Here is a 104,126-nt window from a genome sequence, read left to right as displayed (position 1 = left end):
GCGGGGCCCCCTTGGGGGCCCCCCCACCCCCGGCACCGAGGCTGAAGCCCGTCGCGTCGGTTCCTGTCCGACGCGAAGGAGGGGAGTGGCACATCCCTTTTACAGCCGGAGCACCACTTCTCTTCGCCCGATTCGGACATTTCTTCTTACTGTCCGCCTTTTTGTACGAAGCTTCGAACGAAGTCCTCGGCGTTGGACTCGAGGACGTCGTCGATCTCGTCCAGGACGTCGTCGACGTCGTCGCTGAGCTTCTCCTGCCGTTCCTTGAGGTCCTCGGACGCCTGCGCTTCCTGCGCCTGCTCCTCGGCCTCCTCGGTGGAACGTGTCGCCTTCTGCTGTCCGCCGCCGGTGTCCTTGGTCGCCATGTAGCTCACCCCGCTCGGTTCGAAGCACTTGATCAGACCCTACCCACGGGGTCCGACATTGGCTCGGTACTTTCCTCAACGTCCGGAGGTCATCTGATTGATTCCCAGCCGGCGCGCCTTTCAGCCCCCCGTGAGCGTCCGGACCAGCTCTTCCGCGGTCCGGCAGCGGTCCAGGAGCTCCTTGACGTGAGTACGTGTACCTCGCAACGGTTCCATCGTCGGAACCCGTTGCAGCGAGTCACGGTCCGGCAGGTCGAAGATGACCGAGTCCCAGGAGGCCGCGGCGACGTCGTCCGCGTACTGCTCCAGGCAGCGGCCCCGGAAATAGGCCCGGGTGTCCTCGGGGGGCTTCGTACGGGCCCGCTCGACGTCGTTCTCGTCGAGGAGCCGCTTGATCCTCCCCCGGGCAGCCAGCCGGTTGTACAGGCCCTTGTCGGCCCGTACGTCGGCGTACTGGAGGTCCACCAGGTGCAGGCGCGGGGCGTCCCAGTCGAGGCCGTCACGGCGCCGGTAGCCCTCCATCAGCTCCCGCTTGGCGATCCAGTCCAGCTCGCCGGACAGGCTCATGGGGTCGTTCTCCAGGCGGTTCAGGGTGTCCTCCCAGCGGGCCAGGACATCCTTGGTCTGCTCGTCGGCGTCCGCCCCGTACCGCTCCTCGACGTACTTGCGGCCCAGCTCGAAGTACTCCATCTGGAGCTGCACCGCGGTGAGTGTCCGGCCGCTGCGGAGCGTGACCAGCTGCTTCAGCGAGGGGTCGTGCGAGACCTGGTGCAGCGTGCGGACCGGCTGGTCGACCGCCAGGTCCACGTTGATGAAGCCGTCCTCGATCATGGCCAGGACCAGCGAGGTGGTGCCGAGCTTCAGATAGGTCGAGATCTCGGAGAGGTTCGCGTCGCCGATGATGACGTGCAGCCTGCGGTACTTCTCGGCGTCGGAGTGCGGTTCGTCGCGGGTGTTGATGATGGGGCGCTTGAGGGTGGTCTCGAGGCCGACCTCGACCTCGAAGTAGTCCGCGCGCTGGCTGATCTGGAATCCGTGCTCCTGGCCGTCCTGGCCGATGCCGACGCGGCCCGCGCCGGTGACGACCTGGCGGGAGACGAAGAACGGGGTCAGGTGGCGCACGATGTCCGAGAAGGGGGTCTCCCTCCTCATCAGGTAGTTCTCGTGGGTGCCGTAGGACGCGCCCTTGTTGTCGGTGTTGTTCTTGTAGAGGTGGATCGGCTGGGCCCCGGGGATCGCCGCGGCCCGTTCGGCCGCCTCCGCCATCACCCGCTCGCCCGCCTTGTCCCAGAGCACGGCGTCCAGCGGATTGGTGATCTCGGGTGAGCTGTACTCCGGGTGCGCGTGGTCGACGTACAGCCGCGCGCCGTTGGTGAGGATCACATTGGCCAGGCCGATGTCCTCGTCGGTGAGCTGGCTGGAGTCCGCGGTGTCCCGGGCGAGGTCGAAGCCTCGCGCGTCGCGCAGCGGATTCTCCTCCTCGAAGTCCCAGCGGGCGCGGCGCGCCCGGTGCATCGCCGCCGCGTAGGCGTTGACGATCTGGGACGAGGTGAGCATGGCATTGGCGTTGGGTTGCCCGGGCACGGAGATCCCGTACTCGGTCTCGATGCCCATCACTCGCCGTACGGTCATGCGGCCCTCCTTGCCCGGCGGCGCTCCCGTCCGGGAGCGGCGCTCAAGTACCGCTGCTGGTCGGCGGTGCCCGTCCCCGCACTGCGCGACTCGGCGGTACGGCAGAGCCTAGAGCGCCTCTGCGCCGGTGGGGAGATCAATTGCGTCATTGTTCGGGTGTGGTCGGCGCTGCCGGGAAAACGGCCGGCTGCGGATACCCTGCCGGGCATCCGCAGCCGGTCTGCGTTTTACAGGTACTGTCCGGTATTCGCCACCGTGTCGATGGAACGACCGGTGTCCGCGCCCTGCTTTCCGGTGACGAGCGTGCGGATGAAGACGATCCGCTCGCCCTTCTTTCCGGAGATCCGGGCCCAGTCGTCCGGATTGGTGGTGTTCGGCAGGTCCTCGTTCTCCTTGAACTCGTCCACGCACGCCTGGAGGAGATGGGAGACGCGCAGGCCCTTCTGGCCCTGCTCGAGGAATGCCTTGATGGCCATTTTCTTCGCCCGGTCCACGATGTTCTGAATCATCGCTCCGGAGTTGAAGTCCTTGAAGTAGAGGACTTCCTTGTCGCCGTTCGCGTAGGTGACCTCGAGGAAGCGGTTCTCCTCGGATTCCGTGTACATCCGCTCCACGACGGACTGGATCATCGCGTGGGCGGCGGCTTCCTTGGAGCCGGTGTGCTCGGCCAGGTCGTCCGAGTGCAGCGGCAGCGAGGGGGTGAGGTACTTGGCGAAGATGTCCTTCGCGGCCTCCGCGTCCGGACGCTCGATCTTGATCTTCACGTCGAGCCGGCCGGGCCGCAGGATCGCGGGGTCGATCATGTCCTCACGGTTGGAGGCGCCGATGACGATGACGTTCTCCAGGCCCTCCACACCGTCGATCTCGGCGAGCAGCTGGGGGACGATGGTGTTCTCCACGTCCGAGCTGACGCCGGAACCACGAGTGCGGAAGAGGGACTCCATCTCGTCGAAGAAGACGATGACGGGGGTGCCCTCGCTGGCCTTCTCCCGGGCGCGCTGGAAGACGAGGCGGATGTGCCGCTCGGTCTCGCCGACGTACTTGTTGAGGAGTTCGGGGCCCTTGATGTTGAGGAAGTAGCTCTTGCCCGCGGGCTGTCCGGTGACCTCGGCGACCTTCTTGGCCAGCGAGTTGGCGACGGCCTTGGCGATGAGCGTCTTGCCGCAGCCGGGAGGGCCGTAGAGCAGGATGCCCTTCGGCGGACGGAGTTCGTGCTCCTTGAAGAGGTCCGGGTGGAGGTAGGGGAGCTCGACCGCGTCGCGGATCAGTTCGATCTGGTCGCCCAGGCCGCCGATCTTGTCGTAGTCGATGTCCGGGACCTCTTCGAGGACGAGTTCCTCGACCTCGCTCTTGGGGACCACTTCGTAGACGTAGCCGGACCTGGGTTCGAGCAGGAGGGCGTCGCCGGGGCGGATGGTGATGTCCAGGAGGGGCTCGGCGAGCCTCACCACCCGTTCCTCGTCGGTGTGCCCGATGACCAGGGCGCGCTCGCCGTCCTCGAGGATCTCCTTGAGGGTGACGATGTCCCCGGCCCGCTCGAATTCCATGGCCTCGACCACGTTGAGCGCTTCGTTGAGCATGACTTCCTGGCCTCGCCGGAGGCCTTCGAGCTCGACGCTGGGGCTGACGTTCACCCGGAGCTTGCGGCCCCCGGTGAAGATGTCGCAGGTGTCGTCCTCGTTGGCCTGCAGGAAGACACCGAAGCCGGCCGGCGGCTGGGCGAGCCGGTCGACCTCCTCCTTGAGGGCCACGATCTGGTCGCGGGCCTCGCGGAGCGTGCCGGCGAGCCGCTCGTTCTGCGCGGACACGCCTGCCAGGTTGGTCTGCAACTCGACGATCCGCTCTTCGAGAATCCTCGTATGACGCGGAGAGTCGGCGAGCTTACGTCGCAGGACGGCGATTTCCTGCTCGAGATAGGCGACCTGGCCGGCTGGGTCTTCTGACCCCCGCCCGGGCCGGATGCCGCGGTTGATGTCGTCGTCGTGGGCTGCCACGGTCCTCACCTCCTCCAAGGGGAGCTGGACGCTTCCTGACCCTACCTGGGTGGGTGATGATTGAAACCCCTAGATCACAAAGACCCGGGAGTGTGTCCGATCTTCACCCTTGCGCTCTCCCTCACGCCAAGGGAATACCCACCCTTCGGCACAGGAAAGCAGCCGGTTGTATCGTCGAAGCGTTCAACACCCGTCAGGGCTGGCTTCAATTGGTGCAGATACGCAGGGAACGGCAGGACACATGACCGTGCAGCAGGACGCTCCGGGCGACGGCGACACGCAGGACCTCGAGGTCTGGATCGACCAGGACCTCTGTACGGGCGACGGCATCTGCGTGCAGTACGCACCTGAGGTGTTCGAACTGGACATCGACGGTCTGGCCTACGTGAAGAGCGACGAGGACGAGCTCCTCCAGGACAAGGGCGCGACGACGCCGGTGCCGCTGCCGCTGCTCCAGGACGTGGTGGATTCGGCCAAGGAGTGCCCGGGCGACTGCATCCACGTACGCCGTGTGGCGGACCGTGTGGAGGTCTTCGGGCCGGACGCGGAGTGACCCTCAGGTCGCCCGGGCGGTGCTTCCGGCGGGGTCCGAGGTCTTGATGAACGCGTTGCCCTTCCACTGCCAGCCGGCGTGGTCCAGGTCGTCGGGGCAGCAGCGCGGTACCTCGGCGGAGGAGTAGCCGAGCAGGGTCGCCGAGATCCGCCCGTCACGGACGGTGAGGTCGGTGACGCTGAGTTTCTGAGCGGGGTCCACCAGGGTCGCCACGACCCGGGGTGCGGCCCCGCTCCGCTGTGTCAGGACGTAGATACCGCTGGGCGGGGTCCCGGACCCGGCGGCGCAGCGGACGACGGCCACGGTTTCGGGTACGCCGTCGCCGTCGAGGTCTCCGGGGGCGCTTTCGGCCACGGTCTGCCCGGCGGTGCCGCAGTCGAGCGGGAAGGTGACGCCGGCCGGGTCGGGTGCCGTCCGGGCGGGAGCGCCGCCGTGCTGCGTGGCGACGTGGCTCTCGGACGCCGTGGCGGTGGCGGTGACGGCTTCGGGCTGGAGCATGCCCGCCGCGGCGACGACCGCGGCCATGGCCGCGGCGGTGGCGAGCCAGTGCACCGGCTTGGCGTCGGTGTGCGCGAGGTCCGGGAGCGCGGAGGGCTGCACGCGGTATGTCTCCTGTGGTTCCTGGAGGCCTGGAGAGGCGGTGCCGGAGGGAGGCCGGCGGGCGGGGGTGGCCAGCATCGTGCCACACCTCACACCCGAGGGGAACGGCGGGGGTGGCGGGGGACGGTACGAAAGCGCCGCCGCCGGGTTCCCGGGTCGGTCCGGGAACTCGGCGGCGGCTTACGCGCGTTGTGCGGGGTCTCAGTCGCGGGGGGCCGAGGAACCGCTCCGGCTGCCGGGACCGTCGTAGTCCTCGCCGTAGGCGCCCTTGGAGGGGCGGCGGCGGCGCAGCGGCGGCTCGACGCCGTCCGCGAGACGGCGGGCGGTCACGAGGAAGCCGGTGTGGCCGATCATGCGGTGGTCGGGCCGGACGGCGAGGCCTTCCACGTGCCAGTTGCGGATCATCGATTCCCAGGGCTGCGGCTCGGCGAAGCAGCCGATCTCCCGGATGGACTCGACGGTGCGCGAGAGCTGGGTGGTGGTGGCGACGTAGGCGCAGAGGATGCCGCCGGGCACGAGCGCCTTGGAGACGGCCTCGAGGCACTCCCAGGGAGCGAGCATGTCGAGGACGACGCGGTCGACGTCGGTGTCCGAGAGGTTGTCCTGGAGGTCGCCGACGGTGAGCTGCCAGGCGGGGTGCGGCGAGCCGAAGTAGCGCTCGACGTTCTGCTGGGCGATCTCGGCGAAGTCCTCGCGGCGCTCGTAGGAGTGCAGCATGCCCTGCTCGCCGATGGCGCGCAGCAGGAAGGTGCTGAGCGCACCCGAGCCGACGCCGGCTTCGACGACGCGCGCGCCGGGGAAGATGTCGCCGAAGGCGAGGATCTGGCCCGCGTCCTTCGGGTAGACCACGGCGGCACCGCGGGGCATGGACAGGACGTAGTCGGGGAGCAGGGGGCGCAGCGCGAGGTAGGCGACGTTTCCCGTGGTTCGGACAACACTGCCCTCGGGAGCACCGATCAGCTCGTCGTGCGGGAAAGAACCCTTGTGGGTGTGGAAGTTCTTTCCGGCCTCGAGCGTGAAGGTGTAGTGGCGTCCCTTGGGGTCGGTGAGCTGGACCTGGTCCCCGACTTTGAATGGGCCGCGACGGCGGGCGGCACCGGTCGGTTCGGACATGTGACCAGCCTACCGGTATTTCCGGTGCCGCTTTCCGGGTGTCAGGCCGAGGGGCGGGCCATGGCCTTGACGAAGGCGCGCTCCACGTCGGCAGTGGACAGGACGCCGTAGATCTCGCCGGTGTCCTCGACGACGAGGTACTCGGTGGCCGGGGTGGCCTTCAGCCGGTCCAGGAGTGCTTCGCCCGCCAGTTCGGCGGGGACCTTCATCCCGTCGGTGATGTCCTGGGCGAGGCCGCTGACGGCCACCCAGGGGCGGCGGTGTTCGGGGACGCCGACGATGGCCGCCTCGCGGACGACGCCCTTGGGGCTGCCCTGTCCGTCGACGACGACGAGGGCGCGGGCACCGGCTTCGTTGGCGCGGCGCAGCGCCTCGGAGAGCGGGGTGGCGGATTCGACGGGTACGGCCCGCCGGGTGAGGGTGCGGGCCCGCAGGTCGGGGAGGTGCTCGCGCAGGCGTGCCATGCGCAGGCTGTTTCCGGCGCCGGTCCAGATGATGGCGCAGAGGATGGCGGCGAGGAGGGCGTCGGTGACGGTCTCGACCCCGCTGATCTGGCTGGTGTCGTTGCCGAGGGCGCCCGTGTGGGTGAGGAGGGGCAGGCCGATGAGCACGGTGACGGCCAGGCCCCGGCCGACCCACGCGGCGGCGACGGTGCCGCTCATCGGTCTGCCCGTGATCTTCCAGACGACGGCGCGGAGCATGCGTCCGCCGTCCAGGGGGAGGCCGGGCAGCAGGTTGAAGGCGGCGACGATCAGGTTGGAGACCATGAGGCCGGCGAGGAGGACGCCGGGGACGGTGCCCGCCTCGACGAACTGGAGCGGGATGTAGAAGACGCCGCCGAGGACGAGGGACAGCAGGGGGCCGACGAAGGCGAGGAGAAACTCGCGGCCGGGGGTCTCCGACTCCTTCTCGATCTCGGAGACGCCGCCGAAGAACTGGAGCTGGATGCGGCGGACCGGGAGCCGGTAGTGCAGCGCGACGACGGTGTGGGCGAGTTCGTGGACGAGCACGGACGCGTAGAAGGCGATGGCGAAGAAGAGGGCGACCAGGTAGCGGGCTCCGCCCAGGTGGGGCAGGACCCGGTCGAGCTGGCCGCCGAAGACCCAGGTGATCAGGGCCGCGACGACGAACCAGCTGGGTGCCACGTACACGGGCACGCCGAAGGGGCGGCCCATGAGGAGGCCGCCGCCCGGTTCCGCCGGGCGTCGCGGTTTGCCCTTGTCCGGTCCGGAGCCGGGGTCCTTGCCCCCTGCGCCGGGCTGCGGGCGCCCGCTGTCGCCGCTCTCGTCCACGGGGTCCCTCCGGTAGGTGGCTTCCGCCACGATCGTGCTGTGCGCGAGCTCTGTCATCGATGGTATGCCGCCGGGTGTCGGTGGCGGGCCGTAGGGTCTGCGACATGACGTCCGTACCGCGCCCGCCTCAGCCACCCTCGTCCCTGTCGCCGTCGCGCGCGAACGATTTCATGCAGTGCCCCCTGCTGTACCGCTTCCGGGTCATCGACAGACTGCCGGAGAAGCCCAGTGAGGCTGCTACCCGGGGCACGCTGGTGCATGCGGTCCTGGAGCGCCTCTTCGACGCTCCGGCGGCCGACCGTACGGCGCCGAGGGCCAAGGCGCTGATTCCCGGCCAGTGGGACCGGCTGCTGGAGTCGAAGCCGGAGCTGACGGAGCTGTTCGAGGGGGATCCGGAGGGGCAGCGGCTGGCGGGCTGGCTGGGCGAGGCGGAGCGGCTGGTGGAGCGGTGGTTCTCGCTGGAGGACCCGACGCGCCTGGAGCCGGCCGAGCGGGAGCTGTTCGTGGAGACGGAGCTGGATTCGGGGCTGCGGCTGCGCGGGGTGATCGACCGCGTCGACGTGGCGCCGACGGGCGAGGTCCGCATCGTGGACTACAAGACGGGGAAGGCCCCGCGGCCGGAGTACGCGGAGGGCGCCCTCTTCCAGATGAAGTTCTACGCCCTGGTGGTGTGGCGGCTGAAGAACGTGGTGCCGCGCCGCCTCCAGCTGGTCTACCTCGGCAGCGGTGACGTGCTGACGTACGACCCCGTCCCGGAGGACCTGGAGCGGGTGGAGCGCAAGCTGCTCGCGCTGTGGGAGGCGATCCGGCTGGCGACGGAGACGGGCGAGTGGAGGCCGCGGCCGACGAAGCTGTGCGGCTGGTGCGATCACCGGGCGGTCTGTCCGGAGTTCGGTGGGACTCCCCCGGTCTATCCGCTGTCCGTGCGCCCGGCGGAAGCCGTGGAGGCTGTGCAGGGCAGAATGGAGCCTGCCCGGTCCGAGGCCGGCCGACCGGTGGCCCTCGAAGGTCCTTAAGGAGATTACGTGGCTATCCGCGTCCTGCTCGTCGATGATCAGCCGCTGCTGCGCACCGGCTTCCGGATGATCCTGGAGGCGGAGGGTGATCTCGCGGTGGTCGGTGAGGCCGGTGACGGCCTGCAGGCCATCGACCAGGTGCGGGCGCTGCAACCCGATGTCGTGCTCATGGACATCCGGATGCCGCGGATGGACGGGGTCGAGGCGACCCGCCAGATCACCGGTCCCGGGCGGGACGGCCCGGCGAAGGTGCTGGTGCTGACGACGTTCGACCTCGACGAGTACGTGGTGGAGGCGCTGCGCGCCGGTGCCAGCGGTTTCCTGCTGAAGGACGCCCCGGCCGTGGAGCTGGTGCAGGCCATCCGGGTGGTGGCGGCGGGCGAGGCGATGCTGGCGCCGAGCATCACGCGCCGGCTGCTCGACAAGTACGCCGACCACCTTCCGTCCGGTGAGGAGCCCGTCCCGGACGCGCTGCACACGCTCACCGAGCGTGAGGTGGAGGTGCTGAAGCTGGTGGCGCGCGGTCTGTCGAACGCGGAGATCGCGGCGGATCTCTTCGTGAGCGAGACGACGGTCAAGACGCACGTGGGGCACGTCCTGACGAAGCTGGGCCTGCGCGACCGTGTGCAGGCCGCAGTGTACGCGTACGAGAGCGGTCTGGTGCGTCCCGGCGCCCAGTGAGTCGGGGCGGAGAAGCGGACCGGCGCGGTCCGGGGCCATCGGCCCCGGACCGCGCCGGTTTCCGTCGGGCGCCGTGTCAGCGGTTGCCGTGTCCCAGCTCCCAGAGCTGGAGGTCGGCCGAGGAGTTGACGGCCCATTCGACGCCGGTCAGTCCGTCGAGCGAGGCGACGTACTGCTTGCCCTGCCAGACCGGGAGCAGCGGGACGTCGTTGGCAACGATGTCCTGGAGCTTCTCGAAGGCCGGTGTCGCGGCGCTGCGGTCGGCCTCGCGGCGGGACTGCGGGATGAGGGTCTTCTGCGCGGCGGTCGACCGGTAGGGCGAGTTGAGGAAGTTGTTCTTGTCGAGGAACGGTGCCGTGTAGGTGTCGGGGTCCGGGAAGTCGGGGAACCAGCCCATGCCGTAGACCGCGTACTCGCCCTTCTTCTGGGCGGGGCGGTACTCGGACCAGGGGGTGCCCTTGATGTCGACCTCGAACAGCTCGGAGTCGTTGAGCTGCTTCGCGAGGGTCTCGAACTCGGACTTGGTGGCGGGGCCGTAGTGGTCGGTCGTGTAGTGCAGGGTGAACTTGACCGGGGTGCTGACGCCGGCCTTCTCCAGGGTTTCCGCGGCTCCGGCGACGTTGGGCTCGCCGTACTTGTTGAAGAACGAGTTGGTGTGGCTGGTGATGCCGGAGGGGATCAGGGAGTAGAGCGGCTCGGCGGTGCTGCCGTAGACCTTGTTGGCGATGGCTCCGCGGTCGATGACCTGCGCCATGGCCTGGCGTACGCCCCTGTTCTCCACCGCGGGGTCCTCGGTGTTGAACGCGAGGTAGCTGATGGCGAGGCCGGGCATCTCGGTGAGCTTGATGCCGTCCTTGGGCTTGGCCAGCATCTCCTGGGCCTGCTCGGGCGACATGTTGCGCGTCATCATGTCGATCTTCTTGTCGTCGAGCGCCTTCCCCATCGCCGTAGCGTCGTCGAAGAGGTCCAGCTCGACCTTGTCGTTGCTGATCTTCAGGTCGCCCTTGTACTTGGGGTTCTTGGTGAAGACCACCTTGACGATGCGGTCGCCGTCGACCTCGGGCTTCATGGTGTACGGACCGGACCCGTCGACCTGGAAGCCCTCACGGGCGGTCTTCGCCGGGTACTTGTCCTTCTGCACGATGCCGGTGGGCGGCGTGGCGAGCTTGTAGGGGAAGGTCGCGTCGGGGGTCTTCAGGTGGAAGACGACCTGGTCCTCGCCCTTGGTCTCGATCGTGTCGATGTTGTCGAGGAGACCGACCGGACCGCTCTTGTCCTTGATGTCGAGGACCCGCTGGATGGAGTACTTCACGTCCTCCGGGGTGACGGGGGTGCCGTCCGCGAAGGTGAGCCCGGCACGCAGGGTGCAGCGGTAGCTCTCGTTCTCCGTGTCGGTGAAGGCGCAGCTCTGCGCGGCCTCGGGCACCGGCTCGCCGCCGCCGCGCGGTATGTGGGTGAGGGTCTGCACGGTCTGGCGGAGCACGTTCCACACGCCCGCTTCGTAGCCGATGGCGGGGTCGAGCGGGGCCGGGTTGTCCTTCGAGGCGATGAACTGGTCCGTCGTCCCGACGACGATGGCGTCGCTCGCGTTGTCCGATCCGCCGCACGCGGCGAGCACGGGTGCGAGCAGGCCCACTACGGCCGGCAGCACCAGCGTCTTGCGGTTCATCTGGACGTTCTCCCTCATTCCGGCATGTGAGAAAACTGAGATTAGTAGGCGCCGCAGGGGGACTTGACCGGTGCGGACCGGGCGCGTATCCATTCGGTGATCACCGATGACGGGCTGTCCACGTCGTGCTCGGGAATGTTTCGTACACGCCTTCATGAATCCGGATGTTTGGGTTCCCGAAAGGGACGATCCGACCGGCCGCGAGAACCCGGTCCCGTCACGACGAGTGACGAACATCACCTCGGCACCGCGTTGCCCGCATTGACATGGACCTGATTTACACGGTGCGCGAAAGGGCGGAACGGACAGAACGCGCCGGGGCGTCGCGGCCGTCCGGCCGGCGTACCGCCGACGGCCCGGCGGCCGTCACTCGTCCGCGACCAGGCCCCGCAGGAAGGCGAGGTCCACCTGCTCCAGGGAGGAGACGACCGCCCTGCCGGGAGCGGGCGCGATGGCCGCCACCGAGGGCACGGCGACCACGCGGCAGCCCGCGGCCTCGGCCGCGGCCACGCCCGTCGCGGTGTCCTCGATGACGGCGCAGCGCCAGGGGTCCGCCCCGAAGCCGGCCGCCGCGGCGAGGTAGGGCTCGGGGTGCGGCTTGGTGCGGGCCACCTCGTCCCCCGCGACCGTGAGCGCGAAGTGGTGCCGTCCCACCGAGTCCAGGACCCGGTCGATGATGCGCCGGTGCGAGGCGGAGACCAGGGCGGTGGGGACCTCGTGGGCGGCGAGCTCGGCGAGCAGCCGGGCGGCGCCCGGCATCAGCGGCACACCGCGTCCGATGCGCTTCTCGAAGCGGTCGTTGAGCAGCACGGTGAGTTCCGCGAGGGCGATGTCGGCGCCGGTGACCTCGATGAGGTAGCCGGCGCTGCGGGTCATCGGCCCGCCGACGACCACCTCGCGCCAGGCCGTCTCCAGCCGGTGGCCGAGGTCGGCGAAGACCTCGACCTCCACGTCCCACCAGAATCCTTCGGTGTCGACCAGCGTGCCGTCCATGTCGAGCAGGACCGCTTGCAGGGCCGACCCTTCGGCCGTACGGGTCAGGGACGCGGGGACCGTACTGGTCATCCGGCACACCTCCATGAGGGACGAGAAGGCCGGCCGCCTTCCCGGTGGGAACGGCGACCGGCCTGCACTGGACCGACCAGTCTACGACTCGTGCCCTGACGGCGCGCGGCACGGTGCCCTACCGCGCGTTGAACGGCTGGTTACCGTGCGTTGAAGTACTTCGCCTCGGGGTGGTGGATGACGATCGCGTCCGTGGACTGCTCGGGGTGCAGCTGGAACTCCTCGGAGAGCTTCACCCCGATCCGCTCGGGCTCCAGGAGCGCGGCGATCTTCGCGCGGTCCTCCAGGTCGGGGCAGGCCCCGTAGCCCAGGGAGAAGCGCGCGCCGCGGTACTTCAGCGCGAACATGTCCTCGACGTCGGACGGGTCCTCCCCGGCGAAGCCGAGCTCGCCGCGGACCCGCGCGTGCCAGTACTCGGCGAGCGCCTCGGCCAGCTGGACGGACAGTCCGTGCAGCTCCAGGTAGTCGCGGTAGGAGTTCGACTCGAAGAGCTCGGCGGTGGCGCCGCCGATCTTCGAGCCGACCGTGACGACCTGGAGTCCGATGACGTCCCTCTCCCCCGACTCCTCGGGGCGGAAGAAGTCGGCGAGGCAGAGGCGCCGGCCGCGGCGCTGGCGGGGGAAGGTGAAGCGGGTGCGCTCGGAGCCGTCCTCGTGCAGCAGGATCAGGTCGTCGCCCTTGGAGACGCAGGGGAAGTAGCCGTAGACGACGGCGGCCTCCAGGAGGTTCTCCGTGTGGAGCTTGTCGAGCCAGCCGCGCAGGTGCGGCCGTCCCTCGCGCTCCACCAGCTCCTCGTACGTCGGTCCGTCGCCGGCGCGGGCCTGCTTCAGGCCCCACTGGCCCTTGAAGAGGGCGCCTTCGTCCAGCCAGGAGGCGTACTCCTTGAGCTGGATGCCCTTGACGACCCGGGTTCCCCAGAACGGCGGCTCGGGGACCGGGTTGGTGACGGAGACGTCGGAGCGTACGCCGTCCTCGGGCTCGGTGACCTCCGCCACCGGGGTGTCCCGCTTGGGCACCCTGCGCTGCTTCAGTTCGGGGAGGGCGGCGCCGGGGACGCCGCGCTTGACCGCGATGAGGGCGTCCATCAGCCGCAGCCCCTCGAACGCGTCGCGGGCGTAGCGGACCTCGCCCTCGTAGATCTCGTGCAGGTCCTGCTCGACGTAGGCGCGGGTCAGGGCGGCGCCGCCGAGGATCACCGGGTAGTCGGCCGCCATCTTGCGCTGGTTCAGCTCCTCCAGGTTCTCCTTCATGATCACGGTGGACTTCACCAGCAGCCCCGACATGCCGATGACGTCGGCGCGGTGCTCCTCGGCGGCGTCCAGGATCGCGGAGACGGGCTGCTTGATGCCCAGGTTGACCACGTTGAAGCCGTTGTTGGAGAGGATGATGTCGACGAGGTTCTTGCCGATGTCGTGGACGTCACCGCGGACCGTGGCCAGCACGATCGTGCCCTTGCCGGCGTCGTCGGTCTTCTCCATGTGCGGTTCCAGGTGGGCCACGGCACTCTTCATGACCTCGGCGGACTGGAGCACGAAGGGCAGCTGCATCTGGCCGGAGCCGAACAGCTCCCCGACCACCTTCATCCCCTCCAGCAGCGTGTTGTTCACGATGTCCAGGGCGGGGGTGTCCCGGAGGGCTTCGTCGAGGTCGGCCTCCAGGCCGTTCTTCTCGCCGTCGATGATGCGGCGCTGGAGCCTCTCGTCCAGCGGCAGGGCGAGGAGTTCCTCGGCCTTGCCCTGCTTCATCGACTTCATGTTGACGCCCTCGAAGAGCTCCATGAGCCGCTGGAGGGGGTCGTAGCCCTCCTCGCGGCGGTCATGGATGAGGTCGAGGGCGACCTTGACCTGCTCCTCCTCCAGCCGGGCGATCGGGAGGATCTTGGAGGCGTGCACGATCGCGGAGTCCAGGCCCGCCTTCACGCACTCGTCCAGGAAGACGGAGTTCAGGACGACGCGGGCGGCCGGGTTCAGACCGAAGGAGATGTTGGACAGGCCCAGCGTGGTCTGCACGTCGGGGCGGCGCCGCTTCAGCTCGCGGATCGCGCCGATCGTGGCGATGCCGTCCTTGCGGGACTCCTCCTGGCCCGTACAGATGGTGAAGGTCAGGCAGTCGATGAGGATGTCGGACTCGTGGATGCCCCAGTTGGTGGTGAGGTCCTCGATGAGCCGCTCGGCGATGGCGACCTTGTGCTCGACGGTGCGGGCCTGGCCCTCCTCGTCGATGGTCAGCGCGATGAGCGCGGCGCCGTGCTCGGCGGCCAGCCCGCTGACCTTGGCGAAGCGGGACTCGGGGCCGTCGCCGTCCTCGTAGTTGACGGAGTTCAGCACGGCCCGGCCGCCCAGCTTCTCCAGGCCCGCGCGCAGGACGGGGACCTCGGTGGAGTCGAGGACGACCGGCAGGGTGGAGGCGGTGGCGAACCGGCCGGCCAGCTCCTCCATGTCGGCTACGCCGTCGCGTCCCACGTAGTCGACGCAGAGGTCGAGCATGTGCGCGCCCTCGCGGATCTGGTCCCGGGCCATCTCGACGCAGTCGTCCCAGCGTGCGTCGAGCATGGCCTCCCGGAACTTCTTGGATCCGTTGGCGTTCGTACGCTCGCCGATCGCGAGGTAGGAGGTGTCCTGGCGGAACGGGACGGTCTGGTAGAGGGAGGCCGCACCGGGCTCCGGGCGCGGGTCGCGGGTGCCCGGGACCGTGCCCCGCACGCGCTCGACGACCTGGCGCAGGTGTTCCGGGGTCGTGCCGCAGCACCCTCCGACGAGCGAGAGCCCGTACTCCTGGACGAAGGTCTCCTGGGCGTCGGCCAGGCCCTCCGCGTCGAGCGGGAAGTGCGCCCCGTCCTTGGTGAGCACCGGCAGCCCGGCGTTCGGCATGCAGAGCAGCGGGATGCGGGAGTGGCGGGTGAGGTAGCGCAGGTGCTCGCTCATCTCGGCGGGGCCGGTCGAGCAGTTCAGGCCGATCATGTCGACGCCGAGCGGTTCGAGCGCGGTCAGCGCGGCACCGATCTCCGAGCCGAGCAGCATGGTGCCGGTCGTCTCGAAGGCCAGGGAGCAGAGCACCAGGAGGTCGCTGCCCATGGCCTCCAGGGCGCGGCGCGCGCCCAGCACGGCGGCCTTGGTCTGGAGGAGGTCCTGTGTGGTCTCGATGATGAGCGCGTCGGCGCCGCCCGCGATCAGGCCCTCGGCGTTCTGCTGGAAGCCGTCGCGCAGGACCGTGTAGGGGGCGTGGCCCAGGGTCGGCAGCTTGGTGCCGGGACCGATGGAGCCGAGGACCCAGCGCTGCTGTCCGGTGGACCGGGTGAACCGGTCCGCGACCTCGCGGGCGAGTGCCGCGCCGGCCTGGGAGAGCTCGTGGATCCTGCCGGGGATGTCGTACTCGCCGAGGGCGGAGGCGTTGGCTCCGAAGGTGTTCGTCTCGACGCAGTCCACGCCGACCGCGAAGTACTCCTCGTGGACCGAGCGGACGATGTCGGGGCGGGTGACGTTCAGGATCTCGTTGCAGCCTTCGAGGTTCTCGAAGTCCTCAAGGGTGGGGTCCTGCGCCTGGAGCATGGTGCCCATGGCACCGTCGGCCACCACCACACGGGTGGCGAGCGCCTCACGGAGCGCTGCGGCTCGGGTCCGGCTGTCAGCTGAGGGGGTCGGCAACGAGGCCATGGATGTTCTCCCTGGAATGCGACGGCTGTCGGCTTTGCGCCCATCTGCGGAGGGGGCACGCGGCCAGCGTAGCCGGGAGGCGGCCGGGCCGGTCGCCGTGTCCCACGGGGCGGACTGCATGCTGTGCGGGGAAACGGGGCCCTGCGGGGATGGCGCATAATTCTCGCGCCACCGGACAGAGGTCGGCATCGACCGATAGTGTTCAGCATTGTCGAACCGAGGTGGAGGAGTACGGCGCGATGGCCAAGAACATCCAGTCGCTCGAGCGGGCAGCCGCGATGCTGCGTCTGCTGGCAGGCGGCGAGCGCCGGCTCGGCCTGTCCGACATCTCCTCGTCGCTGGGCCTGGCCAAGGGCACCGCGCACGGCATCCTGCGCACCCTCCAGCACGAGGGCTTCGTCGAGCAGGACCCGGCGTCCGGCCGCTACCAGCTCGGCGCCGAGCTGCTGCGCCTGGGCAACAGCTATCTCGACGTGCACGAGCTGCGGGCCCGCGCGCTGGTGTGGACCGACGACCTGGCCCGCTCCAGCGGCGAGAGCGTCCACCTGGGCGTGCTGCACCAGCACGGGGTCCTGATCGTCCACCACGTCTTCCGGCCCGACGACAGCCGCCAGGTGCTGGAGGTCGGCGCCATGCAGCCGCTGCACTCCACCGCCCTGGGCAAGGTCCTCGCCGCCTACGACCCGGTCGCGCACAGCGAGGCCACCGAGGTGGAGCGGCGGTCCTTCACCCCGCGCACGGTCACCGGCGAGGAGGAGTTCGAGTCGCTGCTCGCCCTGATCCGGGCACAGGGCTGGGCGGCCGACGTGGAGGAGACGTGGGAGGGCGTGGCGGCCGTGGCCGCCCCCATCCACGACCGGCGCAGGATGCCGGTCGGCGCCGTGGCCGTGACGGGCGCCGTGGAGCGCGTCTGCGCGGGCGGCGAACTGCGGCCCGAGCTGGTCGCGGCCGTGCGGGACTGCGCCCGCGCGGTCTCCCGGGACCTGGGCGCCGGACGCTTCTGAGCCCCCTGCGGCGTCGGTAACGATCGAGTCGCGCGTCACACACCTCTTGACGCACCGTTCATCGGGGAGAAACATTGCCGTTCACCGGTCGGCATTGCCGAACGCTTAACGGCAATACGCGTTAGAGTGTGACAGTGCCGAGGGCCGGTCAAGCCCTACAGGTGACGTGCCCGTTCCGAACGAGTACCCACCTGGGGCGCGATCCACCGGAGGGACCCGGTGTTTCGCCTTCCCCTGGACGAAGGACAAAGGAGTCACGGGTGTCCAGCTCCGACATCTTCATCGGCGAGACCATCGGTACCGCCGTACTCGTACTGCTCGGCGGCGGTGTCTGTGCCGCCGTCACGCTCAGGCGCTCCAAGGCGCACAACGCCGGCTGGCTCGCCGTCACCTTCGGGTGGGGCTTCGCCGTTCTGACCGGCGCCTACATAGCCTCCGGGGTGTCCGGCGCCCACCTCAACCCGGCGGTCACCATCGGCCTGGCGATCCAGGGCGGCACCGCGTGGAGCGATGTTCCCCTGTACCTCGCCTCCGAGCTGTTCGGCGCGATCATCGGCGCCGTGCTGGTCTGGGCCGTCTACTACGGACAGTTCCACGCGCACCTCACCGACCCCGAGGTCGTGAAGGACCAGGAGGCCGAGGACGGCATGGTCGACCGGTCGGCCGCGCCGAAGGCCGGCCCCGTGCTCGGCATCTTCACCACGGGTCCGGAGATCCGGAACGGGGTGCAGAACGTCGTCACCGAGATCATCGCCACGTTCGTCCTTGTCCTGGCGATCCTCACCCAGGGACTCAACGACGAGGGCAACGGCCTCGGCGCCCTCGGTGCCCTGATCACCGCGCTGGTGGTCGTCGGGATCGGCCTGTCGCTCGGCGGCCCGACCGGCTACGCGATCAACCCGGTGCGCGACCTCGGTCCGCGCATCGTGCACGCGTTGCTGCCGCTGCCGAACAAGGGCGGGTCGGACTGGGGCTACGCCTGGGTACCGGTGGTAGGACCGCTCATCGGGGCCGCACTCGCCGGCGGGCTCTACAACCTCGCCTTCGCCTGAGCCACCCGCACATCACACAGACCTCCGGGAGCCAACCGTGACCGACGCACACACCACCGGCCCGTTCATCGCGGCCATCGACCAGGGCACCACGTCCAGCCGCTGCATCGTCTTCGACAAGGACGGCCGGATCGTCTCCGTCGACCAGAAGGAGCACGAGCAGATCTTCCCCAAGCCCGGCTGGGTCGAGCACGACGCGACCGAGATCTGGGAGAACGTCCAGGAAGTCGTCGCGGGCGCGGTCGTCAAGGCCGGCATCACCGCCGCCGACGTCAAGGCGATCGGCATCACCAACCAGCGCGAGACCACCCTGCTCTGGGACAGGCACACCGGTGAGCCCGTCCACAACGCCCTCGTCTGGCAGGACACCCGCACCGACGGGCTCTGCAAGGAGCTGGGCCGCAACGTCGGCCAGGACCGCTTCCGCCGCGAGACCGGTCTGCCGCTCGCCTCGTACTTCGCCGGCCCGAAGGTCCGCTGGCTGCTCGACAACGTCGAGGGGCTGCGCGAGCGCGCCGAGCGCGGCGACATCCTGTTCGGCACCATGGACTCCTGGGTCATCTGGAACCTGACGGGTGGCACCGAGGGCGGCGTCCACGTCACCGACGTCACCAACGCCTCGCGCACCCTCCTGATGAACCTGCACACCATGCGGTGGGACGACAAGATCGTCCAGTCGATGGAGATCCCCGCGGCCGTCCTGCCGGAGATCCGGTCCTCCGCCGAGGTCTACGGCACCGCCAGGGGCGGCGTCCTGGACGGCGTACCGGTGGCCTCCGCGCTCGGCGACCAGCAGGCCGCGCTGTTCGGCCAGACCTGTTTCGCCCAGGGCGAGGCCAAGTCCACGTACGGCACCGGCACCTTCATGCTGATGAACACCGGCCACACCCCGGTGAACTCGTACAACGGGCTGCTGACGACCGTCGGCTACCAGATCGGCGACCAGAAGCCGGTGTACGCCCTGGAGGGGTCGATCGCCGTCACCGGTTCGCTCGTCCAGTGGATGCGCGACCAGATGGGCCTGATCAAGTCCGCGGCCGAGATCGAGACGCTCGCCTCCTCCGTCGAGGACAACGGCGGGGCGTACTTCGTGCCCGCGTTCTCCGGGCTGTTCGCCCCCTACTGGCGGCCCGACGCCCGCGGTGTCATCGCCGGTCTCACCCGCTACGTCACCAAGGCGCACATCGCCCGTGCCGTGCTCGAGGCCACCGCCTGGCAGACGCGCGAGATCAGCGACGCCATGACCAAGGACTCCGGCGTCGAGCTGACCGCGCTCAAGGTCGACGGCGGCATGACCTCCAACAACCTGCTGATGCAGACGCTCTCCGACTTCCTGGACGCGCCCGTGGTGCGCCCCATGGTCGCCGAGACCACCTGCCTCGGCGCGGCCTACGCCGCCGGCCTCGCCGTCGGCTTCTGGCCGGACACCGACGCGCTGCGCGCCAACTGGCGCCGCGCCGCCGAGTGGACACCCCGTATGGACGCGGCCACCCGTGACCGCGAGTACAAGAGCTGGCTCAAGGCCGTCGAACGGACCATGGGCTGGATCGAGGACGAAGAGAGCTGAGGAGCAATCGACATGACCACCCTGCAGAGCGTCCCCGCCCTCGGGACGCATCCGGCCTCCGGCTCACTCCCGAGCCGCGCCGAGACCCGGGAGCAGCTTTCCAAGGCGACGTACGACCTCCTGGTGATCGGCGGCGGCATCCTGGGCATCTCCACCGCCTGGCATGCGGCGCAGTCCGGACTGCGGGTGGCCCTGGTGGACGCCGGTGACTTCGCCGGCGCCACCTCCTCCGCGTCCTCCAAGCTGCTCCACGGCGGTCTGCGCTACCTCCAGACCGGCGCGGTGAAGCTGGTCGCGGAGAACCACTTCGAGCGGCGCGCGGTCTCCCGGCAGGTCGCCCCGCACCTGGCCAACCCGCTCACCTTCTACCTGCCCGTCTACAAGGGCGGCCCGCACGGCGCGGCCAAGCTGGGCGCGGGTGTCTTCGCCTACTCGGCGCTGTCCGCGTTCGGTGACGGCGTCGGCCATGTGATCAGCCCGGCCCGCGCGCAGCGCGACGTGCCCGAGCTGCGCACGGACAACCTCAAGGCCGTCGCGGTCTACGGCGACGACCAGATGAACGACGCGCGGATGGCGCTGATGACGGTCCGCGCGGCCGTGGACGCGGGCGCCGTCGTCCTCAACCACGCCGCGGTGACGGGCCTGCGGTTCACCAGGGGCCGGGTCACCGGCGCCGAGCTCCAGGACCGCCAGGACGGCACGGAGTTCGGCGTCGACGCCCGTCTCGTGCTCAACGCCACCGGACCGTGGGTCGACCACCTGCGGAAGCTGGAGGACCCGAACGCGGCGCCCTCCATACGCCTGTCCAAGGGCGCCCACCTCGTCCTGAAGCGCACCCGCCCGTGGAAGGCCGCGCTGGCCACGCCGATCGACAAGTACCGGATCACGTTCGCCCTGCCGTGGGAGGACATGCTGCTGCTCGGCACGACCGACGAGGAGTACGAGGGTGACCCGGCCGACGTCGCGGTCACCGAGAAGGACACGGCGCAGATCCTCGACGAGGCCGCGTTCTCGGTCCGGGACCAGCAGCTGTCCCGCGATCTGATCACCTACTCCTTCGCCGGGCTCCGGGTGCTTCCGGGCGGCCCCGGCAGCACTTCCAAGGCCAAGCGCGAGACGGTCGTGACGGAGGGCCGCGGCGGGATGCTGTCGGTCGCGGGCGGCAAGTGGACGACGTTCCGCCACATCGGCCGCACCGTCATGAACAAGCTGGCCGAACTGCCCGGCCACCCGCTGGCCGAGGACATGGAGCCGATGGCGCGGCTGCCGAAGAAGGTGCCGCTGCCCGGTATCGCCAACCCGAACGCGGTCGCCCACCGGCTGCTGGTCGACGGCGGTACGCCGGGGCCGAGGATGTCCGCCGACACCGCCCGGCACCTCGCGACCCACTACGGCTCGCTGTCCTTCGACATCGCGCGGCTGGCGAACGAGGACCCGGCGCTGGCCGAGCGCATCCACCCCGACGCCCCGGAGATCTGGGCGCAGGTGGCGTACGCGCGCGACCGGGAGTGGGCCGAGACGGCGGACGACGTGCTGCGCCGCCGGACGACGCTGACGATCCGGGGTCTGGCGACGGACGACGTCCGGGCCAAGGTCGAGAACATGCTGGCCGACGGCCGCTGACGGCGGCGGGCACGGACGGGGGCGGCTCCCGGTCGGGGGCCGCCCCCGCGGCATCTGCCGGCGGGGGCGCCATGCGGCCGCCACACGGCCGCAACGTGACGCGGGGACAGTGGGGGGATGTCCGCATCACAGGGATTCCATCTGTCCGTGGCCCTGAACGGCGCCGGTTCGCATCCGGCCGCGCCCGCCAGGCCCTTCACGCCCGAGGAGTACACCCGGCTGGTGCGTGGCGCCGAGACCGGGCTGCTCGACTTCATCACCGTGGACGACGGCCCCGGGCGGCTCGACTCCGCCCTGCTGCTCGCGCTGGCCGCGCGGGTCACCGAGCGGATCGGGCTCGTCCCGCTGGGCCCCACGACGGGTGAGCCCGCCGCCTGGGCCACACGGATCGCGACGCTCGACCATCTGAGTGCCGGGCGGGCGGGGGTACGGCCCCGGGTGGCGGCCGGCGACTCCGAGCGCGCCCGGCTGGCACAGCTCTTCGGCACCCCCGAGGGCGACCGGTGGACGGACCGGCTCTTCGCACAGGCGGGCGAGTTCCTGACCGAGGCGGCCGAGGCGTGGGACGCCGGCGCACCCTCCCCGCAGGGCAGGCCGCCGGTGGCTCTGCTCGCCCATGCCACGGTCCCCTACCGGCTGGCGGCCGAGCACGGCGACGTGGTCTTCGTGACTCCCTCGGACACCGCCGCGCTGGTCGCCGTACGCGCCGAGGTGGAGGCGCTGCGCGAGGAGGCGGGCCGGCCGGACGGCGCGTTGCGTGTCTTCGCGGACGTCGAAGTCGTGCTGGGCGGCAGCCAGGAGGCGGCCGACGCGCGCCTGGCCGGTCTGGAGGAGGCCGCCGGCGCTCCGTTCACCTCGGACGCCGCCGTCTTCTCCGGCACACCGGACGGTCTGGCGGACCTGTTGGAGGAGTGGTTCCGCGAGGGCGGCGCCGACGGTTTCCGGCTGCGGCCCGCGGTGCTCCCCGACGACGCGGACGCGATCACCGCCGGGCTGGTGCCGGTCCTCCAGCGGCGCGGGCTCTTCCGCACCGCGTACTCCGCCCGGACCCTGCGCGGCCACCTCGGCCTCGACGCCGTCGGAACCCCCGCCGCGACGGAGGGAAGGCCCGCGTGAAGTTCTCCGTACTCTCCCTGATCGGCCACGCCCCTCACCCGCTGACGGGTGAACTCCCCTCGGCCGCCGACCGGTTCCACGAGGTGATCGGGACCGGTGTGGCGGCCGAGCGGCTCGGCTTCGACGCGTACGCGATCGGGGAACGGCACGCGGGGCCGTTCCTCTCGTCGAGCCCGGGTGTGGTCCTGGGCGCCCTGGCGGCCAGGACCTCCACCATCCGGCTGCTGACCGGGGTCACGGTCCTGGCGATCCTCGATCCGGTGCGGGTGGCCGAGGAGTTCGCGACGCTCGACCAGATCGCGCGGGGCCGGGTCGAGCTCGTCGTGGGCAAGGGCGCGGAGGCCGGCCACTTCGGCCTGTTCGGGCTGGACGAGGCGCGGCAGTGGGATCTGCAGAAGGAGAAGTACGAGCTGCTGCGGCGGCTGTGGAGCGAGGAAGGGGTCGACTGGGAGGGTGAGTTCCGTCCGCCGCTGAAGGACGTGACGACCGTGCCCCGCCCGTACGCCGGTCCCCCGCGCGTCTGGCACGGTTCGGCGACCAGCCTCAACTCCCCCGATCTGGCGGCCGAGCACGGTGACCCGCTGTTCACCGCCAACGCGGTCCAGCCCAGGGAGGCGTACGCGCGGCTGATCGCGCACTACCGCGAGCGGTTCGAGGCGTACGGGCACGATCCGGCGGACGCGCGGGTGGCGGCGGGGTCCGGCGGGCTGCTGATCGCGGACACCGACCGCGAGGCCGTCGCACGCTACAAGGAGCTGTACGAGGCCAGGGTCGCCCAGTCCTTCCGGCCGGATCTGGCGGGCAGGGCCGGTTACAACACACCGTTCCGCACGATCGAGGACGCGATCGCCGGAGGTCCCCAGCTCATCGGCTCCCCGCAGCGGATCATCGACAAGATCCTGGGCTTCCACGCCGTGTACCGGCACGACCTCCAGTCGGTCACGGTGGACGGGTTCGGCCTGTCCCCGGGCGAACAGCTGGAGACGCTCCAGCGGTTCGCCGAGGAGATCGCCCCGGTCGTCCGGCGTGAGGCGCCCTCCACGCTCTGGGACTGACCGGCCCGGTGCCGTGGGCGCCTCCTCCGCGGCCCGGTGGGGCTCCGCCTCGCGTCCGGGGCCGCATAATGAGCACATACATCGGATGTCTTGTGCGCGAGGAGGCCCCACATGGCCGTCACCGACGAAGCGATCGAGAAAATCAAGGAGATGATCGTCTCAGGTGCCCTGGCCCCGGGAGACCGGCTCCCCAAGGAGAGCGAGCTCGCCGCCGATCTGGGGCTGTCGCGCAACTCGCTGCGCGAGGCGGTGCGCGCGCTGTCGCTGATCCGCATCCTCGACGTCCGGCAGGGCGACGGCACCTACGTCACCAGCCTGGATCCGCAGCTGCTCCTGGAGGCGCTCAGCTTCGTGGTGGACTTCCACCGCGACGACACCGTGCTGGAGTTCTTCGCGGTGCGCCGGATCCTGGAGCCGGCCGCCACCGCGATGGCGGCCCTGCGGATCGACGGGGAACAGCTGGACGCCCTGGAGGCCCAGCTGGACGCGCTGGGCCCGGAGCCCTCCGTCGAGGCGCTGGTCGCGGGGGACCTGGAGTTCCACCGCGGCATCGTCCGGTCCTCGGGCAACTCGGTGCTCTGCTCGCTGCTGGACGGCCTGTCCGGCCCGACCACCCGGGCCAGGGTGTGGCGCGGGCTGACCCAGGAGGACGCGGTCGGCCGCACCCTGCGCGAGCACCGGGCGATCCTGGCCGCGCTGCGGGACCGGGACGCGGAGGCGGCCCGGTCCTGGGCGACCGTGCACGTGGCGAGCGTGGAGCAGTGGCTGCGTTCGACCCTGTGACGCTCAGTTCCGGGCGGGGTCCGCGGGGCGCGGGCGCAGGCCCTGCATGCCCCCGTCGACGGCGAGCGCGGTGCCGGTGACGGACGCGGCGGCGGGGCTCGCGAGGTAGACGACCGCGGCGGCCACCTCGTCGGCGGACACCAGCCGCCCCAGCGGCTGACGGGCCTGGAGAGCGGCACGCTCGGCGGCCGGGTCCTCGGCCTGCCCGAGCAGCCGGCCGATCCAGGGGGTGTCCGCGGTGCCGGGATTGACGCAGTTGACCCTGATCCCCTCGCGGACGTGGTCGGCGGCCATCGCGAGGGTGAGGGAGAGCACGGCGCCCTTGCTCGCGCTGTAGAGGGCGCGCTGCGGCAGTCCGGCGGTGGCGGCGATGGAGCAGGTCTGGGTGATGGACACGGCCCCGGGCCGCGCGGCGGCGGCGCGGCGCAGATGGGGCAGCGCGTGGCGGGCGGCGCGGACCATGCCGAGCACGTTGATGTCCAGTACGCGGGTCCATTCCGCGTCGGCGTTGTCCTCGACGGTGCCGATCGAGCCGATCCCGGCGTTGGACACCAGGGTGTGCAGGCCTCCGAATTCCGCGGCGGCGCGTTCGACCGCGTCCCGCACCGCGTCGTCGTCCCGCACGTCGGCCTCGAGGGCGAGCGCCCCCTCGGGCGCGCCCCCGGGGGCGAGGTCGAGCACCGCGACACGCGCTCCCCGGGCGAGCAGCAGGGCCGCCACGGCGGCCCCGATACCGGACGCGCCGCCGGTCACCAGGGCGGACAGTCCGTCGAAATCCTGTGTACCGGTCATCGGCCGGCCTCCTCGTGTGTGCGGCGGGCCTGCCAGACGGGGCCCTGCGGATAGCGGTGTCCGGCGATCGAGTCGGGGAGCATCCGGGCGGAGAAGCCCGGTGCGCGGGGGGTGACGTAGCGGCCGTCCTCGACGACGGCGGGCTCGGCGAAGTGCTCGTGGAGATGGTCGACGTACTCGATGACACGGTCCTCCTTGCTGCCGGAGACCGCGACGTAGTCGAACATCGAGAGGTGCTGGACCAGTTCGCACAGTCCCACGCCGCCGGCGTGGGGGCAGACCGGGACGCCGTACTTGGCGGCGAGCAGCAGGATCGCGAGATTCTCGTTGACGCCGGCGACGCGTGCGGCGTCGATCTGGACGAAGTCGACGGCTCCGGCCTGGAGGAGCTGCTTGAACACGACCCGGTTGGCGATGTGTTCGCCGGTGGCCACCTTGACCGGCTGGCCCGCGCGCACGGCGGCGTGGCCGAGCACGTCGTCGGGGCTGGTCGGCTCCTCGACCCAGTACGGGTCGTACGGGGCGAGCGCGTTCATCCACTCCACCGCGCCGGCCACGTCCCAGCGCTGGTTGGCGTCGACGGCGATCCGGATGCCGGGGCCGACGGCCTGACGGGCGAGGGCGAGCCTGCGGATGTCGTCGTCCAGGTCCGCGCCGACCTTCAGCTTGATCTGGGTGAAGCCGTCCGCGACGGCCTCCTTGGCCAGGCGTACGAGCTTGTCGTCGTCGTACCCCAGCCAGCCGGGCGAGGTGGTGTAGGCGGGGTAGCCCTCGGCGAGCAGCCGCTCGGTCCGCCCGGCGCGCCCCGGCTCGGCGGCGCGCAGGATACCGAGCGCCTCCTGCGGGGTGAGGGCGTCGGTGAGGTAGCGGAAGTCGACGAGGGAGACGAGTTCCTCCGGGGTCATTTCGGCGAGGAACCGCCAGACGGGCTTTCCGGCCAGCCGCGCCGCGAGGTCCCAGGCCGCGTTGACGACGGCCCCGGCCGCCATGTGCATCACGCCCTTCTCGGGGCCGAGCCAGCGCAGCTGCGAGTCGTGCGTGAGCGTGCGGTGGAGGGCGGCGAGGTCCGCGGCGGTGCGGGGGGCGGGGCGCCCCGCCACGTAGGGGCGGAGCGTCTCGATGGCCGCGGCCATGACATCGTTGCCGCGGCCGATGGTGAAGCAGAATCCGTGCCCCTCCTCGCCCCTTCCGTCCGCGCCCGGCGCGCCGTCCGTGCGCAGGACGACGTAGGCCGCCGAGTAGTCGGGGTCGGGGTTCATGGCGTCCGAGCCGTCCAGCTGTTCCGAGGTGGGAAACCGGATGTCGTCGACCTCGAAATCCACGACGGTCAGACTCATGTGCGCCCCCAGGGGAATAACATCGGATCTCTACGCGGTCATCCGATGTATAGCCCGTCGCAGGCGTCGCAGTCCAGGGGCAAGCCGAATTCTGATCACTTTTGATCTGCACAGCTCGGATGAATCAGGCGAGGGCACGCTTCACCTCCGCACGCAAACGGGCTGCGGCGGACCAGGGGGGAAGCCGTAAGGTTGGTCCGTACACAAGGGAACTGGGGAAGGAGGCCTGGGTGATCGAGCTCGAGGGGGTACCCGAGCTGGTCGACCCGGTCATGGTGGCCGCGTTCGAGGGCTGGAACGACGCCGGTGACGCCGCCTCCACAGCGGTCGCGCATCTGGACCGGGAGTGGAAGGGCGAGGTCTTCGCGGCGCTCGACGCCGAGGACTACTACGACTTCCAGGTCAACCGGCCCACGGTGTGGATGGACGGCGGCACACGGAAGATCACCTGGCCCACCACGCGGCTCTCCGTGGTCAGGGTCGGCGGCGAGAAGCCACGTGACCTGGTGCTGATCCGCGGCATCGAACCCTCCATGCGCTGGCGTTCGTACTGCAACGAGATCCTCGGCTTCGCCCATGAGCTGGGCGTCGAGATGGTCGTCATCCTGGGGGCGCTGCTCGGCGACACCCCGCACACCAGACCGGTGCCCGTCAGCGGGGTCACCTCGGATCCGGATCTCGCCAGGACCATGGATCTGGAGGAGACGCGCTACGAGGGCCCGACCGGCATCGTGGGCATCCTCCAGGAGGCCTGCACGCACGCGGGGGTGCCCGCGGTGAGCCTCTGGGCGGCGGTGCCGCACTACGTGTCGCAGCCGCCCAACCCGAAGGCGACGCTTGCGCTGCTGAACCGTCTCGAGGATCTGCTCGGACTGCGGATCCCGCTGGGTGAGCTGCCCGAGGACGCCCGCGCCTGGCAGCTCGGAGTCGACCAGCTGGCCGCCGAGGACAGCGAGGTCGCGGAGTACGTCCAGACGCTGGAGGAGGCGCGGGACACCGCCGAGCTTCCCGAGGCGTCCGGCGAGGCCATCGCCCGCGAGTTCGAGCGGTATCTGCGCCGCAGGGACATCGGCGGCCCCGGCCAGGCTCCGGGCGGTCATGCCACCGAGAGCGGTGACGTGCCCTACCTGCGGGACACCTCGGGCGGCCGTACGCGTCCGCCGAAGCCGCAGCGCCCGGAGAAGGGCCGGCCCCCCAAGGGCACCGAAGGGGACGGCCCGCCCGAGGACCCGCCGTCCGGCGGGCCGGACGACGACGCCTCGGACGACTGACCTCCCGCCCCCGGGTGGGGGAACGGCCCCGTACTCCGCCGATCGCGCGGGGTACGGGGCCGTTCTCGGCTGTGTCCGGGGGGACGGGTCAGAGCGCGACGCCCAGCAGGGCGTCGACGGTGCGCGAGACGAGACCGGGCGCGCCCTCGTCCGTGCCGCCGCCGGAGGTCTGCGACGCGGCCCAGCGGTCCACGGCGGCCAGCGCGGCCGGGGTGTCCAGGTCGTCGGCGAGGGCTTCGCGCACCTCCTCGACCAGGGCGTCGGCGGCGAGTCCGTCGGGCCGGGAGACGGCGGCACGCCAGCGCGCGAGCCGCTCGACGGCGTCGGCGAGGACCTGGTCGGTCCACTCCCAGTCGGACCTGTAGTGGTGCGCGAGCAGGGCGAGCCTGATCGCGGCGGGGTCCACGTCGTCCCGGCGCAGCGCCGACACGAAGACGAGATTGCCCTTGGACTTGGACATCTTCTCGCCGTTCAGGCCGACCATGCCCGCGTGCACGTAGGCGCGGGCGAACGGGTGCTCGCCGGTCAGCACCTGGGCGTGCGAGGCGCCCATCTCGTGGTGCGGGAAGGCGAGGTCGGAGCCGCCTCCCTGGACGTCGAAGGTCATGCCCAGGTGGTCGAGCGCGATGGCGACGCACTCGATGTGCCAGCCGGGCCGGCCGCGGCCGAGGGAGCCGCCGTCCCAGCTCGGCTCGCCCTCACGGGCGGCCATCCAGAGCATCGGGTCGAGCGGGTTCTTCTTGCCGGGGCGCTCCGGGTCGCCGCCGCGTTCGGCGGAGAGCAGCCGCATCGCCTCGGCGTCCAGTCCCGAGACCTCGCCGAAGTGCGGGTCGCACTCGACCGAGAAGTACACGTCACCGTCGAGTTCGTAGGCGGCGCCCGCGTCCCGGAGGCGTTCCACCAGCGGGACGATGCCGGGTATCGCCTCGACGGCTCCGATGTAGTGCTTCGGGGGGAGCATGCGCAGGGCGGTCATGTCCTCCCGGAAGAGGGCGGTCTCGCGCTCGGCGAGCTCGGTCCAGTCCTCGCCGTCGCGCACGGCCCGCTCCAGCAGCGGATCGTCCACGTCGGTCACGTTCTGGACGTAGTGGACCTGCCGCTTGGTGTCGAGCCACACGCGCTGAACGAGGTCGAACGCGTTGTAGGTCGCCGCATGACCCATGTGGGTCGCGTCGTACGGCGTGATGCCGCAGACGTAGATGCGGGCGACGGGACCGGGGTCAAGGGTGATCCGTCCGCCGGTCGCGGTGTCGTGGATCCGAAGGTCGCGGCCCTTGCCAGGCAGGGCGGGGACCTCAGAAGCGGGCCAGGCATGCATGTCATGAGCGTAACCGGACGATGCTTCCGGATACGAACCGGATGGCAGATCGTGGCCGAAGAGGCGGTCTTGCGCGCGGGGCGGTCCTCGTCTAGCGCGCCTCGTGCGGGACGGTGCACCCGGGGCGCCGGACCCCGTGCGGCGGGCGCGGCGGCCCCGGGTCCTCGCCGCCGCGGGCCGTGCGGCGGCGGGGCGGGACGTCACACGGGCGGCCACGGGATCGAGGGCCACTCACCGCTCGGCTGCGGGTGCCGGCCGGTCGCGCGCAGGTTCTCCACCCGGCCGCGCAGGGCGTCGAGTTCCGCCGTCGTGATCAGTTGCGCCAACCGGGTGGCGAGTCCGGCCCCGGGCTCCAGGCCGGCGGACAGCCGGCCGAGCACCTCGGCGGCCTCCTCCGTCAGCGGCTCGCCCGCCCACCCCCAGAGCAGCGTCCGCAGTTTGTCGTCCGCGTGGAAGGTGACTCCGTGGTCGATGCCGTACAGCCGCCCGCCGGGCGCGGAGAGCAGGTGCCCGCCCTTGCGGTCACCGTTGTTGATGACCGCGTCCAGGACGGCGAGCCGGCGCAGCCGGGGGTCGTCGGCGTGCACGAGCAGCGCCGTCCTCCCCTCCCCCACCTCGGCGAAGCCGACGGCCTTCCAGCCGTCTCCCGGCTCCTCGTCCTCGACGAGCGCGAGCAGCGGCGGAAGCCCGTAGGGGGACGGGTCGCCGTCCCCACCGGAGCCGGGCTCCGGATCCGGCTCCTCGATCCACAGCTGGCACATCCCCTGGCCGTAGGGACCCTCCCGCAGCACCGTCGGCGGCACGAGCCCCCAGCCGGTCGCCTCGGAGATCTCGTACGCCGCGACCTCGCGCTGGGCCAGGGTGCCGTCGGGGAAGTCCCAGAGCGGCTGCTCACCGGCGACCGGTTTGTAGACGCAGGTGCGTTCCTCGCCCTGGTGGGCGACCGTGCAGTACAGCACCGCGTTCGACGCGCCCCGCACCCGGCCGAGGACCGTGAGCTCCCCCTCGGCGAGCAGGGTGCGCAGCCCGGCCTCCGTCAGGCCCCGCGACGGTATCCGTTCTGGCGCGGGCATACGTGTCCTTCCGGATCGAGGGGCAGGCTGCACAGCGGGCAGGGCGGCCGGCCGGCGTTCACGACGTCGAGCGCGCGTTTGGCGAAGGCCCGCGCCTGGGCGCCGCTCAGCCGGACCCGCAGCATGGGCGGGCCGTTCTCCTCGTCCTGAAGAAGCCTTTCCTCGGCCTCCGCGAGGTCGTCCTCGGAGTCGGCGTCCAGTTCGACGAGGGCCTGCGCCTCGACGATCATGCGCTGTTCCTCGCCGTCCCAGGCGAGCGCCATCGTGCCGACCCTGAACTCCTCCTCGACGGGGGCGTCGAGGGGCGCGGTGTCGGTGACGTCCATGGGTGCCACCGCGGGCACGGGTGAGTTGCCGCCGGTCCGCCGGACGACCTCGTCGAGGAGCTCGTCGATCCGTTCGGCCAGCGCGGCGACCTGGGTCTTCTCCAGGGCCACACTCGTGACCCGTCCCCGCGAGGTCGCCTGCAGGAAAAACGTACGGCGGCCAGGCAGCCCGACCGTACCGGCCACGAAGCGGTCCGGCGGGTCGTAGAGGAACACCTGACGGGACACGTCCTGTCTCCCTTGAGAATGTGAGGGCGGATGGGGGGCGGCCCCGGGGCCCTGCGGGACCTCCCGCAAGGCCTCTACGGCGCGTCCACCCTACTGCGCCGAGCGATCACGGTGCCCCAGCGCCGCCCCCGACGGCCGCGTCCGCCGCCGCGTCGGCCCCGACGGCCTGCTCGCGGGGCGTCAGGGACGCGAAGTCGCCGGTGTCCCCGAGGCGGAGGAGGAACGGGCGCAGCCGCGTGTAGCGGATCGCGGTGACGGAGCACGGGTCGGCCTGGACGCGCTGGAAGAGGTCGAGATGCATGCCGAGCGCGTCGGCGACGAGGGCCTTGATGATGTCGCCGTGCGAGCACATCACGTACGTGGCGTCCTCGCCGTGCTCCGCCTCGACGCGGGCGTTCCAGTCCCGCACGGCGTCGACGGCCCGGGCCTGCATGGCCCGCATGGACTCACCGCCGGGGAAGGCCGCCGCCGACGGGTGCTGCTGGACGACCTTCATCAGCGGTTCCTCGGAGAGCTCGGCGAGTTTGCGGCCCGACCACTCCCCGTAGTCGCACTCGCTGATCCGGTCCTCGGTGTGCAGCACGAGGCCGGGGCGGGCGTCGAGCAGCGGCTGGAGCGTCTGGCGGCAGCGCTGGAGGGGGCTGCTGACGGCCGCGGCAAGCGGGAGGGCCGCCAGCCGGCCGGGCAGTGCGGCGGCCTGTTCGGCGCCGCGTCCGTCGAGGGAGACGCCGGGGGTCCGGCCCGCGAGCACTCCGGAGGTGTTGGCGGTCGAGCGTCCGTGGCGTACGAGGATGAGCGTGGGCATACCTGCCAGCGTAGAGGTGCGTGAACACATCGCGGCAGGGAAGAATGCGCGGGTGATCGTCGACTGCGGAATCTACCGGGACGGGCGCCGGACCGAAGGCCCCGCCGACTTCTCCGATGCCCTCGACGAGGCACGTGCCACCGGCGACGCCTTCGTCTGGGTCGGGCTGCACGAGCCGACGGAGGACGAGTTCGCTCTGGTCAGCAGCGAGTTCGGGCTGCATCCGCTGGCGGTGGAGGACGCGTTGCGCGCCCATCAGCGGCCCAAGCTGGAGATCTACGACGACTCGCTGTTCGTGGTGATCAAGCCGGTGGTCTACGAGCCGGAGAACGACACCGTCAGCGCGGGCGAGCTGATGCTGTTCATAGGGGATTCCTTCGTGGTGACCGTGCGGCACGGCGAGGGCGCCCCCCTCGCCGCGGTGCGGGCCCGCCTGGAGTCCGACCCCGAGGTCCTCAGGCACGGGCCCACCTCGGTCCTGTACGCGGTCAGCGACGCGGTGGTCGACCACTACATCGACGTCGCGGCGGAGCTCCAGATCGACCTGGAGGAGCTGGAGTCCCAGGTCTTCGCCCCGACCGGGTCCGGGGACTCCAAGAACACGGCGGCGAGCATCTACACCTTCAAGCGGCAGGTGCTGGAGTTCCGCCGGGCGACCAATCCGCTGAGCGCTCCGATGGCCCGGCTGTCGAGCGCGGGTGTGCCGTTCGTCGACGCCGGGTCGCAGCCGTTCTTCCGCGACGTGAACGACCATCTGACGCGTGCCGTGGAGCACGTGGAGGGGCTCGACCGGCTGCTCTCGGACATCCTGTCGGCCCATCTGGCGCAGGTGGGTGTGCGGCAGAACGACGACATGCGGAAGATCTCGGCGTGGGCGGCCATGGCCGCCGTGCCCACCATGGTGGCCGGGATCTACGGCATGAACTTCCGCCACATGCCGGAGCTCCGCTGGGCCTGGGCCTATCCGGCGGTGATCGTGCTGATGGCCGTGGCGGTGACCGGTCTGTACCGCCTGTTCAAGCGCCGCGGCTGGATGTAGCGCGCGTCGGCCGCGTACCCGGCCTCAGGCGTACTCGGTCTCGGGGACGGCCGGGCCGCCCAGGGCGTCCCGCAGCGCGGGCTCCCGGAGGCTGACCATGCGCCGCCAGCCCACCAGCCGCTCGTACGCGTACATCGCGTGGATGCCCGCGGCCAGTGCGGCGGCCTTGGCGCGGGGCCAGCGCAGCAGGCCGCCCATGTGGCCCATCACGGCGAGGCTGACGTCGCGGTACACCCGGTTCTCGGCACGGGCGCACTCGCGCAGGACGGACTGGATCGTGCGGCCGTGCCCCGCCCGTGCGAAGCGCAGGAGTTCCTCGTGGCAGTAGGCGAGGTGGCTGTCCTCGTCGCGCGAGATCATCCGCACCGCGCGGCCGAGGACGGGGTGCGCGCCGAAGTGCTTGACCAGGAGCCGCATCTGTTCGGACGCCCGCTGCTCGGTGACCCTGCTGTGGGCCAGGTACACGATGACGTCCCGCTCGGTGAGCGGCTCCGCACGGCTGAGCCGGTCGTGGGCGAGGCCGATGCCCCGGCGCTCCAGCAGGAGGGTGTAGTCGGTCTCGTGCGGAACCGCCAGGGGCCGGAGTCCGCGCTGCTTCAGCAGGGCGTTGAAGATCCGGCCGTGCTTGTCCTCGTCGGCACCGTGCCGGGCGGCCTTGGGTGCCAGCTCGCGCAGCGCGGGCGGTACGAGTGCGGCGATGCGCCCGTTCTCCCAGCCGCCCTGGGACTCCCCGCCGGCCGCGATCGAGCAGAACAGCCGGAACGACTCGTCGTTGTCGAGGATCTCCTGGAACAGGCTCTTTGCAGAGAGCATCACTGTCACCTTTCGCACCGGTGTACGCCGAGGCACAGTCAAATTCGGTACGCGCCGGTAGGCAACACGAACCGGGCCGGGCAGACCCGAACGGGCGCCGGGCATGTCCGCGACCCGGGCGGGTGAGGGCGTAACCGGAAGCCGCGCCGCGCGTTGCTCCATGTGACGGCCGTGGCGGGGAGGACCCCCCGAGCCCCCACCACGGCCGTAGTGACTAGGCGGCGAGGCCGGAGCGCTCCAGGGCGTCGGTGCCGGCGCGCAGGGCCGCGAGCCGCTCGTCGAGGGTGAAGCCGGCCGGTGCGAGGGTCAGCGTGGTGACGCCCGCGGCGGCGTAGGCCTGCATCCGGTCGGCGATCCGCTCCACGGAGCCGAGGAGCGTGGTCTGGTCGATGAGCCGGTGCGGTACGGCGGCCGCCGCGCCCGCCTTGTCGCCCGCCAGGTACGCGTCCTGGATCTCGGCGGCCTCCTTCTCGTAGCCCATGCGCCGGGCGAGCTGGTTGTAGAAGTTCTGCTTGCGGCTGCCCATGCCGCCGACGTAGAGCGCGGTGTAGGGGCGGAACATGTCGGCGAGGCCGTTGATGTCGTCCCCGACCGCCAGCGGCAGGGTGGGACAGACGTCGAAGCCCTCCATCGTCTTCCCGGCCTTCTCGCGCCCGGCCCGCAGATGCCCGACGGCGGTCTCCTCCAGGTGGTCGGCCGAGGGGAAGATCAGCAGGGCGCCGTCGGCGATCTCGCCGGTCTGCTCCAGGTTCTTCGGGCCGATCGCGGCGATGTAGAGGGGGATGTGCTCGCGCTGGGGGTGGACGGTCAGCTTGATGGGCTTGCCGGGGCCGTCGGGCAGCGGCAGTGTCCAGTGCTCGCCCTCGTAGGACAGGCGCTCACGGGACATGGCCTTGCGTACGATCTCGACGTACTCGCGCGTGCGGGCCAGCGGCTTGTCGAACTTGACGCCGTACCAGCCCTCGGAGACCTGCGGCCCCGAGACGCCGAGGCCGAGACGGAAGCGGCCTCCGGAGAGCGAGTCCAGGGTGGCCGCGGTCATGGCCGTCATGGCGGGCTGGCGGGCCGGGATCTGCATGATGGCGGAGCCCACGTCGATGGACTCGGTCCGGGCCGCGACCCAGGCGAGCACCGTCGGCACGTCGGAGCCGTACGCCTCGGCCGCCCAGCAGACGTCGTAACCGAGCCGGTCGGCCTCCTGGGCGACGGCGAGGTTGTCGCCGTCCATCCCCGCACCCCAGTAACCGAGATTGATGCCGAGCCGCATACCCACACTCCCTCTACTGATCAGTAACGTTCCTGTGCCGGGGACTCTAGCGCGGTGCGCCGGATTCCGGCAGGCTCGGTCCCCGGGCGCGGTTGTCCACAGGCCGCCACCCCGTGGAGCCCCGGCCAGTAATCTCAGCGCCCATGGAGCAGAGGCAACTGGGCCGTACCGGCCTTCGCGTGTCCCGGATCGGGCTGGGCACCCTCACCTGGGGCCGGGACACCGACGAACACGACGCGGCCGGACAGCTCAAGGTCTTCCGGGACGCGGGCGGCACCCTCGTGGACACCGCCGACGTGTACGGCGGCGGGGAGGCCGAACGCCTGCTGGGCCGTCTCCTGGGCAGCCTGGTGCCCCGCCGGGATCTGGTGATCTCTACCAAGGCGGGCAGCGTCCCCGATCCCTACCGCCGCTTCGACGGATCGCGCGGGCACCTGCTCGCCGCGCTCGACGCCTCCCTCGGGCGGCTCGGGACGGACTACGTCGACCTGTGGCAGATCCACGCCTTCGATCCGGTGACACCGCTGGACGAGACCTTGCAGGCACTGGACCTGGCCGTGTCGTCGGGGCGTGTCCGGTACGCCGGGGTGTCCAACTTCAGCGGCTGGCAGCTGGCCAAGGCGGCCACCTGGCAGCTCGGCGCGCCCGGGCTGCGCACCCGGCTGGCGTGCACGCAGATGGAGTACTCGCTGCTTCAGCGGGGCGTCGAGCGGGAGGTGCTTCCCGCGGCGCTGGACCTCGGGGTGGGACTCCTGCCGTCGTCCCCGCTGGGCCGCGGGGTGCTGACGGGCAAGTACCGGCACGGCACGCCGTCCGGCTCGCGTGGTGCCTCCGAGCAGCTGGCTCCGTTCGTGGAGCCGTACCTCGACGAGGCTGCGGGCAGGATCGTGGACGCGGTGGTCACGGCCGCCGAAGGGCTCGCCACGACGCCCCTTGAGGTCGCGCTCGCCTGGGTCCGGGACCGGCCGGGAGTGGTGGCTCCGGTGGTCGGGGCGCGCAACGCGCAGCAGCTGACCGAGGCGTTGTCGGTGGAGGCGCTTAGTCTTCCTGACGAGATCTGCCAGGCGCTCGACGACGTGTCGGCGCCCGTGCACCGCTATCCGGACCAGGACTGGAGCACGCTGTGACTGCGCATCCCCGGGGAGAGACCCCGGACCCCGCGGCCGAGGAACACCGGGCCGGCGAGGACGCCGCCGCCCGTACCGCCGACATGCCCGGCACGCCCGACGAGAGCGGTGCGGGGAGCGCGGAGGGGGCGCACCAGGGCGCGGAGAACGCGCCGGGCGCGGAAGGCCGGGAGGACGGCGCGGAGGGCGCGTCGGGCGCCGGAGCCCCGGATGAGGGTCCGGAGAGCCCGTCAGGGACGCGGACTTCGGATGAAGGTCCGGAGAGCCCGTCGGGCGCCGGAGCCCCGGAGGCCTCGGCCGCCGGTGCGGGGGGTGCCCCGGGTCCGGAGGGCCTGGATGCCGCCGCGGGTGCGTCGGAGCCGGAGAACGCTGAGGACGCTGAGGACGGGGCGGGGAGCACGTCCGGCGCCGAGGGGTCGGACGGCGGCGGGGAGGGGGCTCCTGGGGCACCCGCCGCACCGGCGTTGTCGGAGGCGGAGGCGGAGCTGGCCGCGCAGCGCGAGCTGCGCGAGCGGATCGAGAAGCGCAAGGCCGGGAAGGAAGGGCCGATCGCGGCGGGCGGGAAGCTGAGCGGCCCCGCCGCGGACCTGCTGGCGGCGGTGCGCGCGGTGGAGAGCGGCGAGAAGCCGGGCACCGCCTTCTTCGACTCCCCCGCGTCGGCGCCCGTCCCCCGCCGGGCGGCGCCCGCCGCGCCGGCGGAGCCCGCGCACCGGCCCGCCGAGCGTCCCGCCGCACGCCCCGCCTCCCCCGAGGCCGCCGCCTCGGTCGCCGAGGTGCTCACCGGGGGCGGGGCACCGGAGGCTCTGGCGCGTCCTGCCGTGGCGGCGCTCGGCGAGGGCGCCGCCGGTGTGCTGCGCGAGGACCCGTGGCAGCTGCTGTCCCTGCCCGGTGTGCGGCCCGAGCAGGCCGACGGCTTCGCGCGGGCACTGCTGGGGCCGGAGTGCGGCCCCGACGACGAACGGCGCACGGCGGCCCTGGTGGGCTGGCTGCTGGAGCGGGCCGCGCTGCGGGGCCACACCGCGCTGGACGCCGACGAGGTCAGGAAGGCGCTGGCCGGGTTCGCGGTCACCGATCCGGGCGAGGCCGTCCAGCAGGCCGTCGCCGAGGGAGTCGTCCTGGTCTTCCAGGACGGGCCCGAGGAGACGGGGCAGGAAGGTGGCGACGACGCCGAGGAGACGTCCGGGGAAGGGACACCGGGCGACGAGGAGCCGGTCCAGGTCCTGCTCGGCCTCGACCGGTACGCCCTGGCCGAGGAGAGCCTCGCCGACGGCCTGGCCCGGCTGGTCAACTCCTGCGGGAAGGACACCGACTGGACGGACGCCGCGGCCGCGGCCCCGTCCCCCTCCGCGGGCGAGCTGATCCGGGCGGCGGCCCACGCGGGGCTGGTCGTCCACAGCGGCGGCGAGAGCGCCCGCGCCGAGCCCGCCGCGCTGCTCGCGGCGGCGCGGGGCCTCGGTCTGCGGGCCCTGGGCACCACCCACAGCCCCGACGGGCGGCGCAGGCTGGCCGCCGCCGGTGATCCGGGATCCGCCGTCACCCTCTCCGACCTGCTCTCGGGCGAGGCCGGGCCCGGCCGGGACGCGGACGGGGCGTTCGCCCTCGATCTGCTGGTGGTGCTGGACGCCCCGCAGCTCGACGTGGAGACGGCCGCGATGCTGGTGGAGTCACTCGCCGACGGGACGCGGCTGGTCCTCAGCGGTGACCCGGGGGTGCTCGGATCGGCCGGTGCGGGCCGTGTGTTCGCCGATGTGATCGCGTCACGCGCCTGCCCGCACGTGGTCTCGCGCACGCCCGACCCGGGACCGATCGGCGAGCTGGTCTCGGGCATCGGCATCGGTGAGCTGGCCCAGGTCGAGGCGCCCGGCAGGGAGGTGGTGATCGTCCCCGTCCGTGACCCGGGCGAGGCCGTCCACCGCACGGTGCAGCTGGTCGCCGACTCCGTGCCGCGCGCCCTCGGCGTGCCCTCCTCCGACACCCAGGTGATCACGGTCGGACACGGCGGCCCGGTGGGTACGACCGCGCTCAACGCGGCCCTCAAGCAGCGGCTCAATCCGGGGCCGGGCCGGTTCGGGGGCTTCGACCCCGGCGACCGCGTGGTGCATGTCCCGGCACCCGGCAGGGCGGTGCCCGGCACGGTCGTCTCGGCCGACGCCGAGGGCCTGCACCTGGACTGCGCGGGCACCCCCGTGGTCGTACCGCAGGACCGGGTGGAGGCCTCCGTACGCCACGGCTGGGCGCTCAGCGCCCACCAGGCGGCCGGGACGCGCTGGCCCGCGGCGGTCGTCGTCCTGCCCGGTGACGCCGCTCAGGGGCTCAGCAGGCCCTGGGTGTACACGGCCTTCAGCCGTGGGGAGCGGCACCTGTCCGTGGTGCACGGGGCGGACCAGGCCCTGCCGCGCGCGGTGGCCGAGGTCCCCGCCCAGGAGCGGACGACCCGGCTGGCCCCCCTGCTGGAGGCGCTGCCCACGCCGGACGCCTCCCGGTAGGGCCTCGGGCCCCGGCCGGGACGTGCCGACGGCCCCGGTGCGCTGCGCGCCGGGGCCGTCGGGGTACGGACTCAGGAGCGTTGCGGAACGGCGTCGTCCAGGTCCCCGTCCAGGTCGTCCTCCTCGTCGAAGACCGAGCTGGCGTCGAAGCGGCAGACCACCCGTCCGGGATCCACCTCGTCGAACGGGGCCGCGAGCCACTCACCCGGCTCGGGAAGCTCGTCCAGCGCCGTGACCCAGAGGGTGGAGTCCCCTTCCTCCAGGCCGAACTCCGCATGCCGGGAGGCGATTTCGTCCGCCTCGTACTCGCCGAACACCACGTCCAGCGCGGCATGCACACCGGCGCTCGCCACGGCGTCCCCGTCCAGCCCGTCCGGATCGAGGTCGGCGAGCCGCTCCGCCTGAGCGAGGAGCCGGGCCGGCTCCGCCACCACGTAGTCGCGCCGGATCAGCACGCTCACCGCGTGCGGCTCCTCGGGGCCCGCGTAGGGCGGGAGGGAGCCCTCAGCGGCAGGGATCTCGAAGGGGGTGACCTCGTCGTAGCGGTCGTAGAGCAGTTCGTCGTAGACCTCGGCCGCAGCGGCCAGTGCGTTGAACGCGTCGAAGACAGCGGGGTCGTCGTCCCCGGTACGGCGTTCGACTGCCTGAAGGTGGCGGTCGATCGCGGTTTTGACTGCATCGGCGGCGGCGCGTACCTCGGCAGCGGTGGGCTGCGCAGCATCAGACATAGGACAGACGCTATCCGTACCGGGGGTCTGCCCGCACAATAGATGCGATGCCGGAATACGAATTTATCGACGTGTACGTGCCGCGCGGGGTCTCCCGCAAGGAAGCGGCCCGCCTGCTGACCGACCATGCCGAGTACGGGCACTGGGAGCTGGACCGGCTGACGCTGCGCCGTGACGGCAGCCGCCGGGTGCGGCTGCGCCGCCGCATCATCCGCCAGCTCCGCCCCACCTGGTAGCACGGAGCGGGCTCCGCGTGTGCGGAACCCGCCCGTCGGGCCGATGGCGCGGCAGCGCTATGCGGCGCTGCGCGAACGCCGGTACAGGACCGTGCCCGCACCGGCGAGCAGCAGACCCGCGCTCGCCGGGATGAGCAGGTCGAGCCCGCCGCCGCCGGTGTGCGCCAGCTGCTCGCCGGCCACCAGCTGGGTCTCGGGAGCCGGGGGCGCGACCGGTGCGGCCGGTGTGACCGGCTTCTGCGGGGTGTGCGGTGTCTGCGGGACGACGGGAGGCGGGACCGGCTCCGTGTCGTTCTCGCAGGTGTTGCCGAAGACCGGGTTGAGCAGTCCCCCGACCGTGATGCTGTTGCCGCAGAGGTTCACCGGGATCTCCACCGGTGCCTGCACCTGGTTGCCGGAGAGGAATCCGGGGGAACCGGTCGTCTCCGCCTGCGCCGAGGTGCCCGAGGCGCGGTGCCTCCCCGTCCCCGCCCCGTCGTCGCGCGCCTCGTCGTGCCCGGACGCCCGGCTCCCGGAGCCGTGACCGGACGGGGCGCCGCCGTCCGCGGTGCGTGTGTGACCGGATTCCGAAGATCCGTTTCCGCAGTCGTTCCCGCTCGCGGGATTGAGCAGACCGCCGACGTCGGCGGTGTTTCCGCACACGTTGACGGGTACGTCGATCGGGACCTGGATCGAGTTCCCCGAGAGCACGCCCGGTGAGCCCGAGGCGGCACCGGCCGCACCCGCGTCGGCGTGTGCGTAACCGCCGCCGAGCGCGAGCACTCCGCCCGCCGCCGCCATCGTGATCAGGCCTTTGCGTGTGACCTGTCGCATAGGTTGTTTCCCTGTCTTCTGCCTGCCGAAATGCCCCGGTCGCAGTCGTGCGGGGGGCCGAATGCCCAGCGGCCCCGGAGTGCATGGCACGCACTCCGAGGCCGACCGGGCTCACACCCTTACGGGTTGACGCGCATCGTCACGCGTTGACGCAGGTGTTGCCGAAGGCGGGGTTCAGCAGCCCGATCACGGAAACGGTGTTGCCGCAGACGTTCACGGGAACGTGGACCGGGACCTGCACGACGTTGCCCGAGAGCACGCCGGGGCTGCCGATGGCGGCACCCTGGGCGCCGGCGTCGGCGGAAGCCAGACCCGCACCCGCGAGCACGAGACCACCGGTAGCAGCCGCGATTGCGACGACCTTCTTGATCATGATTCCTCCTGTGTTGACAAGTGCGGTCCCAGCCGCGGACCGCATCAGGTGCAACGAGGGGAGAACGAGGGGGCTACGAGTGCGTGATCTCTTTCACCCTTTCCGGTGAGATACGCACAGGCTGTCGAATGCGGCTTCCCGGCCGGCTCAGGAGTGGTCGATGAACCGGTCGAGCACCCGGGTCCCGAACGTGAGGCCGTCCACCGGAACACGCTCGTCCACCCCGTGGAACATGCCGGCGAAGTCCAGCTCCGGCGGCAGCTTCAGCGGCGCGAAGCCGAAGCAGCGGATGCCGAGGTCGTCGAAGGACTTCGCGTCGGTGCCGCCGGAGAGCATGTAGGGAACGGCGCGCGCGATCGGGTCCTCGGCCTTGAGCGCGAGCTGGATCGCGTCCACCAGGGACCCGTCGAAGCTGGTCTCCAGCGCCTTGTCCCCGTGGACGTCCTCGCGCTTCACCCGCGGGCCGAGGATCCGGTCGAGGTCGGCCAGGAACTCCTCCTCGTACCCCGGCAGGAAGCGCCCGTCCACGTGCGCGGTGGCCTGCCCGGGGATCACGTTCACCTTGTAGCCGGCGCCGAGCATGGTGGGGGCCGCCGAGTTGCGCAGGGTGGCGCCGACCATCTTGGCGATCCCGCCGAGCTTGGCGAGCGTGGCCTCCATGTCCTCCGGGTCGAGCGGGGTGCCGAGCGCGTCGGACAGCTCGTCGAGGAAGGACCGCACGGTCTTGGTCACCCTGACCGGCCACTGGTGCCGGCCCAGCCGGCCGACGGCCTCGCAGAGCTCGGTGATCGCGTTGTCGGTGTTGGTCATCGAGCCGTGGCCGGCGGTGCCGTCCACGGTGAGCCGCATCCAGTGCATGCCCTTCTGCGCGGTCTCCACCAGGTAGAGGCGCAGGTTCTCGTTGACGGTGAAGGAGAAGCCGCCGACCTCGCCGATCGCCTCGGTGACGCCGTCGAAGAGATCCCGGTGGTGGTCCACGAGGTGGCGCGCCCCGTAGGTGCCGCCCGCCTCCTCGTCGGCCAGGAAGGCCAGCACGATGTCGCGCGGGGGCTTGCGGCCGCTGCGCATGCGCTCGCGCACGACTGCCAGGGTCATGGCGTCCATGTCCTTCATGTCCACGGCGCCGCGTCCCCACACGCACCCGTCCGCGATCTCCCCGGAGAACGGATCGTGCGTCCAGTCGGCCGCGTTGGCGGGCACGACGTCGGTGTGCCCGTGGATGAGCAGCGCGGGCCTGGAGGGGTCCTCGCCCTCGATCCGGGCGACGGTGGAGGCGCGGCCCTTGTGGGACTCGATGATCTTCGGCTCCAGCCCGACCTCGGCGAGCTTCTCGGCGATGTACTCGGCCGCCGCGCGTTCGCCGGGCCCCGAGTGGTCACCGTAGTTGCTGGTGTCGATCCGGATCAGGTCACGACAGAGGTCCACGACCTCCCGCTCCGCGGTCTCGCCGATTCCGGCCCGGCCCGTGTTGGTCTCGCTCACGCTGGTTCCTTCCACTGTCGCGGTGGTGCTCCCCCTCATCCTCGCGCGCCCGTCCCCGCGCACCAAGACCGCCCGCGCCCCGTCATGCGGCTTTCACATGGCCGGGGGCGTGATCGAGCACCCCCGAATGTTTGCTATGGTTTTCCACGTCGGAACGGGCAAGGCCCGGACGGCGGACACCCGGTCCGGGTGGCGGAATGGCAGACGCGCTAGCTTGAGGTGCTAGTGCCCTTTATCGGGCGTGGGGGTTCAAGTCCCCCCTCGGACACAGTGGAAAACCCCCAGGTCATCCTGGGGGTTTTCGCGTTTCCGCCGCGCTCCTGACCGGCGCCCGGGAACTCCGGAGGTACGGACCCGGACACCCGGGCCGCCCTCACCCTCGCGTGGTCCACGACGGCCGGCGGGAGCGCGGGCGTAGCGGGCACGGGCACCGGCGCTCAGGAGGCCACCGGGATCCCGAAGTCCGGTGTGCCGTCCGCCCGCCAGCCGAGCGCCTGTATCCGGGTGTGCCGTCCGGGGTCGTCGAGCGGGTCGCCGTCGATCTCCTCGTAGGGCCTGGCGTGGTACACCAGCACGTCCGTGCGGCCGTCCTCGGCGACGGTGAAGCAGTTGTGGCCCGGGCCGTACTGGCCCGTCTCCCGGCTGCTGGCGAAGACCGGCCCGGGGGACTTCGTCCAGGACCGCGGGTCCATCAGGTCGCTCCCCGCGTCGGCCGTGAGCAGGCCCAGGCAGTAGTTCGCGTCGGTGGCGCTCGCGGAGTACGTGAGGAAGACGCGGCCGTTGCGCTGGAGGACCGCGGGCCCCTCGTTGACCGCGAATCCCACGCGCTCCCAGTCGTACTCGGGGGTGCTGAGGCGGATCTGGGGCCCCGTCAGGGTCCAGGGGTCCGCCGTCCGGGAGAGGAAGATCGCCGTGCTGTCGTCCGGTCCGGGTTCGTGCTGCGCCCAGGCCAGGTAGCGCTCGCCGCGGTGGGTGAAGGGGTGGGCGTCCAGTGCGAACGTGTCCCAGGCCGTGGTGACCTGCCCCTTCTCGGTCCAGGTGCCGCGCGACGGGTCGGGGTGGGTGTTCTCCAGCACGTGGATCCGTATGCGCCACACGTCGTCGGCCGGTGCGGCGGCGAAGAAGACGTACCACGCGCCGTCGATGTGGTGGAGTTCCGGCGCCCAGACGTGGGCCGCCGCGTCGCCCGTCGCGCGTGCCGCCCTGATGACCGTCTCCTCTGCGGTGGCCAGGCCGTTCAGGGTGCGGGAGGAGCGCAGGACGACGCGGTCGTAGGCGGGGACCGTCGCCGTGAAGTAGTAACGGCCGTCCGTGTGGCGGGTGATGTGGGGATCGGCGCGCCGCTCGGCCAGCGGGTTGCGGAAGGGGTGCCCTGCGGGCCGGGGGTGGTTCACCGGACCGCGCCGGGTGCGAGCAGCCGCTGGTCGCGGAGTGCGCCGAGGACGAGCGCGGCGTACTCGGTGGCACCGCGCGCCGAGGTGTGGGTGTTGTCGCGCTTCTCGTCGTAGAGGTAGAGGGCCTTGGACCCCTCGGGCCCGAGTTCCTCGACCCGGGCCTTGGTCAGGGCCGTGAGGTCGACGAGCCCGGTGCGCTGTTCGGCGGCGAGGGCGCGCACCTCGGCGGGCAGGTCGACACCGAGGCCGTTGACGAGCAGCGCGGTGCCGTTATCGAGCGTGCCGTCGGTGTTGAACCAGCGGCGGACGACCGGGGTGACGAGTACGGGCCGACCGCCCTCGGCGCGCACGTCCTCGATCATCGCGGTGAGGTTGGCGCGGTAGGTGGCACGGTCGGTCTGCTTGTCGTTGTGGGCGAGCTGGACGAGGACGAGGTCCCCGTGCCGGATGCGGGAGCGCAGCGCGGGGAAGAGCGCGGGGTTGTCCCGGAAGGACTGCGAACCCTCGCCGGAGGCAGCGTAGTTGGCGACGGCCACCCGGTCGGTGAGGTACTGCGGCAGTTGCTGGCCCCATCCGGTGTAGGGCTCGCCTGCCTGGTCGCAGACGGTGGAGTCGCCCGCGAGCAGGATCTTCGGGGTGCGGACGCGTTCCACCCGGAGCCGGGCGACCCGGGGGGCCTCGCCGCCGAAGGAGAGGTCGAGCCCGGGGGTGCCGGTGGCGCCGGTGGGCTCCCCCTCGGGGTCGCGGACGTCCACGGTGAAGCTGCGCCGCACGGTCTCGCCGGCCGCGTTGGGCGTCTCGGCGAGCACGGCTCTGCGGGTCTCGGCGGTGACGGAGGTCGAGCCGGGTTCCGGGCCTCCGTCACCGCCGAGAAGCACACGGACGCGGTAGGTCCCGGGGGCCACATCGAAGTGGCAGAGGACGGGGGCGGTGCCGGCGCAGTTCCCGGGGCCGCTCTCGTGGGGGACCCGGCCGTACGCTCCGGCGGGGGCGGCGGCGAGGGTGGTCAGGGCGGCGACGGCGGTGCAGGCGGCCAGCAGTGCGGTACCGGCTCGGCGCATGACGGGGCTCCTCCGTACTGAATGGATTCAATGGGCAGGACCCTAGCGTTCGGGGCAAGCGCTTTCCACAGGGCGGACCGTTTCGCTCCCTCCCCTTGACGCCTCCTCCCGGCACCTCTAGCGTCAGGCCGATTCCACGAACGCCATCCGGCATACCGAACGCGCCCTCGGGAGAGTCATGCGTCCGCACCCCGCGCGAGGGGCCGCCGTCCCCGCGCCTTCGCCGGATCCCGGCCCGTCCGCACCGGCCCGCGGCAGCTCCGGGGACGCCCGGGCCGTGTCCCTGGCGGCCGCCGCACTGACCGTGCAGGGGCTGGACGACGTACGGGGCAGTCTGACGCTGCCCACCGCCGGGGCCCACTCCACCACCGTGAGCTGGTCGTCCTCCGGGTCCGGGGTCGTCGGGCCGGACGGCGTCGTGCGCCGTCCCGCGCCCGGGAGGGGCCCGCGGAGCGTGCGCCTCACCGCGACGGTCACCCGGGGCCGGGCCGCCGCGACCCGCGTCTTCACCGCGTATGTGCGCGAGCTGCCGCGGCGGGAGCCGTTCGGCGCGTACCTCATGGCCTACTTCACCGGCGAGGACACCCCGGACGGCGAGCAGATCCGGATGGCCCTCAGCCGGGGCGACGACCCGCTGCGCTGGCAGGAGCTGAACGGCGGCGGCCCGGTGCTCACCTCGGACCTCGGCACCGGCGGGCTGCGCGACCCGTTCGTCGTCCGCTCCCCCGAGGGCGACCGGTTCCACCTGATCGCGACCGATCTGCGGATGTACGGGGAGAGCGGCGGCTGGGACCGGGTGCAGCGCACGGGCAGCCGGTCGGTCGTGGTCCGGGAGTCCACCGACCTGGTGCACTGGACGGATCCGTGGCTGGCCGAGGTGGCACCGGAGACCGCGGGCAACGCCTGGGCGCCCGAGGCGTACTGGGACGAGGGGCTCGGCTCGTACGTCGTCCTCTGGGCCTCCGCCCTCTACGCGGCCGACGACCCGGAACATACCGGCAGCACCTACAACAGGATGCTCCGCGCCACGACGCGCGACTTCCGGACCTTCGGTGAGCCCACCGTGTGGCACGACCCCGGCCACTCGGTGATCGACTCCACGGTGATCCGCCACGAGGGCGTCCACTACCGCTTCACCAAGGACGAACGGGACCCGTCGTCGGCCGCCCCGTGCGCGAGGTTCATCACCGTGGAGAGGTCGGCGGAGCTGACCTCCGCCTCCTACGAGTTCGTCGCCGACTGCGTCGGCAGGGGCGGGGTCGAGCGCGGCGAGGGGCCCGTGGTCTTCGCCTCGCTCACCGAGGCGAAGTGGTACCTGTTCATCGACGAGTTCGGCGGCCGGGGTTACGTCCCCTTCGAGAGCACCGATCTCGGTTCGGGGCGGTGGACACCCTCCGCCGGCCACTCGCTCCCGGCGGGCGCCCGGCACGGCACGGTGCTGCCGGTCACCCGGCGGGAGTACGAGCGGCTGCTGGCGGCCCACGCGATGGGATGATGAGGGGGCTGTGCCCGTCTCCGCCGGGCCCCCGGGCAGGCCGGGCGCACGAGAAGGGCACCGGTGATGCGAGGACGGACGAAACCCCCTGCCTCACCGCTCCCCCAGCGGTCGGGCGTGGATCCGGTGCGGGTGCGGCTCCCGGCGGACCCGGCGGGGGCCTGGCCCACCGTCCGGGACCATCTGCTGGACCGTTTCGCGGGAGCGGTCGGCGCCGGGCGGGTGGACTCCATGCTGGCCGAGGGAAGGTTCGTCGGGGCGGACGGGCGGCCCGTGCGGGCGGACGAGCCGTACACCGCCGGGCGCCATCTCTGGTTCCACCGCGACTTCGCGCCCGAGGAGCCGGTGCCCTTCCCGGTGGGCGTCGTCCACCGCGACGACCGCCTGGTGATCGCGGACAAGCCGCACTTCCTGGCCACCACCCCGCGCGGCCGGCACGTCACCGAGACCCTGGTCGCCCGGCTGCGGGACGGGCTGGGGCTGCCGGAGCTCCAGCCCGCGCACCGGCTGGACCGGCTGACGGCGGGCCTGGTGCTCTGTGTCGTGCGCGCCGGGGACCGGGGGGCGTACCAGACGCTGTTCCGGGACCGGTCGGTGCGCAAGGAGTACGAGGCGGTGGCGCCGTACGACCCGGAGCTCGCGCTCCCGCGGACCGTGCGGAGCCGGATCGTCAAGGAGCGCGGGGTCATCGCCGCGCGCGAGGAGCCGGGTGCCGCGAACAGTGAGAGCCGTGTCGAACTGCTGGAGCACCGGGGCGGTTCCGGCCGCTACCGGCTGCTGCCCGCCACCGGCCGTACGCATCAGCTGCGGGTGCACATGAACGCGCTGGGGCTGCCGTTGGTGAACGACCCGGTCTATCCGGTGGTCGAACCCGAGCGCGAGCACGAGGACTACCGGAACCCCCTGCAACTGCTCGCGAAGGTGCTGGAGTTCACCGATCCGGTCACGGGTGAGCGGCGCCGCTTCGAGAGCGGGCTGCGGCTCTCCGCGTGGCCGGACCGGTGAACCCCGCCGCGGTCAGTGGCCGCGGGCGATCCACTCCTCCAGCTGCGGGGCTTCCGCGCCGATGGTGGTGGAGTCCCCGTGCCCGGTGCGGACGACGGTCTCCGGCGGAAGGGCGAACAGCCGGTCCCTGATCGAGTCGATGATCGTCGGGAAGTGCGAGAAGGACCGCCCGGTGGCGCCGGGCCCGCCCTGGAAGAGCGTGTCACCGGTGAAGACGGTGCTCAGCCCGGGGGCGTGGAGGCAGACGGCGCCGGGGGCGTGGCCCGGGGTGTGCAGCACCGTGAGGCGCGTCCCGGCGACCTCCAGCTCCCGGCCGTCGGCCAGTTCGCCGTCGGGGGCGCGGTCCGGGTGGGTCTGCTTCCAGAGCGGCAGGTCGTCCGGGTGCAGCAGGATCGGCGCCCCGGTCGCGTCGGCGAGGGCGGGGGCCGCGTCGATGTGGTCGTTGTGCGCGTGGGTGCAGATGATCGCGCGCAGCGTACGGCCGCCGAGCGCGGCAAGGATCGCCCCGGCGTCGTGGGCGGCGTCGATGACGACGGCCTCGGTGTCGTCGCCGACGATCCAGACGTTGTTGTCGACGTCCCACTCGCCGCCGTCGAGGGCGAAGGTGCCGGAGGTGACCAGGTGGTCGATGCGGGCGGTCATCAGAGGACCACCACCGAGCGCAGCACGTCACCGTCGTGCATCCGGGCGAAGGCCTGCTCGATCTCGCCGAGCTGGATGGTCTCGGTGACGAAGGCCCCCAGGTCGAGGCGCCCCTGCTGGTGCAGGTCGATGAGCATCGGGAAGTCGCGCGAGGGCAGGCAGTCGCCGTACCAGGAGGACTTGAGCGAGCCGCCGCGTCCGAACACGTCCAGGAGCGGGAGTTCGAGCTGCATCTCGGGGGTGGGCACGCCGACGAGGACGACGGTGCCGGCGAGGTCCCGGGCGTAGAAGGCCTGCTTGTACGTCTCCGGGCGGCCGACCGCCTCGATGACGACGTCGGCGCCGTTGCCGCCGGTCAGGGCGCGGATCGCCTCGACGGGGTCGCCGGCGCGGGAGTTGACGGTGTGGGTGGCGCCCATCTTCTTCGCCGTCTCCAGCTTGCGGTCGTCGATGTCGACCGCGATGATCTTCGCCGCTCCCGCGAGCCGGGCTCCAGCGATCGCGGCGTCACCGACGCCGCCGCAGCCGATGACGGCGACGGAGTCGCCGCGGCCCACCTGGCCCGTGTTGATGGCGGCGCCGATGCCCGCCATGACTCCGCAGCCGAGGAGACCGGCGACGGCCGGGGAGACCTCGGGGTCGACCTTGGTGCACTGGCCGGCGGCGACGAGGGTCTTCTCCGCGAACGCGCCGATGCCGAGCGCCGGGGAGAGCTCGGTGCCGTCCAGGAGGGTCATCTTCTGCTTCGCGTTGTGGGTGTCGAAGCAGTACCAGGGGCGGCCGCGCAGACAGGCACGGCACTGGCCGCACACGGCGCGCCAGTTGAGGACGACGAAGTCGCCCGGCTCGACGTCGGTGACGCCGTCGCCGACGGACTCCACGACGCCCGCGGCCTCGTGGCCGAGCAGGAACGGGAAGTCGTCGTTGATCCCGCCCTGCTTGTAGTGCAGGTCGGTGTGGCAGACGCCGCACGCCTGGATCTTGACCACGGCCTCACCGGGGCCGGGGTCCGGCACGAGGATCGTCTCCACGCGCACGGGCTCGTTCCTGCCCGGTGCGATGACCCCTTGTACCTGCTGCGCCATGCCGTGGTCTCCCATCCCGACTGCCCCGTCGTACGAAGACCGGTCCCTGGACCGGTCACGCCCACCGTACCCGGGCGGGGACCCGCTCACGGAGCCAGTACGTCCAGTTCGTGCAGCGCGCCGACCGCGATCTCCTTGGTCAGCCGTTCGGCGCCCTCGGCGTCGCCCGAGCGCACGGCTTCGGCGAGCCGGACGTGGAGCGTGACGGCGGCGGGGTCCGGGTCCTCGAACATGACCTGGTGGTGGGTGCGTCCGGCGAGGACCTCGGCGACGACGTCACCGAGGCGCGCGAACATCTCGTTGCCGGAGGCGTTCAGCACGACACGGTGGAAGGCGATGTCGTGCTTCAGATAGCCCTCCAGCTGCTGGCCGCGCGAGGTCGCGACCATGCCGAGGGCGCACTCGGTGAGCGCGGCGCACTGTTCGGCGCTGGCGTTGCGGGCCGCGAGCCCGGCGGCGACCGGCTCGACGGCGGACCGCAGCACGGTCAGGGAGCGCAGCTGCCGGGGCCGGTCGGCGCCGGCGAGCCGCCAGCGGATGACCTGGGGGTCGTAGACGTTCCACTCCTCGGTGGGACGCACGGTCACCCCGACCCGGCGCCGGGACTCCACCAGGTGCATGGACTCCAGGACCCGGACCACCTCGCGGACGACCGTGCGGGACACGTCGAAGCGCTGGGCGAGCTCGTCGGTGCGCAGGACCAGGCCGGGCGGGCACTCCCCCGCGGCGATCTCCAGACCCAGGGTGTCCAGCACATGCGTATGCAGCCCCTGGGCAGGTGTGGTCATGCCCACAAGCCTACGGGGCGGCCTTCGGGATCGAAAAGTACGACGTTTATGTCACAGCCTCTTGAATAAGTCGTATGTAATGGGTTTCAGTAGCGCGACGGACCGATGTCGACGGACCGATGTCGATGAAGACAGCGAGGCACCAATGAGCACCCCCCACGTCGTCGTGGTGATGGGCGTTGCAGGGACCGGCAAGACCACGATCGGCCCCCTGCTCGCCGACGCCCTGGGCGTCCCCTACGCCGAGGGCGACGACTTCCACCCGCCGGCCAACATCGCCAAGATGTCCGCCGGTACGCCCCTGGACGACGACGACCGCTGGCCGTGGCTGGACGCGATCGGGCAGTGGGCGCACGGCAGGGCCGGGCTGGGCGGTGTCGTCAGCAGTTCGGCGCTCAAGCGCGCCTACCGCGACCGGCTGCGGGCCGAGGCCCCCGGTGCCGTCTTCCTGCATCTGACCGGCGACCGGTCCCTCATCGAACGCCGCATGGCGGGCCGCAAGGGCCACTTCATGCCGACCGCGCTGCTCGACTCCCAGTTCGCGACCCTGCAGCCGTTGCGGGAGGACGAGGCGGGCGTCTCCGTCGACGTGTCCGGCACTCCTGAGGAAATCACCGACCGGGCCGTCGCAGCGCTGCGCCGGCTCGCCAACTAAGGATCACCACCGTGACCAGTCTCAGCGTCGAGATGCTGGCAGCGGATGCCGTCGAACCCATCACTTCGGCCGGCAACGCACAGCTGGGCATCGCCGTACTGGCGGGCATCGCCGTCATCGTCCTGCTCATCACCAAGCTCAAGATGCACGCGTTCCTCGCGTTGACCATCGGCTCGCTCGCCCTCGGCTCCTTCGCCGGCGCCAACCCGGCGAAGACGATCGCCAGCTTCACCGCGGGTCTCGGCTCGACCGTCGCGGGGGTCGGTGTCCTCATCGCCCTGGGCGCCATCCTGGGCAAGCTGCTCGCCGATTCCGGCGGCGCCGACCAGATCGTGGACACGATCCTCGCGAAGGCGAGCGGGCGCGCGATGCCGTGGGCGATGGTCCTGATCGCCTCGATCATCGGGCTTCCGCTGTTCTTCGAGGTCGGAATCGTGCTGATGATTCCGGTGGTGCTGCTGGTCGCCAAGCGCGGCAACTACTCGCTGATGCGCATCGGCATCCCCGCGCTCGCCGGCCTGTCCGTGATGCACGGGCTGATCCCCCCGCACCCCGGCCCGCTGGTGGCGATCGACGCCCTCGGCGCCAACCTGGGTGTCACCCTGGCCCTCGGTGTGCTCGTGGCCGTCCCGACCGTGGTCATCGCGGGCCCGGTCTTCTCGCGCTACGCCGCCCGCTGGGTGGACATCGAGGCGCCGGAGAAGATGATCCCGCAGCGCCCGTCGGAGGAGCTGGACCGCCGTCCGAGCTTCGGTGCGACCCTGGTGACGATCCTGCTGCCCGTCGTGCTGATGCTGGTCAAGGCGTTCGTCGACATCGTGGTGGACGACCCCGAGAACCACGTCCAGCGGGTCACCGACGTCATCGGCTCGCCGCTGATCGCGCTGCTCGCGGCCGTCGTCGTCGGCATGTTCACCCTGGGCCGCGCGGCCGGGTTCACCAAGGGACGGCTCTCCTCCACCGTGGAGAAGTCGCTCGCCCCGATCGCGGGCATCCTGCTGATCGTGGGTGCGGGCGGCGGGTTCAAGCAGACCCTCATCGACGCCGGTGTGGGCCAGATGATCCTGGAGTTCTCCCAGAACTGGTCGATACCCGCCCTGCTGCTCGGCTGGCTGATCGCCGTCGCGATCCGGCTGGCGACCGGCTCGGCGACCGTGGCCACCATCTCGGCGGCCGGTCTCGTCGCCCCGCTGGCCGCCGACATGTCCACGTCCCACGCGGCGCTGCTCGTCCTCGCGGTCGGCGCGGGTTCGCTCTTCTTCAGCCACGTCAACGACGCGGGGTTCTGGCTGGTGAAGGAGTACTTCGGCATGGACGTGCCGCAGACGATCAAGACCTGGTCGGTGATGGAGACGATCATCTCCGTCGTCTCGCTGGCCTTCATCCTGCTGCTGTCGCTGGTGTTGTAGCCGGCTCCGCTCCCTCGGGAGCCCCCGACGGCCGCCGAGGCGCTCGTCCGCACGGTGCGCATGCCACGGCATGGCTCCGGGCGGACGGGCGCCTTCGCCGTGCGGCCACCGCCGGCCCGGGCCCACGGCCGGCGGGTGACGGGCGCGAAGGGCCGCGGGTGCTCCCGGCGGTGTTCAGCGGGGGGCGGATCCGCTCTCCGCCGCCTTCTCCAGCTGGAAGGCCTCGTTGCCGAGGCCGATCCTCGCGTGGACGTCGGGCCTGGTGCGCCGCAGCACCGCCCCGTAGGCCAGACCGGCGACGAGGGCGAGGACGACGACGCCCGGCAGCACCCACTTCAGGGCCGAGCCGGGGCCGGAGCCGACGAGGACGTCGAAGTCCCGGACGGTGAGGACGGCGATGGCCAGCAGGGCGAGGCCCGCGAGGCCGGAGGCGACGAGCCGGGGCGCCTGGGCCCGGCCCGCGCCGCGCCGTACGAAGAACGCGATGACGGCGAAGGAGGCGGCGGCCATCAGCACGATGACGCCGAGCGCTCCGACGTTGCCCATCCAGGTGAACAGGTGCAGGACCGGGGCCGTCGGGTCGCCGACCGGGTTGCCGTCGGTGACGGCGAAGGCCAGCACGATCACGACGGAGAGCCCGGACTGGAGCATGGAGCCGGTGGCGGGGGCCCCGCTCGTCTTGTTGGTGCGTCCGAAGCCCGCGGGCAGCAGCCCCTCCCGGCCCATGGCGAAGGCGTACCGGGCGACCACGTTGTGGAAGCTGAGCAGCGCGGCGAACATGCCGGTGACGAACAGGACGTGCAGGACGTCGGTGAAGGTGGCGCCCAGCCGCTCCTCGGTGAGGCCGAAGAGCATGCCCGGCCCCTCCTTCAGGGAGGTGTCCGCGATGGAGGCGGGTCCCGCGGCGACGGTCAGGGCCCAGGAGCTCACGGCGAGGAACAGGGCGGCGTACCCGACGGCCAGGAACATCACGCGGGACACGACGACCTGCGGGCGGCTGGTCTCCTCGGCGTACACCGGGGCCTGTTCGAAGCCGACGAACGCGGCGATGCAGAAGCAGAGCGCGGTGCCCAGGCCCGCGCCGGTCAGGGTCGCGGGGTCGAACGCGTGCAGGGACAGCCCCTCGGGGCCGGGCTTGCCGACGGCGGCGATGTCGAAGATCACCACGAGGGCGCACTCGACGACGAGCAGGACGCCGAGGACCTTGGCGTTCAGGTCGATCTTCAGCCAGCCGAGCACGCCGACGACGGCCACGGAGACGAGGGCGGGGATCCACCACCGGAGGTCGATGCCGAGGTACGTGGCGAAGAGGCCCGAGACCTCGAAGCCGAGGATGCCGTAGATGCCGACCTGCATGGCGCTGTAGGCGACCAGGGCGATGAGCGAGGCGCCCGCCCCGGCGGTGGGTCCGAGCCCCCGGGCGATGTACGCGTAGAAGGCCCCGGCGTTGTGGACGTGCCGGCTCATCTCCGCGTAGCCGACGCCGAACAGCATCAGGACGATGCCGAGGATGACGTAGAGCAGGGGCTGTCCCACGATGCCCATCACCCCGAAGACCGTGGGCATCACGCCCGCCACGACCATCAGGGGGGCGCTGGCGGCGAGGACGGACAGGAGCAGTCCGGGGGTACCGAGCCGGCCGGCGCGCAGCGCGCGCTCCTCGCCCTTGTACGTGTTGATCCCGCCGGTGTCGCCGTCCATGGCGGTGGCGCCGGTCCGGCTCGTAGCTGTTCTGCCCGTCGGCATGGCGGGGGTGGTCCCTTCGTCGGTGACGGTGTGCGTCAGGGGGCGCCGAGCGCGAGGGTGCGCGCGGCGAGGAACTCGGGGTACGGGTCGCGGCCCGCGTAGGACCACGGGGCCTCGGTGGCGTGGGGGCCGATGCGGTGGAAGAGCGCGGCGGCCTCGGCGGGGCGGCCCTCGCAGGTCTTGGCGTGGGCGAGGAAGTTGAGGTCGGTGCGGTGGCGGGGGTGGTCCTCGCGTTCCCATTCGAGCCACCAGTCGAAGGCGGCCTTCATCACCTGTCTGGCCCGGCGTCCCGACCAGTGCCCGGAGGCCGCGGGGTCGTCGGGCACCACCCCGGCCGCGGCGAGGACACGGTAGCGCTCGGCGTGGGCGACGACCGGGAGCACCGCGAGCGGCGAGTCGGCCGGGGCCTGTTCGGCGGCCCACGCGGCGAAGTCGTACACCTCGTGGAGCGGGTCGCTCTCCGGGTGGACCTCGGCGAGGGCGGCCGTCATGAGGTGGTGGGCGTGGTGGTGTTCGGGGTGGCGGGCGCGGATCTCCTCGAAGTTCCTGGCGACCGCCTCACGGGTGCCGTGCGTGCGTTCCAGCGTCATCAGGCCGAGCCAGGGGGTGGGGTCGGCGGGGGCGAGCGCGGCCGCGGTCAGACAGGCCTCGCGCGCCCCGTCGCGTTCACCGTCACCGGCCTTGGGGCGCCGGGAGCGGGCGACGGTGGCGCAGGCGAGCAGCGTGGAGGCGTCGGTGCTGTCCGGCTCGGCGAGCAGCCAGTCGCCGGCCCAGCCGACCGCGGAGGGAACGGCGGCGAGGGTCAGGAGCCGATGGCCCCGGCGGTCCCAGTCGGTGCCGGTCGCGACCAGCAGGGAACGGGCCCGGGTCCAGCGACCCTGCGCGAACTGCGTTCTCACCTCGATGAGTTCACCGTCGCCGAGCGCCGGGTCGAAGGCGTGGTCCGAGCGCCCGCCCTTGCGGCGGGACCGGCCCAGGGGCGGCGGAGGCGGAGACATCCGCAGGCTTCCTTTTCGACTTCGACATGACACCAGCACATTTCGATGCCGTGTGCGATCAGACGATCGCGCACAGCAAAGCGTTAGGCAACGCTCGCAGTCAAGGGCGACATGGCATCAACTCCGTTCATCTGTCACGCAGTTGGAGGACGGGACACCACGGCCCCGACCATTCGCGCAGTTCGCGAGCCGACCACGGGAGTGACGGACGGGGACGGGGTGACGCGTGCCACACTGCCGCCATGGAGAACCGTGAACCGCTCAAGCCCTTCCTCCTCGCGTTCCCCGGGCCGCTGCGCGACCGTCTGGTGGCGGCCGTGCTCTCGGGCGAGAAGGTCTCCACCTCGGGGCTGCTCGTGGAGTACGAGGTCGAAGGGGAGGAACTCCCTCCGGTGGGCGAGCGGTCCGCGGTCATCGACTCCGACGGGCGGGAGGTCGCCGTGGTCGAGCTGACGGACGTGCGGGTGCTGCCGCTGGGCGCGGTGACGCTGCGGCACGCGCTCGACGAGGGCGAGGGGCACACGTCGGTGGCGGCGTGGCGGGAGGCGCACGAGGCGTTCTGGCACAGCGAGGAGATGCGGGAGGCGCTGGGCGACCCGCTCTTCACCGTGGACGACGACACGATGATCGTGGCGGAACGTTTCCGGGTGGTGGAACGGCTGGGGTGACGGGCGGGCGGACCGACGGAAGACGCGCGGCCGGCTTCAGGGGGTAGGACCCCAGGCGTCAGTCGGGTGGACCTGCGGACGAGCGCACCGGCAGGCAGGAGCCCCGCCTCGCACCGTCCTGCGGGCCGACCGGTCCCGGCACCGCACCCGTGGGCGCCCGTACGGTGGACACCGGCACCGTGGGCGCCCGCACCATAGGCGCCCGGCACCGTAAACGCCCCAGCCATAAGCGCCCGACTCCGTGAACACCCGGCACCGTAAACGCCCCAGCCATAAGCGCCCGACTCCGTGAACACCCGGCACCGTGGACGCCCCGCCATAAGCGCCCGACTCCGTGAACACCTGGCTCCGTGGACGCCCGGCTCCGTGGACGCCCGGCTCCGTGGGCGCCAGCGCCGGCCGGGCGTTCGCTCGGCCGATCCGTGCGACGGCCGGCCGGTCCCGGCGCCGCACCCGTCCGCCCCCGTGCTGCCCGTGTGCCCGGCGCCGCACAACGAGGGCGCCCGACAGCCGGCCGTACCCACGACGTGACCACCGCTCGGGGCGCGTTCCCCCGGGGAGTCGTCCTTCCGGGGGCGCCGTCCCCTCTTCCCGTGAGCCCCCGCGCCGGGCCTGTCCGTCAGCCGGTCGCCCTGGCCGCCGCGCGGCCCGCCGTCCGGCCCGAGAAGATGCAGCCGCCCAGGAACGTGCCCTCCAGCGAGCGGTAGCCGTGGACCCCGCCGCCGCCGAAGCCGGCCGCCTCCCCCGCCGCGTACACCCCGGGGAGCGGTGCGCCGCCCTCGGTCAGGACGCGGGAGGACAGGTCCGTCTCCAGGCCGCCGAGGGACTTGCGGGTCAGGATGTTCAGCCGCACGGCGATCAGGGGACCGGCCGCGGGGTCGAGGATGCGGTGCGGTTTCGCCGTACGGATCAGCTTGTCGCCCAGGTAGGAACGGGCGCCGTTGATCGCCATGATCTGGAGGTCCTTGGTGAAGGGGTTGGCGATCTCCCGGTCGCGGGCGGTGATCTCGCGGCGCAGGTCGTCCTCGTCGATCAGCCCTTCCCCGGTGAGCGCGTTCATCCCCCGTACGAGCGCGCCGAGGTCCTTCTCCACGACGAAGTCGGCCCCCTGGTCCATGAACGCCTTCACGGGCCCCGGGACGTCGGCGCGGGCCCGGCCGATCACGTCGCGCACCGACTTCCCGGTCAGGTCCGGGTTCTGCTCGGAACCGGAGAGGGCGAACTCCTTGCCGATGATCTTCCGGTCGAGGACGAACCAGGTGTAGCCGTGGCCGGACTTCATGATGTGTTCGAGGGTGCCCAGCGTGTCGAAGCCCGGGAAGAGCGGCACCGGCAGCCGCTTGCCCCGGGCGTCGAGCCAGAGGGAGGACGGGCCGGGCAGGATCCGGATGCCGTGCTTGGCCCAGATCGGGTTCCAGTTCTCGATGCCCTCGGTGTAGTGCCACATCCGGTCGCGGTTGATGTGGTGGGCGCCCGCCTTCTCGGCGATGCCCAGCATCAGTCCGTCGACGTGGGCGGGGACCCCGGAGAGCATCGTGGCGGGCGGGGTGCCGAGCCGGTCGGGCCACTGGGCGCGCACGAGGTCGTGGTTTCCGCCGATGCCCCCGGAAGTGACGATCACGGCCTGGGCCCTGAGCTCGAAGGCGCCCGTGACCTCGCGGCTGCTGGCGGTGCCCCGCTCGGCTCCGCTCTCCCGGAGGATCTCACCGGTGACCGTGTCGACCTCTCCGGCCGAGCGGCCGAGCCCGGTCACCCGGTGGCGGAAGCGCGCCTGGACGAGGCCCTTGGCCATGCCGGCGCGGACCCGCCGTTCGAACGGGGCCACGATGCCGGGGCCGGTGCCCCAGGTGATGTGGAAGCGGGGGACGGAGTTGCCGTGGCCGTTCGCGTCGTAGCCGCCGCGCTCGGCCCAGCCGACGACGGGGAACAGCCGCAGCCCCTGGGCGCGCAGCCAGGACCGCTTCTCCCCCGCCGCGAAGTCGACGTACGCCTCGGCCCACCGCCGTGGCCAGTGGTCCTCGTCGCGGTCGAAGCCGGCCGTGCCGTACCAGTCCTGGAGGGCCAGGTCGTGGCTGTCCTTGATCCGCATCCGGCGCTGTTCGGGCGAGTCGACCAGGAAGAGCCCTCCGAAGGACCAGTGGGCCTGGCCTCCGATGGACTGCTCGGGCTCCTGGTCGAGCAGGATCACCGTGCGGCCCGCGTCGACGAGCTCGGCGGTGGCCACCAGCCCCGCGAGACCTGCCCCGATCACGATCACGTCAGCGTCGTACGCCATGGGTTCCATCCTTCGGAGCGGTGCGGGGCAGCGGCGGGCAGGCGGGGACGGGCGAAGTTACTTGTGGGTCAGATCTTCGGCACGGGCCGCCCCCACGTCAACCGTCCGGTCGATGGCGCCCTCACCGATCCCGTACGGGCTCCGGGCTATCGTCGGAGCGTGTCGGTGCTGGTACTCCTGCTGTCGGTGGGCGCCGCCTGCTGCCTGGGCTTCGGATTCGTCTTCCAGCAGGACGCCGCCCGCCGCGCGCCCCTGAACGATTTCCTGTCGCCCCGGCTGCTGCTCGACCTGATGCGGGTGCCGAGCTGGCTGGCCGGAATCGGCCTGATGGTCTGCGGCATGGTGCTGGGCGCCCTGGCACTGGGCCAGGGCGAGGTGTCGGTCGTGGAGCCGCTGCTGGCGACCAACCTGCTCTTCGCGATGGGCCTGTCGCGGCACCGCACGGGCCAGCCGCTGGGCCGGCAGGGCTGGGGAGGCCTCTGCCTGCTGGCGGGCGGCGTCACCGCGTTCCTGCTGGCCGGCGAACCGCGCGGCGGGCAGGCGGTGACCTCGCCGCTGCGCCACTGGCTGGTGATCGGGATCGTCGCCGGGATCGCGCTGTTCCTGACCGCCTGCGCCAGGCACCCCCGGACCCGCGGGACCCCCGTCCTGCTGGGTCTGGCGGCGGGACTGCTCTACGGGCTCCAGGACGGGCTGACCAGGGTCAGCGGACAGCGGCTGACCACGGACGGCTGGGCGGCGCTGATGACGTCCTGGCAGCCGTACGCCGTCCTCGTCCTGGGGGTGACCGGGCTCCTGCTGGTCCAGAGCGCGTTCGAGGCGGGACCCCTGCGGATGTCCCTCCCCGCGCTGACCGCCGCGCAGCCGCTGGCGGGCATCGTCTGCGGCATCGGCTTCCTGGGCGACCAGGTGCGCACCGACACGGGCGCCCTGGCGTGGGAGGCCGTGGGGCTGGCGGCGATCGTGACCGGGATCGTGCTGCTGGGGCTGCATCCGGCGATGCCGGAGGGCAAGGAGCGGCACGGCTCCACGGCCGCCGACCGGTTGATGTTGGATGGTCCCCATGAATCCGGCTGACGAGATCCTGGACATCGTCGACGAGAACGACGAGGTCGTCGGGCAGGCGCCGCGCGGCGAGGCGACCGCGCGCGGTCTGCGCCACCGCTGTGTCTTCATCGAGGCCAGGGACACGGCGGGACGGCTGTTCGTGCACCGCAGGACGGCCGCCAAGCTGGTCTTCCCCTCGCACTACGACATGTTCGTCGGCGGGGTCGTGGGCGCGGGCGAGTCGTACGCCGAGGCGGCGCTGCGTGAGGCCGGGGAGGAACTGGGCGTCGTGGGCCTGCCCCGCCCCACCCCCCTGTTCCGGTACCTCTACGAGGGCCCCGGGCACAGCTGGTGGTCGTACGTCTACGAGGTGCGCTGCGAGCTGCCCGTGCGGCCCCAGGCGGAGGAGGTCGCCTGGCACACCTTCCTGACCGACGCCGAGCTGGAAGCCCAGCTGGACGGCAGGACCTGGGTGCCGGACGGCCTGGAGACCTACCACCGGCTGCGGGCGTTCCGGGCCGGCGGCGGGGCCGCCGGGTGAGCGGGTTCCTGCGGGGACTGCGGCTCTGGTTCGCCCCCGAGCGGGTCCGCGAGGAGGGCGACACCCCGGACTACCGCTTCTCCCTCGCCAACGAGCGCACCTTCCTGGCCTGGATCCGGACGGCTCTCGCACTGATCGCCGGCGGTTTCGCCGTGGACCAGTTCCTGCCCGGCCTGGCCTGGGGCATCCGTGCCGGGCTGGCCCTCGGGCTGCTGGCGGCCGGCGTGCTCTGCGCGCTGCGGGCGGTCAACCACTGGGTGCGCTGCGAGCGCGCGATGCGGCGCGGCGAGGACCTGCCGGTGTCGCGCTTCCCCGCGGTGCTCAGCCTCGTGGTCGCCTTGGTCGCGGTCGCGATGGTGGTGGTGGTCCTGTTCGGCTGGGAGGGCAGGTGACCACCGCGGGGCGTGATCCCGGCCTCCAGCCGGAACGCACCCGGCTGGCCTGGCGCCGCACCACCCTGGCGTGCACGGTGGTGGCGCTGCTCGCGGTGCGGCAGGCGCTGCACGGCGGGGCGACCGGGACGGCCGTGCTCGCGGTGGCCCTGAGCCTGCTGGCCTGGCTCGGTTTCCTCGTGGTGGCGCACCGCCGGATCGTGCGGATGGGGACGGCGCGGCCCGCGCCGCTGTCGCCGCGCCACGCCCTGGCGGCGGCGGGGTGCACGGTCGCGCTCGCGGTGTTCGCCGTCGCGACGCTCTTCTGACCGGCCCGGCGGTTCAGTCCTCCCAGGGCACGGCGACGACGATCTTGCCGCGGGTACGCCCCTCCTCGTTGAGCCGGTAGGCGTCGGCGGCCCGCTCCAGCGGGAAGACCCGGTCCACGTGGACGGAGACGATGCCCTGCTCGGCGAGCTGGGCGAGGTGGGCGAGGTCCGCGGCGTCGGGCCGGACGAAGGCGTAGTGCCCGCCGTAGGAGAACACCTCGCCGTCGGTGATGGACGCGAGCCGGCCGCCGGGCGCCAGGGTCTCGGCGGAGACGCGGAGGGCCTCGCCGCCGACGGTGTCGAACGCGGCGTCGAAGCCGTCGGGGGCGAGGGCCCGGAGCCGGGCGGCCAGCCCGTCGCCGTACTCCACGGGTTCGCCGCCGAGCCGGCGTACGTAGTCGTGGTTGCGGGGGCCCGCCGTGCCGACGACCCGGCAGCCGGCGTGCCGGGCGAGCTGGACGGCGAGCGAGCCGACGCCTCCGGCCGCCGCGTGGACGAGCACGGTCTCGCCCTCCCCGACCTTCAGGACGCGGTGCAGCACCTGGTGCGCGGTGAGGCCGCAGAGCGGAAGGCCCGCCGCCTCCTCGAAGCTGAGGCTGAGCGGCTTGCGGGCGAGGGTGCGCACGGGCGCGGCGACGTACTCGGCGAAGGTTCCGCGTGAGAGGAAGTCCTCGCGCACGTAGCCGATGACCTCGTCGCCCACCGCGAACTCGTCCACGGCGGCGCCGGGCTGGACGACGACGCCGGAGACGTCCCAGCCCGGGATGACGGGGAACACGGCTTCCAGCGCCGACCGGAGGTAGCCCTCGCGGGCCTTCACGTCGACGGGGTTCACGGCGGCGGCCCGCACCTTCACCAGGACCGAGTCCGGTCCGACCGTGGGGTCGGGCCGCTCGCCGTACTCCAGTACGTCGGCCGAGCCGTACCTGCTGTAGCTGATCGCCTTCATCTTCCGACGATCAGGGCGTGCCGGGGCCCCCGCAACTCAGGCCGCGCCCCGCCCTCCGGCGTACGGTCGGGCCGGGGGCGGGGGCGGGGCCAGGGCCGGGGCCGGGGGCGGGGAGCCGGAGATCACTTCTCGGATTCCGGGCGGACACTGGACGACATACCGACTGGTCGGCATCATGGTCCCGACCGTTCAACCGCCCCGGAGGTGCGCCCCATGAGCCCAGTCCACCCGCCAGGTCTCGACCTCGACCTGCTGCGCGGCCATCTCGACCGTGAGCGGCCGGGGCTGGTGAAGGGGCCTCTGGACGCCCGGGTGATCGAGGGCGGCCGTTCGAACCTCACCTACGTGGTCACCGACGGGTCCGGCCAGTGGGTCGTACGCCGGCCGCCGCTGGGCCATGTGCTCGCCACCGCGCACGACATGAAGCGCGAGCACCGGGTGATCAGCGCCCTCCACCCGACCGCGGTCCCGGTGCCGGAGACCCTGCTGCTCTGCGAGGACGACACGGTCGTCGGCGCACCCTTCTACGTCATGGAGTACGTCGAGGGGACCCCGTACCGCACCGCCGAGCAGCTCGCCCCGCTCGGCGCCGAGCGCACCAGGGCCGTCGTCCTGGGGCTCGTGGACACCCTGGTGGACCTGCACGCCGTCGATCCGGCGGCCGTCGGCCTCGGCGACTTCGGGCACCCGGAGGGGTTCCTGGACCGGCAGCTGCGGCGCTGGGGCAAGCAGCTGGACGCCTCCCGCAACCGTGAGCTGGCCGGCATCGACGAACTGCACGCCGCGCTCGGCCGGGAGCTCCCCGCCTCCCCGGCGCCGGCCGTCGTGCACGGCGACTACCGGCTGGACAACGCGCTGATCGGCCGGGACGACCGGATCGAGGCGGTGCTGGACTGGGAGATGTCCACGCTCGGCGACCCGCTGACCGATCTGGGCCTGCTCGTGATGTACAGCTCCGACCTGGACCTGCCCGAGTCACCCGTCTCCACCACCAGCGGTGCGGCGGGCCACCCCTCACCGGCCGAGCTGATCGAGCGCTACGCCGCACGCTCCGGCCGCGACACCTCCGCCATCTCCTGGTACACGGCCTTCGCGTGGTTCAAGCTCGCCGTGATCCTCGAGGGCATCCACTACCGCTACACCCTGGGCCGGACCGTCGGCGCGGGCTTCGACCGCATCGGCGACCTGGTCCCCGTCTTCATCGCGCACGGCCTCACCACCCTCCAGGAAGGCTGATCACCCCGTGGACTTCGCATTCGACGCCCGTACCGAAGAGCTGCGCTCCAGGCTGCTCGCGTTCATGGACGAGCACGTCCACCCCGCCGAGGAGGTCGCCGAGGAGCAGCGCGCCCTCCTGGCCTCCCCCTGGGACACCCCGCGGATCGTGGAGGACCTGAAGGCGGAGGCGCGCCGGCAGGGTCTGTGGAACCTGTTCCTGCCGGACAAGGAGTACGGGGCCGGGCTCACGAACCTCCAGTACGCCCCGCTGGCCGAGATCACCGGCCGCAGCCCGCACCTGGCCCCGACGGCGCTGAACTGCGCGGCCCCGGACACCGGGAACATGGAGGTGCTCTCCCAGTTCGGCTCCGAGGCCCAGAAGAAGCAGTGGCTGGAGCCGCTGCTGGCCGGAACGATCCGTTCGGCGTTCGCGATGACCGAGCCCGACGTGGCGTCGTCGGACGCGACGAACATCGAGACGCGGATCACCCGGGACGGTGACGACTACGTCATCAACGGGCGCAAGTGGTACATCTCGGGGGCCATGAACCCGGACTGCGCCGTCTTCATCGTGATGGGCAAGACGGACCCGGACGGCGAGGACATCCGCCGCCAGCAGTCCATGATCCTCGTCCCGCGTGACACCCCGGGTCTCGAAGTCCGGCGCGCGATGCGGGTGTACGGCTACGAGGACCACTCGCACGGCGGCCACGCCGAGGTCGCCCTCACCGACGTACGGGTACCGGTCTCGCATCTGATCGGCGAGGAGGGCGGTGGCTTCGCCATCGCGCAGGCGCGGCTGGGCCCGGGCCGGATCCACCACTGCATGCGGCTGATCGGCATGGCCGAGCGCGCGATCGAGCTGATGTGCAGGCGTGCGGTGTCCCGTACGGCGTTCGGCAAGCCGCTGGCGCAGCAGGGCGTCGTGCAGAACTGGATCGCGGACGCCCGGGTGACGGTGGAGCAGCTGCGGCTGCTGGTGCTGAAGACGGCCTGGCTGATGGACACGGTCGGCAACCGCGGCGCGCACACCGAGATCCAGTCGATCAAGATCGCGACCCCGCGCGCGGTCTGCGACATCCTCGACCGAGCGGTGCAGCTGTACGGCGCCGGAGGTGTCGGCCAGGACTTCCCGCTGGCCGAACTCTGGGCCTCGGCGCGGACGCTGCGGCTGGCGGACGGGCCGGACGAGGTGCACCAGCGGTCGCTGGCGCGGCGCGAGATCAAGAAGTACCTCTGAGCCCGGTGCGGGGAGGCGCCCGGGTGGCGCCTCCCCGGCGGGGTCAGAAGGTGAGCTGCCAGCTGTCGATGTAGCCGGTGTCCTGCGCGGCGACGTCCCGCACCTGGAGCTTCCAGGTGCCGTTGGCCGTCCTGGCGGACGCGTCGACCGCGTAGGTCGCGATCACGTTGTCGGCCGAGTCGCCGCTGCTGGAGTTCTTCAGGCGGTACGCGGTCCCGTCGGGCGCGAGCAGGTCGACGACGAGGTCACCGCGGTAGGTGTGCTTGATGTCGACGCCGACCTTGAGGGCCGAAGGGGCGTTGCCCGTACGGCCGGTGACGGAGATCGACGAGGTCACGGCGGCTCCGTTGTCGGGCACGGCGACGTCGGCGGTGTTGCTGAACACCGTGCCGGCCGGCGGGGTGACCGTCCCCGCCGACAGGGTCCAGACGGCGTACGCGAGGGCGTCGCTGTTGCGGTCCAGGGCCGTGTCGTTGATGTTCGCCGTGGTGTCGCACGAGGAGTGGTAGCAGCGGTCGAAGGCCTGGCCGGCGGTCCCGCCCCACTTCTGGGCCTGGGCGGCGGTCTTCGTGTAGTCCGCGCCGGAGAACAGTCCGCCCACGGGGACGCCCGCGTTCTTGAACGGGGCGTGGTCCGAGCGGCCGTCGCCCTCGGTCTCTATCTCGGTAGGTATCGACAGGCCGGCGTAGTAGTCCTTGAAGGTCTGCTCGATGACCGGGTCGTCGTCGTAGACGAAGTAACCGGGGTTCGGCGAGCCGATCATGTCGAAGTTGAGGTAGCCGGCGAGCTTGGAACGCTCCGCTGCGGCCAGGCTGTTGACGTAGTACTTCGAGCCGACGAGCCCCAGCTCCTCGGCGCCCCACCAGGCGAACCGCAGGTGCTTGTCCGGTGCGAGCTGGGCCCGGGAGACGGCGAGCGCGGTCTCCAGCACGGCGGCCGATCCGGAGCCGTTGTCGTTGATGCCGGCGCCGGAGGTCACCGAGTCGAGGTGGGACCCGGCCATGAGGACCCGGTTCGGGTCGCCGCCGGGCCAGTCGGCGATCAGGTTGTAGCCGGTGGCTCCGCCGGAGGTGAACTGCTGGAGGGCCGTGGTGTATCCGGCCGCGTCCAGCTTGGCCTTCACGTAGTCGACGGACGCCTTGTAACCGGTCCGCCCGTGCGCCCGGTTGCCGCCGTTGGCGGTGGCGATCGACTGGAGCTGGGTGAGGTGCGCCTTGACGTTGGCGAGCGGGATGTCGGGCGCCGCCGCGACGGCCTCGGGCGCGGCCTGGGCGGCCGGGGCCGCGGTCGTCAGCAGCGCGGCGACGGCGAGCGCGGCCAGGGGAAGGGATCTGAGACGGGCGAGGTTCATCGGGGCTCCGGATTCCGTTCGGGGACTGACGGAACGTGCGGGGGGTCCCCGGGCGTGCACGACCGGGGCCTGGAGCTGGTGGTGCGCGGCGCGCCCCCGATGCTCAATCAATGACCGCGTACCGTCAAGAGCGGGATTCGGACAGCCCTGTCCGTTAGTCGGACACATGAAAGGCGTGCGGTTCCGCCGCCGGGCGGACGGCGAGGGGCACTGTCACAGGGCTCTCGCCGGGAAGCGGGAGACGGGGGCCGGGGCACCGGCGGCCCGGTCCGGCAGGTGTCCGCGCGCCCGGGCGGAGGCCGTGGGCACGAACGGACCGCGGGATGCCTCCAGGGTCGCGGGCGGATCACCGCACCGGCCGTCCGCCCCGCGTCCGACGGGCCGCCCCGGAGGCCCTCACCGGGCAGGCCGTGGGCGCCTCGCCGCGCCGCTCCGGGCACGCCGGGGCGGAGCCGGCCGCCGTAGGGCCGGGGATCTCAGGGGCGCAGGGCCCTCAGCAGCAGGTCGGCGAGGTGGTCGGCGACCTCCTGCTGGCTGAGCGGGCCGTCCGGGCTGTACCAGGTGGACAGGTGGTGGACCGAGCCGAAGTGGTAGTCGACGACGAGGTCGGCCGGGGTGGCGGTGGAGAAGACCCCGGCCCGCTGCCCCTCCTCGACCAGGGCCCGGAAGCGCTCGTGGTAGCGGCGGCGCTCGATGCGTACCTGCTTGTTCTTCTCCGGGCTCAGGTGGTGCATGGAGCGGAAGAAGATCGAGGCGTCGTCGAGGTTCTCGATGGTCGTGACGACGACGTCCGCCGCCGCGTCACGCAGCCGCCGCTCGATCGGCGCCTCGGCGTTCGCGAAGGCGTCGAGGCGCTCCTGCTGGAGTCGCAGCACCCGTGCGTAGACCTCCTGGAGGAGGTCCTCCTTGGAACCGAAGTAGTGGTAGAGCGCCCCCTTGGTGACACCCGCCGCCTCGACGATCTCCTGCACGGAGGTGCGGTCGTAGCCGCGCTCCGCGAAGAGCCGGGTGGCGGCGGCCAGCAGCCTCTGGGGGACGGGCGCACCGTTCCCGTCCGTCGCCTTGGCCATGGCCGCCACCTGTCCTCTCGTACCGCGCGTGAACTGTTCTACCGGGGGGAACGCAGTTCCCGCCTCAGGATCTTCCCACTCGCTGTCTTCGGGAGTTCGGCCAGGATCTCGACTTCGCGCGGGTACTTGTACGCGGCCAGCCGTTCCTTGCAGTACGCGCTGAGCTCGCCCGGTTCCGTCTCCGCGCCGGGCCGCAGGCTGACGTAGGCCCGGACGGTCTCCCCCCGGTAGGCGTCGGGGACGCCGACGACGGCCGCCTCGCGGACCGCCGGGTGGGTGTGGAGGACGTCCTCGACCTCGCGGGGCCAGACCTTGAAGCCCGACGCGTTGATCATGTCCTTCTTGCGGTCCACGACGTAGAGCCAGCCCGCCGCGTCCATGAAGCCGATGTCCCCGGTGCGCAGTTCCCCGTCGGGGAAGGCGGCCTCCGTGGCCTCGGGCAGGTTCCAGTAGCCGGGGACGACCTGCGGTCCGCGTACGGCGATCTCGCCCTGCTCGCCGAAGGGGACGTCGCCGCCGTTCTCGTCGATGATCCTGACCACCGTGTCGGGCCCGGGGACGCCGACGGACAGGGTTCCGGAGACGGGGTCGACGGGCGCCTCGTGCTCGGGCGGCACGGAGGCGCAGGGCGCGGTGCACTCGGTGAGCCCGTAGCCGTTGCGGAGGTAGGGGCCGAAGCCGTCGCGGAACCTCTCCACCAGCGCGGGCGGCAGCGGCGCGCCGCCGGAGGAGATGACCTCGAAGGAGGCGAAGTGCTCCCGGGTGGCGTCCGGGTGGGCGGCGAGCGCCATGAAGGCGGTCGAGGGGCCCACCGTGTACGCGGGGCGGTGCTCGGCGAAGGCGTCCAGGACGACACCCGCCTCGAAGCGGTAGGCGAGGACCAGGGTCCCGGCGTTGGCCGTGCAGGCGGCGAACTGGCAGACCATGCCGGTGATGTGGAAGAGCGGCGCGAGCGCGAAGTAGACCGAGCCCTCCCCGATGGGGTGGCCGGTCCGCTGCCGCTCGGCGTTGACCATGATGTTGCCGTGGGAGTTCATGGCCCCCTTGGGGGTGCCGCTGGTCCCGGAGGTGTAGCTGATCAGCGCGGTGTCCGCGGCGGTGAGTTCCCGTCCGCCGGGGGCGGCGAGGCCGCGGCGGGCCACGGCCACCAGGTCGGAGGCCAGGTCGTCGGCGCCGGGGGCGGGGAGCCGCTCGAAGCCGAGCACGCGCGGGTCGTCGGCCGTCTGGAGGTCGAGCTCGCAGGCCGTGACGGCGATCCGCACGCTCGGGGCGGCCCCGGCGGCGGCCCGCAGGTGGGACGCCCAGGCCCGGTCCGAGCAGATCAGGGCGGTGACCTCCGCGTCCTTCAGTACGTGGCCGACCTCGCCGGACCGGTACATCGGGTTGAGCGGGACGACGGTCGCACCGGCCTTCCAGGCCCCCAGCAGGGCGAGCACGAAGTGCGGGGTGTTCTGGAGCATGATCGCGACCCGGTCGCCGCGCCGCAGCCCCTCGGCGGCGAGGTGTCCCGCCACGGAGTCGGACAGCTCGTCGGTCTCGCGGTAGCTGAGGCGGCCGTCGAAGTAGGCGAGCGCGGTGTGGTCGGGGGCCCGCCCGACAGCCGCGCGGAAGGCGTGCACCACCGTCTCGGCGGGGTGGACGGGGGCCAGCTGGGCCGCGCTGAGCAGGGCCGTCCAGGGCTTCGCCGCGTAGATCGAACCGCTCATGCGCCGGTCTCCTCCCACTTCCGCTGCAAACGGTTCATGCTGCCGATCCAGTGGTCGGGGTCCTCGGCACGGGCGCGGTAGTAGCCGGCCACCTCGGGGTGCGGCAGGACGAGGAAACGATCCTGCTCCATGGCGTCGAACAGGGCGTCCGCGACGGCGTCCGGCTCGATCGCGGTGGGGGCGAGCACGAGGTCGCCCGCCGAGCCGGCCGCCGTGAGCATGTCGGTGCGCACACCCTGGGGGCAGATGGTGTGCACCTTGATCCCCCGGTGCCGGTAGGTCAGCGACAGCCACTCGGCGAAGGCCACCGCGCCGTGCTTGGTGACGCTGTACGGAGCGGCGCCGATCATCGTCAGCAGACCGGCCGCCGACGCCGTGGAGACGAAGCGCCCGCCGCCGCGCTCCAGCCAGTCGGGCAGCAGCGCCTTCGCCGCGCGGACGTGCGCCATCACGTTGACGTCCCAGGCCGCGGCCCAGACGTCCTCGTCGGCGAACGCGTCCCCGCCCGAGGCGAGGCCGGCGTTGGCGCAGTACACGTCCACGGTCCCGCCGAGCGCGTCGCGGGCGGCGTCCACGATGCCGGAGGCGTCGCCGGCCACGACGGTGCCGCCGATCTCCTCGGCCAGCGCCGCGACCCGGCCGGCGTCGAGGTCGTTGACGACGACCCGCGCGCCCTCCGCGGCGAATCTGCGGGCCAGAGCGGCCCCGATACCGCCTCCGGCCCCGGTCACCACTACGCCAGCGCCCTGCACCGCACTCATCGGTCCCGCCTCTCTCAGCCGTCTTCCCGGCAGACTAACCAGTCGGTATGTGATCGGGGAAGGGGTTCGGGGCAGGACTGGGAATCTGCCCCGTCATGGCCGTTCCGTGTGGCCCGCACCCGCGCTAGCGTGCGTGACCATGACAGTCGGAGCGATCATGGAGGTAGCGCGATGACCCTGTCCAGGCGTGGTTTGCTGGCTGCCGGCGGTGCGGTGGGGGCGCTCGCGACGACCGCCGCGGGACCGGGGAGCGCCGTCGCCGCGGGCCCGGCGCACGGGGCCGGCCGCCCCCGGGTCCGCACCGGTTTCGACCGGCTGGCCGCCGACGGGTACCGGCTGCTCGCCGGGCAGAAGGTGGGCGTCGTCACCAACCCGACCGGGATCACCTCCGACGTCCGGCACATCGTCGACGTGATGCACCCCGACGGCCGGGTGGACCTGACCGCCGTCTTCGGCCCGGAGCACGGCTTCCGGGGGACGGCCCAGGCGGGCGGCTCGGAGGGCCGGTACGACGACCCCGCGACCGGGCTGCCGGTCTACGACACGTATCTGAAGAGCGGGCAGCCGCTGGCCGACGTCTTCACGGCCTCCGGTGTGGACACCGTGGTCTTCGACATCCAGGACGCCGGGGCCCGGTTCTACACGTACATCTGGACCCTGTACGACTGCATGGAGGCGGCGGCGCTCGCGGGCAAGCGCTTCGTCGTGCTGGACCGGCCGAATCCGGTCACCGGCAGGGCGGCCCTGGGGCCCGTCCTCGATCCGGCGTTCGCGTCGTTCGTGGGGCGCCGGGAGATCTCCCAGGCACACGGGATGACGGTGGCGGAACTGGCGCTGCTCTTCGACGGGGAGTTCCTCGCGGACCGCCCCGTGGAGCTGGACGTCGTGAAGATGTCCGGATGGCGGCGTGCGGACTTCTTCGACGCGACGGGCCTGCCGTGGGTACCTCCGAGCCCCAACATGCCGACGCCGGAGACCGCGCTGGTCTACTCCGGGACCTGTCTGTTCGAAGGGACGAACCTCTCCGAGGGCCGGGGCACGACGCGTCCCTTCGAACTGCTGGGCGCGGAGGGCATCGACCACCGGTGGGCGGAGGCCGCGAACGCCCTGGACCTGCCGGGTGTCGCCTTCCGCGAGGCGTACTTCGCGCCGACGTTCTCCAAGTTCGAGGGCAAGACGGTCGGCGGGGTCCAGGTGCACGTCCAGGACCGGGAGGCGTTCGACCCCGTACGCACCGGGATCGCGCTGCTGGTCACGGCGAAGCGCACGTGGAGCGGCTTCGCGTGGCGGGCGGACAACGCGATCGACCGGCTCTCGGGCAGCACCCGGGTGCGCACGATGATCGACGCGGGAGCGGACACGGACGAGGTGGTGGGGGCCTGGGCGGCCGGCCTCGCCGCGTTCCGGAAGGTGCGCGAGGAGTACCTGCTGTACCGGTGAGGGCCCGTCACGCGCTGGGCCGCCGTACGGGCCGGGGGAACCCGGCCCGCACGGCGGCCGCGGACTCAGCGGTGCGAGGCGAACTCCACGACCTGCTGGTACGTCGGCCGGTTCTGCCAGTGGATCGACTTCTGCGAGATCCCGCCCAGCGGGCGGTGGATGATCGCGTCGGTGCACCACTGCTCACCGGCCTTGCAGCTGTCGTCACCCGGGTAGACCGTGGCCGCCGGTACGGCCGCCGCGTCCTTCAGGGTGCTGAGCAGCGCCGAGCGGCAGGCGCTCAGGTCGCCGTTGCCGCAGTACGTCTTCGCCAGCGGGCCCTTGACGGGCTCTCCGAGGACCTGGCGCAGGTCCTTGTCGGCGAAGCCCCACCAGCCGTACTGGAACGCGGAGCCGCTGTGCGCCCCGCTCGGCCCGTGGCTGGCCGCCGGTGACTCGTCGGTGGCCAGGTTCGCCGTCAGCGCCGTGTAGAGGCCGTCGCCCAGGCCGGGACGGAACTCCGCCTCGATGAGCTTCGGCCACCACGCGTCCATGATCCGTACCGCGTCGGCGTGCGTGTACGTACGGGATCCCGCGCTGGTCTCCTTGCGCTGGGCCCCTGCCGCCCGCCACGCGTCGAGCTGCTGGACCACCGTGTTGAGGGCCGGGTCGGTGACCGGCTGGGAGCGCAGCACCTTCAGGAGCTCGGGCAGCAGCTGCTCACCGCGCAGGTCGGTGAGGGCGGCCTCCTCCATGGCACGGGTGAGGGAGGCGCGGGTCACCCCGCCCGCCGCCACCAGGGCGGAGACCCGCTGGTCGAGCAGGTCGCCGCGGTGCACCGCGCCGAAGCCGAACGCGGCGGTGGAGTAGTCCTTGGCCTGCCGGTTGTTCCAGGAGATGTAGTAGTCCTGGCCGCTGGAGCGCGGGTGCTCGGCGAACGGCGTGTAGTCGGTGGTGTTGGCCACCGGGTCGTAGCCCCGCCACAGGTAGGCCTTCTCGGCCTTGACGGGCAGCGCGGCGTCCACCCCGGCCGCGCGGACCGGGTTCATGCCGCTGTTGTAGAAGGCCGTGGTCCGCGAGTCGGCGTAGAACCAGTTGAAGGCGTAGTCGATGTGGCTCGCCGCCTGCTGGAAGGAGGCCGCGTCCGTCACGTACGCCGGGTCGTTGAACATCTGGAAGCCGATGATCGAGTCGGCCTCGTGCCGGTAGGTGGTGCGCAGCGAGGTGTACGCCACCGGCTTGCCGCCCACGGTGGCGCGGTGGGTGACGATGCCGTAGGCGGTGCGCCAGACCTGCATCCGGTACGAGCCCTTGGCGGTGGAGTCGGCGACGGTGGGCTTCCAGGAGTTGGTGCGCTCCAGCTTCTCCATGGCCGTGCAGACGCCGTCGGCGCGGTAGTACGTGGAGTCCTTGGTGGGCGCTGATCCGTCGGGCCGGCAGAGCTCGACGGCGTAGGTGTCGGTGATGTCCTGGGCCGCGGAGGTCGCGCTCCACGCGTAGTCCTGGCCCCGGCCCATCTGGACGTACATGCCGACGCCCGCGAAGGAGACGCCCCGGGCGCTGATGCCGGGGCCCTGGAGCTCCTGGAGCATCATCAGCTGGGGGGCGAAGTAGCCGGTCTGGGGCCCCATGACGGCGATCGGGTTGCCGCTCGCGGTGTGCTTCCCGGACACCAGGAGGGCGTTGGACATCCCGCGCTTCTGGGCGCCGTCGCCCGAACCGGGCAGCGCCCCCTCGGGGATCACGCCGTCGTCGAACATGCCCTGGAGGGGGGCGAGGGCGGCCGGGGCCTTCACGGGTGCCTTCACGCCGGTGCCCGCCGAGCCGGTGCGGTCGTGGATCAGCGGTTCGGGGGTGACGGATCCCGCGTCGGGGAGGGCGGTGCCGCGGGCGTTGTCGGGCTTGCCCGCGTACGGGAAGGAGGTGCCGTCGTGGACGGTGAGGACGGCCTCGGGGTCGTTGCGCTGGCGGAAGGACTCCCAGACCCGGGTGCCCTCCGTGACGCCGTACTTCTGCTGGGCGGCCAGCAGGGAGAGCGCGGCCTGGACCTCACCGCCGCCTCCCCCGCCGAACTGGCCGCCGACGACCGAGGCGATCGAGATCAGGTCGGTCAGCTTGAACGGCTGGATCTCACCCACGTTGGTGATGGAGTCGATCTTGCCGGTGAGGACGTACTCCCCCGGGAAGTAGCGGCCGTTCTTGGACTTCTCCCGGTAGGAGTTGATGCCGTCGACGTAGGCCTGCGCGTCGGCCATCGCCTGCTCACCGCGCGCGCCCTCGGTGGTCCTGATCCATTCGACCTGGGCCTCCAGGTCGGCCTCGGTGTACGGGGCCTGCGGCCAGAACTGCTGCTCCAGCCCCTGGTTGGCGAGCGCTCCCCCGGCGAAGGAGGTCAGCTCGCCGCGCCCGATGTGCCGGAAGAGGTCCATCAGCCACAGCCGGTCCTGTCCGGCGGCGAAGCCGGCGCCGAACTCGGTGCCGTAGCGGGTGGTGCCGTTGATGTGCGGGACGCCGCTCTTCTTGTCCCGGGTGATCGTGACGTCCTCGCGCGGTTTCGTCACGGACTCGATCTGGTCGGCGGCGACCCCGAAGGAGGCGTCGTTGAAGAAGTCGGTCAGTTTCTGGTCGGTGAGGCCCGTATGGCCCGCGACCAGACCGCTGTAGCGGTCGAGTTGGTCGTCGCTGTGCGCGGGATGGGTGCCGAACGCCTTGTTGCCGAGGATCTCGACGAGCGTCGCGTTGCCGTTCTCACCGGGCGGCAGGATGTCCGCGCACCGGCTTCCGCAGTGGTCGGTGACGGCGAGCGGCTTCGGTTCCGCCGCCCCGGCGCTGGGCACCGTGGCGAGCAGGGACGTACCGAGGGCGAGGACGGCCGCGACTGTGGCGGCTCTGAGCGTGCGGGTGCGAGGGGGCATGCGTGCTCCTCCGGGTGGCCGATGCGCCGGAGGTTACTGGCGGTAGGCCCACTCGGTAAGATGAACATCAGTCACTTTTTCCGAATCGCCACATGCCGGCACACGGCCCCGCGTCGACCGTCTCGGTCCGTGGACGCGTTTCACCCTTGGATGGAGCCGAACCGGGCAGTCGTACGTCCATCCCTTGACGCCGAAGAACGAGCGACGGAGGTGGCAGTGCCATGGCCGGTTTCCGGAGTCTTGCGAGACAGGTCCGCGACCCGCGGGGTGATCTGGCTTTGCGGCGGTATTCGCTGCGCAAATGCCTGGAACGGTTCGCCCCCTACGGTCACCGGGCGACCTGGGACCATCTGTGCGCCCGGCACGGGATCGAGCCCGAGGACCGGGCCCCGGACCCGGCGCGCCTGACCCGCGCGCTGGAGGAGCTGGAGGAGGCGCGGGCCGTCTGGCTCGCGTACGAGACGGGCTTCGCCGAACGGCGGCGCCGCGAGAAGCACGACGGGCTGCGCAGGCCCGGCACGTTCGACGACTGGCACCGGCGGACCTGGGGCGGGAACGGGATCGCGCACTGCGAGGATCCCGGGGTGCACCCCAGCGCGCCGCTGGCCGAGGTCCTGGGCCGGCTGATCGCCGCCCTGGGCACGAAGCCCGGCGCCGCCTGCCCGGTCTGCACCGGGACCGGGATCGTCTGGCGGCAGGACCTGGACCGCGAACCGTGGGCGGGGCCGGTCTGCACGGGCTGCGGGATCCTGGTCCCCCGGCCCGTCCTGACGGCGGGGGCGCTGAGCAGGGCCCGGGGAACACGGACGAGGGACCTGACCGCGTCGGCCGCCTGAGGGTGCGGAGGATCACCGGGCCGTCGGGCCACGGAGGTCACGGAGGTCACAGGAGGAAGCGTCACGGGAGGAACCTGGAGCACGGGAGGAACCGGCCGGGGCCGGGGCGCGCTCAGGAGCGGTCGGCCGCGCCCCGCTCGGGCATCAGACGCGACCCGGTCAGCCGGTCACCGAAGACGTCGTCCGGGTTGGACAGCACACAGGTCTCCAGCGACAGGCACCCGCAGCCGATGCAGTCGGTGAGGTGGTCACGCAGCCGCCCCAGCTGAGTGATGCGCTCGTCCAGCTCGGAACGCCAGGCGCGGGAGAGCCTGGCCCAGTCCTCGCGGTTCGGCGTGCGCTCCTCCGGAAGCTCGGCCAGCGCCTCCCTGACGGTGGCGAGCGGTATGCCCACCCGTTGCGCGGCCCGGACGAAGGCCACCCGGCGCAGCGCGTCCCTGGTGTAACGGCGCTGGTTGCCGCTGGTGCGACTGCTGCTGATCAGCCCCTTGGACTCGTAGAAGTGCAGGGCCGACACCGCGGCACCACTACGGGCGGAGAGCTGGCCGACGGTGAGTTCTTGGCATGACTGCGGGATCTGCGGCACTCCTCAGACCCTAATGGCCGCACCCCTGCCCGCGCCGCCACTTCGGCGACCGACCGGTCCGTCGTTGACAGGGGCGCGCGGTCCACCCATGCTGAGCAAGCGCTTAGACATCGCCCTGGAGGGGCGGCCGACAGCCGGAAGGCAGGGACCACGAACATGGCAGAGCCGAAAATCTTCACGTCCGCACAGGAGCTGCGGGACGGGGTGGGCCAGGAGCTCGGTCACAGCGATTGGCTGGAGATCGAACAGCAGAGGATCGACCGGTTCGCGGAGGCCACCGGTGACCACCAGTGGATCCATGTGGACCCGGAGCGCGCCGCGGCCGGCCCCTTCGGTACGACGATCGCGCACGGCTATCTGACGCTGTCGCTGCTGCCGGTGCTGGTCCCGCAGATCCTCCAGGTCGAGAACACGAAGATGGGCATCAACTACGGGACCAACAAGGTCCGCTTCCCCTCACCGGTCCCGGTGGGCTCGCGGCTGCGGGCCACGGCCGTGCTGAAGAGCGTCGAGGAGGCGGGCGGCGGGGTCCAGGTGACCGCCCTCGTCACCGTCGAGCGCGAGGGCGGCGACAAGCCGGCCTGCGTCGCGGAGTCGGTGTCGCGCTACTACTTCTGAACCACGGCGCCGCCCCGGTCGGCGTCCCGCGCGCCGGGCGGCTCCCCGCGCGGATCGGGGTGCGCCGAGGACGCCCGGTGCGCCCCGGACGGGGCAGGGTGCGCGGGGCGGCGGCATCACGTCCGGCCGCGCGGGGTACTCAGCTTCACGTCCGGCCGCACGGGGCGGCAGCGTCACGTCCCGCCGCACGGGGTACTCAGCTTCACGTCCGGCCGCACGGGGCCGCCCCGGCATCAGGTCCGCGTACGTGAGGTGCCCGGCGACTCTGCCGGTACGGGCGCCGAGCGTCGGACCCGGGGCGACAGGACGCCTGCTTCACTCCCAGGACGAGGCGGGCACCCCCCGTCACCCCCAGGACGGCAGGGCACCCGGCATCAGCCCCGGAACAACAGGACACCCCACGTCACCCCCGGAACAGCAGGGCACCCCGCGTCACTTCTGGGCGCCCACCATGCGCAGGACCAGGTCGGCGTAGAGGGTGCCGACCTCCTCGGGTGTCCGGCTGCCCTGGGCGTTGAACCAGCGCGCCACGTCGATGCACAGGGACAGCACGGCCAGCGTGGTGCCCGGGACGTCGGGGACGTCGAACTCGCCCGCGCGTACGCCCTCGCCGATGATCCGGCGCACCACGGCGTCGGTCTTCCGGCGCAGGGCCACGATCTCGGCGCGGTGCTCGTCGCCGAGGGCTTCCAGTTCGTACTGCACCACGCGTGCCGTGGTGTGGCGCTCGGCGTGCCAGCGGACGAAGGACCGCACGGCGTCGGCGAGCCTCTCGGAGGCGGTGCCACCGCTGTCGGCGGCCGTCTCCAGGAGGCGCAGGGCCCGGTCGTGACCGATCCTGCTGATCCGGTGGAGCAGCTCTTCCTTCGTCTTGTAGTGGATGTAGAGCGCGGCGGGACTCATCCCGGCCCGGCCGGCGATGTCACGGGTGGTGGTCGCGTGGTAGCCACGCTCGGCGAACGCCTCGACGGCGGCGACGAGCAGTCGCCGGGCCGCCTCGGGCGTCACCTCGCTCCACGGCGTGTCCTCGCCGTCGGTCTCCTGCGCCGTGCTCATCGCCACATGCCCCTTTCCGCTGGCAGGACGAACACCATACCGCGAACCTGAGCAAGCGCTTAGAGCGTGCCCATGGGCCGGAATCGTCAGAGCTTCGGGAAGGGGTCGTGCTCGGCGAGCATCTTCTCCAGCCTGGCCTGGTCGACCCGGCTGACGATCTGCCCCGCCTCCTGCCGGTCCCTGATGACCTTGGCGAGGGTGAAGCAGGAGGTGACGAGATAGAGGACGCCTATGGCGAGGAAGGCCCGCACCCAGGGGTCGGCGTCGAGGAAGAAGATACCGAGGGCCACCGCGCCCATCGCCAGGCCGAAGGAGAGGACGGCCTGTCCGTAGAAGGCGGCGGTGCCCTGCTGCTTGATCGTCGTGTCACTCATGCCGCTCAGCATCCGGCGCGGTGGTGTACGCCGCCATCCGCCGCCGTACTCATCCGATACCCGGAGCGGCAGGGCCCGCGAGGCCCTGCCGCTCCGGACACGGGGTGGCTCAGAAGGCGGAGACCCCCGTCAGCGCGCGGCCGATGATGAGCTTCTGGATCTGGCTGGTGCCCTCGTACAGGGTCATCACGCGGGCGTCCCTGACCAGCTTGCCGACGGGGTACTCGTCTATGTAGCCGTAGCCGCCGAAGACCTGGAGCGCATTGTTGGCCGCGCGGACGGCGGCCTCGGACGCGAAGAGCTTGGCCGTGGAGGCGGCAGTGGCGAAGTCCTGGCCCCGGTCGACGAGGTCGGCGACGCGCCAGGTCAGCATGCGGGCGGCGTCGACGTCCACGGAGATGTCGCTGATGAGTTCCTGCACGAGCTGGTAGCCCGCGATGGGCCTGCCGAACTGTTCGCGCTCGCCCGCGTAGCGCACGGCGGCGTCCAGGGCGGCCTGCGCGATGCCCACACAGCCGGCGGCCACCGACATCCGCCCCTTGGCCAGGGCGGACATGGCGACGGAGAAGCCCTTGCCCTCGGGGCCCAGGAGGGTGGCGGCGGGGACGCGGACGTCCTCCAGGACCAGCTCGGCCGTGGCCTGGCCGCGCAGCCCGAGCTTGCCGTGGACGGTGCGCCGGGTGAGGCCGGGGGCGTCGGCCGGCACCAGGAAGGCGGAGACGCCCCGGTGCCCGGGGGCGTCCCCGGTCCGCGCGAACAGCAGGACGACATCGGCCCAGGTCCCGTTGGTGATGAACATCTTAGAGCCGTTGATGACGTAGTCGTCGCCGTCCCGCACCGCCCGGGTGGTCAGGCTCCCCGCGTCGGAGCCGGTGCCGGGCTCGGTGAGGCCGAAGCAGCCGATCGCCTCACCCGCGGTGAGCCGCGGCAGCCACTGCCGCTTCTGGTCCTCGCTGCCCCAGGAGGCGATCGTCTTGGCGACGAGACCGAGCGAGACGGACACGATGCCGCGCACCGAGGAGTCACCGCGGCCGAGCTCCTCGGTCACCAGGCAGTACGCGAGGTGGTCCCCGCCGGAGCCGCCGTACTCCTCCGGGATCGTGAGGCCCAGGAAGCCCAGGGCACCCAGCTTCTTCACGATCGACTTGTCGACACTCTCGGCACGGTCCCACTCGACGACGTGCGGGGTGATCTCCCGCGCGACGAAGTCCTCGGCGAGCTGCCGTACGGCATCCTGCTCCTCGCTCAGCTCCAGGTTCATCCTGCGACACCCCACTTTTAATTAGCACTGCTAGTTTTCTGTGCGCAGGCCCTACTATGTGCCGCATGGCCCGACCGCGCAAGCCCCTCCTCAGCAGAGACCGCATCGTCGAGGCGGCGGGCGCGCTCGTCGACGCGGAGGGGCTGGACGCCGTCTCGACCCGCCGTCTCGCCGCCGGGCTGGGCGTGAGCGGGCCCTCGCTCTACAACCACTTCCGGAACAAGGACGAGATCCTCGACGCGGTCGCCGACTCCGTGTCCGCACAGGTCGACCTGTCGATGTTCGAGGAGGACGATCCCCGGGACTGGCCCGCCGCCCTGCACGACTGGGCCGTCTCCTACCGCGCGGCGCTCGCCGCCCACCCGCACATCGTCCCGGTGCTCGCGCGCGGGCCGGGCCGCCGTCCCGCCGGGCTGCGGGTCGCCGACGCGGTCTTCGGCGCCATGGTCAGGGCCGGCTGGCCACCCGCCCAGGCGACGTACATCGGCGCGCTGATGCGCTACTTCATCACCGGTTCGGCCCTCGGCTCCTTCGCCCGCGGATTCGTCGACGACGAGACGGCGTACGACCCCGCCGACTACCCCCACCTCGGCCAGGCCCACCTGCTGGCCGACCGCCGCCAGCAGGTCGACGAGGGTGCCTTCGAGACCGGGCTGCGCGCCCTGCTGGACGGCCTCGCGCTCCAGTACGAGCAGACGGTCACGGGCCGCACGGTACGGCGCGCGCCGAACGGTGGCTGACGCATGCTGGGCGTATGACCCGTAGGACACGGCACGACCCGGCGGCGCCCGGGCTCGCCGCACTGGCGACCCTGCTCGCCGACGAGACCCGCGCCTCCTTCTGCCTGGCCCTGCTCGACGGCCGGGCCTGGACCGCCGGTGAGCTGGCCCGGGGCGCCGGGGTGGCTCCCTCGACCGCCAGCGAGCACCTGGGCAAGCTGGTCGCGGGCGGACTGCTGGCCGAGGAGCGCCAGGGCCGCCACCGCTACCTGCGGCTCGCCGACGACGGGATCGCGCGGCTGGTCGAGGAGTTGGCGGCGCACGCCTACCCCGGCACGCGCACGCCCCCGCGCACACTGGGCGAGGCGAGTCTCCGGCACGCGCTGGCCCGGGGGCGCACGTGTTACGACCATCTCGCGGGGCGGCTCGGCACCGGCATCACCGACGCGATGACCGGACGCGGACTCCTGCGCCAGAACGCGGGGTTCGCGCTGACCGAGGACGGTCTGGAGTGGTTCGGCGCGCTCGGCATCCCCCTCGCCACCACCTCGCGCAGGCCCCTGGCGCGCGGCTGCCTGGACTGGACCGAGCGGCGGCAGCACCTGGCCGGCGCCTCGGGTGCCGCGCTGTGCCGCCACGTGCTGGAGGCCGGCTGGTGCGAACGGGTCGGCACGGGGAGGGCGGTCCGGGCGACGCCCGCCGGACGGCGTGCGCTGTCCCGGCACCTCGGGCTCGACACGGCGTCCCTCGACACGGCCTGACCGTTCGGCGGGTACCGAAGCGTTCCCGTCCTAACGTCGTGCCATGACGACGCCTCCGACGGCGCGCCCCGCCGCGCCCGCCACCCCCGCACGCGACTGGCGCGCCCCGGCCGCCGCCTGCACCACGGTCATCCTCTGGGCCTCCGCCTTCGTCTCCATCCGCAGCGCCGGCGAGGCGTACTCGCCGGGAGCCCTCGCGCTGGGCCGGCTCCTCGCCGGCACGCTGACGCTCGGTGTGATCCTGCTCGTGCGCCGCGAGGGGCTGCCGTCGCGGGCCGCGTGGCCGGGCATCGCCGGCTCCGGGCTGCTCTGGTTCGGCCTCTACATGGTGGTCCTCAACTGGGCCGAACAGCAGGTCGACGCCGGTACGGCCGCCATGATCGTGAACATCGGACCGATCCTGATGGCGCTGCTGGGCGCGAAGCTGCTCGGGGAGGGGCTGCCCCGCCGTCTGCTGACGGGCATGACGGTCTCGTTCGCGGGTGCCGTCGTCGTCGGCCTCTCGATGTCCGGCCGCGGGGACTCCTCGGCACTCGGCGTGCTCCTGTGCCTGGTGGCGGCGCTGTCGTACGCGGGCGGGGTGGTCGCCCAGAAGCCCGCGCTGCGGCACGGGTCCCCGCTCCAGATCACCACGTTCGGCTGCCTGACCGGTACGGTCGCCTGTCTGCCGTTCAGCGGGGTGCTGGTCTCCGAAGCTGCCGCCGCCCCGCTGCCGGCCACGCTGAACATGGTCTACCTCGGGGTGTTCCCGACGGCGCTGGCCTTCACCACGTGGGCCTACGCGCTGGCACGCACCACGGCAGGCCGCATGGGCGCGACGACGTACGCGGTGCCCGCGATGGTGGTGCTGATGTCCTGGCTGCTGCTCGACGAGGTGCCCGCGCCGCTCACCGTCACCGGGGGGCTGCTCTGCCTGGCCGGGGTCGCGGTCTCACGCACCCGGGCGCGCGGCCGTCGTACGGACGGCGGCCCGGCGGTGGCGGAGGCCGGGCAGGTGACGGGCGACCGGCCCTGAGAGGACCGGCCCCGGGAAGGAGCACGACGGGGCGGCGGCCGTACGCCCCGGAGGTCCGGGGCGTACGCGGAGGGGCGGCGGCCCGTGCCCGGTCCGCCGCCCCTCGTGTGCGCCGGGCTAGAACACGACCAGCGCCCGTCCGCCCTTCCCCGCGATCATGTGCTCGAACGCCGCCGGGATGCCGTCCAGCGGGATCCGCTCCGTGACCATCATCGAGAGGTCGAAGCGCCCGGCGCGGATGTGGTCGGCAAGCACCGGCAGGTCGCGCGCCGGGTCGCTGTTGCCGTAGACGCAGCCGGTGAGGGAGCGGCCCCAGTGGAAGATCTCCAGGGCGTTGAAGGTCACCTGCTGGTCCTTGCCGCCGATGCCGACGACCGTGGTGCGGCCGCCCCTGCGGGTCGACTCCCAGGCGCCGCGGATCGTGGCGGGGCGGCCCACACACTCGACGGCGACGTCCGCCCCCTGGCCCCCGGTGAGCTTGCGGACGGCGCGGGGGGTGGTGTCGGAGGCGACGAGGTAGTCGGTGGCGCCCGCCCGGCGGGCCAGCTCCTCCTTCTCCGGTGAGACGTCCACGGCGATGATCTTCGACGCTCCGGCGATCCGGGCCGCCTGGAGGACGGCGAGGCCGACCCCTCCGATACCGAGGACGACGACGCTCTCGCCCTCGCGCACGCGGGCGGAGTGGTGGACCGCCCCGTACCCGGTCAGGACCGCGCAGCCGAGCAGGGCCGCGTCGTCGAGCGGGATGCCGGCCGGCGCGGGCAGCACGCAGTTGGCGGCGACGACGGTCTCCTGGGCGAAGGCGGCGACGTTCAGGCCCGGGTGGAGTTCGGTGCCGTCGGCCGTACGGGCGTGGATGTTCGCCGCGCCCTTGAGCGCGTCGGCGCAGAGCCAGACCTCGCCGATCCCGCAGTGGAAGCACGCTCCGCAGGACGGCGCCCAGTTGAGGACGACCCGGTCGCCGGCCGCGACGTGGCCGACGCCCTCGCCGACGGCCAGCACCGTGCCGGCGCCCTCGTGGCCGAGGACGGCGGGTACGGGCAGCCTCATGGTGCCGTTGGACAGGGACAGGTCGGAGTGGCAGACACCGGCGGCGGCGAGACTGATGCTCACCTGGCCGGGGCCCGGCTCCGGGAGTTCGATGTCGGTGATCTCCAGGGGAGCTCCGACGGCGGGCAGTACGGCGGCGCGGACCACGAACAGACTCCTCGGTGGATCGGCGTGGGGATCAGAACTGGAGGGACTTGGTCTGGAGGTACTCGGACAGCCCGTGCGGGCCGAGCTCGCGGCCCACCCCCGACTGCTTGTAACCGCCGAAGGGGGCCAGGGGGTTGAAGCGTCCGCCGTTGATGTCGACCTGTCCGGTGTCCATGCGGCGGGCGAAGGCCACGGCCTGCTCGTCGTCCGCGCCCCACACGGCGCCGGCCAGCCCGTACACGGTGTCGTTGGCGATCCGCAGGGCGTCGTCCTCGTCCTCGTACCGCAGGATCGAGAGCACCGGGCCGAAGATCTCCTCGCGTGCGATGGTCATGTCCGGCGTGACGTCGGCGAACACCGTGGGGCTGACGTAGTAGCCCTGCTCCCTGGGCGCGTCGGGGCCTCCGGCCACGAGGCGGGCGCCCTCCTCGACGCCCCTCTCGATGTAGCCCCGCACCCGGGCCTGCTGCCTGGCGTTGACGACGGGGCCGACCCGCTCCCCCGGCACGTACTTGGCGACGGCCGTGGCGGCGAGCGCCACGGCCTCCTCGTACCGCTCGGCGTCGACCAGCATCCGGGTCCAGGCGCTGCACGTCTGCCCGGAGTTGGACATCACGTTGGCCACGCCTACGTTGACGGCCCTGGCGAGGTCGGCGCCCGGCAGGATCACGTTGGCCGACTTGCCGCCGAGTTCCAGCGCCACGCGCTTGACCGCCGCGCCCGCGGTGGCCCCGATCCGCCTGCCGACGGCCGTGGATCCGGTGAACGAGACCAGGTCGACGTCCTCGTGCTCCGCGAGCGCCTGGCCGGCCACCGCCCCGAGGCCGGTGACCAGGTTGAAGACGCCGGCCGGCAGCCCCGCCTCCCCGGTGGCCTCGGCGAAGAGCTGTGCGACGAGCGGGGTGTCCTCGGCGGGCTTCAGGACGACGGTGCAGCCCGCGGCCAGCGCCGGGGCCACCTTGGCGACGATCTGGTGGAGCGGGTAGTTCCAGGGCGTGATCGCGCCGACCACGCCGACGGGCTCCAGCAGGACGGTGGAGTTGCCCAGCTTCTCCTCGAACGAGTAGGTGGAGGCCAGTTCGGCGTACGAACCGGCGACGAGCACCGGGACGGCCGCGTGCACCGCGCGGGACAGCGGCAGCGGCGAGCCGAGCTCGGCGGTGACGGTCTCCGCGATCTCGTCCTGACGGGCGGCCAGTACGTCGCGCAGGGCGCCGATCAGGGCCGCGCGCTCGGCGGGCGGGGTGGCCGCCCAGCCGGGGAAGGCGGCGCGTGCGGCGCGTACCGCGGCGTCCACGTCGTCGGCGGTGCCCGCGGGTACGTGACCGATGACCTGCTCGTCCGCCGGATTCACGACCTCGATCGTGTCCTGGCCGGAGCCGGGCCGCCACTCCCCGCCGATGTACATCCCGTCATGCGCCTTCATGGCTGTCCCTCCCGGGCTCACTGTGCCTGCCGCCGAAGCCGTGCTCGTACGGACGGTTGCCGTCCCGGGGCCCAAACTAGCGCTGTTAGTTTTTCGGCGCCAGGGAACGGCCGGAGACACAGGTCACGCGTGGCGGGCCGCGGGCCTCGCGCACCGGGCCCGCGGGTGCCCCGGGGGCGGGCCGCCCCCGGGGTGGCCCGAGAGGGCGGGCCGGATCAGGGGGAGTCCCGCTCCGCGGGGGCGCGTTCGGCGCGGGGCACGGCCCGGCCGGCGGTGTCCGGGCCGGACGGGTCCACCGGGCCGGGCCGGCCGCCCCGCAGCCCGAGCCCCGCGGCGCCGACGAGCAGGGCGCCCAGCATGACGAACGGTGCGGCGGTGCCCGCGACCCCGGCGATCAGACCGGCCGACGCGGGGGCCGCGACCTGGCCGAGCCGGTTCCCGGTGAGCCTGAGGGCGAGCGCCGTGGAACGGGCCGCGGCGGGGGCCGCCTGCACCACGGTGGTCATGGAGAGCGGCTGTCCGACACCCAGGCAGAAGCCCAGCACGGCGAGCATCAGGGCGAGCCCCCACACCGGGACGGGCAGGGCGATGGCCGCGCAGAGGAGGCCGCCGAGCAGGCAGGTCGTGGAGAGCAGCGCGGCCCTGCCGACCGCGCGCAGCATCGGCGTCATGACGAGCCGGCAGGCGATGGTCGCGGCGGCCCGCAGGCTGAGCAGGAGGCCGACGGTGGCGGGGGCGATGCCCCGGTGCTCGCCGACCACCGGGAGGTAGGCGGTGAGGATGTCGGTGGCGCAGAGCACGGCGAGGCTGATGAAGATGCCGGCCGGGACCCCCCGGGTACGCAGGATGCTGCCCACCGGCACCTTGCGGGCGGCCGGCCGGGGTGCCCCGGCGGCCCCGCGGTGCTCGATGCGCCACAGCGAGGTGAGGGAGACGGCGGCGACGGCCGCCGAGACGAGCAGGGCGAGTGCGCTCGTACGGGCCATCGCGCCGCCGCCCTCGGAGATGAGGTAGCCGGCGGCCATCGGGCCGGCGAGCTGGCCGAGGGAGGCTCCGATGGTGAAGTGCCCGAAGTTGCGGTCCTGTTCGGCGGGGGCCGACTGCCGGGCGACGAGCGACTGGGCGCCGATCACGAAACAGAGGTGGCCCAGGCCCATGACCCCGCTCCAGGCGGCCAGTCCGGCGAGGGAGCCCGAGGTGCCGCTGAGGGCGCAGCCGCCGCCGATGAGGAGGACCCCGACGGGCAGCAGCGGTGCGCAGCGGCCGTGGTCGGTGCGCCGGCCCAGCGGTACGGCGGCGAAGAGCGGCAGGAGCGCGTAGACGCCGGCGATGACGCCGATGGCGCGTTCGTCCGCGCCCAGCGAAAGGGCCCGGTAGGAGACGGCGGGCCGCGCCATCGACACCGCCCCCTGCGCGAAGGCGAAGGCGATGACGAGGCGCAGCAGCCAGCCCCTGCCGGGCCCTGGTTCCGGAGGCATCAGAAGATTCCGAAGAGGACGCTCGCGGCGAGGACCACCAGCGAGGTGAGGACGGCCCACTTGACCGTGAAGCGGGTGTGGTCGCCGAATTCGACCTTGGCCATGCCGACCAGGACGTAGACGGCGGGCACGAGCGGGGACGACATGTGCAGCGGCTGTCCCACGATGGAGGCGCGGGCGATCTCCAGGGGGGTGACGCCGTGGGCGGCGCCGGCCTCGGCAAGCACGGGGAGCACTCCGAAGTAGAAGCCGTCGTTGGACATGAAGTAGGTGAGGGGGAGGCTCAGCGCGCCGGTGACGATGGCCATGTGCGGGCCCATCGCGTCGGGGATCGCCCCGACGAGCCAGTCCGCCATGTGTTCGACCATACCGGTGCCGGTGAGGACCCCGGTGAAGACCGCGGCGGCGAAGACCATGCCGGAGACGTTGAGGACGTTGTCGGCGTGGGCCGCGATGCGGGCCCGCTGGTCGGGGATGCGGGGGAAGTTGACGGTGAGGGCGAGGGCCGCGCCGAGCAGGAAGAGCACCGGGATCGGCATGAGTTCCAGGATCATCGCCGCCAGGAGGACGACGGTGAGGCCGGCGTTGAACCAGTAGAGCTTGGGGCGCAGCGTGGGCCTGTCGGGGTCGAGCCCCTTGAACTCGGGCTCCCGCTCGTCGTCCTCGGTCCCGTCCGTACCGCCCGTACCGCCGGTGCCGCCGGTGCCGGTGCTCCGCGGTGCCTTCGTGAGCCGGTCGCCGCCGCCCGCCCCGACAAGGACGGTCTCGGGCTCGGTCACCAGGGCCTCGTCGAGGGTGAGCATGCCGAGGCGCTTGCGCTCGCGCCGGCCCAGGACCCAGGCGAGGAGGATGACGGCGAGGAGGCCGACGGCCAGGGCCGGGATCATCGGGACGAAGATGTCGGCCGCGTCCACCTTGAGCGCGGTGGCCGCCCGGGCGGTGGGGCCGCCCCAGGGCAGGGTGTTCATGACCCCGTTGGCGGTGGCGGCGACGCCGGTCATCACGACCAGGCTCATCTTCAGCCGCTTGTAGAGCGGGTACATCGCGGAGACCGTGATCATGAAGGTGGTGGAGCCGTCGCCGTCCAGCGAGACGATCGCGGCGAGCAGCGCCGTGCCGACGACGATCCGCATCGGGTCCGCCTTGCAGAAGCGCAGGATGCCCCGGACGATCGGGTCGAAGAGGCCGACGTCGATCATCACGCCGAAGTAGACGATGGCGAACATCAGCATCGCCGCGGTCGGCGCGAGGGCGCCGACCCCTTCGATGACGTAGTCGCCGAGTTGCGCGCCCTGGCCGACGGCCACGCAGAACAGGGCGGGGATCAGGACCAGCGCCGCGATCGGCGACATCTTCTTCATCATGATCAGGACCAGGAAGGTCGCGATCATGGCAAAGCCGAGGATTGTCAACATATGGGATACCTAACGTTCACCTTTGAACCTCACCGGTACCGGCGGTTCGGCTGACGTTAGGGGCCCCCGAGCAGCGTTAACAAGATGTTGACATGCGAGCAATACGAGCAAAACCCCAGGTCAACGACCTGGAGTTACGGAGACGGGGACGGCGTTGAGCACGGCGGTGCCGGACAGCGGGTCCAGGAGGGTGCCGTCCAGGAGCTGGTTCACGTTGACGCCGGGCTCGGCGCCGGCGACCGACATGCGGGTGCCCGGGCGGCTGTGGCCCCAGCCGTGCGGGAGGCTCACGACCCCGGTCCGCACCGCGTCCGTGATCTCGGCGGGCGCCTCGACCTCGCCGCCCGCCGCGGTGATCCGGGCGGTGTCGCCCTCGGCGAGGCCGATCCGGGCGGCGTCGGCGGGATGGATCTGGAGGGTGCAGACGTTCGTCCCGCCGCGCAGCGAGGCGACGTTGTGCATCCAGCTGTTGTTGGACCGCAGGTGGCGGCGGCCGACGAGGACGAGCCCGGCGGGCCGCGCGCCGAGCGAGGCGCGCAGCCGGGGCAGGTCGGCGGCGATCGGCTCCGGGAACAGTTCGATGCGCCCGCTGCGGGTCCTGAGCACCTGCGGAAGGCGCGGTTCCAGCGGTCCGAGGTCGATCCCGTGGGGGTGTGCGAGGAGTTGTTCCAGGGTGAGTCCGTACGGGCCGAGGCGCAGCATCAGGTCGAGCCGCCGCTCGGCCCCGGTGCGGCCGGTCAGCTCCTCGGCGAGCGCTCCGGGGGCGCCCGCCCGCTCCAGCGCGGCACCGATGGCCAGGTCGTCGACGGTCCGCGCCGGGGCCCCGTGCCCGCCGCCGACGGCGAGGATCAGCCTGGCCAGGATCTCGCTCTCGTCCATGCGCCCGTCCTCCAGCGGAACGGCGGGGCGGCTGTAGCGCACCTGGTTGCGCACCGCGAGGGAGTTGAGCGCGAAGTCGAAGTGGGCGCTCTGCGAGGGCGGCGGCGGGGGCAGAACGACGTCGGCGTGCCGGGAGGTCTCGTTGAGGTACGGGTCGACGCTGACCATGAAGTCCAGGCCGTCGGCGAGCGCCCGGTCCAGGCGGTTCCCGTCCGGTGCGGAGAGCACCGGGTTCCCGGCGATGACGATCAGGGCGCGGATCCGGCCCTCCCCCGGGGTCTCGATCTCCTCCGCCAGTGCCGCGACGGGCAGTTCGCCCTTGGCCTCGGGGTGTCCGGAGACCCTGCTCCTCCAGCGGCCGAGGGCGAAGCCCTTGCCGGGCCCGGCCGGACGCGGGGCGCGGGCGGTGGCGGAGAGCGGGAAGAGCGCGCCGCCGGGCCGGTCGAGGTTGCCGGTGAGGATGTTGAGCACGTCGACGAGCCAGCTGGCCAGGGTGCCGTGCTCGACGGTGCAGCTGCCGATGCGCCCGTAGACGGCGGCGGCGGGGGCCGCGGCCAGTTCACGGGCGATCTCCCGGATGGTGTCCGCGTCCAGGTCGCAGGCGGCGGACACCGCCTCGGGAGTGAAGTCGGCCATGGCGGAGGTGAGTTCGCCGTATCCGTCGAGGTGGCCGGTGAGCGCGCCCGGATCGCCGAGCTTCTCCTCCACGACGACCTGGGTGAGCGCCGCGAGCAGGAGGGCGTCCGTGCCGGGGCGGATCGCGGCGTGCCGGTCGGCGAGGCGCGCGGTGCGGGTGCGGCGCGGGTCGATGACGGTGAGGGTGCCGCCCCGCCGGCGCAGTGCCTTGAGCCTGCCCGGGAAGTCGGGCGCCGTGCAGAGGCTGCCGTTGGACTCCAGCGGGTTGGCGCCGATCAGCAGGAGGTGGGCGGTGCGGTCCAGGTCGGGTACGGGGATGGCGTGGGCGTCCCCGAAGAGCAGTCCGCTGGAGACGTGCTTGGGCATCTGGTCCAGGGTGCTCGCCGTGAAGACGTTGCGGGTGCCGAGCGCGGACAGCAGCAGCGGCGGGTAGAGCCCGCCGGCCATCGTGTGCACGTTGGGGTTGCCGAGGAAGACCCCCACGGCCTGCTTGCCGTGCTCCTCGGCCAGGGCGGGGATCCTTCGGGCGATCGTGTCGAAGGCCTCGCTCCAGGTCGCCTCGCGCAGGACGCCGCCCGAGCGCACGAGCGGGGTGCGCAGCCGGTCGGGGTCGGCGTCCAGGCCTCCGAACGAGGCGCCCTTGGGGCAGACGAAGCCCCGGCTGAAGACGTCCTCGCGGTCACCGCGGGCACCCGCGACCGCCGTCCCCTCCAGGGTGAGGGTGAGTCCGCAGGTGGCCTCGCAGAGCGGGCAGACACGCAGAGCGGTACGGGAGTCGTGGGACATGGGCCCTCCCCGGGGCGGTGGCGCGCGGGCGTGGTCCGGCGCCCCGCGGCACGCTCGGCGGGCACGGGCGGCCGGCGAGCCGAGCATACCGACCGGTACGGATGGTGGCGAGGTGCTGGAGGCGCCGTTGTGCCGCCGCCCGGGCGACAGGCTATTCGAGGACCCGCGCGAGGTACGCCTGGAGCAGGACGCGGGTCTCCGCGATCAGGCCGGGATCGCCCTCCGGGTCGGCGCGGAAGGCGAGTTGGAGCAGGGCGTCGGCGGCCTGCACGCAGACCAGGACGGTGCGGAGCAGGTCGGCACCCTCGCCGCCCCGGCCGAGATGGCCCGAGAGCAGCTCCGTCAGGCGTTCCGCCACGCGCCGGTTCGCCTCGTCGAGCGGTCCCGCGACCGGCGCGGGAGGGCCGAAGTCGACGAGGGCGAAGCCGGGGACGGAACGCTTCATCGCCAGGTACTCGTCGAGGACGGCGTCGATGGCCTCCCGCCACTCCTGTCGCGCGATCACCTCAAGCCGGGCGACGACCCGCTCGGCGTAGACCTCCAGGTTGCGCTCGGCCAGGGCGTCGACCAGCGCTCTCTTGTTGGGGAAGAAGCGGTAGACGGAGCCGATCGGCACACCGGCCCGGTCGGCCACCGCCCGGGTGGAGAGCTGCTCGTAGCCGGTCTCGTCGAGCAGCGCCGCCCCCGCGTCGAGGATGCGCGCGAGGCGGTCGGCGCTGCGCTGCTGCACGGGGACGCGTCGGAGGTTCGTATGAGCGTGGGACACGGCTCCATGATGCCCGTATGCCGTTGACGGGCCCCGTTTCGATTCCTACGGTGATCCATAGGATTCCTCGTCAGGGATCCACTGGGTCCCCTTCCGACGGGAGCGCGTGATGAGCGGCATCGAGCAGGCGAGAGAAGCGGCGGAGAACCTCGGCCACCAGTCCGGCTTCGGCAACGAGCACAGTTCCGAGGCCGTTCCGGGCGCCCTGCCCCAGGGCCGCAACTCCCCCCAGCGCGCCCCCTTCGGGCTCTACGCGGAGCAGCTCAGCGGCTCGGCCTTCACCGAGCCCCGCGCCCGCAACCGCCGGTCCTGGCTCTACCGGATCCGCCCCTCGGCGGCCCACCCCGCCTTCGTGCGCGTCGACAACGGCGCCCTGCGCACCGCCCCGTTCACCGAGACGGCCCCCGATCCCAACCGGCTGCGCTGGGACCCGCTCCCCGACCCCGCGCCCGGCACCGACTTCCTGGCCGGCCTGTGGACGCTGGGGGGCAACGGCGACGCCACCCGGCGCGCCGGCATGGCCGTGCACCTGTACAGCGCGAACGCCTCCATGACGGAACGGGTGTTCGGCGACTCCGACGGGGAGCTGCTGATCGTCCCCGAGCGCGGCGGGCTGCTGCTGCGCACCGAACTCGGCCTGCTGCGGGCCGAGCCCGGCCATGTGGCGCTGATCCCGCGCGGTGTCCGCTTCCGTGTCGAGCTGCTGGACCCCACCGCCCGCGGCTACGTCTGCGAGAACTACGGGCAGCCCTTCGTCCTGCCCGACCTGGGTCCCATCGGCGCCAACGGGCTCGCGAACGCCCGGGACTTCCTGGCCCCCGTCGCGGCGTTCGAGGACCGCGAGGGCCCGGTGGAGGTGGTCAACAAGTTCTGCGGGAACCTCTGGTCAGCGACGTACGACCACTCGCCGCTCGATGTCGTCGCCTGGCACGGCAACCACACGCCGTACGTCTACGACCTGCGCCGTTTCAACGTGATGGGCACCATCAGCTACGACCACCCCGACCCGTCGATCTTCACCGTGCTGACCTCGCCGTCCGACACCCCGGGGCTCGCCGGCGTCGACTTCGTCGTCTTCGCCCCGCGCTGGCTGGTCGGCGAGGACACCTTCCGCCCGCCGTACTTCCACCGCAACGTCATGAGCGAGTACATGGGCCTGATCGAGGGCGCGTACGACGCCAAGGCGGGCGGGTTCGTGCCGGGCGGCGGCTCGCTGCACAACATGATGTCGGCGCACGGTCCGGACCGTGAGACCTTCGACCGGGCGAGCGCGGCGGAGCTGGAGCCGCAGCGGATCGACGACGGCCTGGCGTTCATGTTCGAGACCCGCTGGCCGGTGACGGCGACCGCGCAGGCGGCGGGCGCCGACCACCTGCAGCGCGGGTACGACGACGTGTGGCAGGGTCTGAGCCGCACCTTCCGGCCGTGAGACCGCACCGCCGGCCCCGCGGCACAGAGATCGGGTGAGACCGGATGAATCAGGTGAACGAGGCGGGCCGGCCCGGCTTCGCCCCCGACTCCCTGGTGCTGAACCGGAAGCTTCCCCTGTGGTACCAGGTCTCGCAGTCCCTGCGGGCCTCCATACTGGGCCGCCCCCGGGACGCCCCGGCACGGCTGCCCACCGAGGAGCAGCTCGCCACCCACTACGGCGTCAGCGTCCTGACCATGCGCCAGGCCCTCAAGGAGCTGGAGGGCGAGGGGCTGATCAGCAGGCACCGGCGGCGCGGCACGTTCATCGAGCCGCGCGCCCGGCGGGTGTCGCCGGTCCGGCTGCTGGGTTCGATCGACACGATCGTCGCCCAGCAGTCGGGCGAGCGGACGACCGTGCTCGGCCACGGCCGGACGCCCGTCCCCGGTGACCTCGCCGAGTTCTTCCCGGACTGCGCCGAGGTGGTCAGCTACCGGCGGCTGCGCTGCGACGACGGGACGGGCGAGCCCACCAACTGGGCGGAGAACGCCCTGCGCCCGGAGATCGCGGACCGGCTGGACGTGGCCGATCTGCGGCGGTGGCCGATGACCAAGGTGCTGCGGGACTCCGTCGGCGTACGGATCGCGCGGATCACCGACACGGTGGAGGCGCGCCTCGCCGACCCCGTCACGGCCGAGCTGCTCCAGGTCCCGCTGCTCAGCCCGATCCTGCACTACACGGGCGTGACGTACGACGAGGAGGGCACGGTCGTGGACGTGGCGCGCATCCGGTACCGGGGCGACCGCTTCTCCTTCTCCGTGACGGTCGAGGCGCACTGACGGCGGGGCCGCGCCGGCGGGGTCGTTACGATGCCGGGGGCGGCGTACCTGGCGACGGGGAGGACGACACGGTGGCAGCACGGGTGGCGGCCGGAGCCGGCGGGGGCGGCACGCTCCCGCTGCTGGACGACCTGATGCCGTGGGCGGTGCGGCCCCTGAGAACGGGGCGCGCCTGGGTGACGGCCCCGGAGGCCGCCTCGCTCCGGGCGCGCTGGGACCTGCTGGTGCGGGCGGAAGGGGCGGAGCGGGAACGCCTGTTCCGGCCGACCCGCTCCCGTACGCCGCTGCTCCCGGCCGCGGCGCTGCCGGGCAGGACCACCGGGACGAGCGCGTTCGCCCGGGACCCGGGCCCGTATCCCGAACCGGTACGGATCCTGCACGGGCCCTTCGACGAACAGTGGCTGATTCCCGACCAGCGGCTGCTCGACGCGGCCCGCCCCGAGCTGTGGCGGGTCGCCGACGGGCACCAGGTCTTCGCCGTCGAGCACGGGTACGTGCCCCAGGACGACGGCCCCGCCCTGTCCGCGACCACGCTGCTGCCCGACGGGCACTCCCCCGCCGGGCGGCCCGGCCGGATACGGCCGCTCTACCGGCGGCCGGGCGGCAGGGAGCCCAATCTCGCACCGGGCCTGCCCGCCCTGCTGGCCGCCCGCTACGGGACGCCGGTCACCGCGGAGTCGGTCCTGGCCTGGACCCTGGCGGCGGCGCGCCCCTCCCCCGCGGGCCCCCTCGTCCCGCTGCCGGCCGGCGGCGCCCTGTGGGCCACGGGCGTGGAGCTCGGCCGGGAGCTCCTGCGGGTCCAGCTGCGCGGGGCACGCGACGGGGAGCGCCCGCGGCTGCCCGGCGGGCGGCGGCCGTACGTACGGGCCGCGGTCCCGCCCCGGCCCGACGGCCTGAGCTACGACCACGGCGAGGAGGCGATCGTCCTCGGCGGCGGACGTGTCTCGCCCGTTCCCGCCGAGGCGTGGGAGTTCCGGGTGGGCGGGGTGCGGATGCTGGAGCTCTGGGCACAGCGGCGCACGGCGGCGGCCGAGGGGCTGGCGGCGGTGGGGCCGCGCGACTGGCCTCGGGAGCGGACCTCGGAACTGCTGGAACTGGTCACGGTCCTGGCGCTGCTGGCCGGACTGCGGCCCCGGCAGCGGGCGCTGCGGGAGGCGCTGGAGGAGGAGGACGGCCTCACGCGGGACGGACTGCGGGCGGCCGGGGTGCTTCCCGTGCCCGCCTCGGCCCGTCGGCCGGCGTCCGTACTGGATCACCAGGAGGAGGGCCCCGAGGGGCAGTTCGCGTTGCTGTGAGGCGGGGACGGCTCGTCGTGCCGCCGGGAGGGACGGCTCCGGGCCTGGAACGCCGATGGGTGCCGTACCGGCGCTGGGGGGGAGCACCGACGCAACGCTGCCGGCCCTGGGGATGACGATCGGGCGGACAGCAGCACTGCGCCGGAGCGGAGTGATCGTGGACACGGCCCTGAGCGGAGGGCCGGACCGGTCGTGGCAGCCGTCGGTCAGCGGCGGCTGCCGAAGAGCGAACGCCGCAGTCGCCGCAGGGGGGCGAAGAGCGACACACGCGCGCTCCTGCTCCTGCGGGTGCGCGCGGCGTCGCGCGAGGTGAGTTCGAGCATCAGCAGCGTCGCCTCCGCCGACTCACGCTGCGGGACGGCTGGACCGCCCAGCACCGCGAGATGGCGGTCGAGGCGCGAACTGGTCGCACCGCTCCCACATGTGATCGCAGGCACACGCGGCCTGCTGCGCACCGTTATCTGTTCCATGTCACTCCCCACCCGTACGAGGGCACCCGGCCCGGGCAGGTTAACCCTATCGTCCCGTGGTCACCCACGTGTATCCCGGCCGAGGGATTGCACACCCGTGCACGGGGGTTGACGTCGCGTTACCGGGTCCTGGCCGGTCCTGGGCGGGGTGGGTTAGCTTGGATGGGATTCGTCCGTACCGCGTAACGCTTCTGATGGAGGGTCACCGATGAGCGAAACCCCGGGAACCGGACGTGTGATCGCCGATCGTTACCGTCTGCTGGACCCGCTGGGCGAGAGCGGGGCGGGCGTCGTGTGGCGTGCCCGCGACGAGGTGCTGGGCCGCGAGGTGGCCGTGAAGGAGGTGCGGGCCCCCGAGGGTCCGCCCGCCACGGGCACCGCGCGGCCGCACGCCCGGCTGGAGCAGGAGGCCCGGACCGCGGCCCGTGTCTCGCACCGCAACGTCGTCGCCGTCCACGACGTGGTCACCCAGGACGCGCGGCCCTGGATCGTGACGGAACTGGTCCGCGGGATCGCCCTGTCCGACGTGCTGGACGCCGACGGACCGCTGTCCCCCCGGCGGGCCGCCAGGATCGGCGCGGAGGTGCTCGCGGCGCTGCGCGGCGGCCACGAGGCCGGTGTGCTGCACCGCGACGTGAAGCCGGGCAACGTGATGCTGGCCAACGACGGGCGGGTGATGCTGAAGGACTTCGCCATCATCAGGGCCCAGGAGGCGTCCGCGCTCACCGTGACGGGTGAACCGATCGGCTCCCCCGAATACCTCGCGCCCGAGCGGGCGCTGGGGCGTACGCCGGGGCCCGAATCCGACCTCTGGTCGCTGGGAGTGCTTCTGTACGCCGCCACCGAAGGGCGGTCCCCGTTCGGCCGGGACACCCCGGCGGACACCCTGCGCGCCGTGGGTGACGAGGAGCCGCCGCCGCCCCGGCGGGCGGGCGCGCTCGCTCCCGTCATCGAGGGGCTGCTGCGCAAGGACCCGGCCGAGCGGCTCACCGCCCCGGAGGCGGAGCACCGGCTGCGGATCCTGGCGGCCGGCGGCACCGGTTCACCCCCCGCGGGCGCGGCCCGCACACCGTCCCCGCGGGCGGACCCCGCGGACGCGGCCGACGCGGCCGACGCCACGGACACGGCCGGGAAGTCCGGGGCAGCCCCGGAGTCACCGGAGGCGGCCGGGCAGGCGCGGCTCACCGGGGTCCTGGTGGCCCTGGGCGCGGCCTTGGTGCTGCTGCTGGCGGGAGGTCTCGTCTGGGCGCTGACGGGTGACGACGACTCGGACGGGAGGAGCAGCGGGCGGACCGGGACGGGTGCGTGGGCGGGGGCGCCGGCACGTACCCCGCCGGCGGAGGTGACGGTCCTCGCGGCGGGCTCACCCGCGGCGGTCTGACGAGCCCCGGCCGCCGGTCCCCCGGGGACGCCGCGGGCCGGCAGGAGGGGGCCCCGTGGGACGGGGCCCCCTCCCCGGCGTGCGGCCGGGCCGGCGTGACGTGCCGCCCGGCCGCCGTCAGGCCTTCGAGGTGAGGACGGGCAGGTAGCCGCCCGACTGCCCGGCGGCGGTGGGGTGGTAGGACTCACCGATGTTGAGCCAGTTCACGCTGTGGAGCCAGGCGCTGCCCGAGCAGATCTCGTGCCCGGTGAAGGTCGCGGTGACGTCGCCGAAGGTGAAGCCGTGGTCGGCCGCGCGCTTGGCGGTGGCGGCGTTGAGGTAGTCGGCGGCACCGTTGATGGCGGTGCGTTCCTTCTCGCTCAGACCGGCGACGCAGCCGCCGCCGAGCTGGTAGAAGCGCGGGTAGCCGAGGACGACGACACGGGCCGAGGGCGCTTTGGCGCTGATCGCCGTGTACACGGAGTCCAGTTTGCCGGGGAGGGTCGAGTCGACGTAGGCGCGGGCGGTGGCGATACGGCTCAGGCAGGTGGCTTCGGACTGCAGGACACAGGTGGTCATGACGTCGGCGAAGCCCGCGTCGTTGCCGCCGATGGAGATCGAGACGAGGTCGGTCCCCGAGTTGAGGGGGCCGAGCTGACCAGCGGTCACATCGCCTGTCTTCGCCCCCGAACAGGCGGTGAAGGCGAACGAGGCGGGGCTGTTGGCCGCTTTCCAGAGGGCGGGGTACGCGCGGGTGCTGCGCTTGCAGTCACCGCTCGCGCTGTCGTAGGAGCCCGCGCCGACGCCCGACGAGTACGAGTCACCCAGGGCCACGTAGTCGACGGCCTGTACGGATTCCTGGGCCTGGGCGACGCCCGCGCCGGTCAGGGCGAGGACGGTGCCGAGCAGGAGCGAGGACGAGAACGCCACGAGTCTGGACATTTTCATTGGACCTCCTTGGGCAGGATCTCTGCCTACTCCGTGGTAGCAGTACCGACCTGAATTCCGGAAGTGTTCATGCCAAGTTGCTTCGACGCGGCTTTCCGCGCACCCCCCTGAGTGCGCGTCACATCGCGCGTCGGCATCCCGCGCGCCGGGGTCCGGCCCCGGCGGCCGGAACGTCCGCCACCCGGGGGCAGCTGCTGAAACCCGGGTGCGCGCGGTGCCACCGTGCCGGATCATGGACGCCATGTCTGCCAACCCCGAGTCCACCCTGCCGATCCGGCTCAACGTCGACGACAGCGACTCCCCCTCGGACGTCGTGGACGCGCTGTTCCTGGGCCGCTTCGCGACGGGCGAGCAGCCGTACTCGCACAGTTCCTCCCTCGACCGGGTCAGGACGGGGGCGACGCTCCTCCCCGCCTCCGCCGAGGTGCTGAGGGCCGCCCGCGACGACGACCGCAGCGCGACCCTGGCAGAGGGCGACGGCTGGACGCTGCTGGTCTCGCGGTGGAACCGGGGCGCCGACGTCACGGTCACCGCCACCACTGCCGAACTGGCCCAGAAGATCCTGGCCGAGGCGACCGACGGCGCACGGGACGAGCCGGAGCCGCAGCCCGAGAACGTGACCATGGGCTTCTGGTACGTCTCACCGCGCCGCGGTCCGCACCGCACCACCCGCCAGATCGCCGCGGGCGCCTGGGACGACGTCAGGCCGAACTACACGGCCCCGGTCGCCGACGCGATGGACCGGCTGATGAAGGTCACCCCGGACGACATCGCCGGCCGGCTCCTCCTGCTGCACGGCCCGCCCGGCACCGGCAAGACCTCGGCGCTGCGCACCCTGGCCCGTTCCTGGCGCGACTGGTGCCAGGTCGACTGCGTACTGGACCCGGAGCGGCTCTTCAACGACGTCGGCTATCTGATGGACATCGCCATCGGTGAGGACGACGGTTCGGCGAAGGGACGCTGGCGGCTGCTCCTGCTGGAGGACTGCGACGAGCTGATCCGGGGCGAGGCCAAGCACACGGCGGGGCAGGCCCTGTCGCGTCTCCTGAACCTGACCGACGGCCTGCTGGGCCAGGGCCGCAACGTCCTGGTCGGGGTGACGACCAACGAGGACCTGGAGCGGCTGCACCCGGCGGTCGTCAGGCCGGGCCGCTGTCTGGCCCGCATCGAGGTGGGCCCGCTGACCCGCGCGGAGTCGGTGTCCTGGCTGGGCACGGACGAAGGGCTCGGCCGCGAGGGCACGACGCTCGCGGAGCTGTACGCGCTGCGCCGGGGCAGCGGCCCCGCGTCCGTGCCGAAACAGGACGCGGGGGCGGACGCGGGGCTCTACCTCTGAGGCGCCCGGTCTAGCGCGCGTAGGCGGCCCGTACGGCGTCCCCGGCCAGGGCCAGCGCCTCGGCCTGCGGCAGGCCGAGGCGCCGCGCCTGTTCGGCGTACTCCTGTGCCGCCGTCGCCGCGTGGCGGGCCGCCGCGTCGCCCGCGGCGGCCACGAAGGTGCCGTTGCGCCCCCGGGTCTCGATCACTCCGTCGGACTCCAGCGCGCGGTAGGCCTTCGCCACGGTGTTGGCGGCCAGGCCCAGTTCACCGGCGAGGCCGCGTACCGTCGGGAGGCGGTATCCGACGGGCAGGGCGCCGGAGCGGGCCTGTTCGGAGAGCTGGGCGCGCAGCTGCTCGTACGGGGCGGTGGCGGAGTCCGGGTCAACGGCGATCTTCAGGGTCACGCGCCGATTGTCTCCCACGGCGGGGCCGCGCCACCGGTCCCGCCGCCGGAAAACCAGAGGCGTCCGGGCCGGGCCCCGGGTTAGCGTCCGCGCATGACGCTACGCGTGCGTGACTTCCGGCCGGCCGACGCCGAGGCCTGGGTACGGGTGCGGCGTGCCGCACTGCCCTTCATGGTGACCACCCCTGAGCAGGTCCTGAGCGACCTGGCCGACGCCCATCCCGACCGGCGGTACCGGCTGCTCGTCGCCGAGGAGGACGGCGAGCTGATCGGGACCGCGCAGGTGGGCGTCTCGCACGAGAGCCCGGAGCCGGGCCAGGGGTTCTGCAACCCCTATGTGCACCCGGACCGGAGAGGGCGGGGCGCGGGGGCGCTGCTGGTGCGGACCGGCGAGGAGCATCTGGCGGGTGCCGGTGTGACGGCCGTCTACACCTGGGTGCTCGACGAGCCCGCCAACCGGGCGTTCGCCGCGAAGCACGGCTACGTGCCGCGCCGGCCCGCGCACTTCCTGAGGCTCGGCCTCGCGGACGGCCCGCTGCCGCCGCTCCAGGAGCTTCCGGCCGGGGTGCGGCTGCTCACCGCCGCCGACTTCGAGGACGATCCGCGCCCGCTGTTCGAGGCGGACGCGGAGACCACCGCGGACGAGCCGAGCGACACCCCGGTGGAGTTCACCGACTACGAGCACTGGCTGGCCACGACCTGGCGGCGGCCCGGCTTCGACCGCGCGCTCACCACGGTCGTGACGGTGGACGGACAGGTCGCGGCGTTCAGCGCGGCGGAGACCGACGGGCTGACCCGCTACTGGTCGGGGATGACCGGCACCCGGCGGGCCTTCCGGGGCCGGGGGCTGGCGAAGCTCGCCAAGAACGACTCCCTGCACCGGGCGCGGGCCGCCGGCTACACCGACGCCTTCACCGGGAACGACGCCGCCAACGCCCCGATGCTGGCGGTCAACCGCTGGTTCGGTTACGAGATCTGCGCGACGGAGGTGCGCCATGTCCGCGAGACCGGCTGACTCCGGGGCCACCTGGACGGTGACCCTGGTCAAGGCGGGCCGTACGAAGATCCGTTACCCGGCCGAACCGGTCGCCGACGACGGAACCCGGATCAGCGTCCGGGCACCGTGGGCCGCCCCGGATGTACGGGACTTCGGCTTCGTACGCTTCGAGCCGGGCGACGTCCTCACCGAGCACTACTGGCGTGACCGGTGGTACGCGGTGAAGGAGGTCCGTGGCGCGTCCGGGGAGCTGAAGGGCTGGTACTGCGACATCACCCGGCCCGCCGTGCTGCGGGGCACCGGACTCGTGGTGGAGGACCTGGACCTGGACCTGTGGGTGTCGGCCGACGGCGCGTCCGTACTGCGGCTGGACGAGGACGAGTTCGAGGCGAGCGGCCTCGCCGGCCGCGACCCCGTGGCGGCGGAGGCGGCCGTACGGGCCCTGGACGGGCTGGAACACCTGGCCCGCACGGAGGGGCTGGCGGGACTGGTGACCTGAGTCCGGTCCCCCGGTGGCCGGCGGTGCGCCGGCGGACGGCGTGCGCGGGCGGATCCGGCGGTCCGGCGAGGTGCGGAGCGCGTCCGCCCGGCACCGGGCAGGGCCCTCAGGGAGCGATCAGCTCCACCTCGTGCCCCGCCGTGTCCGCCAGCAGGGCCGTGCGGGGGCCGCTGTCGCCGGCGTACGCCCGGCCGTCGGGCGGGAGGAGCGTCCAGCCGTGCCGTGGGGCGCCGGCCGCCAGGGCGTCGAGCGTGGCACGGTCCCGGACGTGGAACGCCAGGCGGCTGCCGGCGCGGGGCGCCTCCCGGGCCTCGCCGGACCGGCCGGACGCGTCTGCGGCGACCGCAACAGAGCTGTCGCCCCGCCGCCAGCTGCGGCCCTGCGACCAGCGCTGGTAGGGGACATGGCCGAGCCGCCCGAGCAGCCAGCCCCACTCCTCCTCCGCCTCGGCCAGACCCGGCACCCGCAGCTCGACGTGGTGCAGCAGGCCGGTGGGGGACGAGGCGGCCGGCAGCGGCACCGCGCGCCGTGTCCCCCGTGGGGCGTACGCGACGGTGTCGGCGTCCTCGTGCCAGTGGATCAGGAAGCGCTGCTCGGCACGGTAGGCGTCGAGGCCCGCCCGGCAGTACGCCACCATGTCGTCGGGCAGCGCGTCCAGGGGGAACCACGCCAGCTCCGAGCACTTGTCCGGCTCCGCGTTGCGGGGCGGGCGCGCGGGGTCGTGGTCCGCCTCGAAGAACCAGCCCATCCGGGGGCTGCCGCCCGGCCCCCGGTGCTGCATGACCAGGGCCACCCGCAGTTCGTCCGGGTCCAGCTCGACGCCGATCTCCTCGGCCGTCTCCCGGATCACCGCCGCCCGGACGTCCTCACCGTCCTCCGCGTGACCGGAGGGCGCGTGGAGCAGCCCGTCCGCGTACCCCGTGCCGGCCCGCCGGGCGAGCAGTACGTCGGGCCCCCGGCGCAGGATGAGGTGGACGTCGACGACCTCGCTGTGCCGGTCGGGCGGTTCGGCGCGGGCGACCAGCGCGTACCGCTCGTCGTCGACGTCCTTGCCCCAGAGCCGGGAGTCCCCGGAGAGCGATTCGTGGTGGACGCGCTCCGTGTGCGCGTGGAGGAGTGCCGTGAGGCGGGCGGCGGAGAGGCCGGTGCCGTTCCACACGCCCTCGATCAGCAGCAGCCGGCCACCGGGCCGCAGCAGCGAGAACCAGTGCCGCAGGGAGGCGGCGGGGTCCGGCAGCAGCCACACGGTGTGCCGGGCGAGGATCACGTCGAAGCGCTGCGTGCCGACCGGGGGGCGGCCCGCGTCGCCGACGAGCACCTCGGTGCCGGTGCCCGCCAGCTTGGCCCGCGCCCGCTCCACCATGCGCGGCGACCGGTCGACGGCGGTGACGCGGTGGCCCTGTCCGGCGACGAGCAGGGACAGGCTGCCCGTGCCGCATCCGAGGTCGAGGACCGAGGAGCGCGCGGTGGGCAGCCAGGTCTCCATCCGCCGCGCCCAGGCGCCGCGGACCACCGGGTCGTGGAGCCCGTGGTCGGGTTCGTCGTCGAAGGACTCGGCGGCGGCGTCCCAGTCGGTCGTGGTCATGGGGCAATCCTCCCAGCCGCCGCCGGCGGTCCGTCACACCCGGTTCCCTCCCCTCACCTTCCGCACCAGCGGCCAGGCCAGGATCAGTGCGACGACGACGTACACGGTCACCGAGAAGGGGGTGTTGACGAGTCCCGTCACGCTGCCGTCGCTGATCTGGAGGGCCCGGCGCAGCTGCTGTTCCGCGGACGGTCCCAGGATGACCGCGATGATCGCGGGGAGCACCGGCAGTCCGTACCGCCGCATCACGAAGCCGATCAGCCCGATCACCAGCAGGATCACGAGGTCGACGGCCTCCCCGCCGACGGCGTAGGCGCCGATGGCGGCGAAGAAGAGGATGCCCGCGTACAGGTAGGGGCGCGGGATCCGCAGCAGCTTCGCCCAGAGCGGCGCGAGCGGCAGGTTCAGGGCGAGCAGCAGCACCATGCCGACGAAGAGCGAGGCGATCAGGCCCCAGACCAGATCGGGTTCGCGCTCGAACAGGAGGGGGCCGGGCTGGATGCCGTACTGCTGGAAGGCGGCCAGCATGACGGCGGCGACGGCCGTGGTGGGCAGGCCGAGCGTCAGCATGGAGACCAGGGTCCCCGCCGCCGACGCGGAGGCCGCCGACTCCGGTCCGGCCACGCCCTCGATGGCGCCCTTGCCGAACTCGTCGCGGTGCTTGGAGAGCCGCTTCTCGGTGACGTACGCGAGGAAGGTGGGGATCTCCGCGCCGCCCGCCGGGATCGCGCCGAAGGGGAAGCCGATGAGGGGCCCGCGCAGCCAGGACTTCCAGGTGCGCCGGACGTCGGCCCTGCCCAGCCAGGGGCGGCCGACGGGGATCGGCTTCCCGGTGGAGCGGCGCAGGTGCGCGGCGACCCAGAGGGCCTCCCCGATGGCGAAGAGCCCGACGGCGACGATCACCACGTCGATGCCGTCGGCCAGTTGGAGGGAGCCGAAGGTCAGCCGCTGCTGGCCGGTCATCTGGTCCAGGCCGACGAGGCCGATGGTGAGGCCGATGAGGAGCGAGGCGAGGCCGCGGATCCGTGAGGAGCCGAGGACGGAGGTGACGGCGATGAAGGCCAGCACCATGATGGCGAAGTAGTCGGGTGCGCCGATGTCCACGGCGAGCGAGGCGACCGTGGGGGCGAGGACGACCAGCAGGATCGTGCCGATCATGCCGCCGGCGAAGTGGCCGATGGCGGCGGCGGCGAGCGCCTGCGCGCCGCGCCCGGCCTTCGCCATCGGGTTGCCCTCGATCGCGGCGACGACGGCCGCGCTCTCCCCCGGGGTGTTGAGGAGGATCGAGGTGGTCGAGCCGCCGAACATCGCGCCGTAGTAGATCCCGGCGAACATGATGAACGCGCCGGTCGGTTCGAGTCCGTACGTCACGGGGAGCAGCAGGGCCACGGCCATGGCGGGGCCGATGCCGGGGAGCACGCCGATCGCCGTGCCGAGCAGGACGCCGAGTGCGGCCCAGAGCAGGTTGACGGGCGTGAGCGCCGTGCCGAAGCCGTCGATGAGGGAGTTGAGGGAATCCATCGGTCAGAGCACCCCCATCAGCGGGCCGCCCGGGAGGGGCACCCCGAGCAGGTTGTCGAAGACGAAGTAGGTCGCGAGGGAGAGCCCGGCGGCGATGAGGGGATCGCGGTCGTGATGGCGGCTGCCGAGGGCGTAGGCCGACCCCCAGAAGAGCAGGGCGCCGGAGATGGGGAAGCCGAGCGGGCCGATGAGCACGGCGAAGGCGAGGAAGACACCGGTGAGCAGGGCGACGGTGCGCCGGTCGGCGGGTTCGGCGAGATCGACGTCCTCGCCGCCCTCCGCCTCGCCGCGGCCGCCGCGCAGGACGTCGGCCGCCAGCAGCACGGCGACGGCCAGCAGCCCGATGCCGACGGCGATGGGGACGGTCCGGGGACCGACGGGCCCGCGCTGGGTGATGTCCACGCTCATCGTCAGGGCGTCGGTCAGGAGGAGGACGCCCAGCACGAGCAGCAGGACGCAGACGCCGAGTTCGGAGTGCTCGCGCAGCCAGGCGCGCGCGGTGCTGCCGGGCCGGGAGGGGGTGCGTTCGTCCGTCACAGTCCCAGCTCCTGGAGGACGGTGTCGACACGGCGGTCCTGGCCGTGCAGGAAGTCGCCGAAGGCGTCGCCGGTGAGGAAGGCGTCGTCCCAGCCGTTCCTCTTCATGGAGTCGCGCCACTGCTTCGAGTCGTGCAGTTCGCTCACCAGCCCGATGAGCTTGTCGCGTTCGGCGCCGGAGAGCCCGGGCGGGGCGACGATGCCGCGCCAGTTGGTGAAGTCGGTGTCGAGGCCCGCCTCGCGCAGGGTCGGCGCGTCGAGGCCCGGGACCCGCTTCGGCCCGGTGACGGCGAGCAGGCGCAGCTCGCCCGCCTCGATCTGGTCGAGGTACTCACCGACGCCGGAGACGCCGAAGCCGACCTTGTTGCCGAGGATCGACGCGAGGAGTTCGCCGCCGCCGTCGAAGGGGATGTAGTTGACCTGCTTGGGCGCGATCCCGGCGGCCTTCGCCATGAGCATCGGCGCCAGGTGGTCGGGGCCGCCCGGCGAGGAGCCGCCGCCGACCGGGATCTTCCCCGGGTCCTTCTTCCAGGCGGTGAGCAGCTGGCCGATGGTCCGGTACGGGGAGTCCTTGGCGACGACGACGATGTCCTGCTCCTCGGTGAGGCGGGCGATCGGCGTGGTGTCGGCCAGGGTCTTGGGCGACTTGTTGGTGCGTACGGCGCCCACGACACCGAGGCCCATGGACATGGCCAGCTTGCCGTTGCCGTGCTCGGCGACCAGCCGGGTCACCCCGACGGTGCCGCCGGCGCCGGGCAGGTTGAACACCTCGATGCCGTGGGTGAGCCCCGCGTCCTCGGCGTTCTTCGCCGCGGTGCGCGCGGTGATGTCGTAGCCGCCGCCGGGTGTGTTGGGAACCATGAAGCGCAGTCCGGGAATCTGCGTGCCGGTGTCGGAACCGCTGCCGGTGGAGAGCAGCGGCGGTCCGACGACCACCAGCAGCGCTGCCCCGAACAGGGCGAGTGGAGTGCGCAGTCGCACCGGGTGCCGCCTTTCGTGCTCGGTGGAGGGGTGTGAGGTGGCCCACATGTTGCCTGCGCGTTAACGAGCTGTCGCCGTTCCGGAATCAATGGACGTTGTGGTCGTTGTGGTCGCGCCCTAGCGTGTCGGCGTGACGAAGGTGCTGGTGGTGGACGACGACTTCATGGTCGCGAAGCTGCACAGCCGGTATGTGTCCGCAATGGACGGCTTTACGGTCGTCGGCGTGGCCCACACGGGCTCCGAGGCCCTGCGCGCGGCCCGCCGGCTCCGTCCCGACCTGGTCCTGCTCGACATCTACCTCCCCGACATGGACGGGATCCAGGTGCTGCGGGAGCTGCGCGCGGCGGAGGAGCGGGACGGGGACGGCCGCAGCGCCGACGCGCTCTTCATCACCGCGGCGCGCGACGCCGGGGTGGTCAGGGCGGCTCTGCGGGCGGGCGCCCAGCACTACTTGATCAAGCCCTTCCACCGCTCGGCCCTGCGGGAGCAGCTGCACCACGTCGCCTCGCTGCGCAACCGCCTGGACGCACTGGACGAGGCGCACCGGGAGGCCCGCCAGGAGGACGTGGACCGGATCTTCGGGACCCGCCCCCCGGGCTCCCGCGAGCTCCCCAAGGGGCTGGCGGCCCACACGGCGGACCTGGTGGAACGCGTCCTGCGCGCGCACCCGTCGGGGCTGTCCGCCTCCGAGTGCGCCGAGGCGGGCGCGTTGTCCCGGGTCAGCGCCCGCCGCTACCTCGAGTACTTCGCGGAGACCGGGCGGGCCGAGGTGACACTGCGCTACGGCGGGACGGGGCGGCCGGAGCGCCGCTACCGGGCGGTGTCCTGAACCGTCCGCCCCGCGGCCGCCCTGTTCACGCACCGCTCGGCCCACGGCCATGCGTTGCGCGTGAGCATGACATTAATGCGCGGCAGCGTGTCCGAGGTCGGCGCAGTCCAACCGAGGAGGACCCGTGGTCGTGCGTTCCGTGTCCCGCAGGACGATGTTCGGATTCGGCGGCGCCGCGGCCGCCGCGCTGATGCTCGGGACGGGGGCGTGGGACGCCCAGTCCGCGTTCGCCGCACCCGCGCTGAAGGGGGACCCGTTCACCCTGGGCGTCGCCTCGGGCGACCCGGCCCCGGACGGGTTCGTGCTCTGGACGCGGCTGGCCCCCGACCCCTTCGCCGAGGACGGCCTCGGCGGCATGCCGGCGAAGCCCGTACGCGTCCACTACGAGGTGGCCCTCGACGAGCGGTTCCGCCGGGTCGTACGCCGGGGCAGCGTCGTCGCGACTCCCGCGCTGGCGCACTCCGTCCACCCCGAGGTGCACGGGCTCGACCCCGACCGCACGTACTGGTTCCGCTTCAGGGCCGGTCCGGCGATCTCCCCCGTGGGGCGTACGCGCACCACCCCGGCCCCCTCGGACTCCCCGCGCGAGCTGAAGTTCGCGTTCGCCTCCTGCCAGGCCTGGCAGGACGGCTACTTCACGGCGTACCACCACATGGCGCGGGAGGACCTGGACCTGGTCGTACACCTCGGCGACTACCTCTACGAGTCCGGTGTCAGGACCAACAAGCGGGGCGTGACCACCGATCCGAGGTTCCACACGGAGGCCCTGGACCTGACCCGCTACCGGCTCCAGTACGGCCTCTACAAGTCCGAGGCCCCGCTGCGCGAGGCGCACGCCGCCTTCCCGTGGATCATGACCTTCGACGACCACGAGGTGGACAACAACTGGGCGGGCGACGTCTCCGAGAACGACGACGACCCGGAGGCCTTCCGGCAGCGCAGGGCCGCCGCCTTCCAGGCCCTGTACGAGCACGCGCCGCTGCGCCGCGCCCAGTTGCCGGCCGGCCCGGACGTGCAGATGTACCGCAGGCTCCCCTACGGCCGGCTCGCCGACTTCACGATGCTCGACACCCGCCAGTACCGCGACGACCAGGCGTGCGGCGACGGCACCTCCGCCGACTGCGCCGAACGCTTCGACCCGGACCGCACCATGCTCGGGTCCCGGCAGCGGGACTGGGTCCTCAAGGGCTTCAGCCGCTCACGGGCGCGCTGGCAGATCCTGGGCAACCAGGCGCCGATGGGCCAGACCGACCAGGATCCGGGCCCTGGCACGACGGTGTGGACCGACCCGTGGGACGGTTACGTCGCCGAGCGCAACCGGCTGCTCGCGGAGGCGGGCACCCGAGGGGTGCGCAACCTGGTCGTCATCACGGGCGACCGTCACCAGAACTACGCCTGGGACCTCAAGCGCGACTACGCCGACCCCGGATCGCCCACCGTGGGATCGGAGTTCGTGGGCACCTCGGTCACCAGCGGCGGCGACGGCGCCGACATGACGGCCCAGGGCGGGACGTTCCTCGCGGCGAACCCGCACATGAAGTTCTTCAACAGCCAGCGCGGCTACGTACGTGTGACGGTGGACCGTGAACGGTGGACGAGCGACTTCCGCGTCCTGCCCTTCGTGACGAAGCCGGACGCCCCGATCAGCACGCGCGCGAGCGTGGTCGTGGAGGACGGCACACCGGGCGTCCAGGTCTGACCGCTCGCCGACCGGGCTGCCGGGTACCTCGGGGAGGGGTGCCCGGCGGCGGTGCCGGAAGAGCACGACCCGGCCTGCGGGGGCCGGTCCGCCGGGGCTGCCTGAGCCCTCCCCTAACCGCCCCTTAAGCCCGCCATAACGATCG

The 104,126-nt window shown here is 72.4% G+C and carries 93 protein-coding genes and 1 tRNA gene; 42 read left to right on the top strand and 52 right to left on the bottom strand.

Annotated features, from left to right (window positions below):
* Window positions 1-146 precede the first annotated feature (146 nt).
* The 3 genes from ACFVS9_RS21670 to arc form a co-directional block, all read right to left on the bottom strand.
* Window positions 147-365: a ubiquitin-like protein Pup gene (locus ACFVS9_RS21670; protein WP_383113411.1), complete on the bottom strand. Its 219-nt coding sequence runs from the start codon at window positions 363-365 to the stop codon at window positions 147-149.
* A gap of 120 nt (window positions 366-485) precedes the next feature.
* Window positions 486-1,997 (bottom strand): depupylase/deamidase Dop, encoded by a 1,512-nt coding sequence (gene dop, locus ACFVS9_RS21665; RefSeq protein ID WP_383113412.1) that lies wholly within the window; start codon window positions 1,995-1,997, stop codon window positions 486-488.
* Between the two features lie 227 nt (window positions 1,998-2,224).
* Window positions 2,225-3,991, bottom strand: a complete 1,767-nt coding sequence (gene arc, locus ACFVS9_RS21660) for a proteasome ATPase (RefSeq protein ID WP_383113413.1) — start codon at window positions 3,989-3,991, stop codon at window positions 2,225-2,227.
* Window positions 3,992-4,232: 241 nt separating this feature from the next.
* Here arc and ACFVS9_RS21655 point away from each other — a divergent pair, with 241 nt between their 5' ends.
* Window positions 4,233-4,544 (top strand): ferredoxin, encoded by a 312-nt coding sequence (locus tag ACFVS9_RS21655; RefSeq protein WP_383113414.1) that lies wholly within the window; start codon window positions 4,233-4,235, stop codon window positions 4,542-4,544.
* Between the two features lie 3 nt (window positions 4,545-4,547).
* Here the strand turns inward: ACFVS9_RS21655 and ACFVS9_RS21650 are convergent, their stop codons facing one another.
* The 3 genes from ACFVS9_RS21650 to ACFVS9_RS21640 form a co-directional block, all read right to left on the bottom strand.
* Complete coding sequence (locus ACFVS9_RS21650) at window positions 4,548-5,144, bottom strand: hypothetical protein (RefSeq protein WP_389934575.1); 597 nt, start codon at window positions 5,142-5,144, stop codon at window positions 4,548-4,550.
* Window positions 5,145-5,345: 201 nt separating this feature from the next.
* Window positions 5,346-6,257 (bottom strand): tRNA (adenine-N1)-methyltransferase, encoded by a 912-nt coding sequence (locus ACFVS9_RS21645; RefSeq protein WP_383113416.1) that lies wholly within the window; start codon window positions 6,255-6,257, stop codon window positions 5,346-5,348.
* A gap of 41 nt (window positions 6,258-6,298) precedes the next feature.
* The gene (locus ACFVS9_RS21640) at window positions 6,299-7,549 is read right to left on the bottom strand and encodes a site-2 protease family protein (protein WP_383113421.1); all 1,251 of its coding nucleotides are present in this window, start codon (window positions 7,547-7,549) and stop codon (window positions 6,299-6,301) included.
* 170 nt (window positions 7,550-7,719) lie between these two features.
* Between ACFVS9_RS21640 and ACFVS9_RS21635 the strand changes: the two genes are divergently transcribed.
* Together ACFVS9_RS21635 and ACFVS9_RS21630 are read left to right on the top strand one after the other, a co-directional pair.
* Window positions 7,720-8,565 (top strand): RecB family exonuclease, encoded by an 846-nt coding sequence (locus tag ACFVS9_RS21635; protein ID WP_389934586.1) that lies wholly within the window; start codon window positions 7,720-7,722, stop codon window positions 8,563-8,565.
* A gap of 9 nt (window positions 8,566-8,574) precedes the next feature.
* Window positions 8,575-9,246: a response regulator gene (locus ACFVS9_RS21630; protein WP_383113417.1), complete on the top strand. Its 672-nt coding sequence runs from the start codon at window positions 8,575-8,577 to the stop codon at window positions 9,244-9,246.
* Window positions 9,247-9,322: 76 nt separating this feature from the next.
* Here the strand turns inward: ACFVS9_RS21630 and ACFVS9_RS21625 are convergent, their stop codons facing one another.
* The 3 genes from ACFVS9_RS21625 to metH form a co-directional block, all read right to left on the bottom strand.
* Window positions 9,323-10,915, bottom strand: a complete 1,593-nt coding sequence (locus tag ACFVS9_RS21625; RefSeq protein ID WP_389934583.1) for an ABC transporter substrate-binding protein — start codon at window positions 10,913-10,915, stop codon at window positions 9,323-9,325.
* A 366-nt stretch (window positions 10,916-11,281) separates the two neighbouring features.
* Window positions 11,282-11,980, bottom strand: coding sequence for an HAD family hydrolase (locus tag ACFVS9_RS21620; RefSeq protein ID WP_383114052.1), 699 nt, complete (start codon window positions 11,978-11,980; stop codon window positions 11,282-11,284).
* A gap of 140 nt (window positions 11,981-12,120) precedes the next feature.
* Window positions 12,121-15,633, bottom strand: a complete 3,513-nt coding sequence (gene metH / locus ACFVS9_RS21615; protein WP_389934570.1) for a methionine synthase — start codon at window positions 15,631-15,633, stop codon at window positions 12,121-12,123.
* 239 nt (window positions 15,634-15,872) lie between these two features.
* On the opposite strand from metH, the gene ACFVS9_RS21610 reads away from it, so the two are divergent.
* The 7 genes from ACFVS9_RS21610 (at window position 15,873) to ACFVS9_RS21580 (ending at window position 23,833) form a co-directional block, all read left to right on the top strand.
* On the top strand, window positions 15,873-16,637 hold the full coding sequence (locus ACFVS9_RS21610; RefSeq protein WP_383114054.1) for an IclR family transcriptional regulator: 765 nt from the start codon (window positions 15,873-15,875) through the stop codon (window positions 16,635-16,637).
* Window positions 16,638-16,897: 260 nt separating this feature from the next.
* Complete coding sequence (locus ACFVS9_RS21605; RefSeq protein WP_383114055.1) at window positions 16,898-17,689, top strand: MIP/aquaporin family protein; 792 nt, start codon at window positions 16,898-16,900, stop codon at window positions 17,687-17,689.
* 37 nt (window positions 17,690-17,726) lie between these two features.
* A complete protein-coding gene (gene glpK, locus ACFVS9_RS21600) occupies window positions 17,727-19,256 on the top strand; it encodes a glycerol kinase GlpK (protein WP_383114056.1) in 1,530 nt (509 codons plus the stop codon).
* 12 nt (window positions 19,257-19,268) lie between these two features.
* A complete protein-coding gene (locus ACFVS9_RS21595; RefSeq protein WP_389934565.1) occupies window positions 19,269-20,879 on the top strand; it encodes an FAD-dependent oxidoreductase in 1,611 nt (536 codons plus the stop codon).
* Window positions 20,880-20,996: 117 nt separating this feature from the next.
* Entirely contained in the window at window positions 20,997-21,995 is a 999-nt protein-coding gene (locus tag ACFVS9_RS21590; protein ID WP_389934562.1) for an LLM class flavin-dependent oxidoreductase, read from the top strand.
* Window positions 21,992-23,050, top strand: coding sequence for an LLM class flavin-dependent oxidoreductase (locus tag ACFVS9_RS21585; protein ID WP_389934558.1), 1,059 nt, complete (start codon window positions 21,992-21,994; stop codon window positions 23,048-23,050). The genes ACFVS9_RS21590 and ACFVS9_RS21585 overlap by 4 nt, the downstream gene beginning before the upstream one ends.
* A gap of 111 nt (window positions 23,051-23,161) precedes the next feature.
* Entirely contained in the window at window positions 23,162-23,833 is a 672-nt protein-coding gene (locus ACFVS9_RS21580) for a FadR/GntR family transcriptional regulator (RefSeq protein WP_383114060.1), read from the top strand.
* Window positions 23,834-23,836: 3 nt separating this feature from the next.
* Here the strand turns inward: ACFVS9_RS21580 and ACFVS9_RS21575 are convergent, their stop codons facing one another.
* Complete coding sequence (locus tag ACFVS9_RS21575; protein WP_383114061.1) at window positions 23,837-24,625, bottom strand: SDR family NAD(P)-dependent oxidoreductase; 789 nt, start codon at window positions 24,623-24,625, stop codon at window positions 23,837-23,839.
* On the bottom strand, window positions 24,622-25,962 hold the full coding sequence (locus ACFVS9_RS21570; protein WP_389934554.1) for an enolase C-terminal domain-like protein: 1,341 nt from the start codon (window positions 25,960-25,962) through the stop codon (window positions 24,622-24,624). The genes ACFVS9_RS21575 and ACFVS9_RS21570 overlap by 4 nt, the downstream gene beginning before the upstream one ends.
* Window positions 25,963-26,192: 230 nt before the next feature.
* On the opposite strand from ACFVS9_RS21570, the gene ACFVS9_RS21565 reads away from it, so the two are divergent.
* Complete coding sequence (locus tag ACFVS9_RS21565) at window positions 26,193-27,233, top strand: PAC2 family protein (protein WP_383114063.1); 1,041 nt, start codon at window positions 26,193-26,195, stop codon at window positions 27,231-27,233.
* Between the two features lie 88 nt (window positions 27,234-27,321).
* On the opposite strand, the gene mshC is transcribed toward ACFVS9_RS21565, so the two are convergent.
* The 4 genes from mshC to ACFVS9_RS21545 all read right to left on the bottom strand — a co-directional run bounded on the left by mshC (window position 27,322) and on the right by ACFVS9_RS21545 (window position 30,983).
* Complete coding sequence (gene mshC / locus ACFVS9_RS21560; RefSeq protein ID WP_383114064.1) at window positions 27,322-28,551, bottom strand: cysteine--1-D-myo-inosityl 2-amino-2-deoxy-alpha-D-glucopyranoside ligase; 1,230 nt, start codon at window positions 28,549-28,551, stop codon at window positions 27,322-27,324.
* Between the two features lie 200 nt (window positions 28,552-28,751).
* Window positions 28,752-29,624, bottom strand: a complete 873-nt coding sequence (locus ACFVS9_RS21555) for an SCO1664 family protein (protein ID WP_389934551.1) — start codon at window positions 29,622-29,624, stop codon at window positions 28,752-28,754.
* Entirely contained in the window at window positions 29,588-30,178 is a 591-nt protein-coding gene (locus ACFVS9_RS21550; RefSeq protein WP_383114066.1) for a DUF3090 domain-containing protein, read from the bottom strand. Before ACFVS9_RS21550 ends, ACFVS9_RS21555 begins: the two co-directional genes overlap by 37 nt.
* Window positions 30,179-30,284: 106 nt before the next feature.
* The gene (locus ACFVS9_RS21545; protein WP_383114067.1) at window positions 30,285-30,983 is read right to left on the bottom strand and encodes a histidine phosphatase family protein; all 699 of its coding nucleotides are present in this window, start codon (window positions 30,981-30,983) and stop codon (window positions 30,285-30,287) included.
* Between the two features lie 52 nt (window positions 30,984-31,035).
* Here ACFVS9_RS21545 and corA point away from each other — a divergent pair, with 52 nt between their 5' ends.
* Window positions 31,036-32,022, top strand: coding sequence for a magnesium/cobalt transporter CorA (corA, locus tag ACFVS9_RS21540; protein ID WP_383114068.1), 987 nt, complete (start codon window positions 31,036-31,038; stop codon window positions 32,020-32,022).
* Between the two features lie 24 nt (window positions 32,023-32,046).
* Here the strand turns inward: corA and ACFVS9_RS21535 are convergent, their stop codons facing one another.
* Both ACFVS9_RS21535 and ACFVS9_RS21530 read right to left on the bottom strand, forming a co-directional pair.
* Window positions 32,047-32,835, bottom strand: coding sequence for a ferritin-like domain-containing protein (locus ACFVS9_RS21535; RefSeq protein WP_383114069.1), 789 nt, complete (start codon window positions 32,833-32,835; stop codon window positions 32,047-32,049).
* A 214-nt stretch (window positions 32,836-33,049) separates the two neighbouring features.
* Window positions 33,050-34,102: an LLM class F420-dependent oxidoreductase gene (locus ACFVS9_RS21530; RefSeq protein ID WP_383114070.1), complete on the bottom strand. Its 1,053-nt coding sequence runs from the start codon at window positions 34,100-34,102 to the stop codon at window positions 33,050-33,052.
* A 143-nt stretch (window positions 34,103-34,245) separates the two neighbouring features.
* Between ACFVS9_RS21530 and ACFVS9_RS21525 the strand changes: the two genes are divergently transcribed.
* On the top strand, window positions 34,246-35,229 hold the full coding sequence (locus ACFVS9_RS21525; RefSeq protein ID WP_389934546.1) for an aldo/keto reductase: 984 nt from the start codon (window positions 34,246-34,248) through the stop codon (window positions 35,227-35,229).
* On the top strand, window positions 35,226-37,715 hold the full coding sequence (locus tag ACFVS9_RS21520; RefSeq protein ID WP_389934543.1) for a helix-hairpin-helix domain-containing protein: 2,490 nt from the start codon (window positions 35,226-35,228) through the stop codon (window positions 37,713-37,715). The genes ACFVS9_RS21525 and ACFVS9_RS21520 overlap by 4 nt, the downstream gene beginning before the upstream one ends.
* A gap of 71 nt (window positions 37,716-37,786) precedes the next feature.
* On the opposite strand, the gene ACFVS9_RS21515 is transcribed toward ACFVS9_RS21520, so the two are convergent.
* Complete coding sequence (locus ACFVS9_RS21515) at window positions 37,787-38,443, bottom strand: hypothetical protein (protein WP_383114073.1); 657 nt, start codon at window positions 38,441-38,443, stop codon at window positions 37,787-37,789.
* A 47-nt stretch (window positions 38,444-38,490) separates the two neighbouring features.
* Here ACFVS9_RS21515 and ACFVS9_RS21510 point away from each other — a divergent pair, with 47 nt between their 5' ends.
* Window positions 38,491-38,679, top strand: a complete 189-nt coding sequence (locus ACFVS9_RS21510; protein WP_053930948.1) for a DUF5703 family protein — start codon at window positions 38,491-38,493, stop codon at window positions 38,677-38,679.
* Window positions 38,680-38,736: 57 nt separating this feature from the next.
* Here ACFVS9_RS21510 and ACFVS9_RS21505 read toward each other — a convergent pair whose 3' ends face one another.
* From ACFVS9_RS21505 to ACFVS9_RS21495, 3 genes are all read right to left on the bottom strand, one after another.
* On the bottom strand, window positions 38,737-39,492 hold the full coding sequence (locus ACFVS9_RS21505; RefSeq protein WP_389934540.1) for a chaplin: 756 nt from the start codon (window positions 39,490-39,492) through the stop codon (window positions 38,737-38,739).
* A 139-nt stretch (window positions 39,493-39,631) separates the two neighbouring features.
* The gene (chpH, locus tag ACFVS9_RS21500) at window positions 39,632-39,865 is read right to left on the bottom strand and encodes a chaplin ChpH (protein ID WP_383114075.1); all 234 of its coding nucleotides are present in this window, start codon (window positions 39,863-39,865) and stop codon (window positions 39,632-39,634) included.
* Between the two features lie 147 nt (window positions 39,866-40,012).
* Window positions 40,013-41,347, bottom strand: coding sequence for a M20/M25/M40 family metallo-hydrolase (locus tag ACFVS9_RS21495; protein WP_383114076.1), 1,335 nt, complete (start codon window positions 41,345-41,347; stop codon window positions 40,013-40,015).
* Between the two features lie 183 nt (window positions 41,348-41,530).
* On the opposite strand from ACFVS9_RS21495, the gene ACFVS9_RS21490 reads away from it, so the two are divergent.
* Window positions 41,531-41,615 (top strand) — tRNA-Leu (locus ACFVS9_RS21490).
* Between the two features lie 169 nt (window positions 41,616-41,784).
* Here ACFVS9_RS21490 and ACFVS9_RS21485 read toward each other — a convergent pair.
* Both ACFVS9_RS21485 and ACFVS9_RS21480 read right to left on the bottom strand, forming a co-directional pair.
* Window positions 41,785-42,741 carry a family 43 glycosylhydrolase gene (locus tag ACFVS9_RS21485; protein ID WP_383114077.1) on the bottom strand — a complete coding sequence of 319 codons (957 nt, stop codon included), beginning with the start codon at window positions 42,739-42,741 and terminating at the stop codon, window positions 41,785-41,787.
* Window positions 42,738-43,802, bottom strand: a complete 1,065-nt coding sequence (locus ACFVS9_RS21480; protein WP_389934535.1) for a rhamnogalacturonan acetylesterase — start codon at window positions 43,800-43,802, stop codon at window positions 42,738-42,740. Before ACFVS9_RS21480 ends, ACFVS9_RS21485 begins: the two co-directional genes overlap by 4 nt.
* A 277-nt stretch (window positions 43,803-44,079) precedes the next feature.
* Here ACFVS9_RS21480 and ACFVS9_RS21475 point away from each other — a divergent pair, with 277 nt between their 5' ends.
* Together ACFVS9_RS21475 and ACFVS9_RS21470 are read left to right on the top strand one after the other, a co-directional pair.
* Window positions 44,080-45,297 carry an immunoglobulin-like domain-containing protein gene (locus tag ACFVS9_RS21475; RefSeq protein ID WP_389934532.1) on the top strand — a complete coding sequence of 406 codons (1,218 nt, stop codon included), beginning with the start codon at window positions 44,080-44,082 and terminating at the stop codon, window positions 45,295-45,297.
* Window positions 45,298-45,363: 66 nt separating this feature from the next.
* Window positions 45,364-46,302 (top strand): pseudouridine synthase, encoded by a 939-nt coding sequence (locus tag ACFVS9_RS21470; RefSeq protein WP_389934529.1) that lies wholly within the window; start codon window positions 45,364-45,366, stop codon window positions 46,300-46,302.
* A gap of 12 nt (window positions 46,303-46,314) precedes the next feature.
* On the opposite strand, the gene ACFVS9_RS21465 is transcribed toward ACFVS9_RS21470, so the two are convergent.
* The 3 genes from ACFVS9_RS21465 to ACFVS9_RS21455 form a co-directional block, all read right to left on the bottom strand.
* Window positions 46,315-46,944, bottom strand: coding sequence for an MBL fold metallo-hydrolase (locus tag ACFVS9_RS21465; RefSeq protein WP_383114081.1), 630 nt, complete (start codon window positions 46,942-46,944; stop codon window positions 46,315-46,317).
* Window positions 46,944-48,029 (bottom strand): S-(hydroxymethyl)mycothiol dehydrogenase, encoded by a 1,086-nt coding sequence (locus tag ACFVS9_RS21460; RefSeq protein ID WP_383114082.1) that lies wholly within the window; start codon window positions 48,027-48,029, stop codon window positions 46,944-46,946. The genes ACFVS9_RS21465 and ACFVS9_RS21460 overlap by 1 nt, the downstream gene beginning before the upstream one ends.
* Before the next feature lie 86 nt (window positions 48,030-48,115).
* The gene (locus ACFVS9_RS21455) at window positions 48,116-48,817 is read right to left on the bottom strand and encodes a FadR/GntR family transcriptional regulator (protein WP_389934525.1); all 702 of its coding nucleotides are present in this window, start codon (window positions 48,815-48,817) and stop codon (window positions 48,116-48,118) included.
* Between the two features lie 145 nt (window positions 48,818-48,962).
* Here ACFVS9_RS21455 and ACFVS9_RS21450 point away from each other — a divergent pair, with 145 nt between their 5' ends.
* Window positions 48,963-49,472 (top strand): gluconokinase, encoded by a 510-nt coding sequence (locus ACFVS9_RS21450; protein WP_383114084.1) that lies wholly within the window; start codon window positions 48,963-48,965, stop codon window positions 49,470-49,472.
* Between the two features lie 11 nt (window positions 49,473-49,483).
* Window positions 49,484-50,881, top strand: coding sequence for a GntP family permease (locus ACFVS9_RS21445; RefSeq protein WP_383114085.1), 1,398 nt, complete (start codon window positions 49,484-49,486; stop codon window positions 50,879-50,881).
* A gap of 174 nt (window positions 50,882-51,055) precedes the next feature.
* Here ACFVS9_RS21445 and ACFVS9_RS21440 read toward each other — a convergent pair whose 3' ends face one another.
* Both ACFVS9_RS21440 and ACFVS9_RS21435 read right to left on the bottom strand, forming a co-directional pair.
* On the bottom strand, window positions 51,056-52,627 hold the full coding sequence (locus ACFVS9_RS21440; RefSeq protein WP_389934521.1) for an APC family permease: 1,572 nt from the start codon (window positions 52,625-52,627) through the stop codon (window positions 51,056-51,058).
* Between the two features lie 35 nt (window positions 52,628-52,662).
* On the bottom strand, window positions 52,663-53,625 hold the full coding sequence (locus ACFVS9_RS21435) for a hypothetical protein (protein WP_383114087.1): 963 nt from the start codon (window positions 53,623-53,625) through the stop codon (window positions 52,663-52,665).
* A 242-nt stretch (window positions 53,626-53,867) separates the two neighbouring features.
* Between ACFVS9_RS21435 and ACFVS9_RS21430 the strand changes: the two genes are divergently transcribed.
* Entirely contained in the window at window positions 53,868-54,293 is a 426-nt protein-coding gene (locus ACFVS9_RS21430) for an ASCH domain-containing protein (protein WP_389934517.1), read from the top strand.
* Between the two features lie 619 nt (window positions 54,294-54,912).
* Here the strand turns inward: ACFVS9_RS21430 and ACFVS9_RS21425 are convergent.
* Window positions 54,913-56,568 carry an FAD-binding dehydrogenase gene (locus tag ACFVS9_RS21425; RefSeq protein ID WP_389934513.1) on the bottom strand — a complete coding sequence of 552 codons (1,656 nt, stop codon included), beginning with the start codon at window positions 56,566-56,568 and terminating at the stop codon, window positions 54,913-54,915.
* A gap of 159 nt (window positions 56,569-56,727) precedes the next feature.
* On the opposite strand from ACFVS9_RS21425, the gene ACFVS9_RS21420 reads away from it, so the two are divergent.
* From ACFVS9_RS21420 to ACFVS9_RS21405, 4 genes are read left to right on the top strand one after another with little or no spacing between them, the layout of a single operon-like run.
* Complete coding sequence (locus ACFVS9_RS21420; RefSeq protein ID WP_383114090.1) at window positions 56,728-57,645, top strand: DMT family transporter; 918 nt, start codon at window positions 56,728-56,730, stop codon at window positions 57,643-57,645.
* On the top strand, window positions 57,632-58,156 hold the full coding sequence (locus ACFVS9_RS21415) for an NUDIX hydrolase (protein WP_389934510.1): 525 nt from the start codon (window positions 57,632-57,634) through the stop codon (window positions 58,154-58,156). The genes ACFVS9_RS21420 and ACFVS9_RS21415 overlap by 14 nt, the downstream gene beginning before the upstream one ends.
* Window positions 58,153-58,548 (top strand): YidH family protein, encoded by a 396-nt coding sequence (locus ACFVS9_RS21410; protein WP_389934507.1) that lies wholly within the window; start codon window positions 58,153-58,155, stop codon window positions 58,546-58,548. The genes ACFVS9_RS21415 and ACFVS9_RS21410 overlap by 4 nt, the downstream gene beginning before the upstream one ends.
* Window positions 58,545-58,856: a DUF202 domain-containing protein gene (locus ACFVS9_RS21405; protein ID WP_389934504.1), complete on the top strand. Its 312-nt coding sequence runs from the start codon at window positions 58,545-58,547 to the stop codon at window positions 58,854-58,856. The genes ACFVS9_RS21410 and ACFVS9_RS21405 overlap by 4 nt, the downstream gene beginning before the upstream one ends.
* Before the next feature lie 13 nt (window positions 58,857-58,869).
* On the opposite strand, the gene ACFVS9_RS21400 is transcribed toward ACFVS9_RS21405, so the two are convergent.
* Window positions 58,870-59,805 (bottom strand): NADP-dependent oxidoreductase, encoded by a 936-nt coding sequence (locus ACFVS9_RS21400; protein WP_383114094.1) that lies wholly within the window; start codon window positions 59,803-59,805, stop codon window positions 58,870-58,872.
* 213 nt (window positions 59,806-60,018) lie between these two features.
* Between ACFVS9_RS21400 and ACFVS9_RS21395 the strand changes: the two genes are divergently transcribed.
* Both ACFVS9_RS21395 and ACFVS9_RS21390 read left to right on the top strand, forming a co-directional pair.
* The gene (locus ACFVS9_RS21395; protein WP_389934500.1) at window positions 60,019-61,041 is read left to right on the top strand and encodes a phosphotransferase family protein; all 1,023 of its coding nucleotides are present in this window, start codon (window positions 60,019-60,021) and stop codon (window positions 61,039-61,041) included.
* Window positions 61,042-61,048: 7 nt separating this feature from the next.
* Window positions 61,049-62,263, top strand: coding sequence for an acyl-CoA dehydrogenase family protein (locus ACFVS9_RS21390; protein WP_389934497.1), 1,215 nt, complete (start codon window positions 61,049-61,051; stop codon window positions 62,261-62,263).
* A gap of 43 nt (window positions 62,264-62,306) precedes the next feature.
* Here the strand turns inward: ACFVS9_RS21390 and ACFVS9_RS21385 are convergent, their stop codons facing one another.
* The 4 genes from ACFVS9_RS21385 to ACFVS9_RS21370 form a co-directional block, all read right to left on the bottom strand.
* Complete coding sequence (locus ACFVS9_RS21385) at window positions 62,307-63,614, bottom strand: M28 family metallopeptidase (RefSeq protein ID WP_389934493.1); 1,308 nt, start codon at window positions 63,612-63,614, stop codon at window positions 62,307-62,309.
* Between the two features lie 476 nt (window positions 63,615-64,090).
* On the bottom strand, window positions 64,091-64,684 hold the full coding sequence (locus ACFVS9_RS21380) for a TetR/AcrR family transcriptional regulator (protein ID WP_383114098.1): 594 nt from the start codon (window positions 64,682-64,684) through the stop codon (window positions 64,091-64,093).
* A gap of 38 nt (window positions 64,685-64,722) precedes the next feature.
* Entirely contained in the window at window positions 64,723-66,390 is a 1,668-nt protein-coding gene (locus ACFVS9_RS21375) for a class I adenylate-forming enzyme family protein (RefSeq protein ID WP_389934490.1), read from the bottom strand.
* Window positions 66,387-67,151 (bottom strand): SDR family oxidoreductase, encoded by a 765-nt coding sequence (locus ACFVS9_RS21370; protein WP_389934488.1) that lies wholly within the window; start codon window positions 67,149-67,151, stop codon window positions 66,387-66,389. Before ACFVS9_RS21370 ends, ACFVS9_RS21375 begins: the two co-directional genes overlap by 4 nt.
* A 171-nt stretch (window positions 67,152-67,322) precedes the next feature.
* Between ACFVS9_RS21370 and ACFVS9_RS21365 the strand changes: the two genes are divergently transcribed.
* Complete coding sequence (locus tag ACFVS9_RS21365) at window positions 67,323-68,591, top strand: exo-beta-N-acetylmuramidase NamZ domain-containing protein (RefSeq protein ID WP_389934485.1); 1,269 nt, start codon at window positions 67,323-67,325, stop codon at window positions 68,589-68,591.
* A gap of 65 nt (window positions 68,592-68,656) precedes the next feature.
* Here ACFVS9_RS21365 and ACFVS9_RS21360 read toward each other — a convergent pair whose 3' ends face one another.
* Entirely contained in the window at window positions 68,657-71,485 is a 2,829-nt protein-coding gene (locus ACFVS9_RS21360; RefSeq protein WP_383114102.1) for a penicillin acylase family protein, read from the bottom strand.
* A 221-nt stretch (window positions 71,486-71,706) separates the two neighbouring features.
* Between ACFVS9_RS21360 and ACFVS9_RS21355 the strand changes: the two genes are divergently transcribed.
* On the top strand, window positions 71,707-72,321 hold the full coding sequence (locus ACFVS9_RS21355; RefSeq protein WP_383114103.1) for a hypothetical protein: 615 nt from the start codon (window positions 71,707-71,709) through the stop codon (window positions 72,319-72,321).
* A gap of 112 nt (window positions 72,322-72,433) precedes the next feature.
* On the opposite strand, the gene soxR is transcribed toward ACFVS9_RS21355, so the two are convergent.
* Window positions 72,434-72,907, bottom strand: a complete 474-nt coding sequence (soxR, locus tag ACFVS9_RS21350; RefSeq protein WP_383114104.1) for a redox-sensitive transcriptional activator SoxR — start codon at window positions 72,905-72,907, stop codon at window positions 72,434-72,436.
* Between the two features lie 156 nt (window positions 72,908-73,063).
* On the opposite strand from soxR, the gene ACFVS9_RS21345 reads away from it, so the two are divergent.
* On the top strand, window positions 73,064-73,525 hold the full coding sequence (locus ACFVS9_RS21345) for a MaoC family dehydratase (RefSeq protein WP_383114105.1): 462 nt from the start codon (window positions 73,064-73,066) through the stop codon (window positions 73,523-73,525).
* A gap of 432 nt (window positions 73,526-73,957) precedes the next feature.
* On the opposite strand, the gene ACFVS9_RS21340 is transcribed toward ACFVS9_RS21345, so the two are convergent.
* The 3 genes from ACFVS9_RS21340 to ACFVS9_RS21330 form a co-directional block, all read right to left on the bottom strand.
* Window positions 73,958-74,581 carry a TetR/AcrR family transcriptional regulator gene (locus tag ACFVS9_RS21340; protein ID WP_383114106.1) on the bottom strand — a complete coding sequence of 208 codons (624 nt, stop codon included), beginning with the start codon at window positions 74,579-74,581 and terminating at the stop codon, window positions 73,958-73,960.
* 86 nt (window positions 74,582-74,667) lie between these two features.
* Window positions 74,668-74,955, bottom strand: coding sequence for a YiaA/YiaB family inner membrane protein (locus tag ACFVS9_RS21335; RefSeq protein ID WP_383114107.1), 288 nt, complete (start codon window positions 74,953-74,955; stop codon window positions 74,668-74,670).
* 109 nt (window positions 74,956-75,064) lie between these two features.
* The gene (locus ACFVS9_RS21330; protein WP_389934480.1) at window positions 75,065-76,216 is read right to left on the bottom strand and encodes an acyl-CoA dehydrogenase family protein; all 1,152 of its coding nucleotides are present in this window, start codon (window positions 76,214-76,216) and stop codon (window positions 75,065-75,067) included.
* A gap of 65 nt (window positions 76,217-76,281) precedes the next feature.
* On the opposite strand from ACFVS9_RS21330, the gene ACFVS9_RS21325 reads away from it, so the two are divergent.
* From ACFVS9_RS21325 to ACFVS9_RS21315, 3 genes are read left to right on the top strand one after another with little or no spacing between them, the layout of a single operon-like run.
* Window positions 76,282-76,956 (top strand): TetR/AcrR family transcriptional regulator, encoded by a 675-nt coding sequence (locus ACFVS9_RS21325; RefSeq protein WP_383114109.1) that lies wholly within the window; start codon window positions 76,282-76,284, stop codon window positions 76,954-76,956.
* Between the two features lie 14 nt (window positions 76,957-76,970).
* Window positions 76,971-77,696: an ArsR/SmtB family transcription factor gene (locus ACFVS9_RS21320; RefSeq protein ID WP_389934477.1), complete on the top strand. Its 726-nt coding sequence runs from the start codon at window positions 76,971-76,973 to the stop codon at window positions 77,694-77,696.
* 43 nt (window positions 77,697-77,739) lie between these two features.
* On the top strand, window positions 77,740-78,711 hold the full coding sequence (locus ACFVS9_RS21315; RefSeq protein WP_389934474.1) for a DMT family transporter: 972 nt from the start codon (window positions 77,740-77,742) through the stop codon (window positions 78,709-78,711).
* A gap of 117 nt (window positions 78,712-78,828) precedes the next feature.
* Here ACFVS9_RS21315 and ACFVS9_RS21310 read toward each other — a convergent pair whose 3' ends face one another.
* The 6 genes from ACFVS9_RS21310 to ACFVS9_RS21285 form a co-directional block, all read right to left on the bottom strand.
* Entirely contained in the window at window positions 78,829-79,908 is a 1,080-nt protein-coding gene (locus ACFVS9_RS21310; RefSeq protein ID WP_389934471.1) for a Zn-dependent alcohol dehydrogenase, read from the bottom strand.
* A gap of 31 nt (window positions 79,909-79,939) precedes the next feature.
* Window positions 79,940-81,334, bottom strand: coding sequence for an aldehyde dehydrogenase family protein (locus tag ACFVS9_RS21305; protein WP_389934468.1), 1,395 nt, complete (start codon window positions 81,332-81,334; stop codon window positions 79,940-79,942).
* Between the two features lie 215 nt (window positions 81,335-81,549).
* Window positions 81,550-82,812 carry an MFS transporter gene (locus ACFVS9_RS21300; RefSeq protein WP_383114114.1) on the bottom strand — a complete coding sequence of 421 codons (1,263 nt, stop codon included), beginning with the start codon at window positions 82,810-82,812 and terminating at the stop codon, window positions 81,550-81,552.
* On the bottom strand, window positions 82,812-84,227 hold the full coding sequence (locus tag ACFVS9_RS21295) for a CitMHS family transporter (protein ID WP_389934465.1): 1,416 nt from the start codon (window positions 84,225-84,227) through the stop codon (window positions 82,812-82,814). The genes ACFVS9_RS21300 and ACFVS9_RS21295 overlap by 1 nt, the downstream gene beginning before the upstream one ends.
* A 120-nt stretch (window positions 84,228-84,347) precedes the next feature.
* Window positions 84,348-86,528: a molybdopterin oxidoreductase family protein gene (locus ACFVS9_RS21290; RefSeq protein ID WP_389934462.1), complete on the bottom strand. Its 2,181-nt coding sequence runs from the start codon at window positions 86,526-86,528 to the stop codon at window positions 84,348-84,350.
* A gap of 151 nt (window positions 86,529-86,679) precedes the next feature.
* Window positions 86,680-87,294, bottom strand: a complete 615-nt coding sequence (locus tag ACFVS9_RS21285) for a TetR/AcrR family transcriptional regulator (protein WP_389934459.1) — start codon at window positions 87,292-87,294, stop codon at window positions 86,680-86,682.
* A 109-nt stretch (window positions 87,295-87,403) separates the two neighbouring features.
* Between ACFVS9_RS21285 and hmgA the strand changes: the two genes are divergently transcribed.
* From hmgA to ACFVS9_RS21270, 3 genes are all read left to right on the top strand, one after another.
* Window positions 87,404-88,723, top strand: a complete 1,320-nt coding sequence (hmgA, locus tag ACFVS9_RS21280; protein ID WP_389934456.1) for a homogentisate 1,2-dioxygenase — start codon at window positions 87,404-87,406, stop codon at window positions 88,721-88,723.
* Between the two features lie 44 nt (window positions 88,724-88,767).
* On the top strand, window positions 88,768-89,541 hold the full coding sequence (locus tag ACFVS9_RS21275) for a GntR family transcriptional regulator (RefSeq protein ID WP_383114119.1): 774 nt from the start codon (window positions 88,768-88,770) through the stop codon (window positions 89,539-89,541).
* A gap of 71 nt (window positions 89,542-89,612) precedes the next feature.
* On the top strand, window positions 89,613-90,836 hold the full coding sequence (locus ACFVS9_RS21270; RefSeq protein ID WP_389934453.1) for a type ISP restriction/modification enzyme: 1,224 nt from the start codon (window positions 89,613-89,615) through the stop codon (window positions 90,834-90,836).
* 206 nt (window positions 90,837-91,042) lie between these two features.
* Here the strand turns inward: ACFVS9_RS21270 and ACFVS9_RS21265 are convergent, their stop codons facing one another.
* Window positions 91,043-91,306 (bottom strand): hypothetical protein, encoded by a 264-nt coding sequence (locus tag ACFVS9_RS21265; protein WP_383114121.1) that lies wholly within the window; start codon window positions 91,304-91,306, stop codon window positions 91,043-91,045.
* Between the two features lie 208 nt (window positions 91,307-91,514).
* Here ACFVS9_RS21265 and ACFVS9_RS21260 point away from each other — a divergent pair, with 208 nt between their 5' ends.
* Entirely contained in the window at window positions 91,515-92,687 is a 1,173-nt protein-coding gene (locus tag ACFVS9_RS21260; protein WP_389934450.1) for a serine/threonine-protein kinase, read from the top strand.
* A gap of 117 nt (window positions 92,688-92,804) precedes the next feature.
* Here ACFVS9_RS21260 and ACFVS9_RS21255 read toward each other — a convergent pair whose 3' ends face one another.
* Window positions 92,805-93,614 carry an SGNH/GDSL hydrolase family protein gene (locus ACFVS9_RS21255; RefSeq protein WP_389934447.1) on the bottom strand — a complete coding sequence of 270 codons (810 nt, stop codon included), beginning with the start codon at window positions 93,612-93,614 and terminating at the stop codon, window positions 92,805-92,807.
* Window positions 93,615-93,855: 241 nt separating this feature from the next.
* Between ACFVS9_RS21255 and ACFVS9_RS21250 the strand changes: the two genes are divergently transcribed.
* Window positions 93,856-94,950: a DUF5925 domain-containing protein gene (locus ACFVS9_RS21250; RefSeq protein ID WP_383118691.1), complete on the top strand. Its 1,095-nt coding sequence runs from the start codon at window positions 93,856-93,858 to the stop codon at window positions 94,948-94,950.
* A 10-nt stretch (window positions 94,951-94,960) separates the two neighbouring features.
* On the opposite strand, the gene ACFVS9_RS21245 is transcribed toward ACFVS9_RS21250, so the two are convergent.
* Window positions 94,961-95,335 (bottom strand): GntR family transcriptional regulator, encoded by a 375-nt coding sequence (locus tag ACFVS9_RS21245; protein ID WP_383118690.1) that lies wholly within the window; start codon window positions 95,333-95,335, stop codon window positions 94,961-94,963.
* A 93-nt stretch (window positions 95,336-95,428) separates the two neighbouring features.
* Here ACFVS9_RS21245 and ACFVS9_RS21240 point away from each other — a divergent pair, with 93 nt between their 5' ends.
* The gene (locus tag ACFVS9_RS21240) at window positions 95,429-96,349 is read left to right on the top strand and encodes a GNAT family N-acetyltransferase (protein ID WP_383118689.1); all 921 of its coding nucleotides are present in this window, start codon (window positions 95,429-95,431) and stop codon (window positions 96,347-96,349) included.
* Complete coding sequence (locus ACFVS9_RS21235) at window positions 96,330-96,830, top strand: DUF402 domain-containing protein (RefSeq protein ID WP_389934443.1); 501 nt, start codon at window positions 96,330-96,332, stop codon at window positions 96,828-96,830. The genes ACFVS9_RS21240 and ACFVS9_RS21235 overlap by 20 nt, the downstream gene beginning before the upstream one ends.
* A 106-nt stretch (window positions 96,831-96,936) precedes the next feature.
* On the opposite strand, the gene ACFVS9_RS21230 is transcribed toward ACFVS9_RS21235, so the two are convergent.
* From ACFVS9_RS21230 to ACFVS9_RS21215, 4 genes are read right to left on the bottom strand one after another with little or no spacing between them, the layout of a single operon-like run.
* Window positions 96,937-98,415: a trifunctional class I SAM-dependent methyltransferase/NUDIX hydrolase/VOC family protein gene (locus ACFVS9_RS21230; protein WP_389934440.1), complete on the bottom strand. Its 1,479-nt coding sequence runs from the start codon at window positions 98,413-98,415 to the stop codon at window positions 96,937-96,939.
* A 33-nt stretch (window positions 98,416-98,448) separates the two neighbouring features.
* The gene (locus tag ACFVS9_RS21225) at window positions 98,449-99,936 is read right to left on the bottom strand and encodes a tripartite tricarboxylate transporter permease (protein ID WP_383118686.1); all 1,488 of its coding nucleotides are present in this window, start codon (window positions 99,934-99,936) and stop codon (window positions 98,449-98,451) included.
* A 3-nt stretch (window positions 99,937-99,939) separates the two neighbouring features.
* Window positions 99,940-100,473, bottom strand: coding sequence for a tripartite tricarboxylate transporter TctB family protein (locus ACFVS9_RS21220; protein WP_389934437.1), 534 nt, complete (start codon window positions 100,471-100,473; stop codon window positions 99,940-99,942).
* A complete protein-coding gene (locus tag ACFVS9_RS21215) occupies window positions 100,470-101,453 on the bottom strand; it encodes a Bug family tripartite tricarboxylate transporter substrate binding protein (RefSeq protein ID WP_389934434.1) in 984 nt (327 codons plus the stop codon). Before ACFVS9_RS21215 ends, ACFVS9_RS21220 begins: the two co-directional genes overlap by 4 nt.
* A 130-nt stretch (window positions 101,454-101,583) precedes the next feature.
* On the opposite strand from ACFVS9_RS21215, the gene ACFVS9_RS21210 reads away from it, so the two are divergent.
* Together ACFVS9_RS21210 and ACFVS9_RS21205 are read left to right on the top strand one after the other, a co-directional pair.
* Window positions 101,584-102,282: a response regulator gene (locus tag ACFVS9_RS21210; protein WP_383118683.1), complete on the top strand. Its 699-nt coding sequence runs from the start codon at window positions 101,584-101,586 to the stop codon at window positions 102,280-102,282.
* Between the two features lie 124 nt (window positions 102,283-102,406).
* Window positions 102,407-103,981, top strand: coding sequence for an alkaline phosphatase D family protein (locus ACFVS9_RS21205; protein ID WP_389934431.1), 1,575 nt, complete (start codon window positions 102,407-102,409; stop codon window positions 103,979-103,981).
* Window positions 103,982-104,126: the final 145 nt, after the last annotated feature.

Origin of the sequence: Streptomyces sp. NPDC058008 (assembly GCF_042886395.1) — a bacterium.
GTDB lineage: Bacteria > Actinomycetota > Actinomycetes > Streptomycetales > Streptomycetaceae > Streptomyces.
Note: the sequence above shows the minus strand (reverse complement) of the source record. Positions and strands in the feature narration are given on the sequence as shown.

Bases quoted from the DNA above. Each gene is read 5' to 3' on its own strand.
- ACFVS9_RS21305 (WP_389934468.1), bottom strand. From the start codon at position 81,334: ATGAAGGCGCATGACGGGATGTACATCGGCGGGGAGTGGCGGCCCGGC.
- ACFVS9_RS21345 (WP_383114105.1), top strand. From the start codon at position 73,064: ATGGCAGAGCCGAAAATCTTCACGTCCGCACAGGAGCTGCGGGACGGG.
- ACFVS9_RS21365 (WP_389934485.1), top strand. From the start codon at position 67,323: ATGACCCTGTCCAGGCGTGGTTTGCTGGCTGCCGGCGGTGCGGTGGGG.
- ACFVS9_RS21385 (WP_389934493.1), bottom strand. From the start codon at position 63,614: ATGAACCTCGCCCGTCTCAGATCCCTTCCCCTGGCCGCGCTCGCCGTC.
- ACFVS9_RS21590 (WP_389934562.1), top strand. From the start codon at position 20,997: ATGTCCGCATCACAGGGATTCCATCTGTCCGTGGCCCTGAACGGCGCC.
- ACFVS9_RS21525 (WP_389934546.1), top strand. From the start codon at position 34,246: ATGGAGCAGAGGCAACTGGGCCGTACCGGCCTTCGCGTGTCCCGGATC.
- ACFVS9_RS21300 (WP_383114114.1), bottom strand. From the start codon at position 82,812: ATGCCTCCGGAACCAGGGCCCGGCAGGGGCTGGCTGCTGCGCCTCGTC.
- ACFVS9_RS21440 (WP_389934521.1), bottom strand. From the start codon at position 52,627: ATGCCGACGGGCAGAACAGCTACGAGCCGGACCGGCGCCACCGCCATG.
- ACFVS9_RS21260 (WP_389934450.1), top strand. From the start codon at position 91,515: ATGAGCGAAACCCCGGGAACCGGACGTGTGATCGCCGATCGTTACCGT.
- ACFVS9_RS21535 (WP_383114069.1), bottom strand. From the start codon at position 32,835: ATGCTCTCTGCAAAGAGCCTGTTCCAGGAGATCCTCGACAACGACGAG.
- ACFVS9_RS21470 (WP_389934529.1), top strand. From the start codon at position 45,364: ATGCGAGGACGGACGAAACCCCCTGCCTCACCGCTCCCCCAGCGGTCG.
- ACFVS9_RS21435 (WP_383114087.1), bottom strand. From the start codon at position 53,625: ATGTCTCCGCCTCCGCCGCCCCTGGGCCGGTCCCGCCGCAAGGGCGGG.
- chpH (WP_383114075.1), bottom strand. From the start codon at position 39,865: ATGATCAAGAAGGTCGTCGCAATCGCGGCTGCTACCGGTGGTCTCGTG.
- ACFVS9_RS21450 (WP_383114084.1), top strand. From the start codon at position 48,963: ATGAGCACCCCCCACGTCGTCGTGGTGATGGGCGTTGCAGGGACCGGC.
- ACFVS9_RS21330 (WP_389934480.1), bottom strand. From the start codon at position 76,216: ATGAACCTGGAGCTGAGCGAGGAGCAGGATGCCGTACGGCAGCTCGCC.
- ACFVS9_RS21230 (WP_389934440.1), bottom strand. From the start codon at position 98,415: ATGACCACGACCGACTGGGACGCCGCCGCCGAGTCCTTCGACGACGAA.
- ACFVS9_RS21320 (WP_389934477.1), top strand. From the start codon at position 76,971: ATGACCCGTAGGACACGGCACGACCCGGCGGCGCCCGGGCTCGCCGCA.
- ACFVS9_RS21505 (WP_389934540.1), bottom strand. From the start codon at position 39,492: ATGCGACAGGTCACACGCAAAGGCCTGATCACGATGGCGGCGGCGGGC.
- ACFVS9_RS21255 (WP_389934447.1), bottom strand. From the start codon at position 93,614: ATGAAAATGTCCAGACTCGTGGCGTTCTCGTCCTCGCTCCTGCTCGGC.
- ACFVS9_RS21425 (WP_389934513.1), bottom strand. From the start codon at position 56,568: ATGGCGTACGACGCTGACGTGATCGTGATCGGGGCAGGTCTCGCGGGG.
- ACFVS9_RS21375 (WP_389934490.1), bottom strand. From the start codon at position 66,390: ATGAGCGGTTCGATCTACGCGGCGAAGCCCTGGACGGCCCTGCTCAGC.
- dop (WP_383113412.1), bottom strand. From the start codon at position 1,997: ATGACCGTACGGCGAGTGATGGGCATCGAGACCGAGTACGGGATCTCC.
- ACFVS9_RS21595 (WP_389934565.1), top strand. From the start codon at position 19,269: ATGACCACCCTGCAGAGCGTCCCCGCCCTCGGGACGCATCCGGCCTCC.
- ACFVS9_RS21355 (WP_383114103.1), top strand. From the start codon at position 71,707: ATGGCCGGTTTCCGGAGTCTTGCGAGACAGGTCCGCGACCCGCGGGGT.
- ACFVS9_RS21620 (WP_383114052.1), bottom strand. From the start codon at position 11,980: ATGACCAGTACGGTCCCCGCGTCCCTGACCCGTACGGCCGAAGGGTCG.
- mshC (WP_383114064.1), bottom strand. From the start codon at position 28,551: ATGCATGCCTGGCCCGCTTCTGAGGTCCCCGCCCTGCCTGGCAAGGGC.
- ACFVS9_RS21400 (WP_383114094.1), bottom strand. From the start codon at position 59,805: ATGAAGGCGATCAGCTACAGCAGGTACGGCTCGGCCGACGTACTGGAG.
- ACFVS9_RS21545 (WP_383114067.1), bottom strand. From the start codon at position 30,983: ATGCCCACGCTCATCCTCGTACGCCACGGACGCTCGACCGCCAACACC.
- ACFVS9_RS21430 (WP_389934517.1), top strand. From the start codon at position 53,868: ATGGAGAACCGTGAACCGCTCAAGCCCTTCCTCCTCGCGTTCCCCGGG.
- ACFVS9_RS21415 (WP_389934510.1), top strand. From the start codon at position 57,632: ATGAATCCGGCTGACGAGATCCTGGACATCGTCGACGAGAACGACGAG.
- ACFVS9_RS21610 (WP_383114054.1), top strand. From the start codon at position 15,873: ATGGCCAAGAACATCCAGTCGCTCGAGCGGGCAGCCGCGATGCTGCGT.
- metH (WP_389934570.1), bottom strand. From the start codon at position 15,633: ATGGCCTCGTTGCCGACCCCCTCAGCTGACAGCCGGACCCGAGCCGCA.
- ACFVS9_RS21335 (WP_383114107.1), bottom strand. From the start codon at position 74,955: ATGAGTGACACGACGATCAAGCAGCAGGGCACCGCCGCCTTCTACGGA.
- ACFVS9_RS21515 (WP_383114073.1), bottom strand. From the start codon at position 38,443: ATGTCTGATGCTGCGCAGCCCACCGCTGCCGAGGTACGCGCCGCCGCC.
- ACFVS9_RS21575 (WP_383114061.1), bottom strand. From the start codon at position 24,625: ATGACCGGTACACAGGATTTCGACGGACTGTCCGCCCTGGTGACCGGC.
- ACFVS9_RS21455 (WP_389934525.1), bottom strand. From the start codon at position 48,817: ATGACCACACCTGCCCAGGGGCTGCATACGCATGTGCTGGACACCCTG.
- ACFVS9_RS21570 (WP_389934554.1), bottom strand. From the start codon at position 25,962: ATGAGTCTGACCGTCGTGGATTTCGAGGTCGACGACATCCGGTTTCCC.
- ACFVS9_RS21460 (WP_383114082.1), bottom strand. From the start codon at position 48,029: ATGGCGCAGCAGGTACAAGGGGTCATCGCACCGGGCAGGAACGAGCCC.
- ACFVS9_RS21480 (WP_389934535.1), bottom strand. From the start codon at position 43,802: ATGCGCCGAGCCGGTACCGCACTGCTGGCCGCCTGCACCGCCGTCGCC.
- ACFVS9_RS21225 (WP_383118686.1), bottom strand. From the start codon at position 99,936: ATGGATTCCCTCAACTCCCTCATCGACGGCTTCGGCACGGCGCTCACG.
- ACFVS9_RS21290 (WP_389934462.1), bottom strand. From the start codon at position 86,528: ATGTCCCACGACTCCCGTACCGCTCTGCGTGTCTGCCCGCTCTGCGAG.
- ACFVS9_RS21645 (WP_383113416.1), bottom strand. From the start codon at position 6,257: ATGTCCGAACCGACCGGTGCCGCCCGCCGTCGCGGCCCATTCAAAGTC.
- ACFVS9_RS21555 (WP_389934551.1), bottom strand. From the start codon at position 29,624: ATGCCCGCGCCAGAACGGATACCGTCGCGGGGCCTGACGGAGGCCGGG.
- ACFVS9_RS21360 (WP_383114102.1), bottom strand. From the start codon at position 71,485: ATGCCCCCTCGCACCCGCACGCTCAGAGCCGCCACAGTCGCGGCCGTC.
- ACFVS9_RS21240 (WP_383118689.1), top strand. From the start codon at position 95,429: ATGACGCTACGCGTGCGTGACTTCCGGCCGGCCGACGCCGAGGCCTGG.
- ACFVS9_RS21655 (WP_383113414.1), top strand. From the start codon at position 4,233: ATGACCGTGCAGCAGGACGCTCCGGGCGACGGCGACACGCAGGACCTC.
- ACFVS9_RS21635 (WP_389934586.1), top strand. From the start codon at position 7,720: ATGCAGTGCCCCCTGCTGTACCGCTTCCGGGTCATCGACAGACTGCCG.
- ACFVS9_RS21235 (WP_389934443.1), top strand. From the start codon at position 96,330: ATGTCCGCGAGACCGGCTGACTCCGGGGCCACCTGGACGGTGACCCTG.
- ACFVS9_RS21315 (WP_389934474.1), top strand. From the start codon at position 77,740: ATGACGACGCCTCCGACGGCGCGCCCCGCCGCGCCCGCCACCCCCGCA.
- ACFVS9_RS21250 (WP_383118691.1), top strand. From the start codon at position 93,856: ATGTCTGCCAACCCCGAGTCCACCCTGCCGATCCGGCTCAACGTCGAC.
- ACFVS9_RS21370 (WP_389934488.1), bottom strand. From the start codon at position 67,151: ATGAGTGCGGTGCAGGGCGCTGGCGTAGTGGTGACCGGGGCCGGAGGC.
- ACFVS9_RS21325 (WP_383114109.1), top strand. From the start codon at position 76,282: ATGGCCCGACCGCGCAAGCCCCTCCTCAGCAGAGACCGCATCGTCGAG.
- ACFVS9_RS21265 (WP_383114121.1), bottom strand. From the start codon at position 91,306: ATGGAACAGATAACGGTGCGCAGCAGGCCGCGTGTGCCTGCGATCACA.
- ACFVS9_RS21670 (WP_383113411.1), bottom strand. From the start codon at position 365: ATGGCGACCAAGGACACCGGCGGCGGACAGCAGAAGGCGACACGTTCC.
- ACFVS9_RS21530 (WP_383114070.1), bottom strand. From the start codon at position 34,102: ATGCGGCTCGGCATCAATCTCGGTTACTGGGGTGCGGGGATGGACGGC.
- hmgA (WP_389934456.1), top strand. From the start codon at position 87,404: ATGAGCGGCATCGAGCAGGCGAGAGAAGCGGCGGAGAACCTCGGCCAC.
- ACFVS9_RS21340 (WP_383114106.1), bottom strand. From the start codon at position 74,581: ATGAGCACGGCGCAGGAGACCGACGGCGAGGACACGCCGTGGAGCGAG.
- ACFVS9_RS21465 (WP_383114081.1), bottom strand. From the start codon at position 46,944: ATGACCGCCCGCATCGACCACCTGGTCACCTCCGGCACCTTCGCCCTC.
- ACFVS9_RS21295 (WP_389934465.1), bottom strand. From the start codon at position 84,227: ATGTTGACAATCCTCGGCTTTGCCATGATCGCGACCTTCCTGGTCCTG.
- ACFVS9_RS21510 (WP_053930948.1), top strand. From the start codon at position 38,491: ATGCCGGAATACGAATTTATCGACGTGTACGTGCCGCGCGGGGTCTCC.
- ACFVS9_RS21580 (WP_383114060.1), top strand. From the start codon at position 23,162: ATGGCCGTCACCGACGAAGCGATCGAGAAAATCAAGGAGATGATCGTC.
- ACFVS9_RS21395 (WP_389934500.1), top strand. From the start codon at position 60,019: ATGAGCCCAGTCCACCCGCCAGGTCTCGACCTCGACCTGCTGCGCGGC.
- ACFVS9_RS21275 (WP_383114119.1), top strand. From the start codon at position 88,768: ATGAATCAGGTGAACGAGGCGGGCCGGCCCGGCTTCGCCCCCGACTCC.
- ACFVS9_RS21625 (WP_389934583.1), bottom strand. From the start codon at position 10,915: ATGAACCGCAAGACGCTGGTGCTGCCGGCCGTAGTGGGCCTGCTCGCA.
- ACFVS9_RS21380 (WP_383114098.1), bottom strand. From the start codon at position 64,684: ATGGCCAAGGCGACGGACGGGAACGGTGCGCCCGTCCCCCAGAGGCTG.